119 protein-coding genes (2 of these 119 running past the window's edge) are annotated in these 115,343 nt (G+C 45.2%); 57 read left to right on the top strand and 62 right to left on the bottom strand.

The annotated features are described in order from the left end of the window. The 12 genes from BO18_RS20680 to BO18_RS20625 all read left to right on the top strand — a co-directional run. Positions 1-180, top strand: partial view of a TetR/AcrR family transcriptional regulator gene (locus BO18_RS20680; RefSeq protein ID WP_034449339.1) — the 3' end only. Its footprint begins 396 nt before the window's first position; 180 of the gene's 576 nt are visible here — the last part of the coding sequence; the start codon falls outside the window, past its left edge; the stop codon is at positions 178-180. A 15-nt stretch (positions 181-195) separates the two neighbouring features. After that, positions 196-600, top strand: coding sequence for a GNAT family N-acetyltransferase (locus BO18_RS20675; protein WP_034449337.1), 405 nt, complete (start codon positions 196-198; stop codon positions 598-600). Positions 601-607: 7 nt separating this feature from the next. Further along, positions 608-2,371 carry a S41 family peptidase gene (locus BO18_RS20670; protein ID WP_034449335.1) on the top strand — a complete coding sequence of 588 codons (1,764 nt, stop codon included), beginning with the start codon at positions 608-610 and terminating at the stop codon, positions 2,369-2,371. Continuing rightward, positions 2,358-2,933, top strand: coding sequence for a hypothetical protein (locus BO18_RS20665; RefSeq protein WP_034449334.1), 576 nt, complete (start codon positions 2,358-2,360; stop codon positions 2,931-2,933). Before BO18_RS20670 ends, BO18_RS20665 begins: the two co-directional genes overlap by 14 nt. A gap of 11 nt (positions 2,934-2,944) precedes the next feature. After that, complete coding sequence (locus BO18_RS20660) at positions 2,945-3,415, top strand: hypothetical protein (protein WP_034449332.1); 471 nt, start codon at positions 2,945-2,947, stop codon at positions 3,413-3,415. A gap of 10 nt (positions 3,416-3,425) precedes the next feature. Then, positions 3,426-3,806, top strand: coding sequence for a helix-turn-helix domain-containing protein (locus BO18_RS36320; protein WP_081861175.1), 381 nt, complete (start codon positions 3,426-3,428; stop codon positions 3,804-3,806). A 168-nt stretch (positions 3,807-3,974) separates the two neighbouring features. Beyond that, a complete protein-coding gene (locus BO18_RS20650; protein WP_034449329.1) occupies positions 3,975-5,039 on the top strand; it encodes a transglutaminase-like domain-containing protein in 1,065 nt (354 codons plus the stop codon). An 86-nt stretch (positions 5,040-5,125) separates the two neighbouring features. Then, the gene (locus tag BO18_RS20645; protein WP_034449327.1) at positions 5,126-5,638 is read left to right on the top strand and encodes a hypothetical protein; all 513 of its coding nucleotides are present in this window, start codon (positions 5,126-5,128) and stop codon (positions 5,636-5,638) included. A 7-nt stretch (positions 5,639-5,645) separates the two neighbouring features. Then, a complete protein-coding gene (locus BO18_RS20640) occupies positions 5,646-6,089 on the top strand; it encodes a GNAT family N-acetyltransferase (protein ID WP_034449325.1) in 444 nt (147 codons plus the stop codon). 20 nt (positions 6,090-6,109) lie between these two features. Then, entirely contained in the window at positions 6,110-7,789 is a 1,680-nt protein-coding gene (locus BO18_RS20635) for a linear amide C-N hydrolase (RefSeq protein WP_034449322.1), read from the top strand. Between the two features lie 126 nt (positions 7,790-7,915). Beyond that, on the top strand, positions 7,916-8,392 hold the full coding sequence (locus BO18_RS20630; protein WP_034449321.1) for a MarR family winged helix-turn-helix transcriptional regulator: 477 nt from the start codon (positions 7,916-7,918) through the stop codon (positions 8,390-8,392). Continuing rightward, complete coding sequence (locus BO18_RS20625) at positions 8,389-8,913, top strand: flavodoxin domain-containing protein (protein ID WP_034449319.1); 525 nt, start codon at positions 8,389-8,391, stop codon at positions 8,911-8,913. Before BO18_RS20630 ends, BO18_RS20625 begins: the two co-directional genes overlap by 4 nt. Positions 8,914-8,942: 29 nt before the next feature. On the opposite strand, the gene BO18_RS35010 is transcribed toward BO18_RS20625, so the two are convergent. The 5 genes from BO18_RS35010 to BO18_RS20605 are packed head-to-tail and all read right to left on the bottom strand — an operon-like array spanning position 8,943 to position 11,393. Beyond that, positions 8,943-9,104, bottom strand: a complete 162-nt coding sequence (locus tag BO18_RS35010; RefSeq protein WP_185752536.1) for a hypothetical protein — start codon at positions 9,102-9,104, stop codon at positions 8,943-8,945. Position 9,105: 1 nt separating this feature from the next. Further along, positions 9,106-9,321, bottom strand: a complete 216-nt coding sequence (locus BO18_RS20620; RefSeq protein WP_034449318.1) for a hypothetical protein — start codon at positions 9,319-9,321, stop codon at positions 9,106-9,108. A gap of 32 nt (positions 9,322-9,353) precedes the next feature. Then, positions 9,354-10,151 carry a hypothetical protein gene (locus BO18_RS20615; protein WP_034449316.1) on the bottom strand — a complete coding sequence of 266 codons (798 nt, stop codon included), beginning with the start codon at positions 10,149-10,151 and terminating at the stop codon, positions 9,354-9,356. Positions 10,152-10,170: 19 nt separating this feature from the next. Further along, entirely contained in the window at positions 10,171-10,971 is an 801-nt protein-coding gene (locus BO18_RS20610) for a hypothetical protein (RefSeq protein WP_034449315.1), read from the bottom strand. Positions 10,972-11,024: 53 nt separating this feature from the next. Beyond that, on the bottom strand, positions 11,025-11,393 hold the full coding sequence (locus BO18_RS20605) for a hypothetical protein (RefSeq protein WP_185752535.1): 369 nt from the start codon (positions 11,391-11,393) through the stop codon (positions 11,025-11,027). Positions 11,394-11,697: 304 nt separating this feature from the next. Here BO18_RS20605 and BO18_RS20600 point away from each other — a divergent pair, with 304 nt between their 5' ends. The 8 genes from BO18_RS20600 (at position 11,698) to hydF (ending at position 18,953) form a co-directional block, all read left to right on the top strand. Further along, positions 11,698-12,156 (top strand): LytTR family DNA-binding domain-containing protein, encoded by a 459-nt coding sequence (locus tag BO18_RS20600; RefSeq protein ID WP_034449310.1) that lies wholly within the window; start codon positions 11,698-11,700, stop codon positions 12,154-12,156. Then, positions 12,153-12,611 carry a DUF3021 family protein gene (locus tag BO18_RS20595; protein ID WP_034449308.1) on the top strand — a complete coding sequence of 153 codons (459 nt, stop codon included), beginning with the start codon at positions 12,153-12,155 and terminating at the stop codon, positions 12,609-12,611. The genes BO18_RS20600 and BO18_RS20595 overlap by 4 nt, the downstream gene beginning before the upstream one ends. Next, a complete protein-coding gene (locus tag BO18_RS20590) occupies positions 12,598-13,377 on the top strand; it encodes a CPBP family intramembrane glutamic endopeptidase (RefSeq protein WP_034449307.1) in 780 nt (259 codons plus the stop codon). The genes BO18_RS20595 and BO18_RS20590 overlap by 14 nt, the downstream gene beginning before the upstream one ends. 92 nt (positions 13,378-13,469) lie before the next feature. Beyond that, positions 13,470-14,660: an aldo/keto reductase gene (locus BO18_RS20585; RefSeq protein WP_034449304.1), complete on the top strand. Its 1,191-nt coding sequence runs from the start codon at positions 13,470-13,472 to the stop codon at positions 14,658-14,660. Positions 14,661-14,855: 195 nt separating this feature from the next. Then, a complete protein-coding gene (locus tag BO18_RS20580) occupies positions 14,856-15,113 on the top strand; it encodes a TM1266 family iron-only hydrogenase system putative regulator (protein ID WP_034449302.1) in 258 nt (85 codons plus the stop codon). After that, the gene (gene hydE / locus BO18_RS20575) at positions 15,106-16,167 is read left to right on the top strand and encodes a [FeFe] hydrogenase H-cluster radical SAM maturase HydE (protein ID WP_185752534.1); all 1,062 of its coding nucleotides are present in this window, start codon (positions 15,106-15,108) and stop codon (positions 16,165-16,167) included. Before BO18_RS20580 ends, hydE begins: the two co-directional genes overlap by 8 nt. Before the next feature lie 61 nt (positions 16,168-16,228). Beyond that, the gene (gene hydG / locus BO18_RS20570; protein ID WP_034449300.1) at positions 16,229-17,644 is read left to right on the top strand and encodes a [FeFe] hydrogenase H-cluster radical SAM maturase HydG; all 1,416 of its coding nucleotides are present in this window, start codon (positions 16,229-16,231) and stop codon (positions 17,642-17,644) included. Positions 17,645-17,792: 148 nt separating this feature from the next. Continuing rightward, positions 17,793-18,953, top strand: a complete 1,161-nt coding sequence (gene hydF, locus BO18_RS20565; RefSeq protein WP_034449298.1) for a [FeFe] hydrogenase H-cluster maturation GTPase HydF — start codon at positions 17,793-17,795, stop codon at positions 18,951-18,953. A 45-nt stretch (positions 18,954-18,998) separates the two neighbouring features. On the opposite strand, the gene BO18_RS20560 is transcribed toward hydF, so the two are convergent. After that, positions 18,999-19,577, bottom strand: coding sequence for a flavin reductase family protein (locus BO18_RS20560; protein WP_034449295.1), 579 nt, complete (start codon positions 19,575-19,577; stop codon positions 18,999-19,001). Between the two features lie 169 nt (positions 19,578-19,746). Here BO18_RS20560 and BO18_RS20555 point away from each other — a divergent pair, with 169 nt between their 5' ends. Continuing rightward, positions 19,747-20,658: a hypothetical protein gene (locus BO18_RS20555; RefSeq protein WP_034449293.1), complete on the top strand. Its 912-nt coding sequence runs from the start codon at positions 19,747-19,749 to the stop codon at positions 20,656-20,658. A 55-nt stretch (positions 20,659-20,713) separates the two neighbouring features. Next, positions 20,714-21,169 (top strand): hypothetical protein, encoded by a 456-nt coding sequence (locus BO18_RS20550; protein ID WP_034449292.1) that lies wholly within the window; start codon positions 20,714-20,716, stop codon positions 21,167-21,169. Between the two features lie 862 nt (positions 21,170-22,031). Here the strand turns inward: BO18_RS20550 and BO18_RS20545 are convergent. The 5 genes from BO18_RS20545 to BO18_RS20525 form a co-directional block, all read right to left on the bottom strand. Next, positions 22,032-23,720, bottom strand: coding sequence for an ABC transporter ATP-binding protein (locus BO18_RS20545; protein ID WP_051689010.1), 1,689 nt, complete (start codon positions 23,718-23,720; stop codon positions 22,032-22,034). Further along, positions 23,702-24,139 carry a S24/S26 family peptidase gene (locus BO18_RS20540; RefSeq protein ID WP_034449290.1) on the bottom strand — a complete coding sequence of 146 codons (438 nt, stop codon included), beginning with the start codon at positions 24,137-24,139 and terminating at the stop codon, positions 23,702-23,704. The genes BO18_RS20545 and BO18_RS20540 overlap by 19 nt, the downstream gene beginning before the upstream one ends. Before the next feature lie 4 nt (positions 24,140-24,143). Then, on the bottom strand, positions 24,144-24,857 hold the full coding sequence (locus tag BO18_RS20535) for a hypothetical protein (protein ID WP_034449289.1): 714 nt from the start codon (positions 24,855-24,857) through the stop codon (positions 24,144-24,146). After that, positions 24,854-25,114 carry a PqqD family protein gene (locus BO18_RS20530; RefSeq protein WP_034449287.1) on the bottom strand — a complete coding sequence of 87 codons (261 nt, stop codon included), beginning with the start codon at positions 25,112-25,114 and terminating at the stop codon, positions 24,854-24,856. Before BO18_RS20530 ends, BO18_RS20535 begins: the two co-directional genes overlap by 4 nt. 66 nt (positions 25,115-25,180) lie before the next feature. After that, positions 25,181-27,646, bottom strand: coding sequence for an ABC transporter substrate-binding protein (locus BO18_RS20525; protein ID WP_034449285.1), 2,466 nt, complete (start codon positions 27,644-27,646; stop codon positions 25,181-25,183). A 184-nt stretch (positions 27,647-27,830) separates the two neighbouring features. Between BO18_RS20525 and BO18_RS33245 the strand changes: the two genes are divergently transcribed. Genes BO18_RS33245 through BO18_RS20515 form a run of 3 tightly spaced genes read left to right on the top strand, consistent with a single transcriptional unit; the run spans position 27,831 to position 29,382 of the window. Beyond that, entirely contained in the window at positions 27,831-28,418 is a 588-nt protein-coding gene (locus BO18_RS33245) for a TlpA disulfide reductase family protein (protein ID WP_051689009.1), read from the top strand. 6 nt (positions 28,419-28,424) lie between these two features. Next, positions 28,425-28,562 carry a CD1871A family CXXC motif-containing protein gene (locus BO18_RS35005; RefSeq protein WP_185752533.1) on the top strand — a complete coding sequence of 46 codons (138 nt, stop codon included), beginning with the start codon at positions 28,425-28,427 and terminating at the stop codon, positions 28,560-28,562. After that, entirely contained in the window at positions 28,546-29,382 is an 837-nt protein-coding gene (locus tag BO18_RS20515; RefSeq protein WP_034449283.1) for a 4Fe-4S binding protein, read from the top strand. Before BO18_RS35005 ends, BO18_RS20515 begins: the two co-directional genes overlap by 17 nt. A gap of 13 nt (positions 29,383-29,395) precedes the next feature. Here the strand turns inward: BO18_RS20515 and BO18_RS20510 are convergent, their stop codons facing one another. From BO18_RS20510 to BO18_RS20500, 3 genes are all read right to left on the bottom strand, one after another. Further along, the gene (locus BO18_RS20510; protein ID WP_034449281.1) at positions 29,396-29,824 is read right to left on the bottom strand and encodes a hypothetical protein; all 429 of its coding nucleotides are present in this window, start codon (positions 29,822-29,824) and stop codon (positions 29,396-29,398) included. A gap of 56 nt (positions 29,825-29,880) precedes the next feature. Further along, a complete protein-coding gene (locus tag BO18_RS33240) occupies positions 29,881-31,677 on the bottom strand; it encodes a hypothetical protein (protein WP_051689008.1) in 1,797 nt (598 codons plus the stop codon). Between the two features lie 79 nt (positions 31,678-31,756). Then, on the bottom strand, positions 31,757-32,464 hold the full coding sequence (locus tag BO18_RS20500) for a YwaF family protein (protein ID WP_034449280.1): 708 nt from the start codon (positions 32,462-32,464) through the stop codon (positions 31,757-31,759). Positions 32,465-32,679: 215 nt separating this feature from the next. Here BO18_RS20500 and BO18_RS20495 point away from each other — a divergent pair, with 215 nt between their 5' ends. Further along, the gene (locus BO18_RS20495; protein WP_034449279.1) at positions 32,680-33,090 is read left to right on the top strand and encodes a hypothetical protein; all 411 of its coding nucleotides are present in this window, start codon (positions 32,680-32,682) and stop codon (positions 33,088-33,090) included. Positions 33,091-33,186: 96 nt separating this feature from the next. Continuing rightward, positions 33,187-33,984 (top strand): class I SAM-dependent methyltransferase, encoded by a 798-nt coding sequence (locus BO18_RS20490; protein WP_034449276.1) that lies wholly within the window; start codon positions 33,187-33,189, stop codon positions 33,982-33,984. A gap of 4 nt (positions 33,985-33,988) precedes the next feature. On the opposite strand, the gene BO18_RS20485 is transcribed toward BO18_RS20490, so the two are convergent. The 4 genes from BO18_RS20485 to BO18_RS20470 form a co-directional block, all read right to left on the bottom strand. Then, positions 33,989-35,263, bottom strand: coding sequence for a hypothetical protein (locus BO18_RS20485; RefSeq protein WP_034449275.1), 1,275 nt, complete (start codon positions 35,261-35,263; stop codon positions 33,989-33,991). Further along, positions 35,256-36,386: a DUF58 domain-containing protein gene (locus BO18_RS20480; RefSeq protein ID WP_034449273.1), complete on the bottom strand. Its 1,131-nt coding sequence runs from the start codon at positions 36,384-36,386 to the stop codon at positions 35,256-35,258. The genes BO18_RS20485 and BO18_RS20480 overlap by 8 nt, the downstream gene beginning before the upstream one ends. 12 nt (positions 36,387-36,398) lie before the next feature. Beyond that, positions 36,399-37,364: an AAA family ATPase gene (locus BO18_RS20475; RefSeq protein WP_034449270.1), complete on the bottom strand. Its 966-nt coding sequence runs from the start codon at positions 37,362-37,364 to the stop codon at positions 36,399-36,401. A gap of 231 nt (positions 37,365-37,595) precedes the next feature. Continuing rightward, entirely contained in the window at positions 37,596-39,194 is a 1,599-nt protein-coding gene (locus BO18_RS20470; RefSeq protein ID WP_051689007.1) for a vWA domain-containing protein, read from the bottom strand. Positions 39,195-39,382: 188 nt separating this feature from the next. On the opposite strand from BO18_RS20470, the gene BO18_RS20465 reads away from it, so the two are divergent. Continuing rightward, complete coding sequence (locus tag BO18_RS20465) at positions 39,383-40,228, top strand: hypothetical protein (RefSeq protein WP_034449267.1); 846 nt, start codon at positions 39,383-39,385, stop codon at positions 40,226-40,228. 4 nt (positions 40,229-40,232) lie between these two features. Continuing rightward, the gene (locus BO18_RS20460; protein WP_034449265.1) at positions 40,233-40,901 is read left to right on the top strand and encodes a hypothetical protein; all 669 of its coding nucleotides are present in this window, start codon (positions 40,233-40,235) and stop codon (positions 40,899-40,901) included. A 48-nt stretch (positions 40,902-40,949) separates the two neighbouring features. Here the strand turns inward: BO18_RS20460 and BO18_RS20455 are convergent, their stop codons facing one another. Then, positions 40,950-41,231 (bottom strand): hypothetical protein, encoded by a 282-nt coding sequence (locus tag BO18_RS20455; RefSeq protein ID WP_034449263.1) that lies wholly within the window; start codon positions 41,229-41,231, stop codon positions 40,950-40,952. Positions 41,232-41,234: 3 nt separating this feature from the next. Further along, positions 41,235-42,461, bottom strand: coding sequence for a hypothetical protein (locus tag BO18_RS20450; protein WP_034449262.1), 1,227 nt, complete (start codon positions 42,459-42,461; stop codon positions 41,235-41,237). A gap of 645 nt (positions 42,462-43,106) precedes the next feature. Here BO18_RS20450 and BO18_RS20445 point away from each other — a divergent pair. After that, positions 43,107-44,717 carry an ATP-binding protein gene (locus tag BO18_RS20445; protein WP_034449260.1) on the top strand — a complete coding sequence of 537 codons (1,611 nt, stop codon included), beginning with the start codon at positions 43,107-43,109 and terminating at the stop codon, positions 44,715-44,717. A gap of 143 nt (positions 44,718-44,860) precedes the next feature. Here the strand turns inward: BO18_RS20445 and BO18_RS20440 are convergent, their stop codons facing one another. Continuing rightward, the gene (locus BO18_RS20440; RefSeq protein WP_034449258.1) at positions 44,861-46,729 is read right to left on the bottom strand and encodes a VTT domain-containing protein; all 1,869 of its coding nucleotides are present in this window, start codon (positions 46,727-46,729) and stop codon (positions 44,861-44,863) included. Positions 46,730-47,034: 305 nt separating this feature from the next. Here BO18_RS20440 and BO18_RS33235 point away from each other — a divergent pair, with 305 nt between their 5' ends. Next, a complete protein-coding gene (locus BO18_RS33235; RefSeq protein ID WP_051689006.1) occupies positions 47,035-47,559 on the top strand; it encodes an HNH endonuclease in 525 nt (174 codons plus the stop codon). A gap of 66 nt (positions 47,560-47,625) precedes the next feature. On the opposite strand, the gene BO18_RS34040 is transcribed toward BO18_RS33235, so the two are convergent. Continuing rightward, complete coding sequence (locus BO18_RS34040) at positions 47,626-48,357, bottom strand: hypothetical protein (protein WP_066738392.1); 732 nt, start codon at positions 48,355-48,357, stop codon at positions 47,626-47,628. Between the two features lie 261 nt (positions 48,358-48,618). On the opposite strand from BO18_RS34040, the gene BO18_RS20425 reads away from it, so the two are divergent. Beyond that, a complete protein-coding gene (locus BO18_RS20425) occupies positions 48,619-49,779 on the top strand; it encodes an acyltransferase family protein (protein ID WP_034449256.1) in 1,161 nt (386 codons plus the stop codon). A gap of 44 nt (positions 49,780-49,823) precedes the next feature. Here BO18_RS20425 and BO18_RS20420 read toward each other — a convergent pair whose 3' ends face one another. Then, positions 49,824-50,639, bottom strand: coding sequence for an ABC transporter permease (locus BO18_RS20420; RefSeq protein ID WP_034449254.1), 816 nt, complete (start codon positions 50,637-50,639; stop codon positions 49,824-49,826). 13 nt (positions 50,640-50,652) lie between these two features. Further along, on the bottom strand, positions 50,653-52,707 hold the full coding sequence (locus BO18_RS20415) for a M13 family metallopeptidase (protein ID WP_034449252.1): 2,055 nt from the start codon (positions 52,705-52,707) through the stop codon (positions 50,653-50,655). Positions 52,708-52,866: 159 nt separating this feature from the next. On the opposite strand from BO18_RS20415, the gene BO18_RS20410 reads away from it, so the two are divergent. The 18 genes from BO18_RS20410 to BO18_RS20330 all read left to right on the top strand — a co-directional run bounded on the left by BO18_RS20410 (position 52,867) and on the right by BO18_RS20330 (position 65,529). Further along, on the top strand, positions 52,867-53,331 hold the full coding sequence (locus BO18_RS20410) for a hypothetical protein (RefSeq protein WP_034449251.1): 465 nt from the start codon (positions 52,867-52,869) through the stop codon (positions 53,329-53,331). Between the two features lie 121 nt (positions 53,332-53,452). Continuing rightward, the gene (locus tag BO18_RS20405; RefSeq protein WP_034449249.1) at positions 53,453-54,025 is read left to right on the top strand and encodes a GNAT family N-acetyltransferase; all 573 of its coding nucleotides are present in this window, start codon (positions 53,453-53,455) and stop codon (positions 54,023-54,025) included. A 67-nt stretch (positions 54,026-54,092) separates the two neighbouring features. Then, a complete protein-coding gene (locus BO18_RS20400; protein ID WP_034449247.1) occupies positions 54,093-54,968 on the top strand; it encodes an NAD-dependent epimerase/dehydratase family protein in 876 nt (291 codons plus the stop codon). Between the two features lie 133 nt (positions 54,969-55,101). Further along, positions 55,102-55,440 carry a hypothetical protein gene (locus tag BO18_RS20395; protein WP_034449245.1) on the top strand — a complete coding sequence of 113 codons (339 nt, stop codon included), beginning with the start codon at positions 55,102-55,104 and terminating at the stop codon, positions 55,438-55,440. Positions 55,441-55,485: 45 nt separating this feature from the next. Beyond that, entirely contained in the window at positions 55,486-56,547 is a 1,062-nt protein-coding gene (locus tag BO18_RS20390; protein ID WP_034449244.1) for a radical SAM/SPASM domain-containing protein, read from the top strand. Positions 56,548-56,766: 219 nt separating this feature from the next. Beyond that, complete coding sequence (locus tag BO18_RS20385; RefSeq protein WP_034449242.1) at positions 56,767-56,946, top strand: hypothetical protein; 180 nt, start codon at positions 56,767-56,769, stop codon at positions 56,944-56,946. 176 nt (positions 56,947-57,122) lie between these two features. Beyond that, positions 57,123-57,524, top strand: a complete 402-nt coding sequence (locus BO18_RS20380; RefSeq protein ID WP_051689005.1) for a GNAT family N-acetyltransferase — start codon at positions 57,123-57,125, stop codon at positions 57,522-57,524. Between the two features lie 33 nt (positions 57,525-57,557). Next, complete coding sequence (locus BO18_RS20375; RefSeq protein ID WP_034449239.1) at positions 57,558-57,911, top strand: RidA family protein; 354 nt, start codon at positions 57,558-57,560, stop codon at positions 57,909-57,911. 34 nt (positions 57,912-57,945) lie between these two features. Next, entirely contained in the window at positions 57,946-58,716 is a 771-nt protein-coding gene (locus tag BO18_RS20370) for a PHP domain-containing protein (RefSeq protein ID WP_034449237.1), read from the top strand. A 76-nt stretch (positions 58,717-58,792) separates the two neighbouring features. Continuing rightward, entirely contained in the window at positions 58,793-58,981 is a 189-nt protein-coding gene (locus tag BO18_RS20365) for a hypothetical protein (protein WP_034449235.1), read from the top strand. Continuing rightward, positions 58,978-59,151, top strand: coding sequence for a hypothetical protein (locus tag BO18_RS35000; RefSeq protein WP_185752532.1), 174 nt, complete (start codon positions 58,978-58,980; stop codon positions 59,149-59,151). Before BO18_RS20365 ends, BO18_RS35000 begins: the two co-directional genes overlap by 4 nt. Before the next feature lie 97 nt (positions 59,152-59,248). Then, positions 59,249-59,812, top strand: a complete 564-nt coding sequence (locus tag BO18_RS20360; RefSeq protein WP_034449232.1) for a hypothetical protein — start codon at positions 59,249-59,251, stop codon at positions 59,810-59,812. Between the two features lie 33 nt (positions 59,813-59,845). Continuing rightward, positions 59,846-60,664 carry an MBL fold metallo-hydrolase gene (locus BO18_RS20355; RefSeq protein ID WP_034449231.1) on the top strand — a complete coding sequence of 273 codons (819 nt, stop codon included), beginning with the start codon at positions 59,846-59,848 and terminating at the stop codon, positions 60,662-60,664. Positions 60,665-60,948: 284 nt separating this feature from the next. Beyond that, the gene (locus BO18_RS20350; RefSeq protein ID WP_185752531.1) at positions 60,949-61,398 is read left to right on the top strand and encodes a hypothetical protein; all 450 of its coding nucleotides are present in this window, start codon (positions 60,949-60,951) and stop codon (positions 61,396-61,398) included. 7 nt (positions 61,399-61,405) lie between these two features. Further along, a complete protein-coding gene (locus BO18_RS20345) occupies positions 61,406-63,073 on the top strand; it encodes an alpha/beta hydrolase family protein (RefSeq protein ID WP_051689004.1) in 1,668 nt (555 codons plus the stop codon). 143 nt (positions 63,074-63,216) lie between these two features. Then, entirely contained in the window at positions 63,217-63,702 is a 486-nt protein-coding gene (locus BO18_RS20340) for a hypothetical protein (RefSeq protein WP_034449227.1), read from the top strand. 97 nt (positions 63,703-63,799) lie between these two features. After that, positions 63,800-64,363, top strand: a complete 564-nt coding sequence (locus BO18_RS20335) for a hypothetical protein (RefSeq protein WP_034449225.1) — start codon at positions 63,800-63,802, stop codon at positions 64,361-64,363. 311 nt (positions 64,364-64,674) lie between these two features. Further along, positions 64,675-65,529, top strand: a complete 855-nt coding sequence (locus tag BO18_RS20330; RefSeq protein WP_034449224.1) for a hypothetical protein — start codon at positions 64,675-64,677, stop codon at positions 65,527-65,529. 286 nt (positions 65,530-65,815) lie between these two features. Here BO18_RS20330 and BO18_RS20325 read toward each other — a convergent pair whose 3' ends face one another. Further along, positions 65,816-66,367 carry a TetR/AcrR family transcriptional regulator gene (locus BO18_RS20325; RefSeq protein WP_034449222.1) on the bottom strand — a complete coding sequence of 184 codons (552 nt, stop codon included), beginning with the start codon at positions 66,365-66,367 and terminating at the stop codon, positions 65,816-65,818. Between the two features lie 117 nt (positions 66,368-66,484). Between BO18_RS20325 and BO18_RS20320 the strand changes: the two genes are divergently transcribed. The 3 genes from BO18_RS20320 to BO18_RS20310 all read left to right on the top strand — a co-directional run bounded on the left by BO18_RS20320 (position 66,485) and on the right by BO18_RS20310 (position 70,612). Continuing rightward, a complete protein-coding gene (locus tag BO18_RS20320; protein WP_034449220.1) occupies positions 66,485-67,303 on the top strand; it encodes an EFR1 family ferrodoxin in 819 nt (272 codons plus the stop codon). Between the two features lie 304 nt (positions 67,304-67,607). Next, the gene (locus BO18_RS20315; protein ID WP_034449218.1) at positions 67,608-68,954 is read left to right on the top strand and encodes a hypothetical protein; all 1,347 of its coding nucleotides are present in this window, start codon (positions 67,608-67,610) and stop codon (positions 68,952-68,954) included. Positions 68,955-69,850: 896 nt separating this feature from the next. Continuing rightward, positions 69,851-70,612 (top strand): hypothetical protein, encoded by a 762-nt coding sequence (locus tag BO18_RS20310; RefSeq protein ID WP_185752530.1) that lies wholly within the window; start codon positions 69,851-69,853, stop codon positions 70,610-70,612. Positions 70,613-70,843: 231 nt separating this feature from the next. Here the strand turns inward: BO18_RS20310 and BO18_RS20305 are convergent, their stop codons facing one another. The 9 genes from BO18_RS20305 to BO18_RS20265 all read right to left on the bottom strand — a co-directional run bounded on the left by BO18_RS20305 (position 70,844) and on the right by BO18_RS20265 (position 76,876). Continuing rightward, positions 70,844-72,070 (bottom strand): tyrosine-type recombinase/integrase, encoded by a 1,227-nt coding sequence (locus BO18_RS20305; RefSeq protein WP_034449214.1) that lies wholly within the window; start codon positions 72,068-72,070, stop codon positions 70,844-70,846. Positions 72,071-72,143: 73 nt separating this feature from the next. Further along, positions 72,144-72,341: an excisionase gene (locus BO18_RS20300; protein ID WP_034449212.1), complete on the bottom strand. Its 198-nt coding sequence runs from the start codon at positions 72,339-72,341 to the stop codon at positions 72,144-72,146. Positions 72,342-72,528: 187 nt separating this feature from the next. Next, positions 72,529-72,744 carry an excisionase gene (locus BO18_RS20295; protein ID WP_034449211.1) on the bottom strand — a complete coding sequence of 72 codons (216 nt, stop codon included), beginning with the start codon at positions 72,742-72,744 and terminating at the stop codon, positions 72,529-72,531. 1 nt (position 72,745) lies between these two features. Continuing rightward, entirely contained in the window at positions 72,746-73,312 is a 567-nt protein-coding gene (locus tag BO18_RS20290; protein ID WP_081861168.1) for a type II toxin-antitoxin system PemK/MazF family toxin, read from the bottom strand. After that, positions 73,309-73,869, bottom strand: coding sequence for a sigma-70 family RNA polymerase sigma factor (locus BO18_RS20285; RefSeq protein WP_028507747.1), 561 nt, complete (start codon positions 73,867-73,869; stop codon positions 73,309-73,311). Before BO18_RS20285 ends, BO18_RS20290 begins: the two co-directional genes overlap by 4 nt. 339 nt (positions 73,870-74,208) lie before the next feature. After that, positions 74,209-74,481: a hypothetical protein gene (locus BO18_RS20280; RefSeq protein WP_034449208.1), complete on the bottom strand. Its 273-nt coding sequence runs from the start codon at positions 74,479-74,481 to the stop codon at positions 74,209-74,211. Then, positions 74,465-75,205 carry an ImmA/IrrE family metallo-endopeptidase gene (locus BO18_RS20275; protein WP_034449207.1) on the bottom strand — a complete coding sequence of 247 codons (741 nt, stop codon included), beginning with the start codon at positions 75,203-75,205 and terminating at the stop codon, positions 74,465-74,467. Before BO18_RS20275 ends, BO18_RS20280 begins: the two co-directional genes overlap by 17 nt. A gap of 1 nt (position 75,206) precedes the next feature. After that, positions 75,207-75,431: a hypothetical protein gene (locus BO18_RS34995; RefSeq protein WP_028507750.1), complete on the bottom strand. Its 225-nt coding sequence runs from the start codon at positions 75,429-75,431 to the stop codon at positions 75,207-75,209. 452 nt (positions 75,432-75,883) lie between these two features. Beyond that, positions 75,884-76,876, bottom strand: a complete 993-nt coding sequence (locus BO18_RS20265; protein ID WP_051689003.1) for a helix-turn-helix transcriptional regulator — start codon at positions 76,874-76,876, stop codon at positions 75,884-75,886. Positions 76,877-77,146: 270 nt separating this feature from the next. Between BO18_RS20265 and BO18_RS20260 the strand changes: the two genes are divergently transcribed. Then, the gene (locus BO18_RS20260) at positions 77,147-77,464 is read left to right on the top strand and encodes a hypothetical protein (protein WP_034449205.1); all 318 of its coding nucleotides are present in this window, start codon (positions 77,147-77,149) and stop codon (positions 77,462-77,464) included. A 117-nt stretch (positions 77,465-77,581) separates the two neighbouring features. Here BO18_RS20260 and BO18_RS20255 read toward each other — a convergent pair whose 3' ends face one another. The 27 genes from BO18_RS20255 to BO18_RS20125 all read right to left on the bottom strand — a co-directional run bounded on the left by BO18_RS20255 (position 77,582) and on the right by BO18_RS20125 (position 110,489). After that, positions 77,582-80,713 (bottom strand): type I restriction endonuclease subunit R, encoded by a 3,132-nt coding sequence (locus BO18_RS20255; RefSeq protein WP_034449203.1) that lies wholly within the window; start codon positions 80,711-80,713, stop codon positions 77,582-77,584. Positions 80,714-80,726: 13 nt separating this feature from the next. After that, positions 80,727-81,845, bottom strand: a complete 1,119-nt coding sequence (locus tag BO18_RS20250) for a restriction endonuclease subunit S (RefSeq protein ID WP_034449202.1) — start codon at positions 81,843-81,845, stop codon at positions 80,727-80,729. Between the two features lie 2 nt (positions 81,846-81,847). Beyond that, on the bottom strand, positions 81,848-83,452 hold the full coding sequence (locus BO18_RS20245) for a type I restriction-modification system subunit M (protein ID WP_034449200.1): 1,605 nt from the start codon (positions 83,450-83,452) through the stop codon (positions 81,848-81,850). Between the two features lie 19 nt (positions 83,453-83,471). Continuing rightward, complete coding sequence (locus tag BO18_RS20240; RefSeq protein WP_034449198.1) at positions 83,472-84,833, bottom strand: N-6 DNA methylase; 1,362 nt, start codon at positions 84,831-84,833, stop codon at positions 83,472-83,474. Beyond that, complete coding sequence (locus BO18_RS20235; RefSeq protein ID WP_034449196.1) at positions 84,826-85,425, bottom strand: restriction endonuclease subunit S; 600 nt, start codon at positions 85,423-85,425, stop codon at positions 84,826-84,828. Before BO18_RS20235 ends, BO18_RS20240 begins: the two co-directional genes overlap by 8 nt. Beyond that, a complete protein-coding gene (locus BO18_RS20230; protein ID WP_034449194.1) occupies positions 85,422-85,832 on the bottom strand; it encodes a hypothetical protein in 411 nt (136 codons plus the stop codon). Before BO18_RS20230 ends, BO18_RS20235 begins: the two co-directional genes overlap by 4 nt. Before the next feature lie 282 nt (positions 85,833-86,114). After that, positions 86,115-87,797 carry a phage tail tip lysozyme gene (locus BO18_RS20225; protein ID WP_034449193.1) on the bottom strand — a complete coding sequence of 561 codons (1,683 nt, stop codon included), beginning with the start codon at positions 87,795-87,797 and terminating at the stop codon, positions 86,115-86,117. A gap of 61 nt (positions 87,798-87,858) precedes the next feature. Further along, a complete protein-coding gene (locus BO18_RS20220; protein ID WP_034449191.1) occupies positions 87,859-90,210 on the bottom strand; it encodes a VirB4-like conjugal transfer ATPase, CD1110 family in 2,352 nt (783 codons plus the stop codon). Next, positions 90,173-90,562: a PrgI family protein gene (locus BO18_RS20215; protein WP_034449190.1), complete on the bottom strand. Its 390-nt coding sequence runs from the start codon at positions 90,560-90,562 to the stop codon at positions 90,173-90,175. The genes BO18_RS20220 and BO18_RS20215 overlap by 38 nt, the downstream gene beginning before the upstream one ends. A gap of 12 nt (positions 90,563-90,574) precedes the next feature. Next, entirely contained in the window at positions 90,575-91,414 is an 840-nt protein-coding gene (locus BO18_RS20210) for a hypothetical protein (protein WP_051538785.1), read from the bottom strand. Positions 91,415-91,431: 17 nt separating this feature from the next. After that, positions 91,432-91,791: a hypothetical protein gene (locus BO18_RS20205; protein ID WP_185752529.1), complete on the bottom strand. Its 360-nt coding sequence runs from the start codon at positions 91,789-91,791 to the stop codon at positions 91,432-91,434. Further along, positions 91,784-93,637 carry a VirD4-like conjugal transfer protein, CD1115 family gene (locus tag BO18_RS20200; protein WP_034449188.1) on the bottom strand — a complete coding sequence of 618 codons (1,854 nt, stop codon included), beginning with the start codon at positions 93,635-93,637 and terminating at the stop codon, positions 91,784-91,786. The genes BO18_RS20205 and BO18_RS20200 overlap by 8 nt, the downstream gene beginning before the upstream one ends. 5 nt (positions 93,638-93,642) lie before the next feature. Beyond that, positions 93,643-94,689 (bottom strand): DUF3801 domain-containing protein, encoded by a 1,047-nt coding sequence (locus tag BO18_RS33230; RefSeq protein WP_051689002.1) that lies wholly within the window; start codon positions 94,687-94,689, stop codon positions 93,643-93,645. Further along, the gene (locus BO18_RS33225; protein WP_081861166.1) at positions 94,679-96,112 is read right to left on the bottom strand and encodes a relaxase/mobilization nuclease domain-containing protein; all 1,434 of its coding nucleotides are present in this window, start codon (positions 96,110-96,112) and stop codon (positions 94,679-94,681) included. Before BO18_RS33225 ends, BO18_RS33230 begins: the two co-directional genes overlap by 11 nt. Beyond that, entirely contained in the window at positions 96,072-96,452 is a 381-nt protein-coding gene (locus BO18_RS34990) for a plasmid mobilization protein (protein WP_051689000.1), read from the bottom strand. The genes BO18_RS33225 and BO18_RS34990 overlap by 41 nt, the downstream gene beginning before the upstream one ends. Before the next feature lie 155 nt (positions 96,453-96,607). After that, the gene (locus BO18_RS20180) at positions 96,608-97,540 is read right to left on the bottom strand and encodes a toprim domain-containing protein (protein ID WP_034449184.1); all 933 of its coding nucleotides are present in this window, start codon (positions 97,538-97,540) and stop codon (positions 96,608-96,610) included. Positions 97,541-97,621: 81 nt separating this feature from the next. Beyond that, entirely contained in the window at positions 97,622-98,224 is a 603-nt protein-coding gene (locus tag BO18_RS20175; RefSeq protein ID WP_034449183.1) for a hypothetical protein, read from the bottom strand. A gap of 83 nt (positions 98,225-98,307) precedes the next feature. Next, positions 98,308-98,706 (bottom strand): hypothetical protein, encoded by a 399-nt coding sequence (locus tag BO18_RS20170; RefSeq protein WP_034449182.1) that lies wholly within the window; start codon positions 98,704-98,706, stop codon positions 98,308-98,310. Continuing rightward, positions 98,703-99,656, bottom strand: a complete 954-nt coding sequence (locus BO18_RS20165) for a DUF5688 family protein (RefSeq protein WP_185752528.1) — start codon at positions 99,654-99,656, stop codon at positions 98,703-98,705. Before BO18_RS20165 ends, BO18_RS20170 begins: the two co-directional genes overlap by 4 nt. Before the next feature lie 17 nt (positions 99,657-99,673). Further along, positions 99,674-99,865, bottom strand: coding sequence for a hypothetical protein (locus tag BO18_RS20160; RefSeq protein ID WP_034449179.1), 192 nt, complete (start codon positions 99,863-99,865; stop codon positions 99,674-99,676). 90 nt (positions 99,866-99,955) lie between these two features. Then, complete coding sequence (locus BO18_RS20155) at positions 99,956-100,297, bottom strand: HTH domain-containing protein (RefSeq protein WP_034449176.1); 342 nt, start codon at positions 100,295-100,297, stop codon at positions 99,956-99,958. Between the two features lie 14 nt (positions 100,298-100,311). Further along, positions 100,312-101,037: a sortase domain-containing protein gene (locus BO18_RS20150; RefSeq protein ID WP_034449175.1), complete on the bottom strand. Its 726-nt coding sequence runs from the start codon at positions 101,035-101,037 to the stop codon at positions 100,312-100,314. Between the two features lie 67 nt (positions 101,038-101,104). Continuing rightward, positions 101,105-107,062, bottom strand: a complete 5,958-nt coding sequence (locus tag BO18_RS20145) for a VaFE repeat-containing surface-anchored protein (protein WP_034449172.1) — start codon at positions 107,060-107,062, stop codon at positions 101,105-101,107. Positions 107,063-107,185: 123 nt separating this feature from the next. Then, complete coding sequence (locus BO18_RS34985; RefSeq protein ID WP_034449170.1) at positions 107,186-107,995, bottom strand: hypothetical protein; 810 nt, start codon at positions 107,993-107,995, stop codon at positions 107,186-107,188. A 327-nt stretch (positions 107,996-108,322) separates the two neighbouring features. Further along, positions 108,323-108,739, bottom strand: coding sequence for a hypothetical protein (locus BO18_RS20135; protein WP_034449168.1), 417 nt, complete (start codon positions 108,737-108,739; stop codon positions 108,323-108,325). Positions 108,740-108,745: 6 nt separating this feature from the next. Beyond that, on the bottom strand, positions 108,746-109,699 hold the full coding sequence (locus tag BO18_RS20130; protein WP_034449166.1) for a ParB/RepB/Spo0J family partition protein: 954 nt from the start codon (positions 109,697-109,699) through the stop codon (positions 108,746-108,748). Next, on the bottom strand, positions 109,653-110,489 hold the full coding sequence (locus tag BO18_RS20125; RefSeq protein WP_034449165.1) for a ParA family protein: 837 nt from the start codon (positions 110,487-110,489) through the stop codon (positions 109,653-109,655). The genes BO18_RS20130 and BO18_RS20125 overlap by 47 nt, the downstream gene beginning before the upstream one ends. A gap of 625 nt (positions 110,490-111,114) precedes the next feature. On the opposite strand from BO18_RS20125, the gene BO18_RS33215 reads away from it, so the two are divergent. From BO18_RS33215 to BO18_RS20110, 3 genes are read left to right on the top strand one after another with little or no spacing between them, the layout of a single operon-like run. Continuing rightward, positions 111,115-112,362 carry a hypothetical protein gene (locus BO18_RS33215; protein ID WP_051688999.1) on the top strand — a complete coding sequence of 416 codons (1,248 nt, stop codon included), beginning with the start codon at positions 111,115-111,117 and terminating at the stop codon, positions 112,360-112,362. Then, a complete protein-coding gene (locus BO18_RS20115; protein ID WP_034449163.1) occupies positions 112,359-114,131 on the top strand; it encodes a hypothetical protein in 1,773 nt (590 codons plus the stop codon). Before BO18_RS33215 ends, BO18_RS20115 begins: the two co-directional genes overlap by 4 nt. 11 nt (positions 114,132-114,142) lie before the next feature. Further along, positions 114,143-114,901: a hypothetical protein gene (locus BO18_RS20110; protein ID WP_185752527.1), complete on the top strand. Its 759-nt coding sequence runs from the start codon at positions 114,143-114,145 to the stop codon at positions 114,899-114,901. A gap of 72 nt (positions 114,902-114,973) precedes the next feature. Here BO18_RS20110 and BO18_RS36625 read toward each other — a convergent pair whose 3' ends face one another. Further along, positions 114,974-115,343 carry the 3' portion of a zinc-ribbon domain-containing protein gene (locus BO18_RS36625; protein ID WP_081861164.1) on the bottom strand. Its footprint extends 65 nt past the window's final position, so the window shows 370 of its 435 coding nt (coding positions 66-435); the start codon falls outside the window, past its right edge; it ends in the stop codon at positions 114,974-114,976.

The following is a 115,343-nucleotide window of genomic DNA, read 5'->3' as shown; positions in this document are numbered from 1 at the left end:
CTCAGAAGAATGTATAAAAAGCATCTTGAAGAGAATGGTCTTGAAAAAGACGAGGAGGAACAGGAAATTGATCTCATAAAGATCTGGTCGATCGTTCACGGCATGGCTTCGATCGCCTGCATGAGAGGTGTAAAGACATCTTTCGACTGGAGCGATCCTGATCCGAGATTACTTGTATAAGCGAGGAAATGATGTATGGAGATTGAATACAGAGACACACATGAATTTACGCCTGCCGAACTTGAGAGACTCTTCCTTTCAGTAGAGTGGTCGTCGGGACATTTCCCCGATAAACTCGCAGAGGCAATGAAGGGTTACAAGACAGTCTATTCCGCGTATGACGGAGATAAGCTCGTAGGCATGATCTGTTCGATGGATGACGGCGTGATGAATGCTTATGTTCATTATCTTCTCGTCGATCCGGAATACCACGGAAAGAGTATCGGAAGAAAGCTCGTCGAAATGACAAAACAACATTATAAGGATTACATGCGTATATGTGTGATCGCGTATGACACGGCAGTTCACTTTTATGAGCAGTGCGGGTTTGCAATAAGCGAAGGCGCATCTCCTATGTGCATCACTTCTCTTTGGACCTGAGGTGATTATGATTTTTGAAATAATCCGTCAGATATTCGAGTTGCTGGGCATGGTCGATGCTCCGACTCTCTACATGATAATCTTCACGCCTTCGTGGCTTCTGGTTCTGATCCTTTTTGCGATAATCGTGAGAAAAAAGAAAAAGCCCGTATTTACAGTGCTCGCATTTATACCGGTCATAAATTTTGCCGTGTTCTATCTTTTCAACTACACCAGGGGACTTCCGATGTTCGGCATTACGAGATATGGACCGCATCTGGCGGCTGCACTGATCTATTGTGTCATCTCGATCATCATCGCACGATCTAAGAGAAAAGTCCTTCCGCTGATACTTGGAGGAATCCCCTGTATCGTGGTCTCGCTCTGGACGGTCTTCTATGTTCTCGCGATGGGTTCTTATTATCATTTCGGAAACTTCAGCCATCAGGGATATGAGAAGTCGATGGCTTCGCTCATAGACGAACTCGAGAAGAATTATGTCTTGAGAGATTACAAGGAGATCGACTTTGACGGCTTAAGGCAGGAATACATCCCGATGGCCGCAGAGGCTGAAAGGAATAATGATGAAGCAGCCTTTGCAGAGGCAGTGGCGAATCTCTGTTATGAATTCCATGACGGACATCTGTCGATGAGGATAAACGATCCTGATCTCGGTGACGAAGTTGCCGAAAGAATGAACGGTAACGATTACGGATTCTCCATGATCAGAACCGATGACGGAAAAGTGCTCGCGATCCTGGTGGACGAGACATCCGAAGCATTCAAGCAGGGAATACACAGCGGCACCGTAATAACAGGATGGGACGGTAAAGACATAGATGATGCTCTGAAGGATGTCCGCTGCGTTCCTTCTTCGATCTATATGACCGCATATCCGATAGCGGAGAACGAGGAGATAGTAAAACCGATATTTCTCGCAGGCATGGGAGGTGATACCGTAAACGTTAGATTCATCGATGATTCGGGAGCAACAAAAGAGATTACAGCCCAAAGCATGGGAAGTTACTCTGACAGGCTGTGGAGTGCCACATATCCGATAACAGGAAAGAGATGCGGCGAATTTGCGTATGCCACGATGCTTGATGACCGTTGCGGTTATTTATGTATGCCCAGAGAAAGTTTTGATGATATGAAAGACATCGATGCGGGACTGAAAGATGAATATCCGGAGGTGAAAGAACTTTTCATCGAGCGGATAGAAGGACTCAAGTCTCAAGGCATGGACAGACTGATAATCGACATAAGGGATAACGACGGCGGCATCGATGTTGTTTATGAGCAGCTGGTGACTCTTTTCACTGACAGGGAGGTCATTTCGTACGGCGGTTTTTACGATGGAAGCGGATTCAAAAAGAGTGAAAGCTGGGCATGGACGATACCCTATGACGGAAGATATATGGATATCCCCGTTGTGGTGCTCGTCAATGCAGGGTGTGCGAGCTGCGGAGACATACTGGCTTACAGGCTTTCGAACTGCCCCAATGTTACGCTGATGGGCATGACGACCACATGGGGTTCGGCGCAGAGCATGGGCGGTCAGATCCTTCTCGGCGGCGGACATATCTCAGTAAGGTATCCGATCATCGCATCTCTCGATGAGGACCTCTCGGTATTGGTCGATGCGGGCAAGGACAGGATAAGTTCCGTCGTACTCGACGAGAAGATTCCTCTCGATGAAAAGGCGGTTCACGTTCTCTATGACATGGATGCCGATTACGATCTGATGTATGCGAAGCATTATATGGAGATATACGGTAATGAAGACACTTAAAGAACGCAAGACATGGAAGATACTGCTGGCCCTGATAATCCTAATTGGTGTCGTAACAGGCATCTTTGCCGGAGTCAGCTCTATGTACGACAGAAAGCGCTACCGTGAGGAGCTTGAGGCTTATCAGGAAGCGAAGGCTGCGGGCTACGACCTCGGGTATTCCATATGCTCCAAGGCAGGCGAGGTTACGCTGGACGGTGTCGCGTACGACCTTTACAGCAGACGTTGGGATTCCTTCGTTGACGGGAGTTTTCAAAAAGATTTCCTCATCAGAAAAGATGCTTCTTATATCGACGAGGCTGAAGGCAGCACGACTGACCTTATGATCTACGGAAGACTGGAAGGATATGCCGACGATCCTGACGATGAGACCGAATATGATCCCGGTAAATACGAGATAATCGAACCTTATAAGTTTGCGAAGTATGTCAAGCGCGTTGACATGTGGGCGGTGGCAGGTATCATCGTGCTGGTCGTTATCGCCGAGTGCGTGCTTATTGCCGCTCTGGCCGTATATTTCATCGTATATGCGGTTAAGAAATCGCGCGTGAAGAAAGCATAGGGATATAAGTGATGTTCGGAAATAAAAGCAGTAAGGGCAAGCTTAAGTCATTCAGATACAGTCCGGGTTATTCAGACATGCGCGGTGCGAGTCATTCGGATATTCTCGAAATGAACGAAGACGGCAAATGGGTGATCGTAAGCCGGAACCGAGATTATTACAATGAACCGGTGCGTGTCACGACTTACGCAGTTTCTTCCGAAGCAGAAGCACAGTTCGAGGAGTTTATCGGAAAAAAGAATCTGATCTCTCTTTCGAAACGCCTGAAGAGCAAACTGTTTATCCACGACCACAGCCCGTGGTGTTATGAGATCGTCTACGATTTTTCCGGAACGGGCGGGAACAGTTCGGAGGATTACCGCATACACCAGTATAAAGTCTATACAAAGGCTGACCTTGATCTGCTGAGTGAAGTCAGGGAGATGTTCTGTTCCCTTAAGGGTGATATAATCTCGGAAGAAACTGAAAAGACTGAAGAATAAGGACCTTCAAATGACTATCGCTGACAGGATACAGAGTCTCAGAAAATCGAAGGGAATGTCTCAGGAAGAACTGGCAGATGCTGTCGGTGTGTCCAGGCAGGCCGTATCGAAATGGGAGAGCGAGCAGGCAACTCCCGACATAGACAAAGTTCTGATAATGAGCGAGGTCTTCGGTGTAACGACTGATTATATCCTCAAAGGCATCGAACCGGTCAAGACGGAAGAACATAAAACGATGGGCGATGTTGTCGATCAGAAGATACTGACTAAGGAAAACGGAACACGCGCTAAGAAGATATTGAAGTGGGTCCTGATAGGCGTCGGTGCACTGGTAGCGATAGACCTTATATCGATGCTGATCTTTTTCCTCGTTAACGGATTCCCGACTTAAACTGTCGCTCTCTATTGATTTGTTTTCTAAAATATCCGAGGCGGATCTCCGTCATGTCTTTCGACCTGTTTTAGGCATTTTAGGGGCATTCAGGCGTCCCCGCATCCGTTAAGTTTTTTAAGTGCTATAATTACGCGGTTTTAAGAAAAATAATATTGGGGATAAGTCATGTTAAAGAGAAGGATAATGTGTGTTTTGCTGGCCGGAGTGCTTATGGTTTCTGGCTGCAGTACTGCTGATATAGGAGATGCCGGAAACGGTCCTGAAACGACGGCTGAGGCAACGGTTCCTGAGACATCAGAGACCACCGCGGAGATCACTGAGACCACAAAAGCTCCGGAACCGCTTGAGTTCAATCCGCACGTCCACACTGATCTTCTGTCAGAGTATGTTACGGAAGATATGTGGACTTCGCTCTATAACTGCATCGATGCGGTCCGCGCGGGAGAGGATACTTTCGAGTGTTCCGACGAGGAAGCGTTTAAATGGTGTACAGACGATACTATATTGGGTTCGTTCCTGCCTCCGGCGTGCACGCTCGTTGGCGGTGACGGCTATGAGGACGGTACCGGCAGACTCAAGTACAAGATGGATAAGGATAAATACCTCGAGCGCGAGAAGGTGTTTGAGGATGAGGTCGTGAGGATGCTCAATGAAGCCGTCCGTTCGGACTATTCCGATTTTGAGAAGCTCATGGGCATCTATGCATACGTCTGCAGGAACTTCCAATACGACTACAGTTCTATAGACGGCAATACAGTTGATGAATTCAGTACTTACGCTTGCCTCATGACCAAGCAGGGAATATGCTGCGAGATCGCGGGGGCATTGTCTTATCTGCTCCTGCAGTGCGGCGTGGAGGCGACGGAGTTCGGAGGCGAGGGCTCTGCCGGATATCACGACTGGACTTATGTCGTGATCGGCGGGGAAGGCTACCATGTCGATGCGACCTGGGCGGTCTACGGCGGAGACCCTTACGGTGTGCTGAACCTGAAATATTTCATGCAGACGGAAGCAGAACGCGTGTCCGACGGGTTTGAGGAAAAACTCGAAGTCGATCATGTTTGGCCCTGGAAGATGGATTACGATCTCGGAAGATTCAAGGCGACGGATGAGAAGTTCAAGTCTTTGCACGACTGGGTGACATTTCAAGGAATGGATACAGAGAGAAATGTCATTTTCTGCACGGATACTGACGGAAATCATTTCGAGTTCAGTTACGGCGACATCTGATCTTTTATTATGCGTTTTTAGACATAAATCTCTTATTGTGCTAAAATTTCCTTAATATTTCGAAAGAAATAACGGGAGGCAAGATTATGAAGAGATTAGTGGCTTTGGTCATTGCAGGCGCAATGTCTCTGGCATTGTTCGGATGCGGAAAGACAAATAACGGCGGAAAGAGCGGTAACGATGACGGTGATAAGCCGAAGACGACAACTGCAGGTGCTGAAATCGATTCCGTAACAGAGGACGTCGGAGTAGATTTCAGACAGAAGGGCCAGAAGGCAGTTTTCAAGGTTGACGGCAGCCTTGACCTGGCAGAGGATGCCTGGATGGGTTTCATCCCCGGAACAAAAGGTTTCAAAAAAGAAGTGGATGCCGACGAGTTAGACGTGCTGTATTCCTATAACTGTGACGACGAAAGAAAGTCCGGCGACCAGTATGTTTTCGAGTTCGACAATGATTCGATCGAAGCCCTTGATGACGGAGATTACATCATCGTTCTTTGCAACACGGATGAAGACACGGGCAAAGTCCTGCTGTATTTCCCGGCAACGCTGGATGGGCCTGATGTAACACCCGATTTCGACAAGATCGTTATCAACTGATAAATTCATGAATATTCAAACAGCGGAAGAGTCAGACCTCCGGGAGATCCTGGAGTTGCAGTATCTTGCGTATCAGAGTGAGGCGGCATTGTTCGGCAACAAGAACATACCGCCTCTTAAGGAAACGCCTGACGAACTGAAGGAAGAGTTCGATAAAGGCGTCATCCTGAAGATGACTGAAGGGGATAAGATCATCGGTTCGGTGCGTGCCTTCGAAAAAAACGGGACGGCATACATCGGCAAGCTGATGGTCCACCCGGATCACAGGCGCAAAGGATACGGCAGCATGCTGCTGACGGAGATCGAGAAGTGTTTTCCCGGTAAGCGTTATGAGCTCTTCACAAGTACCAGGAGTAAAGACAACATAAGGCTCTACGAGTCACTGGGATATAGGATCTTCGACAGAAAAGAGATCGATGACGAACTTGTCTTCGTCTATCTCGAAAAATAAGAAAGCAGGTATGGGGAAAAATGGGAAAAAGGGTTGTATTGATCATTTCAGCGGTCATTGCACTTATCGGCATTGGTTTGTTTGCGGCCGGATCTGTTCTGGCCGCGGGCGACACCACGGAAGATAACAGGATAGATCTTTTTGATCCGGAATCTTTCAAGGACGGTGCCACGGGAACGGTCCACCTGAACGCGGAAGATATCTACGAATGGGAGAAGGGGCTCTGCACCGTTGTAGATTACGATGAGGAAGAAAACGGCGTATTCACGTTCATTACCGGTGTTGACACCAACAGGTTTGCAGTCGGACTCTTCCTGGTGCCGAGAGATGCTGAAGGCAGGATGATCTTTAGCGTTACGGTCAAGCCGTGTCCTGAGGAGAACAGGCAGAAAGTCCTTAATGCGATGTATGACTCGTATTATACGCTCTACGAGAGAGTGGCCGACGATCCCGACACGAGTCCGGAACTGATGTCGATGCTCGAATACTATATCTCGGATGAGGGCAGGGCTGACATGGATGAGGGCATGTCTCACCTGATGCTGGAAGTTACACCCACGACAAACTACGGTCTCATGAAGACAGCAGGCATAGTGATCGCAGCGCTCGGAGCACTCGTTGCCGTCATCTGCCTTCTCTCCTATAAGGTTAAGGGCAGGACCATTGTTCTCGGATTTGTTGTCCTCCTCGTAGTCGCTGCCGGTGTATGTCTCTTCATGCTCAGGAAACACATAACTACAGTAGCATCATTAAAAGAGCATTCGACAGGCGTTTATACGCTGAAATACACAGCTGACTATAAGCTCGACAAAATCCTTGATTCTAATATCACCAATGAAGGCGAACTCCTTGGCTGGGCAGAGAAGGAACTCTACTTCGGGATGCCCGTATCGATGAAGGAAAGCCTTTTCGGTTGTGCTGCATTTGCAGTAACAGACAGCAACGGCAATCACCTGATGGGAAGAAATACCGACTATCCGGAAACAGACTGCCTGATGCTCTACAGTGATCCGGTCGACGGTTACGATTCAATTGCTTTGGTAGACCTGTCGATAATCAATATCGGCACCGGCGAAGACCAGGTATCACCGACTTCGTTCACGGGCCGTCTGGCGACACTCGCGATGCCTTATTTCACGATCGAAGGCATGAACGAGGCAGGCTTCGGAGTATCCATCCTTGAACTTGAACATGAAGAGATACATCAGAATCTCGGAAGAAAAGATACGCTTCTTAACGTTGCCGTAAGAGCGGTATTGGACCGCTGCGCAACTGTTGACGAGGCTGTAGCCATGCTCGAACAGTTCGACATGAATACCATGCTCGGCGCAACCTTCCATCTCTTTATGTGCGACAAGACCGGCAGGAGCGTGGTCGTCGAGTGGCTCGGTGACAAGATGTATGTCACAGATAATCCCGCCATCACGAATTATGTTATCGGCAATACTTCATACTACGGTGAGGAGAATGGTGACGGCCGCTATGAGGTCCTCATGGAAGATCTGGACGGCTGCGCATGTGTCGCTTCAGCTTCCGAAGCAATGGGGTTCCTCTCTGATGTCGGTTACGATAACAAGAAATCCGCCGGCATCGGAACAGAGTGGTCCTGCGTCTATGATCTCGACAACTTCACGGTAACTGTGTGCTTCGATGTCAAATACGATCAGCCGATAACGGTAATGCGGGACACATTCAATTAGGGCGCGGTTTTAGAGTTCTACAAGTATATGCAGGCCGGCGGAAGCTGACCTGCATTTTTTTGCCTTGACAAAAACAGGTAACATGTTACACTTATCGGTAACATATTACCTATTTGGAGATGCAGCATGAACATAAACGAAGTTATTCAAAACGGCAACATAGATTTCACCGGGATACCGCCGCAGTACTTCCTTTTGGGGCTTCTCAGCGCTTTCGATAACCGCTTCCAGGCGATGGCGGACAGGATGATGGAAGAGATCAGCTGGAAGCAGTTTTTCGCGATCATATGCATAAACATGTGCAAGGAGCCGCCGACGTTAAATGAACTGTCAGACATCTTGGGAAGCTCGCATCAGAACGTGAAGCAGATCCTCTTAAAGCTTGAGACGAAGGACTTCATAGAGTTAGTTCCCGACGCTGATGACAGGCGAAAGCAGCGCATCGTGCTGACAAAGAAGTGCAGGAGATTCTGCGAGAAGAATGACGGCATGAGTATGGATGTCATGACGAAGATGTTCGACGGTATATCTGAAAAAGACTTGAACAAGACGATACAAACGATAATAAAGATCGAGAGCAACCTTAAGGAGATAGAGAGATGAAAGGGATAATCTTATTTAAATCAAAGTATGGTTCAACAAGGAAATATGCTGAGTGGCTTTCAGAGGCCACAGGTTTTAAGGCAGTGGAGACCGACAAGGCCGACCTGAAGGAAGTGGACGGATGCGACACCGTGATAATCGGCGGCGGATTATATGCATCGGGAATGAACGGATTATCGTTCCTGAAGAAGAATATCGGCATGCTCAAGGGAAAGAAGGTCATCGCGTTCTGCTGTGGCGCATCACCATACGAAGAGACATATTTCAAGTCGGTAAGAGACTACAACATGAAGGATGCTATAGCGGATATCCCGCTGTTCTACTGCAGGGGAGGGTGCGACCTTAAGAACATGTCGTTCAAGGACAGAACGCTCTGCAAGATGCTGATCAAGTCATTGGCGAAAAAGGATCCCAAAGATATGGCAGTGTGGGAGAAGGCTTTGGTCGATGCAGGTGAATCCGCATACGACTGCACCGACAGGGAATATCTGAAGCCGGTACTTGAGGCTATTGGGATCTGAGAGAAGAGAAAGAACGGACTGCCCGGAGCTCACATCGGCGACGTCAGCCAGAGGATTCCCAAGTAGACAATGATCACCGTCATGATGGCGGAAAGGATTATGCCGATGGCGTATTTCTTCTTTACGAAAGCGATTATTGTTCCTGCGATCAAGGGAGCATAAAAGAACATGAGAAGGAGTGTGAATCCCATACTATCTTCTCCTTATCCATTTGACCAGATTTACGATGCCGGCTGCAATTAGCGCGATCGTACCGAGGAGCCCTGCGATGCCCGTGATGTTGACGAGAAAGTGATCGGGTCTGCCGTATCTGACCGCAAGATCACCATAGAGGATCATCATCCCGGCAGCATATACCGGAATGAGTGCGAAGCAGCAGATCCATGTGATCAGATATCTCTTTTTCATACCATTCTCCAGATGTATTTAGTTTGATGATATCAGATATTGCGGATGTAGTAACCGCTTTGATCGTCTTGTCTCAGTTCGAGTCCGTTGCAGTAAGCTCCGAGCATCATGTCTCGGTAATAGATGCCCTCGGCTTCATGTACTTCATCGTTGGCATCGGTAACAGAGAAATGGATCTCCACATTAAAGGCCTCGCCTTTTTTAATAGTTTCTCCGCATTCGAATTCCGTGATCTCGATGATGAACAGTTCGCCTCTTTTTATGACCTTGCCTGATGCATATCCGACGCCTCCGCTGAACGTGCTTTCACCGTTTATCAGGACTTCGTATCCGACATCCTTAACACCTTCAGTCATGATGTGAAGGGCGACCGAAGCTGCGGCCATCTCGTAATGAACGGCAGACGACCCCCAGCATTCAAATCCGAGCGGTTCGATGTAGGAGGGAGTGAAGATATCCCTGTTCCTGGTGTCCATCGCCCTGAAGAACTGAGGCTGCTCCATGATGCCGTTCACGTTCTTTACCATTATGTAGTTGTCGAAAGGGTCTTCGGTGAGAGTGCATATCCTCGTGTTTTTGTCGCCGTCCAGATATCCCAAACAATCCCTGACGGAAGTGGCGGGCATTGTGTCTCCTATGGTGCCGAAATACGAATAGGTCTTACCGTTTGTTTTTATCGTTATGTCTCCGGTGTCCTCATCGTATATTGATGTATAAGACTGTGCGTTGTCAGGCAGGTTGATGGATACCTTGTTCCTGTTTATCAGTGAGCACCCTGAAAGCAGCATTGTGCAGCTCAATATTATGACGACTGATCTTTTTATCTTCATCCTTTATCTCCCTCAATTATCAGACGTCTTCGAAAAGGTAATACCCTTCCGAATCGTCGTATCTTATCTCGAGACCGGTGCGGAATGAGCCGAGCATCATCTCGCGCACATATTCGCCTTTGACTTCGTGTTCGACATCATCCGTATCGATGACCTTGAAAGTGACGCTTGCAGTGAACGGTTTACCGGTATCGGCTTTTCCGTTCAGATGGAGTTCTGATATGCCGATGTTCCAGAGCTCGCCCTGTTCGAGCGCTCTCTCATATTTGTATCCTGTCATGCCATCTCCGGCGTACATGCCGTTGACCTCGAAAGCGTATTCGATGAATTTGATGTTCTCAGCGTTGACGACAAACTGTATCTCTGCTTCAGGCATCTCGTGGTGAACTCCGGAACCTACCCAGTAACTGTAACCGAGAGACGATATGTACGGAGGTGTGTAAATGTCCTTTCCCTCGGTATCCTGAGCTCTGAGGAACATCCGGTCGCCCCTGATGCTGTTGACGTTTACTATCATCACATAGTTCTCATAAGGGTCATCCGCTATGGCGAAAAAACGCCTGTTCTCTTCGTGGTTAATGTAACCGATGCATTCACTGATGCTGACCGAAGACATGTCTCCTTCGAGATCTCCGAAATATGTGTAGAGCCGGCCGTTGTATTCGACCGTCATCTCACCGGCATCATCGTCATAGTACAGCTCGTAAGATGATGCGTCAGCAGGGAGGGCTAAGTCCTTGTTGTCCATATCCGGCAGGCCGCATCCCGACAGGAGTAGCACCGTGCCGAGCAGCGGTATCATGATCTTTCTAAATTCCATCCTTCGTTTCTCCGATTCCTTTTATCCCTGATATTTGCAGCTTATTACTGTCTTCAAGTGCTCTTGATCATTACCGTTATTCCATGTTCCGTATGTTCCGGTGCGTTCTTATTATGTGCATGCACATATACCGTTGCAAAGCCGTCAGCTTTGGTGATCGTTATGCTGGAACCGTCTTCCGAGATCTCGCCTTCGCCTCCCGTTATCCCGGTGATCCGGCGCTCGTCGTAGTTCGAAAAGTAAGCGAGATCATCTATCGAGAGCGTGTCGCCGACGTCACAGACGATGCCCTGTTTTTCTTTTATGTGTGCGCATCTGTTAGTGTAGTCCAGCGCTCCGTAAGTCATGAACATTATCAGGCCCGAAGCAAGAGCAATGACAGTGCCTGATGCTATAATTGCGACTTTGAGTTTTCTGTTCATCACATCTGTACCTCCGCCTTCCGTGATGTCGTAATCATACACCTCAAAAATCTGTTTTGCAACAATTTTTTATCGAAAATCAATAAATATTTGTTGTTTGACTTATGGAGTCGTGGTTCCGTTCCTGTTTTTCGCGCATTATAAAAGAATATATTTTAGTAAGGAAAAACACCCGTTGTGGTATATTCATTGGTAACTGAAAGATGCCGGTCTGTCATCTTATGCACTCAAATGTGCCTCTTGTTCCGGATCGGTTGAATAAAGCGAAGACCATGGATAATAATGCTCCCGAAGGAGGCAGTTGATGAAATTATTCTTACGGGAACGCCCTGATATTCAGGAGACCGAAGTCGAAGTGAGATTCCGCGAGCGCAATGCTGAAGTCGAGAATCTCATAAAGGCTATAGGGGCGTCATCGGATGCGATACCCGGAATAAAAGAGAACGGCGATGTCGAGATGTTATACATGTCGGGAATACTGTTTTTCGAGGCTGTGGACAGAGACGTTTTCGCTTATAAGACGACAGAGGTATTTAAGGTCAGAAAGACTCTTTACGAGCTCGAAGACTTTCTGAAGGATAAGTTCTTTGTCAGGATATCCAAGAGCACGATCGTGAACATCAAGGCAGTCAGATCTGTTGCTCCCGAGGATTCCAGAAGGGTAAAGCTTCTATTGAGGAACGGCGAATATCTGATCGTATCCCGCAACTATGTGAATGATTTCAAGACCGCGATAGGCATGAAGGGAGGAGACGGAAAATGACAAAATCCAAAGTCAAAAACTCGCTTCTCAAATCTTTTGTGTTTACGGCCGCTGCCTTTGTGTTGGGCATCGTTCTCTTCGCTTTGGGTTCGATCTATGACGGCAATCTGATACAGCCTTCAAGTCTGCTGCTGATGGTCCTGATGTTCGGTATCATAGAGGTGATAAACTTTTTCAGAGTGTATTTCGATGACACGAAGTGGGCGCGTTCCAAGCCTGCTGTTGTGAAAAACTTCATCTTTGTTCCGATCTATTTCGCCATCGCGATGATCTTCTTACATCTGCTTTTGGGAGATCTGCATTTTAAGGAACTGATCTTATATATCGGTCTGTTCCTTGTGATCTTCCTGACCGGTCAGGTTATCGTCTATTTCGTTTCCAAAAAGAAGACTGATCTTATGAACGATGCTCTTATTGAATTTCAAAAGGAGCATGGATGGGATGAACAAGAATAACATTATCACGGTCGTAAGGGTATCGCTGGCACTCGTGCTTTGGTACGCCGTTGTATTCCTTTACAGGACTTATATCGACCCTGTGTTTGAGGGTGTCTTATCAGAATTGGTACGCAATGTATTGGCCACTATGGTTGTGCCTTATACGATAGGACTCGGAGTTTTCTTCCTCGCCTTAACGGGCATGAAGAAGACGCCTTATGTCTGCGAACCTCAGATGAGTTTGGGCTTCGGCGGAATGTTGAAGCTGTTTGTGATACAGACGGGACTGTCGTTCCCTTTGATGATCGCCGTCACGGTCATCACGCGCATAACGGGACATGATGCTACGGGGATAACGCCGGACGAGCTTTTCGGGAAACTCGGATTCTATATTGTCTTACTGCTGATATTTAATCCGGTATTCGAAGAGCTCCTCTTCAGAAAGTTCATTCTCGAGAGGCTGGGCGGCCTGGGCTTTAAGGGCGCCGTGATCGTCTCTGCCATTCTGTTTGCCGTTCCCCACTGCATCTCGATAGGTCCCGCTCAGATGTTCTACGCTTTTGCGATCGGACTTGTCTGGGGATTCGTAACGCTTAAGACCGGCAAGCTGTGGCCGGCTGTCATACTGCACTCGCTCGCTAACGTATACGGCTCGTTCCTGCCTATGATCGCGGCAAAGACAGATCCTGCCATGAGCGCGCTCTTCGTTCTGTTCACGATGGCTGTCATGGTGCCTCTGACGGTCGTTCTTATTGTGAAGAACAGGAGAGTCATTGCAGGATAGCGAAAAGGTGAATTTTCCTTGAATTTACCCTGATGTAACAATGTTACACGCCTTCTTTTGTGTATAATCTAACGAAAAAGGAGGCGACGTCTATGCAGCAGCGCAAGGGTATATCGATCCTGGGTTACGGATGCATGAGATTTACTAAGAGCGGCGCGGGAATTGATTTCGAGAAGGCCGAGAAGGAATTCATGCGCGCTTTTGAGCTCGGAGTCAACTACTACGACACCGCTTATATCTATCCGGGCAGCGAGGACGTTGTCGGACGCATCATCGAGAAGAACGGCATAAGGGACAAGATCGTCCTTGCGACTAAGCTTCCCCAGTACCTCATCAAGACGAGGGCGGGCCTCGACAAGACTTTTGAAGAGGAACTGAAACGTCTGAGGACCGACTATATCGATAACTATCTGATGCACCACATGACCGACCTCGCCCAGTGGGAGAAACTCAAGGCGATCGGCATTGAGGATTGGATCGCTGAGAAAAAGAAGAGCGGACAGATAAGGAATATAGGTTTCTCCTTCCACGGTGATACGAATACCTTCAAGAGCATACTGAACGCTTACGACTGGGATTTCTGCCTCGTCCAGTACAACTATCTGGACGAGCATACCCAGGCGGGCAGGGCAGGCATACACGCTGCTGCCGAGAAGGGACTGAAGGTCTTTATAATGGAGCCTTTGCGCGGCGGAAAACTCGTAGATCTCCTGCCCGAGAAGGCAAAGCGCGAGATCGCGAACGAACCTCACGGATGGTCTCCTGCGGAATGGGCATTCAGATGGCTCTGGGATCAGGAAGACATCACATGCGTTCTCTCGGGAATGAATTCCATCGCAATGGTCGAGGAGAACTGCCGCATCGCGTCGGAGGCTGAAGCCGGCTCGCTTACGCAAAACGAGAAGGATTTCATCGCCAGGATAAGAAACTACATAATAGAGAGCACGAAGGTGAACTGCACCGGCTGCAGATACTGCATGCCGTGTCCCAGAGGCGTCGACATCCCCGCGATCTTCTCGTGCTATAACCACATGTATTCCGAGAACAAGAGCTCCGGACGTCTTGAGTATTTCCAGACGATCGCGCTTAGAATGACTCCCGCTGATGCTTCATTATGCGTGCAGTGCGGAAAGTGCGAGCAGCACTGCCCCCAGAGCATACCGATCAGGGAGAAGCTTAAGGAAGCGGATAAGAATCTCAGACCGTGGTGGCAGAAGATATATCTGAAGGCCGCCAAGCGGGCGATGCTCGGCAAGAAGAAAAAGGCCGGCGGTGCGTCTTAGGTTCAGTAAAACCATTGAAAAGTGACTTCTTTTTTAACATGCTCCCGCAGTGATTGCTTTTGCTTCTGCGGGATGTTAACTTAATGTCAGTTCTGAATGCGGAAGGTTCGTCCTGACGCGGAAGGCTTTAAGTAAATATTCATACTTAAAATGCTTCAGAACCTTGTTTGCTCCACGGGGGCGAAAGGAGGTCAAATGGAGACAAGAGTTGCTATCATCGGCATTATTGTCGAGAATCCCGAATCAGTTGCGCAGATCAACGACATTCTTCACGAAGTGAGGGATTATGTCGTCGGCAGGATGGGTATCCCTTATCGTGAGAGGAATATCTCCATCATCAGCGTCGTTGTCGATGCACCGGAGGGCCTGATCAATTCAGTGTCAGGCAAGCTCGGAATGCTGGACGGTGTGTCTGCGAAGACGACTTATTCGAGACTCTCTTCCAATGACTGACATAAAGGTCATTTCAGAAAAGCTTTGCACAACAGGTGATATCACACGCGACGAGATAATATATCTTCTCGAAAACCGTACTCCCGGGATACAGAAAACACTTGCTGAAAAGGCTTCCGCCAGGGCAAGGGAATACTACGGAAATAAGGTTTTCGTAAGAGGGCTCATCGAGTTCACCAACTACTGCAGGAACGACTGCTACTACTGCGGGATCAGGTGCGGCAATAAGAATGCACAGCGCTACAGACTTTCAATTGACGAGATCGTCGAATGCGCTTCTTACGGCTACGGCCTGGGCTTTCGGACCATCGTTCTTCAGGGCGGCGAAGATCAATTCTTTACCGACGATAAGATGACAGAGATCATCAGGGCGATAAAGCACGAACATCCTGACTGCGCGGTTACGCTCTCAATCGGCGAGAAGAGTTATGAGACGTATAAATCGTTTTTCGACGCGGGTGCTGACAGATATCTGCTGAGGCACGAGACGGCAGACTACGGTCACTACGCAAAGCTCCATCCGGCAAATCTCTCGGCTGAGAACAGGCAGAGATGTCTTTTCGATCTCAAGAAGATAGGTTTCCAGACAGGTGCGGGATTCATGGTGGGCTCGCCTTACCAGACGAATGAGAACATTGCAGACGATCTGCTGTTCCTCAAAAAACTCGATCCCGAGATGGTCGGAATAGGTCCGTTCATACCGCATAAGGATACTGTCTTCGCTGACCGGAAAGCAGGCGAACTGGATCTTGTCCTTTATCTTCTGAGCATCATCAGACTGATGCTGCCAACGGTCCTTCTGCCGGCGACGACGGCTTTGGGAACCATCGATCCGAGAGGAAGAGAACTGGGCATACTTGCCGGTGCGAATGTCGTGATGCCCAATCTGTCACCGGTCGGCGTAAGAAAGAAATACGACCTGTACGACAACAAGATATGCACTGGCGAGGAAGCCGCCGAATGCATGAACTGTCTGAAGAGCAGGATAAGCCGGATAGGCTACGAGATCGTTACCGACAGGGGCGACAACATTAAATACGTGAAAGAACATTAAACGGAAACAAAACGGGAGCACGGGTGGTGCTCGGGAAAACTAAAAAGGAAGGTAAATGAAAATGTACGATCCCAAATCACTGAAAGCAGAAGAATTCATCGACGATGGCGAGATCCTGGAGTCTCTCAAATATGCTGACGAGAACAAGAGCAACGCCGAACTCATCGATTCCATCATCGAAAAGGCAAAGGAAAGAAAGGGCCTCTCGCACCGCGACGCATCAGTCCTGCTCGCATGCGACATCCCTGAAAAGAACGAGGAGATCTATGCATTGGCAGAGCAGATCAAGAAGGATTTCTACGGCAACAGGATCGTTCTTTTCGCGCCCCTTTATCTGTCCAACTACTGCATCAACGGATGCATCTACTGCCCTTATCACGGCAAGAACAAGACTATACCGAGAGTTAAGCTCACCCAGGATCAGATCAGGGACGAGGTCATCGCTCTTCAGGACATGGGCCACAAGAGGCTTGCCATCGAGGCAGGCGAGGATCCTGTAAACAACCCGATCGAATACATCCTCGAGAGCATCAAGACGATCTATTCGATCAAGCACAAGAACGGCGCGATCAGACGTGTAAACGTCAACATTGCAGCTACAACAGTTGAGAACTACAGAAAGCTCCACGAGGCAGGAATCGGAACATACATCCTTTTCCAGGAGACATATCACAAGGCATCTTATGAAGTGCTCCATCCGACAGGCCCCAAGCACGATTATGCTTACCATACTGAGGCAATGGACAGAGCGATGGAAGGCGGCATCGATGATGTCGGATTGGGAGTTCTTTTCGGACTTGATAAGTACCGCTATGAGTTCGCCGGACTCCTCATGCATGCTGAGCACCTTGAGGCAGTTCACGGCGTAGGCCCGCACACGATCTCCGTTCCGAGACTCTGCCCTGCGGACGACATCGACGTTAATGATTTCACGAACGCTATAGACGATGACATCTTTGCAAAGATCGTCGCATGCATCAGAATCGCTGTCCCTTATACCGGCATGATCGTTTCCACACGTGAATCACAGAAGTCCAGAGAGCGCGTTCTGCACCTCGGCATCTCACAGATCTCCGGAGGTTCGAGAACATCAGTCGGAGGTTATACTCACGAGGAGAGAGTTGACGAGACAGCACAGTTCGACGTATCCGATACACGTTCACTTGATGAGGTCATGAAGTGGCTCATCGACATGGATTACGTTCCTTCTTTCTGCACGGCATGTTACCGTGAAGGCAGAACGGGCGACAGGTTTATGGCGCTCTGCAAGGCAAAGCAGATACAGAACTGCTGTCTGCCTAACGCGCTCATGACTCTTAAGGAATATCTTGTTGACTACGCATCTCCCGAGACGCGCGCAGCAGGTGAGATCCTGATCGAAAAGAACATCCCCGATGTTACGAATGAGAAGGCACGCGCTGTCTTAAGAGACAGACTTGTCGCTATCGAGAACGGGGAAAGAGACTTCAGATTCTGATAATGTTGTACTCGCTTAGGTCCTCCGCGCTTCGCTTGTGCGGAAATCGCTCGTACAATCATTATCAGAATTGCAGAATATAGAATTATAGAAGCGCATAATGTTTCATTGCGGATTGTACAATCCGTAAAACTATGAGAGGTATACAATGGAACGCACACACATCGCCTTTTTCGGACGCCGCAACGCAGGCAAATCAAGCCTTGTGAACAGATTCACTTCGCAGGAACTGTCCATCGTTTCAGATGTGGCAGGAACTACGACCGACCCCGTCCGGAAGACGATGGAGCTGCTTCCATTGGGACCTGTCATAATAATCGACACTCCGGGCATAGACGATGAAGGAACACTCGGAAACCAGAGGATCGAGAGGAGCATAAGAGTCATTGACGAGACCGATATCGCGATCCTTGTGATCGACGGAAGCATCGGTATAGGCGACGACGAAAAGCAGCTGATCGATGCTTTCGAAAAGCGGAAGATACCTTATCTGGTAGTAGTAAACAAGAGCGATCTCGACCTTGTCGCCGATCCCGGCACAGACCCTGATAAGACCATGTTCGTGAGCGCTCTGAAAGGCGAGGGAATAGAAGAACTCAAAGAGCGCGTTGCGGTCATAATAAAGCAGCGCAAGGTGCGTCCGCTCGTATCCGATCTCGTCGAAGAAGGCGACATCGTTGTGCTCGTTGTTCCCATCGACAAGTCCGCTCCGAAGGACCGTCTAATCCTTCCGCAGCAGATGGTGATCCGTGATCTTTTGGGCGCGGGAGCGATACCTGTTGTAGTGAAAGATACGGAACTCTCCATCGCGCTCGAAAAGGTCGGCGACGTAAAGCTCGTCATCACCGACAGCCAGGCTTTCGCGAAGGTCTCTAAGATCGTTCCTGAGAACATAACGCTTACATCGTTCTCGATAATCATGGCGCGTTTCAAAGGCATACTCGACCAGTCCGTCGAAGGCGCAGATCAGCTCGACAAATTGAATGACGGGGCGAAGATCCTGATAAGCGAAGGATGCACGCATCACCGTCAATGTGAAGACATCGGAACTGTAAAGCTTCCCGGATGGATCAGGGAATACACGGGTAAGGTTTTTGAGTTCTCGTTCACATCGGGACTCGAGTTCCCGAAAGATATCTCCGGATACGATCTCATAATTCACTGCGGTGCCTGCATGCTTGGTGAGACCGAAGTCGCGAGCCGTTACCGCAAGGCAAAAGAGCAGGGCATCCCCATGACAAATTACGGTATCGCCATCGGAAAGATGAAGGGGATACTGGACAGGGTCATTGAGTTTACAAAGGTCTGATCTGCTAAGGCCTGATTTTCGAAAACTTGATTCTCGAAGGTCTGATCAGTCTTTGTTAAGTGACTTCATGGGCCCGCCCCAGGGACCCAGGTCTTGGCCTTTGTAACCGAAATAATGCTTGCATGTCGTTCTTACGGGAGCGATCTTAAAGAGCTTGTCGGCTGCAGTAACATCTTCTGCCGCGAGCTCCTCATCCTGCAGGACGTTGCGCATCTTGCAGAGCATTACGACACCGTCATGCTGCGGGAAAAAGTCCTTTACTTCGAGTTCGAAATTCACGGGTGAATTCTCAAGGACGGGGACGTCAAGAACCCTTCCTCTTCCGATATCAAGACCAAGCTTCATCTTGTCCGCGTTTTTGCCGTTGGTGCATCCGAGATAATCTGCCAGTGGCAGAAGTTCTTCCGTAACGAGATTTGCGGAGAAGATCTTTTCTCTCTCGATATTTTCCCTGGTGCGCTTGTCTCCGCCTATCGCGCACATCACTCCCATCTCATTGTCCCAGTAGTAGCTGAACCAGCAGAACAGTCCGAGATCCGGCGTGCCGTCCTCATTGTTCGTACCGTATAAGAAGAGTGTCTGAGGGCAATAGTCGTTATATGGTTTAAGGCTTATCTTAGTCATGTGAGTTCCCCTTTTAATTGATGCGGATATTATAACATGCGGACGTTGTCCTTTTCGAAATGGCGGCCGGCAATCCATACATCGTTGTTGATTTTTGCGGTTTACATACCGTACATGTTGTGATAGTTTACATGCGATTGATCAATACTTGTTTTATGGGGTGAACAGAATGAAAAGATCATTGCTGATCAAGTTCGCGTGCACAGCGCTGTGCGTATCTTTAGCCTTAATATCAGCGTCCTGCAAGGCAGCTGAAAATGACGGCGGAGATTTGACCAGGATTACTGCGGAGGATACGAAAAAATCGGACGGCGGTGAGACATCTGCCGCTGCCGATGAGAGTTTGGAAACGGCCGAAGATCCTGCAACCGAAGAAACTACGACAGAGAGTACGGAAGCAACGACAACTGCCGCAAAAGAGAATCCTTACGAGCGTTTTATCGAAGACTATAAGAAAGCTATATCCGAGCAGACGGATGTCTGGTACTACGGACCCGACTATACAGGCGATACGGTCATTCCTTCGGAAGGAACCCAGGGACTTCTTACAAACGAACTGATGAACGGTTTCTCATACATCCTTCACGACATCGACAATGACGGCACAGATGAGCTCATAATCGGCGAACAGTATGTCGACGGCGAGAACTACACGCACATTACGGTTTACGGTGTTGTCACCATGGAAGGCGCTGAATACAAGATAGTCGCAGCCGGCTGGTCCAGGAGCCACCTCGAATACTGCGGTGGCGGAATGTTCGTCAATTCAGGTTCCGGCGGAGCTTCTCTGCATATCGATGACGTCTACAGATATAACAGTGAGACGAAGAAACTCGACGTCGTTTACGAACTCATCACGGAATACGAAGGCACAGATGACGACGGTCTGCCCATACCGAATTACTCGCTTTTCGAAGGTGACAGCTGGCACTATGACGGCAAAGCATATGAGAGCTCTGACGCGTCCTGCCACGGCCGGGAAGCATGGGACAAGTACTATTCGGTATGCGGTCCATTGAATGAGAATCTGTCCCCTGATCTGATCGATCTGAACTGGACTCATGTTCCGATTGTAAGGTGAACGGAACTTTCCTGCATGTATGTTATAATGACGCTTGAATTGGAAGGTAACAGTTATGAATAAGAAGCAAACTATAATCATTTTATCGGTTGTGATCGCGGCGCTTCTCATTGTCGTCGGAGTGCTTCTCGGCGTTAAGTCATGCAACAAGGATCAGGCGGTTCCGGTCGAGACTTCTGCTACGACTACTACGACCGCATCTTCAGAAACCAGTGCGGCAGACACGTCTGCAACTTCTGACGAGACACTTGCTCCGACAGATGCAGGTGAGGAGATCATCATGCCCGAGCTCGATGTCGATACAGGCGAGACCACAGATTCAACGAATTCAGGTTCAGGCTCTGGCTCAGGCTCAAACGAGACACAGGGCACGAGCGGTACTTCAGCTACTGAGGGTACCACTGCTACTGAAGCGACACAGTCTTCAGAGTCGACCGAATCCTCTGCGACGATTTCCATCGATGATGACGGCGGAATCGAACTTCCTTTCATTCCCGCAGACGAGATCTGATATTAAGTTTAAATTTGAAACAACAGCGGCGGCCTTTTGACCGCCGTTTGTTTTTTGCTGCAGGTATTATTTTCGGGAAGACGGTGCAGTTGAAAATAGCGTGATTATTAATACCGCAAACTGTGAAAGTATCCCGGTTGGGAGATTTTCAAGCCTTTGGGATATATTTTCAGCATGAGGTATCGAGATTTAGTAAAAGACTTCAAAACGATATCAGCTGACTTTGCCCCGAATTATCCCATGGAGACATTTTTCGGGACTTTGGGATAAATTCTGAGCTCGAAATTATCCCAAGATGAGTATTTCTCGCAGTTTGGGATAAAACACGGACCGGAAATTATCCCAAGTGAAGCATATTTGAACTTTTGGGATAATTTCACCTCTGAAAATTATCCCGCGGAGGCAATAATTCACGGTTTGGGATAAAATCGGCCTTGCAAGGTATCGTTTTCGTAAATATTCAATAAAGTACGTGATCTGGTACCAAAAGTGCCGTGAAACGGTACTGTTTTGCGTAAATATTCGATAAAGTACGTGATCTGGTACCAAAACTACCTTGAAACGGTACTGTTTTACGTACTACTGAACTCTTTCGCATTTTGATGACTTTGCAAGGTATCGTTTTCGAGAAAAAGTCTTCAAAAACGATATCAGCCGCCATTGCAAGGTATCGGTTTCTGAAAAAAGTCATCGTTTACGATACCTTCGAAAAGCCAAAGTATCAAAATCAGCAATAATCTTTCATTCTCGATACCAGCCGAAACTCAAGGTGTTGAAATATCGTAAATCATCTCATTTCCGATACTTTTACGCGGTGACCGGGAACAAACAAACACACGCCCTCCCGCGTCCCTCAAAAATTTCAGAAATCTATTACCTTGTCGCAGATCTCCAATGCAGCGGGGCGGTGGGTAACAATGATGACCGTCTTGTCGGTAAGCGCGCGGAGATTGGTGAGCACCTGGCGCTCGGTATTCTCGTCCAGGGCGGAAGTCGCCTCATCGAGCAGAAGAACAGGAGCGCCGGAGAATATGGCGCGCGCGATCGCGATCCTCTGCATCTGACCTTCCGAGAGGCCGGTGCCGCGCTCGCCCAGCACGGTGTCGATTCCGTTGTCGAGTTCACTTATGAATCCGTCTGCGCAGGCGATCTTCAGAGCTTCCATTATTCGTGCATCGTCGCCTGAGGAAGAACCGTCCGCGAAGCTTACGATCTCCCTGACTGTTCCGCTCATGAGCTTGTTGCCTTGCGGAACGTAAGCGAAGATGCGGTGCCACTGAGAAGTGATGCCGGTGGTGTTGCCTTCGATATCGCGGAAATAAACGCTGCCGCCGTCTGTTTTATAGATGCCCATGAGGAGCATCAGGGCAGTGGATTTGCCGCAGCCGCTGTGGCCTTTAAACGCGACATATTCGCCCTTGGAAAACTCGAGATTCAATCCGTTTACGGCGACGGGCATGTTCTCCTTTGAGAGCCCGTTGACGACGTTAGTGGCGGGATAGTAAGTGTATGAGACGTCCTTCAAGCCGAATGATGCAAGGTGATTGTCGTAGAAGTCGTGGACCTCGTCACGGCTCTTTGCGTCGCCCGCGAGATCGTCTTCGAAGCTTTCGATCTCCATGAGTCTTTCGGCACTTGCGATCATCTGGTACCAGCGCGGCAGATAACCGGTTATGTTCGCGAAAGGTGACTGGATCTGGGTGATGAGCTGCGTGATCGCGGTGAGAGTGCCGTACGAGATGGCACCGGTGAGGATGCCGTAGCCGCAGTAGATGACACCGAAGAGATACATGCCGTTCATGGCACCCCCGAAGCCGAAGTTGCAGATGTTCGAAAAGCGCATTCTCTTCATGCGGGCCTTCTTATGCTCGCCGGCCTTCAAACGTTCTTCTTCCTCGGTCCTGTCTTCGGCTGCAAACGACCTTATGACCATGAGGCTCGAGATGCGTTCCTGGAGGAAGATCCTTAAGGCACCGTCCTTTTCCTGGACGTTCTTGTGGAGCTTTTTCATATTCTTTCTGAAAGCGAAAGTGAGCACTCCCAAGAGCACGCCCAAAGGTATTACGATGAGTGCGAAACGGGTGTCGAGGACCGTGATCATGACGAGCGCAGAGAGCATCTTTACGGCCATGCCGGCAAAGCCCGGAACGATCTCCGTATAGTTGTTTGCGATGAGCATCGTGTCGCTCGTCAGACGGTTGAGCCATTCGCCCGAGTGTACGGCGCTGACGCGTCCAAAATCTTTCCTAAGGATGTTGTGCATGAGGCGCTCTTTGAACAGATTCTCGAATGTCGCGCGCGAGAGTTCCGAGAGCCATCTGATGATCGCGGAGAATATGAGCTGGACCAATACGAGGCAGACGATGCAGATGACGTTATAGACAAATCCGTGCAGGTTTTTCGCGACCGCACTGTCGACGATGCTCCTTAAAAAGAGTGCGTAGAGAACGCCGCTCGCGCCGTTAAGGCACTGAACGATCGTGAGCAGGAGGATGTATACCTTTTTGCTCCCCGGTACTTTAAAAAGCCATCTTACCGCGCTCTTCTGCATCTTCTCACAAGTCTTCCCAATAAGCTCTTAGCTTTCATAAATATAACACGAACAGGGTAGAGGAAATACCACGCCCTTGAATAGAACCTGTAACCGAAACCGTTAAGGTCCACCTCTTTGCCGTTCCTGACAAGTGAGGTCAGGACGCCCAATATCTGCTCTTCTTTGATGCCGTATTCTTTGCGCAGGCAGTTGTCGCCCAGAATGACATAACTGTCCTCGCATACCTTTACTACGCGGTGAAGGACATACTGATCGCCTCTCTTATAGAGCGGCACGTCGTATTTCTTCAGTCTTCCCTCAGGCTTTGAGATTATGATGATGTCCCTGTCCTGTTTTATCAGGGGACGCATGCTGACACCGACGTTCCTGTAGACGAGCTTTCCGCTGCGTTCGAGTTCCTCTTCGAAGCTCACCATAAGATCACCTGCTCATGAACTCGTAGGAGAGTTCGGCTGCGGATATGTCCATGTTGCAACCCAGGCGGTACAGCCCGACTGAATCCGCGAGCCTGTCGATGAGGGGCAGAGTCATCTGCAATGCTGATACATCATTAGGACGGTATGTCTGTTGCATGAGCATCGGGTATGCTTCCTTCTTGGTTATCTTTTCGATGTGATTATCCGTTGAACGCTCGAGGATGCATATGGCTTTGAGTGGAACGGCAATATCCGTCGACAGTTTGTGCTTGCCGTCGTAGGGCGTGCCGTAGGCTACGGTCACATCGCCCACATGCAGCAGGGGCTTGTCGTCGTTAACCATAATGGCGCGGTCGCCCAGAAGCTTTCTCCAGAGTGACGCGTGCGTGGATTTTCCCGTGCCTGAACTTGCAGCGAAAAGGTAAGCCTGACCGTCGACAGCGATGACCGATCCGTGAAACAGTATCGTGCCGTAAGCGGGCATCTTCTCGCAGATCTTGCGGTAGACGGCGAGTTCTTCAAGATACGGGTCGTGCCATGTCTTTATCTCTGAACGGCTGCGCTCGTATTCGATGTCTTTTTCCGTTATCGTCACGATGAGATCTGCAGGCGCATCTGTCCTGTAGACGGCGCAGTAACGGTGAACATCCTCATAAAGGGAATTCACCTCGACGACCTTATCAGCGAATCTGTATCTGCCGGTAAAAAGTCCGCTCATTCTATAAGCGCACCGATCTTCCTAAGTTCGCTGATGACGTGGCTGACATCCTTTTCGATAACGCCCTCGGGTGCGTCGAAACGCTCCCTCATCGCTTTTACGATATCTTCTTCGGTCGTTTCTTCTTTGAGCAGTTCGACGATGGTGCCAAGCGTCTTGTTTCCGCGGACCATTCCGGAGAAGTCGTTATTTGATGTCGGGACGAGATAAGACTCGTCGGAAGTTGAGTGCGTAAGGAATGAAGGATTGAGTTTCATGTATCAGCCTCTCGTATGATTTTTTGATATTTTAACATAAAAGAGGCTGACGTCTTCATCATGAGTTTACCCGCGTTCATCCACGTATGTCTGCGTTCTGTCGTTGATTATCGTTACGACCTGGTCGAGGGTTTTCTGCCCGGAGAAATAGGCGGGCAGTTCTTCTTCCAGGATGATGCCGACTGCCGTGTCCATGGATGAGACGGAAGTGCAGGAGAGTATTATGTTCTCAAAAGCATCCACTGCGGATGGATCTACCGTGCTCCAGGGATACCCGTATAACAGACGTTCAGACTGCGGAATTTCGTCTTTGATCCTGTTGTAGGTTCTGTTGTAGTCTTCGACCGCTGCAGCTGCGGTTTTCTCATACGCTTCGATTCTGACCGGAGTATAACCCTCGCAGTCGGCAAGGCTTTCCTGGATATCTTCAGAAAGAAGTGTCTTAACAAAAGCGATGCATGCGTCTTTTTCTTTTGTCTGAGCGGATACTCCTATCGAAGTCCTTACGACTATCTCGGGACCTCTTTCTTCGCGCGAGGGGAGACCCAAGACCCTCATGTCGCAGATGGAGTCGGAATAGCGGTACATGGCCATCGGGAACGAGATCCCGTATTCGACCTCTGCCGTCAGGCTTTTCGCCTCGATCGGCAACATAAAATACGAATCGCCGTCCTGCATGATGTCGAAAACATTTTCCGAGGCATATTCCGCGACGGAGCGGAAATCCGGATCGTTGAAATCGACTTTGTTGTCCTTAATGAACCTGTCCGTTATTCCCGAAAGACAGATCGTAGTAAAAAAGAGCTTGCTCATTCCGAGCTTATCCTCGCCGTTGCAGGTGGTCTTTACGAATTCCTTATACTCATCGAAAGTAAAACCTTTCTGGTCGGATCTTGCATTTTTTTCCCCGGTAAAGATGCCCTTTACCTCAAATCCCAGAGGTACCTGGTACAGTTTGCCGTCTTTTTCGGATGCATCGATGATGTTGCCGAAAAGCCCGCTAGTCTCAAGCTCCGGTATCAGGTCTATAAGATATTCATTCTTGTTCAGATTAGAGCAGTCTGTTCCGTTCAGGAGCAGATCGGGTCCGTCTCCGGCTGCAAGATCCACCAACAGCTGATAGAGAAGTTCGGCTTTGCGTTTCTCCATCTTTTCGGCAAAATCATCGTCGAAGATGCTTATTCCTTCACCGTTGCCTTCGGAGGTGACTGAATACCTGTAATCGAACTTTATGAAGTAGTCCGGGTTCGTGTCATTATATTTCCTGACGGCTTCGCAGATCGTGTAGTCGCTTCCGTCAATAATGGCTGCGTTGAGCACTTTCTTGCCCGCGTTGGGATTTGTCTTTTCTCTGGTGAGGACAAACAGTTTTAACGTTGCGGGACTGTAAAAGCCGTAATGCTTCGATGTCAGAAAATAGTCGGTAGCGAGGATTATCTTGTCTTCCGTCATTGTCAGGAGCGACATGTATTTGCTCTCCACGCGGTTTATGTTGCACGAATCAAATGAGAACAGTTCGACTGCCTTCTCCTGTTCCAGATCAAGTTTGCGTATGTTGCTCTCGCAGACCGTTACATTTCCGACACCGGCGATATAAGTCATGTTCTGCAAATAGGGAATGAGCCAGTCGATATTCTTAACACATTCTGTCGCCGTGCCCTTTTCCATATCCACGTCAAAACTCAGGATATCGGATGAAGCGTTAGGACTTCCGATTATCAGAGCTTTTCCGTTTCCGCAATAAACAAAGCCCCTCAGAAAAGACAGATCGACATCTTTAAAAAGAGTCCTGAAATCCAGAGTGACTTCGCTTCCGTCAGGTCTTGTGATGATGAATACATAAGAGAATCCTGAAGCCGTATCAACGGAATAAGCCCTTATGTAATATCCTTCGAATTCGTAAAACTGCTCGACAGGATAAGTCTGCTGGACTGGCGGTATGTTGGCGCTCTTTTGGGAATGGGATACGACATCTCCGCTTTCGAGATCTATCGTGATGTTGACGGTCTTTATGTTCGGAGTAAAGCCGTCTTCCGACGGAAGATAGGCATTGACCGGCATGGTCACCTTTCCGTCCTCGACCTTAAAATCCTCCTGGATGGTCCAATTGCCCTGATAGATGCTTCCGTCTTCGGGATCCTTTATGTCAAATACCTTAGAATCCGTAAACGATTTCCTCAGGTCTATCGATCTTTTCAGGGAACAGTCTTCCCCGTATACGTCGATGTTGCTGATGGAAAGCGCGTCGTAATCGATCTCGAATGCCTTAGCATCTTTGGGTGGTTTCATGGCACCGTTGACATAGTATACGATGTTGCCGTCCGAAGTCCCCGCAAACTGAGTGTTTGCCCATTCGATGTCGTCACGGTTGTTGTACTGGGCTCCGATAACCGCCTGACTGACCGAGAACCACGGATCTTCCTTTGATATGGAACCTTCAGGATCTTTCTTGCCGCTGCATCCCGTGATTGCTGATGATACGAAAATAACCGCAGCCAAAACTGCGGCAGTTGCCTTTTTGCTCTTATCCATAATAATTATCCCCATAATTATTTCGATGAAGCCATAGGGAAATCCCTCTGTCATTTTTATTTTATATTTGCGCGAAAAAAAAGTCTGCGGAATTATAGGCAATTTATAAGCAAAATCCTCTGAACGGAGTGCTTCAAGTCCCGTGTGATATAATGTCCCAAACCAAAAGGGGAGATATAGACTGATGAAAAGATTCATTTCGGTAATACTTTGTGCGTCGTTCGCATTTGCGGCAGCTTCATGCGGATCGGCGAAAGAAACATTTAACAGTACGATCATCGATTCCGTACAGACTACGGTCGAAACGGAGAAAGAAACCGTCAAAGATAATGACGGCGGTAATACCGGATCCGGCTTAACATTTTCGACGGCTGACAGGAACGGCAAAACTTATGACGAGAGCATCTTCAAAGACTGCAAGGTCACGATGATCAATTTCTGGGAGCCGTGGTGCGGACCCTGTGTCGGCGAGATCCCGGATCTTGAAAAACTCTATGAGGAATTCAAAGACGAGGATTTCCAGATCATCGGAGTCTATTCCGAGACTGAGATGGAGGATGAGGTGGACGAGATCCTCAGCTCATCCGGAGTAACATATCCCATCCTGCGCTACACGTCAGAATTCGATCAGTTTGACAGCGGATACGTACCGACGACGGTCTTTATCGACAGCGACGGAAATGTGCTCACCCTGTCTAACGGCGAAGATAATTTCGTCGGCTCGAGGTCTTTTGAGGAGTGGGCCGAGATGGTCAGATTCTTCCTCAAGTAAGTCCATATGCGCAGGCATGTTCTGACAATCGTTTTTATTGCGGCCGGAGTGATACTCATCATCGTGGGTATCGCTTTAGGTCACCCTGCCCAGGTTCTTACCAAGGCGGCAAAGATATGCATGGAGTGTGTCGGGCTTGGCTAAGAAGTGGATAAGACATTCGATACAGGCTGTGGCGACACTGCTACAGAATGCAAACTTCAAAGGCTTTTTTGAAGGGAAGATCTATACTGGTCCTTCAAAATCCGTCTGCGTTCCGGGTCTGAACTGCTATTCATGTCCTGGAGCGGTAGGCGCGTGTCCTGTAGGCTCTCTGCAGAACTACTTAAGCGGTTTGAAGTTCAAATTCCCGTACTATGTCGTTGGTATCCTTATATTCGTCGGTGCACTGATCGGACGCGCCGTCTGCGGTTTTCTTTGCCCGTTCGGCTTCCTTCAGGACCTTCTGTACAAGATCCCTTTCTTTAAGAAAAATGAATTCAAGCTCGACAGATATCTCAGGTATTTCAAGTATGTCGTGCTCGCATTATTCGTGCTCATACTTCCGTTCTGCTTCAAGCTCACGCCCTTTTTCTGCAAATACATCTGCCCGTCGGGAACGGTGGCAGGAATTTGGCTTGCAGCCGCCGACAAACAGGTCGCGGAACGGCTCGGTGCATTGTTTGACCTGAAGCTCGTAATACTTGGTCTGATACTCGTGGGAAGTCTCATAATATACAGACCGTTCTGCAAATACATCTGTCCTTTGGGAGCTGTCTACGGATTCTTCAACAGGATATCACTCTACAGGATGCATCTTGATAAGAACAGCTGCGTCAACTGCAAAGCATGTGCAAAAGCCTGCAAGATGAATATAGATCCGAGCGTAAAACCGAACAGCTGCGAATGCATACGCTGCGGAGACTGTGTCGCCGCATGCCCGCATAAAGCTCTCAGTCTGAGGGTGGGAGAGAAGAAAAAGTAACTTTTTCCGGGATTTATACAGTCATGATGAAGCTCTTCTGCATGACCATCAGAGTAATGCTCGCCACCGCAAACATCAGAGCGATACCGCATATGATATAGACCGCTATCGAACGGTTGGTCCTGTGATTTCTTACAAGTCCGGCAAGGCTCATAACGAGTCCCGGAAGGAAGCCGATACCGACGAGGACAAAGTCCTTGAGGAACATCTCGATCAGCATTGTCGCACCGAAAAGAACCACGGTGTATGCGATCGATAAGATCATTAGCATTTTGTCATTCTGCTTTAAAAAGCCTGCATAGAATATCACCGCCAGTCCCAGGAGCGCAGCAGCCGCATAAATAATCTCAAGGATGTTCGTGCCTATAGGCAGCCCGTTCATCGTGAGCGAGCTCAATATCGAAATGATCCCGGTGACTATAAGAAATGCTTTGTTCTTCATCCGCTGACTCCGTGGCATAGTGTTTTCACAGATACACTATACCACTACTGAAGGTCTTAAACCGTGTCGAATCTCAGATCCCAGGCTCCGCATTTGCTGCAGTGGAACCAGTCGAGATAACCGCCCGGTACGTCTTCGGTTATCTCGCATTCCCAATCGTGATCGCAATCCTGTGCGGGCTGGACTGCCCAGCCTTCGTGCCTTGTCCTCCACAGCCCGCATTTGGCGCACTGATCGAAAGCGATACGGTCTCCGTTCGGATTGTAGTAATAGACGAATTTCCAGTCGTGATCACAGTTGACATCCAAAGGCGTTTGCTGAACGTCTTCCCAGCGCGGTCCTGTCGAGCCGCAGCGGACGCATATGACGCAAGGGTTGTTTTCGCTGTCGTATCTGTAGGATGAATAGAATCCCGGACGTGACCATTTGTGTTCACCGTTGAAATGGCATGTGCACGGATCTGAGGCCGCTTTCGCGGAAAGCTCTTTGCCGCAGCTGCAGCGGTAGGTATCAAACCAGTCATTGCCGGATCTGTACGAGGTTACATACTCTGTATAGTGGTGACAGTGACCGTCAAAGCCCGTGGAAGGGGATCTTCCGGTATTCAACGAACCTATTCCGAATACAGCATAGCGGTGGCCTTTGGCGTTAATGAGGACTCCGAGCCCGCAGTTCGCGCCGGAGTAGAATATGTCGTTTACAGACTGGGCTGTTATCCCGGTCATGAGAGAAGCGTAGTGGGGAGCTGATCCCTTCCAGCTGTTAACGATCCTATAAGCGATCTCGGAAGCAGTTTCCCCGAGCTCGCCACCTTCATAAATGCATTCGGATCCGAGTCCGTTTCCGCTCGCGGAATCGTGACTGAAATCTTTTGTTATCTCAACGCATCTTATGTGGGCTTTCGCGGTCAGCGCGTCACATCTGACCAACGGAACATAGAAGGTGGATGAAAGCGATACTGCATGTTCCTTGCGCAGTCCGTTGATGAGTCTGACGCATTCTTCTTCAACGTCATTTCTGAAGACATATGATGGAGTTGTTTCGGCTGCGCCGCTTACACCGAGTTTCACGCCGTCTATGGTGGTGTTGAATGCCATCCTGCCTGACTGATAGAAGTAGTAGTTTTTACCGTCGATCTTCTGCCAGTCGGTTACCATCGCGCCTGATGCCGATAAGTAATACCAGCTGCCGCCTGTCTGTTTCCAGCCCTTTGCCATGGCTCCGGAATCTTCGAAATAGTACCAGATGCCTTCTATCTGCTGCCATCCGGTCTGCATCGCTCCGGATGAAGCCATGTAATACCATCTGCCGCCGATCTCCTGCCAGCCGGTCTTCATAGCGCCCGAACCGCTGAAGTAGTACCATTTGCGGTCTACCTCTTTCCAACCCGTTACCATTATCCCGGTACCCGGATCCATGTAATACCAGCTGCCGTCCTTTAACCAGCCGGTGATCATCTTACCGTCTTTGTAGAAATAGTAATCACCGCCGTCTTTTACCCATCCGTCTGATGAAGCGGATACAGGTGCGGCTGTTATCTTTCTGAACAGATATCTTCCATACTCCAGCATGTCAGAAGCCGTGTCAGCGACGGCTGATCCGAAGCCCGAATATATTGCTGCCTTGACGGCGGGAGCAGCTTTCTGTCCGCTTGCTGTTTTCTCATGCAAGACAAGGGCTTCGGCGATCTCCATCTCATCTTTTCCTTCGGACTGCATGACTCTGATGATGCTTATCTCTTCATCGGAAATATCAGCCGCGTCAGCCGGTCTCTGAGGCCTGTTGCCGCATGCCGTAAGAACTGAAAGCGACATGGCTGCCAGGACTGACAATGCTAATACTTTCTTCAACATATGCGCGTCTCCCTTGATCTTTCTGATTACACTATAGCATGCCCGGAAAAAACGTGTATGTTAAAAATGAACGCGCTGATCACCGTCTTGAAAAGATCTTACGTGCAAGGAAACAGACCGCATACTCGGCAATGAGTATCAGGATGACAAGAACAGAAAGTCCCAACAGGTAGAATTTATCTCCCGTTATCCCGTAGATCCACTGAAGAGGAGATCCTTCGGGCGGGAAATTAAGGAACATGTAATTCGTTCCCACCATACGGTCGAGGAAATATACCGGAGGAGTGACAATGAGCAGGAACAGCATGTGGTACCAGAAGTGCGATGCAGACACGCTGACTTTCTTTTTGACCAGAAGCAGGAGAGGAATGAATACCGTAAGCGAGTGGGTCAGAAAACAGAGTATCGGCAGATAGGACCAGAAAGGCCTGTAGTTCCAGTCAGGGAATAGAAGCGCGCCGGCAGCTCCGGGCATAATCAAAAGGAGAGATATCTCGGAAAAGAATCTACGCACTTTACCGTGCGAGAAAGATGCGGCGAGATTTACGAAGATGCCGAGATTGCAGAGATGCAGCGGAAGGAATCCCATGATGTCCCCGCCGTCTCTTATAAGGAGAAGATCCTGAAGTGTTTCTCCGAAAAGAGCGGCAAAAGATAGTATCCTTGCAAGTGCAACCGCATTAACGTCACTGAGATTTCTGGATAAAACCAGTCCTGCAGACACCGCGGCCATGATAAACAGCAGCGTCAGAGTGTGTTCGGGTCCGAAGTGCTCAAATGCGTTCATGTTTTTTCTCTTACGTTCCGTGTCTGCGGACGGTGCCGGAGCGGTCGTGCCCATGATATTATCTTTGTATCAGGGAAACATCCCGTTTCTTATTATACGCCTTGAAAAAGCATCGTTTATAGCAGGCCGGAGTCAGGTTTGAAATGAATGGTGCAACATTTTCATTTATCCGTCTGTATTTAAGATATAACGAACAGACAAGGAGCCGAAGGACTATGAATAAAGGATTGAAAACTGTATTGACCGTTGTGGGAGTAATCGCGGGTTTGGGAGTGGTGACCGTTCTTCTGACGTGCCCTCTGATCCCCGCCACAGGTAAGGTGGTCAAGTCGATGCATAACCGTCCCAATATCCAGGCAGAACGCCTTGAAGAAGAAATCTCTGCAGTGGTCAACGGAGATGATGTTCCGGTAAGTAATTCCAATCCCATGGAAGGCGCGACTGCCGATGTGTATGAGAAGATCACGGTCCAATACTACGCTTACGGAAAGGAATATACGGTCGATTACGAGTGGTCGAAGACGGTGGAATACAATCCTTCGGGAGATTATCTGCATTTTGACGGCGATCAGGTCGAGCTTTTATATAATCCCGTCTTTCCCGGCAAAGTGAAGATCCTCGACTGATAATTCTCTTCAGATCAATGCACATAAGCCCGTCCCGTTTTGGTATAATCCTTGAGTCGTTAAACAACATCGCGACAGAAACCGGGGGATGGGATAATGGATAACGGAAAAGAACTTGAAAAGACTTTTGATACCGCGGCATCAGCATACGATAAGATGAGGCCCGGGTATGTGGCAGAATTATACGATGCCATTTTCGGATACATAACGATAGGTGAGAACAGCCGTGTGGTTGAAGTCGGCAGCGGAAGCGGTCAGGCAACCGAGCCAATATTGAAGACGGGCTGTGCGCTCACGGCTGTCGAATACGGAGTCAACCTGTCGAGGCTCCTGAGCGATAAGTTCAGTTCATACAGAAATTTCAACGTGATAACGGGCAAGTTCGAAGACGTTCTTCTTGAGGAGAATTCTTTCGATCTCGTATTCTCCGCTACCGCATTTCACTGGGTACCGGAAGAGATCGGGTATCCCAAGGTGTATTCGATCCTGAAGGAAGGCGGTGCATTCGCGCGTTTCGCGAACCGCCCTCACATTAGCGGATCGATGCCAGAACTCGCAGGTGAGATCGATGAACTTTATAACGGTTACTACAACAAATACTATGGCGTTAAGTCAGGCGCGAAAGTATGGTTCACGGAAGAGAAGGCCATAGAGATATCGCAGATCCCTGTGAAATACGGTTTTACTGACATACAGTATCAGCTGTTCAGCCGTGAAAGGGTTTTCACATCAGATGAATATATACAGCTGCTCGGAACATATTCGGATCACATTGCGATCGAGGAACCTGTAAGAAATGAGTTCTTTAAAAGGATCGCCGAAGCGATAGAACGTCATGGCGGAAGTATCACCATAGAGGATACTCTGGATCTGGAGTTGGCCAGAAAGCAGTAAAGCTTCAGTCCTTCTTTTTCCCGTAACGGACCTTTTCGTATTCCTGCCTGAGCGCGGGAATGTTCTTGTCGCCGTTTTCTTTTAATACGCTCTCGATCTGTCCGGGCGTGGAGGCCGGAGAGACTGGAAGTCCCTTTTTTATTGCACGCTTTGTCTTGTCGTAGAACTGTTTCCGCACACGGCGTTCGTGGCCGGTTCCGAAGTCGGGTCCTCTTTTGAAGAAAGGTCTTTTCTCGGGACTGATATCTTCTATCGTATCGATCAGGGCGTCGTCAGGCGCGACCTGGTCGAACTTCTGGTTTCTCGGAGCATTCTTTATAAGGGCATGTGCGCCTCTTATCGCGACGGTTATTATCGCTGCGACAAGTATGAGCATGATGATCTTTGCGAGCAGATCGATCCAGGGATTTTCCTGTGTGAGGCCTGTCAGATCCTCGCCCATTGACAGATTCTGAGGAGGTGTGTACTCCTGCTTGCTCTTCAGCATGGCGAGCAGTTTGACGACAAGCGAGAGGACCGCGATGATACCCGCCCTGAAGACCGATGACAGTATCGAATACGGGAAGACTAAAAGAACAAGCATGGAGACCGCGATGATGCCGATGAGGAGCAGGACTGTCTTGTAGTTCTGCATCTTAAGGGTTGAGGAAGGTCTCGAGATCTTATGGATGGAATGATAGTACTTCGTGTCGAATACGGCGATCTGACGCATGATTATGAATATGATTGCGATCATGATCCCGTGGATGAGGACGTTCTTTCCGAGGTCTTTCCTGCCTGCGATGTTGTAGAACGCATAGATGACTATGTGCAGGATCGCGGGTACCACGACGAATTCAGAGTCTGCCGCCATGAATGAGGGCTTCATGCGGTAGAGCATCGAGAAGAGCGTGAAGGCAAAGAGGTGGGCGATAAGATAGAACTTGTTTGGTCCGCTGAGTCCGAACTGAAGTAGCGGTATCTGAATCGCCACAAGGTAGAAAGCTATGTCGACCAGGATATGCAGGACAAAGACGCCGAAAAGAGACTTTATCCTGTATCTTCTCGCGATGGTGTGAAGGACTGAAACGATGAGCAGCGCAAACTGCGGATACATGCCGACAGTTATGAATTCCATGTAGCATTTGACGAACGTCAGTGCCGTCATGAGCGTGAGCCCGATTATGCATGCGAGGAGTATCTCGGCGATCAGGCTGTCTCTTACGGTGTGTATTGTGTTGCCGTGCAGATTTTGGGAGGTATGGTCAGTCGAATTGATATCGCGGATATCATCAGTCATTGCCGAGCACCTCCCATCTTGTATATGAATATTCGAGTTCGGGCTCGGGATCAGCGTCGGGCGTTATCCTATAGCACGGCATGACCCAGTGCAGTGAGGGGTGGCCGGCTTTGGCGCTTACCAGATGCGTGCGGAAAGATCCGTTGAACTGGGGCGATATCAGGAGAACGAAATCGTCCCTGTCGGCTGAAGTGATATATTTTCCGAATATCTCCTCGAACGGAACAGGTGTCTTTTTAAGGTCTATCCTGGCGAGCATTATGGCACGCTCGTCGAGAGTTGCCGAGCCGAAGTCCGTCTCCGAAACGGCAGGCGAATCCGTAATGACATCAAGACCGTTCGTGTAGATCGAAGCGGGAATCCCGTTTTCGGCGAGTTCGCGCAGATATGTGTAAGCGAGACTTATCGACTTTTCGAGCAGTGATACGGAATGCTTCGGGTTGTAGTAGCTGAGGTTTACGAAGATATGGACCTTCTGAGCACAGGTAGAAGCGTTCTGGTTTACCATCAGTTCCCCGGTCTTTGCGCTCGCTTTCCAGTTGATGCTCTTCATTGGATCGTCAGGTCCGTATTCGCGGATGCCGGCAAGAGTAAACGGATCCGTAAGCAGAGTTCTCCTGCACTGAAGTTCGCTCAGAGTGATTGAGGTCAACATCCTCATGAGATCCGTATCAAGGATCTCCGGAAGGACCACGAGATATGAATCGTTCGGGAAATCCATTGTGAAACGCTCGGTAAGGAAAAGGTCTGACGTGGTGATGCCGACTCTGGGGAAAACGTAGTAACCGCGCTTGCTGCATCTCGCCTTTATGCGGCGCGTGTGCTTGGAGAAAGCCTTCATGGTGAGCATATCCTCGCGGTAGAGAAAATCCGACGTTGAGGTGTTGTTCATGTCGTAGAACTTGAGTTCTCTGGGACATTCGAACTTGAGGATTATGAAGGGCAGCGGCAGACGTTTCTTGTTTTCGGCTATCTCAACAAGCTCGATGTCTTCACCGAAATTCGCGACGTTCTTGGTAAAGTCGACTTTGAGGTGAAGGTTTTCGAGTGCGTGGATGCGGTACAGGATGATCTCCCCGATGAATACCGCGATCAGGATGCCGACGAGTACGAACAGTTCCATATATTTTCAGGTTTATTTACTGAAATCTTCCGTGGGGCAGGGTACGCTTCCGAGAAGTCTCGAAATGATACCGGCCGCCAAGTCACGCTTGGACAGGAATTTGCCGTCCTTTGAAAGACCGCCCTGCGAACGGATGGTCAGACGGTGTGCGAGCACAGGAACTGCCAGTTCCTTGAAGTCGTCCGGAATGCAGTTGTTTCTTCCTCTTACGAAAGCCAGTGCCTTTGCCGCCGATACATATGCGAGAAGCGCACGCGGGCTTGCTCCCACCGCGATGTCGGATGATGTCCTCGTTGCTTCGACGATCTTTGCTGCGTAGTCGTAGAGAAGGTCGGAAACATATACGTGTTTTACCTGTTCCTGCATCGAAATGAGCTCGGCGCCAGTCGTTACCGGTGCGAGCGTGTCGAGCGGGTCTTCGGTCGCGAATCTCTTCAATATCGCAAGGCTCTCCTCGTGAGAAGGATAGTCCATCTTGAGCATCATTAGGAAGCGGTCGAGCTGTGCTTCCGGGAGTGGGAACGTACCCTGTGATTCCACAGGATTCTGTGTAGCTATTACGAGGAAAGGAAGATCGAGCTTTCTAGTCTCGCCGTCTACCGTTACCTGCTTTTCTTCCATGCACTCCAGAAGGCTTGACTGTGTCCTTGCGGTGGCACGGTTGATCTCGTCTGCGAGAAGAATATTCGTGAAGACAGGACCCTTGCGGAATACAAATGCATTTGCCTCTCTGTCAAAGAAGTTGATGCCCGTAAGGTCGGAAGGGAGAAGGTCGATCGTGAACTGGACGCGCTTGAAACTGAGATCCAGCGACTGCGCGAGAGCTTTGGCAGTCTTGGTCTTTCCTGTGCCCGGAACATCCTCGAGCAGCACGTGTCCGCCCACGAGGAGCGATACGAGCAGGAGTTCGATCTGTTTGTCTTTTCCTACTATGACCTTGTTTACATTTCCGATGAGCTTCTCTGAGAACGAATTCATGAGCAGTCCTTTCCGGCATTGCAGATCGCGCACATGCCTGACCTGTTATCTGGGTTTAAGTATACAGTATTTATTCAGACCTTGATAATAGGATAGATTTCAAAAACGTCCTGATAAAATCAAGAAAAGATCCACGCTCCTGAAATGCCCGGAAACTAATACCGCCCCGGGTGCAAAACACTTCCGGGGCGGTCTGTTACAGGAGCCGTATAGCTTATGTTTTTCTGTTTATCAGCCGTCTGCGCCGAGCTTTACGAGGAGCTTGCAAAAATCTTCTCTGTACTTGTTGTTGTCGCTGCCGGAGAATGCGAGCTGGTAAGCCGTATCGTATGTTGAATTGCCCTTGTACTCGCTGTCTCTTATTACCATCGAAGCCTCGATGACGCCGCAGATGAAGTTAAAGTCTTCTTTGTTGCTGATTCCGTTGTCCTTGAGAGGATACTCGATAAGAGTGCTCTCATCCTCATCGGGAGCCTTGTATCTTACGGATACCGTGCAGAGTTCGCCGGAGCCTGCATTATCGGAAAGGACCGTATCCTGATACTTGAGTCCGCCGTCTTCGCCGTTGCCCGAGCCTGTGAGAACGAGCTCATAGCATACCGTAACCTGTGCACCTGCACCGATCTCGCCGCCGTCCTTTGTATCGTCGCTGAAGTCTCTTGCGGACATCTGTCTGTTCTCATAGCCGATCTGTCTGTATTCAGCTACTTCCGCGGGGTTGAATTCGAGCTGGAACTTAACGTCCTTGGCTACCGTTACCGTTGTCTGCTTCATCTTCTCGCAGAGGACTCTTTCGGCCTCCTCGATGGAGTCGATGTAGAAGTAGTTGCCGTTGCCTGCATCTGCTATTGATTCCATGTTGGCATCGCTGTAGTTGCCTGAACCGAAGCCTAATACTGTAAGGAATACGCCTGTCTCTTTCTTCTCCTTGATCAGGTCGACAAGACCGCTCTGGCTCGTAATTCCGAGGTTCATGTCTCCGTCGGATGCGATGATGACACGGTTGTTGCCGTTCTTGATGAAGTTTTCTTCTGCGCACTTATATGCCGCATTGATACCGCCTGATCCGTTCGTTCCGCCGTTTGCCTTGAGCTTGTCGAGAGCCTTGCAGATCTTCTTATAGTCGTTGGAGCCTACGAGTACGGTCTCGGAGGAGCCGGAATATGTAACGATGGATACCCTGTCCTTGGGACCCAATGTTCCTGCCAGGAGCTTGAAGCTCTCGACTGCAAGCTTTAGCTTGTCATCGCTGGACATCGAGCCTGATGTGTCGATGAGGAATACGAAGTTGTTGCCTTCATTGGGTACGTTGATCTCGCTGTTTGCCTGCATCGTCAGTACCAGGAGCTTATTGTCCTTGTTCCACGGACAATCGCCTACAGAATACTGAACGCTGAATACGTCGTCTTCATTCTCGACTGTGTAATCGAAATAATTGATCATCTCTTCTGTTCTTATAGATGATGCAACGTTCTCGAGCCCCCACCCGTCGTTGATCATCCTTCTGAGATTGCAGTAAGAACCCGTATCGACATCAGCTGCGAATGTCGAGAGGGGAGACTGTGCAACACTTACAAAACCGTTTTCCTTGATGGTGTTGTATTCCTCAGTGTTGAAATCCTCATTGCCATAGATCTCGCCGTCTTCAGCTTCTGAGTATTCCCATTCACCGCAGGTCGTGGTCTCGCAATACATGTACGAATCCATGCCGTTTGCCACTGTTCCGTTGTGTGCGGCGACCGTTGTCGAAGCTGCTTTAGCGCTTGAGCATGCTGTTCCCGTCAATGCCATTGCGCCTGCCATAACAGCTGCAAATACCTTTTTCTTCATAAAAACACCTCCTTAAGTGTCTGCGCTTTTGACGCGCTGTTACCCTAAATACAGATTCCGTCAGGGAAATGTTGCAGCAGTCATGAAAAATATCTGACGATGCCCAAAATATGACTAATCGCGGCATTCAGCGTATAATATAGATGTTGTGCGCAAACACCGTTCGCAACTTATATGGGGGATAGATAATGAGGGAATTGGTAAGTTACACCTGTTCGACCTGCGCGGGCGCGCTCATTGTCGACAGAAAACAGAAAGTCTTTGAATGCCCGTTCTGCGGGAACGCATTCGATGTTGTTTCACTTCACAGGAAAGAATTGCTCGCAGATGCCGCAGTCAACATGCAGCAGATGGAGTTTAATGCCGCAAAGGAAAAGTTTGAGTCGGTCCTCGAGAGCGAACCTCACGATGTCGAAGCGTTAAGGGGACTGCTCCTCTGCGGTGCCGGTGTTCCGTCCATAAACAGTCTCAGTACTCCTTACAAGGTCAAAGGGGATTCCTTAGAGAGCATAAAGCAATCTTTGCCCGGTACGGCTGAGCGTGCAGGGGAAGAGGGATCCGCGTATTTTTATAAAATGACCGAACTAGCAGATCTTGCCGATGAGTGCCTGACGGTAAAAGATGAGAGAGAACGGTTTCCGAAGGCCGTAGAAAAGGCATTTCAGGATATGAGCCAGAAGCGGAATACCCGCACACTCGTATACTCCGGCCTGTTTTTCATCGGCGCGGTGATCTCAGCATGTCTTTTCTGCTTCAATGATCCCATCTTAGGTATCATATGTGCGCTCATATGCATCGGTTCGATCGCGCTCGTGAGGATAATCGACTATTTCCTGATCGAGATGAAACAGAAAGAAAAGTACAGTGAGATCCTTGCGGACATCCACCATGATGAGAGAGTCGTTGACGCGAGACTTTCCGCGGCGGAAGAGGCCTATGACAGGGTGTTCCGCGAACTGCAGGCGATGGATCCGGCGGCAGGCGTTGCCCAGACACCTGTCTTCAGGCCGCAGATGGCACAGACGGAGGAATAACGATATGGATAACGATATCAGGATAATCTGTACCAAGTGCGGAGCCGAGCTGGTACCCGACAGGGAAAACAAGATATACAGATGCAATTATTGCGGCGTGGCATTCGGCAGTTCGATAATCTTCGATGAGAATGCCATGGCAAAAGCCAATAAGGCGCTTTCGGACGGCGAGTTTAACGAGGCAGATGTCTGGTACAGGTGCGTTCTCATGCGCTGTTCGTACGACCTGGAGGCGCTTAGGGGACGGATCTTATGCGCGGCAAAATGGAAGAGCTTCAAAGATGCCGAAGATGTTTCTGCCGTGACGGCGGTCCGGCTGAAGAACATCCGGGCGAAAGCGGATGAAGCCATGGTCCATGCGTGGGATAAGGACCGCGGATACCTTGAAAAGATCACCGTCATGCTCAATATCCTTGAAAAACTCTGGAGAAAGGACCTTGAGATCAGACCCGTCGCGAATAAGAAGGAGCGTTACGAACGGAACAGGGACTTCTGTACCGTGGATATGGCCGGTGTGGACGAGTTTTCAAAGAATACGGCTGCATCTACCATCAACGGCATCAAAGCAGAACTCGATGTCCTCACTAAAGAACGTGATGACATCGAAAAGCAGTTCAAAGAGGTTCTTACGGACCTGCTTAAAACTGACAGTGAGGTTGTTTCTGCCGGATAAGGGTGATGGTGTGTCAGATAAGGGCCATTGTCCTGTTTTCAGCGCCGTTCAGGGATTTGTAACATTGTTACGTTCCAGTTCGACCTTCAGATCCGACCTCGGCTCATCGCGTTTTCTGTCTTCCGGACGGATATAGCCCAGGCCGAAAGTTTCTTTCGCGTCTCTGTTTATTCTGTCCTCCCGACGGTCAAAGACCACATCGCCGGAATAGAGCGACGCTTGGCCGATGCTGTTTCCGATGTCATTGGATTTGGCCAGCAGAGAAGCAAATATAAGGCAGGCGAGACCGAATCCCAAACCGAGAGCCAAAACAAATGCAAGAAAATCCATAACTTACTCCTGTCTCTTCTTTACGAAGTTGAAGATCGATCCGGCCTGTGTGAGGTTGATGCTCTTGATGACCTTCATGATCTTTGCGATGCCGAACGAGAACATTGCTATCGCAGAACCGATCAGCAGACCAAGGACCTTTCCGTTGCTGTCTGAGGAAGAGCTCCTGTGCGATGAATCGCCGAAGACCGCTCCCAAAAAGGGCTTCAGGATAATGAAGCTGACGATCGTGAGAGCGATGCCGGTTGCTATCAGCAGGGAATAGAAGAGTACCTTGTTCCACGGCACTCCGCATACTATCTTGCCTGTCTGTCCGTTTACGATTATCGTGTTGTGCTTTCCCCGGTAGTCGTAGGTGATGAACCATGCGGGGAGCATCGCATATGTCATTTCCTTATAGTCGATGGTCGTGAGATGGTCAGAGGCTATTATCTTTTTGGACCTTGCATTCTTTACGCTTGCCAGTGCCTGCTGGTTGAAGTATTCGGAGGCACGGCGTGACGCGGCGCTCCTCAGATCCCCGTAGTCTATGTCGGAGACATTGGAATAGAAACCGAGCAGATAATCCTCGTCAAATTCCTTGGCGGCGTGGAAATTGAACGGTTCGAGCCTTGAGCTGCTCTCATCTGACAGCATCTTCGAAGCGTCCAGAGGAAGTGCCTTGAGCTTCATGCGTCCGGCTCTCCCGAAGTAGGCGGTCTTTGAAGACTTGCCGCTGCCGACCGTTCCCTGGATGACTGCGTATGCCTTGTGATCGCAGTTTACGATCCAGTACGGGATGTAAATGCCTCTTATGCTGTCGGCCTTGAAGTTCTTGATCTCCTTCGGAATGAAGAGCCCTTTTCTGAAGCGGTCGCGAACTATCATGACGGCCTCTTCCTTTGTAACCTTGAAAGGAATTATCGCCTGCGGGCGCTTGTGTCTTGCGATCCTGCTGAAGACAACGGTCGAGTTTCCGCAGTAGATGCATCTGGTCGAAGCCTCCGAACCGTTGATCATTACCTCGCCGCCGCAGCTGCTGCAGATGTAGACATAGCAGTCCATGAACTCATCAGAATCCATGCCGTAGATGTCGTTCATCGATTCGGCTTTCTTGTCCAAAAGTTCTTCTTTTTCCGAAATATCGAATTCTTCGGGCTTAAACGTGCTTCCGCAATGACCGCATACCAAAAGCTGCTTAGCCGGGTCAAAGACCAGCTGCCCTGCACAGTTCCTGCACTGTGTGATCATAATCTATCTCCTTATTACCCTTTTCGTACCGTTTACGGTCCGAATAAGATTATATCATTTGGAAGGAACTGCAACATATATTTTGGGTTGACTGCATTGTAAGTATAAGGAGGACGCGCTCGTGATCTGTCACCGTAAATCTCAAAGAAGATCCCGTTTGACGGCAGTGATCATACTGTGTTTCATGTGCGTTGCCATATTGTTCTCCGGATGTTCTCAGGCTCCGGCGGAACTCTTTTCGTGCTGTCCCGTGAACATCGCAGGCGTCAGCAGCGTGCAGTACTCGGGCGGGCATGTGATTATTTATTTCGATAAGGAATATGTGTCATCTGATTCGAAGGAAACTGTGGTCTTTATTTAGATTTTGCGAAAAGGAGCTTGCATTCCATTCTGAAGTCCGGGAGACTCCGTCACGGGAAGGAACTCTCACGGGTCCTCTGGTCACTCACAACTATATATATACTCAGGATTACGATGGGGAGACCGGGACCTGGACACCGTTCGTTTTTGAGGACCGTTCTGTCGAAATCGTGACCTGACCAAAATTTTATAAAAATTTTTACATTTTTGTCCCCGCTCGAATTATAATAAAAAAGGTCCGTCACCCTTAACGCGGCCTACTCAGAAAATAACCGGAGGCTTCACATGACACTTGAATCACTGTATGGAGGAAAAAATCCTCAAGATTTTTACATCGGAAAAGTTACCCAGGTATACAGAAGTAACTGTACCGCCCAGATCGATAACTTCTCTCTGATGGCAGACAGAAGCAAATTCAACAACTCTTTTCTTCCGAACACGATCAACTACTATGTTGTAATCGACTCGGTCGTAGGTATATTCCTCGGAGAAGTATTCGAGAACAAGGCCTCCAGAAAAAATGTCTTCGAGATGTCGTCGGAAACCCGCAACGATTACCAGGAGATCCTGATCGATACCATCGCTCTCATGGCTCCCGACCGTGACAAGTTCGACCTTGCAGGTTTCAAGACTCTCGGTATCACTGACAAAGTCTATCTTGCAACCGATGAGATCTATAAGCTTTTCCTTAGCTCACTCGAATTCGCAAGCGTTGATGAGGAACCGCTCCCGCCGTTCGCAACATTCCTCAACAGATCTGAAGCAGACGTTACGCTCAAGCCGAGTACTCTGTTCAACCGTCACCTCATGTGCATCGGTGCTACGAACAGCGGTAAGTCCACAACTGCTCTCGCCATCCTCGACAAGGTCGTATCCACAGGCCGTAAGGCTCTCATCATCGATCCTACGGGTGAGTACAGAAATGCTTTCTCCGACGATGAGATCACAAAGCTGACTTTGGGTGTCGACACTACCGTATCTCCCGGAAAGATCTCCATGGAGCAGTGGGAGAAGCTCTTCGAGACAGAGAACAGCAGCCAGGGCGCAGTCCTCTCAGAAGCCATCACATCTCTCCGTTACATGAGAAAGATCGGCAGCACTTCTTATTATCAGAAGATTGGTGAGGATATTGAGGAAGTTCAGGAGAACATCGCTTCGGTAGGCAAGGACGACACAGAGTTCAACATCGAGCTCCTTCCCGAGCAGATCCAGGCTGAGTCCATCTGCGAGCCTGACAGAGACAACAATTACAACTTCAAGTACCGTTACGATACTCTCAAGGCAAACCAGAATGCTTCCCTCATCCAGAAGATCCAGTATCAGATGACGAACACGAGATTCCTCTCGTTCTTCTCCGATGATCCCGAAATGTACAACCTCCTCGAAGTCATCGACGAGTTCGTTCATCTCCCTGAGGCAAGCCTTTACATCGACACATCACAACTCGGTGCTTCCGAAGGTATCGGCGGAATGGTCATCGACCTCGTAAGTACTTTCGTAATGTCCAGAGACAACATCATGCCTTTCGTATTCTTCATCGACGAGGTTCACAGATATGCTAAGTCCAGATACTCCGACAAGGAATATCACGGCGGTCTCACACTCCTCGCAAGAGAAGGACGTAAGAAGGGTATCTTCCTTTACCTCACAACACAGAACCCGAAGGACGTATCTCCGATCCTCTTCGGTCAGGTAGGTACGATGCTCATTCACAGACTCATGCTCAACGATGAGATCCGAGCAGTAGAGAGCCACCTCGACGATTATGCGATCAAGCACGTCAGAAAGCTCAATCAGGGTGAAGTCATCCTCACGAGCGTCAACCTCCTGCACAACATGTTCATCCATGTAAACAAGAGCCCGAGAACGCAGCACAACGATACTCCGACGCTCTAAGATTTTGTGCTTAAATAATCTCTTAAAGAACTGTCTTCTGAAAAGGAAGGCAGTTCTTTTTTGTGGTTTGTTATGCGTAAGAGTGAATTGACTGATGATAATACAGGTTGAGTATGAGGATGAATGGCAGATAGCGTCAGGGTTCAGGACGGCAAATTGTTCTGACTGCTTTTCAGGATATCAACGATAAGAGCCCAGCGGGCGACCTGGACAGTGTCTTCCTTCGGATAGAAGAAATGCAGCTTGCCGTTATGGTAAAGCTCGAATCTCTTGCCGCATGAATATACCAATGCGGGGATATCACTGAGGGGGATAGTAAACTCTTCAGAAGAAGACTTATATCTGAATCCGTTTTTGTCCAGGGTACATTTACCGTTATCGCGTTTGATGGTTTTCAGCTTATCGGAGAAAACCGTCATCCGGACATCAGCCGTCAGACTAAGGGAACCGAGCTCTTTCTCCTCAAGGCTGCGGATAGCATCATAATAACCGGCAATGGAGTGGATCTTATCCGTGAAGTGGTATGTGTTGTCCAGAACATGGACTGAACCGCATGACAGACACCTGAGTTCGTTTCCTTTACCGACCGTTTTATAGAGAGCTCCGCAGTCGGCGCAGCGGTAAAGGATCCGTTCAAGACCTTTAGCTTTGCCATTTTGACGGTATGTGACATTGTTGCAGAGCGATGCATCGTTGTACAGCGTCTCCTTAATGACTTTATTGAGTTCATCGACGGTCATGGAGGCTATCTCATCGCGCTTCAGTACACGTCTGACCGTGACTTTGATATCGGATGAATAAGCTCTCCTGCGCCATTTAGGTTGGGAATAATAGCCTCCGTCGATCTTTACGAGGACGATGTCAACATCGAGCTTTTTGTAGAAATCACCATCTTTCAGAGCGATAGGGTTTGAGCGTCCGTCCGGTGAAATGCGGTCTTCGGGAAAGATAACGACAGGGAAGTCTTTTTTGATCATTTCTTCGATCCGTGCCCTTGCATCCGGGTCATCCGTCATCAGCTTTTTGGGTATGAATCCGCAATGCTTCTGTATCAGTTTGAATAAAGGGCTGGTGCGGTAGTAAGTGTTATAGACAAAGGCCGGACTCTTGTGGTTGGAAAGATAGTAAAGATGTGAGAAATCCATAAAGCTCTCGTGATTTGAAAGCAGCAGATAAGGCAGATCTGCTTCGAGCAGAAGATCTTCTTCCACAGCCGGCTTTTTCTTTCCGAATTGGATCAGCTTGATGACCATGAAGAAAACATCGAAAAAGAGTGAATCCGGTGTTCCGTCAGTACCCTTTAACACGAACTTGTGCATAAACCAATAGATCAGTGCAAAGAGCAGGACGGAGAGCCCTATTACTATCAGGACAAGAAGCCAGAGCGGGATGCTGTTGGTAAAGAATAATTTTCCGGCCTGTCCGATAAGAACAGATACTACCACTGATGGAATGGCGCTCGTGGAAACGGTAAGCATGTATTTGCCGTATGAGATCTTCGTACTGGCTCCGTAGTAACAGATAGCGCCGAAAGGGATAAAAGGCATAAAGAAGAGAAGATAAAGCAAAAGCACGATGTTGCGGTCCTTGGCATTGGAGGCGATCTTATCTATCATGCCGCGGTTCTTCTCATAAGTGGAACTGTTGAAATTAAAGACACGTACCAGAAGAAAGATTATAGTGGCACCTAAACAGATGCCTATGTCGCACAAAGGCAGAGAGAGGTAAATGGGGTAGCTCAGTCCGCTTGCGATCTGGATAAACTCAGCGGATACGAATATGATGATCATCTGCAGTGCTTCGATAAGGATGACGCTGATGCCGCCCAAGTAGCCTTTGCTCTTCAGAAGCGCGCTTGCCCCGTCAATGTCATTGCTCATCTGCATGCGGAACAGGGGCAGCATTATATCTTTCAGGAAGAAAGCGAAAAGCAGGACAATGATGGCAAGTATTACAATAATGGTGATGCCTTCACCACTAATGCGTTTTTTTCTGGTTGTCCCGCTCTTCATTGATGACTTCCTGCCCGAATAATAGTTAATAATAGGCTCTCCTGACATGAAAGTGGGTACTTTACACCTCTGAAAGCCAAAAAAATTATACCATTCTCTATTTGGTAGCGATTATTATATCAGAAAAACAGAACAGCAACTCTTGTGTTGCTGATACCTGCTCCTATGATGTTGAGAATATTTGCTTGCTTGTTATGTGCTTGCATTTTTCCGTTGAAAGTCCCATTAATGGAAGGTGTCTTTTTGTATAATCAGTTTGGATAGCGTGCCATTGCTTTTGCTGCAGGCAATTGAGGAGGGTGAGGATGCATAAGCTTTCTTACATCAACAGGATATTGGGATCAGAGGATCTGTTTTCTGACGGACTGAATGGCGTATCACATGACACTTTGTCATTTGCCGTCGCAGCTCTGGCTATCCTTCTTGCCGTTGTTCTTGTTGTGCTTATCTCGGTGGCATTCCGTTACAGAAGACAGCAGAAAAGCATTTTCAGGCAGGAACAGATGCAGATGGAGGTAGCCAGAAGACGGCGTATCAGGGTGTCCGATAAAAATGAAGTATTTGAACGTGATAACTATACCTGTCAGATATGCGGCATATCAAAAGATTATCTGGACAGTTTCTGTCCGGGGCTGGGTGACTATCTTCTGCTCGAAGCTGATCACATAAGGTCAGTATCACAGGGCGGTACCGGCAGGGATATAGATAATCTTCAGTGCCTTTGCTGGCGGTGCAACCGCAAGAAGGGCGGCAGGAGGACCAACGACGAAGTCAGGGACATGATCGATTACGGGATCGGTTATCTGCAGGATGAAGGTGACTGGGATTAAAATTTTACTTCATAAAGAAACGGCGCCGGATCATTCCGGCGCCGTAATCTTGAAGTGTGGAGTTTATCATGCGGAGATAACGATCTCTGTTACGTCTGTTATGGAGCAGCATCCGTCGGGTGCTTCATTGATGTAGACCAATGCGTATCTGACTGCCGCGCCTGGGACGACCGGACTTATCTTGCAGAGGACAGCGTGTGAAGTTCCATTGACTGCCTGTGATCCGATGTATGAGACTGCCTCATAAGAAGCGCCGAGCTTGGCTGTTGCTGCCTTGTATACTATGGAAGCTATGTCTGCCGTGACCTCAGGATCTTCCGCGAATGACCATCCGCCGAGCACGGGCTTGCTGTCCGTGTTTTCCATGCCGGGAAGGGTGATGTCTTCGATCTTTAAGACCTCACATTCGCCGTTGAATCTCTCATAGATGTATACGAGAGCGTAATGGGGTGCGGCTCCGGGATATACTGCGGTTGCCTTGCTTAAGAAGCAGTGGTTGATGCCGGCCACGAGCTGGGTTCCGAGATGAGATACCGGGATGTAATCGACGCCCATAAGTCCTTCGGTTGCCTTCTCAAATACCTTTTCGAGATCTTCCGTTACTGTTGCATCTTCAGCGGGTGTCCAGTCGCCTGTTTTTTCTGCCTTGATCTTTGATTCTATTGATCTCTCATTTGAGATTACGATAGCGGATCCTGCTTTTGCCTTTCTGACGGGCAGGCTGCATGCCGTAAAGACCATGAGAGCCACAGTTCCGATAAGTCCTACAGTTACCATTTTTTCGAATGCGTTCTTCATTTTCAGTTTCCTCCGTAATTGAGTATTTTTGCTTGATGACCCCATTATCACGACAGCGGATATCATGAACAATCAGTAATGTGAGAGTGTTTTGTCGGTTAGGCGACACATGCATATTGCAGTGTTGAATAGCTGCCGGAAAAATGTTGCCGGTTTGGGAAATGCATCCCTTGTAAGCAAAGAAAAAGATCTTCTGCTATAATTGCCGTGTCCGGGACGGGGGTCCTGAAAAAAGTCACAAGATCCGGAGAGCAGTTGATAATGGCGGAGCAGCGGAATAAGACAAACAAGAAATTTATGGTGCTGTCGGCTCTTGGCATCTTCATGGTAGTCGATCACCATACGTTTACGGCGCTGAATCTTTTCGGAGATTTCATTCCGTATAATTCGTTCTTCATGCCCATGTTCGTATTTATCTCCGGGTATTTCAACAGGATAGACGGATCCTCTAAACTTGGCGCTTATACCTTAAAGAAACTGAAGACACTGCTGCTTCCTTATGCGGGAATATCGGTGGCTGTATTTGTTCTTGAATGGCTCATAGATTGGTTTAAGACAGGGGAGATGCCTTCGTATCCTTCGGGCTATCTGATGTATGTCCTGGAAAAAGTGATAACGGTCGGTTCACCTTTCATCGTGGCCGAACCCATGTGGTTCGTCATAACTCTATTTGCTCTCCTGATGGTATATGCGATCATTAAGAAACTTCTCTGTAAGATATGGAACAGCTATGTCATGCTCGGCATATTCTGCGGCCTTCATATCCTTGCTGTATACCTTGCGAAGACAGTAGATCCTGAATCGTTATCCTGGTTCCTTTTGCCTCTCAAGGTCTTGTTCTTCCTGCCGTTCATAGAACTGGGAATCATATACAGAGAACATTTGGAAAAGAAGCACGATGGCCTTCCGGGCGGCGCGAAGATAGCTCTGCTGTTCGGCCTTTTGCTCATCAACATGATCAGGACTCTGTATCTGCCTAGTGCATATGATGTCGCTTTTGACGGCATCAACGGACTTTCAGGATTTACGAGTCCTTATGTCGTAACACCGCTTGTGTCTTCGGTGGTCGGAATCCTCTTCTGGCTGACGCTGACAGACCTGACAGGAAAGCCTTTTTATGAGAGCAGGTTCGTCAACTATATGTCCTGCAACACTTTTTGGATAATGGGATTCCACTTCCTGTTCTTCAATGTCTTAAACTGCATACTGATGCTCATTTCCGAATACATAACGGAGCTTCCATATTTTAATGTGGAGGTGTTTAAGGAATCCGTATTCTACTTTTGGGAAATCAGCAATAACGTAAAGATCATTTATGTTATCGCAGGCATACTTGGTCCGCTTGGGATTAAACGGTTCTATGACCTGATAACATCTCCGTTAAAGAAAACAGCCGGAGGGAATAAAACAAAAGCAGCTTAAGGAAAGATCTTAAGCTGCTCTTTGGATATTGTTATGATCTGATATCAGTTGACTTCAGCCGATGCACAGACATCCTGTCCGATTTCTTCTTCAGCTGCATCCTGCCCCTTTTTCTTCCTGGGTTTCTTTTCGCGCTTAAGCTTGAATATCAGCATCGACAAGAGTACGCCTATGGCTGTGTAGATGAGGAACAGGAGAATAAATCCGAATCTCGGCATGCCGAGAAGGAAGCCCGAAAAGGCAGCCCTTGTCTGTCCGAACATGAGCAGATTATATGCGGCCATGGTCTCGGGGATCATGGCAAAGCCCCATCTGTCCGCGAGGATGGGGAGGATCTCAACCGTAATTGACGCAAGAACCAGTGACAGGGCAGGGAATGCCGTGAGGAACTGGAACATCAGGCAGAGGGCGTAGCTTCCCATGGTGGATATGGAACTCATCAGGATGGAGAGCATCATGACGCCGATCTGATCGCCGCTGTTGTGCGCGCCGAGGATGAGCCCCATGAAAAGGACGAGTATTGCAAGTGCTGCATAAAAAACAAAGATCAGACCAATACCCGTGATCCACTTGCCCAATGCGACTTTTACTCTCGAACCGCCGTGATCACCTGCAAATGCGATGTTGTTCTTTGTGAACTTCTTTCTGTGCTGGCTGAGCAATACGGTCACAAGTGTACCGAAATTGAAGAAATACAGCATGTATCTCTGGACCTTGACCACATACATGAGATCGTTCCAGAAAGTTATCTTCGTGCTTATGCTCCATGCGATAAATCCCGCGAAGAGCAGCGCGCACATTATCCAAAATCTCTTAAGTCCGAAGATCCTTTTAAGATCGTCTCTGATGATGTCTCTCATATCTTCTTCCTCCTTACCAGATGGCGATCCTGTCTTCGGGGGCAAGATACATGTTGTCTCCCGGTTTGACGCCGTATGTCTCATAGAATTCATCGAACTGCTGAACGGTGACGTTTATCCTCAGGTATGCTAATGGGTGGTCGTCTTCTCTGATCCTCCAGACGATATCGCCTTTTGTGTCCATGTTTCGCCACATGGTCGCAAAACTCCTGAAGAACTGATCGTAATCGAAGCCGTCGATTTGCTTTGCGATGTTGAGCGCACATCTGATGGAGCCCATGTCTGCGATCGCTTCGCCGCTCAGCGTGTTGTCAAACTGATAGGAGCCTGATCCTTCAAAAGGCGTATAGCCGGCGTAGTAAGCGGTTACCTTGTCGGACATCAGGTTGAAGGTGCTCATGTCGTCGCCTTCGATGATGGGCTTGTAATTCCCTTCGCTGTCATAGTTCACGCCGCGCGAATCAAATGCGTGCGTCATCTCGTGACCTATTATCATGCCGATGGAGCCGAGCTTCTGCTCCAGTGTCATGTCTTTTGAATAGATGTTGCTGCCCGCGAGGATGCCGATGTTGATAAACAGAATGTTGAGCCAGGGCGCATATGCCGATCCGATGCTTGTGGTCGGATTGTCGGTGCTGTAGATATCCCAGTAAGCCCTGTCGAATTCTCTTTCCGTAACATCAGCCAGATGACTGATCCCGAATTCGTTGATCTTGGAATAAGCATCGAGCAGAGTGCCGCCCTCGGTTTTGGTCAAGAGAGTCATGTCACCGTAATCGGCGGTGTTCGAAGGCTTCATGATAAGAACGACCATGTTGTCGAGCTTTTCGTTAAGTCTTGCCTTGTTCTCATCAGAGAGCCAGTCCTTGCTGTTTATTATCTCCCTGTATTCGTCGAGGAGCATTTCGGAGATATTGGACAGATCCTGATATACTTCCTCATCGAAATATTCGTCGAGATATGCCTGCTCCATTGCTCCGTTGAGGCTGCATTCGCCGAGAACGTGGAACAGGTATCTGTCCTGGCGTCCTTCGCTTATCTCGCCGAAGGGGTTCATCCTGTCCACCTGCATTTCTCTGTAGAAAGTGAATGTCTCCTCATCAAGAAGGCAGAGCGAATTCACCATGAGCCTTACCTTGAAGTAGGCTTTGATGCCTTCGAGATTCTTTTCAGTGAACACACTGTCCAGGCCGCTTAGATAATCAAGATCTGCATGATAGCGCAGCGCGCCGCCAAGACCGTAGTGATCGAACATGTCGTTAAGCGGGTAGTTTCCGGCCCTGCCCAGCACCTCGTCCTTTGTTATGACCAGTTCGTAGTCTTCGTATTTTATTTCCTGCGGATTGATGTCGGCGAGTTTGGTCTCAAAAGCGAAACATTCTTTTAAGAGAGTGTTTGCCTGCTTGTCGGTATAGCCCAGCCTTTCCATAAGGTAATTTACCGTGCTCTTGGTCCTGTCTCTTTCCTGAAGACCCTTGTCACTGATCGAATAATATTCGGTCGGGCTTCCGAGCGAATACTCGGGCTGCTTTATGTTCAGGCATTCATGGTCGTCAGCTCCGTCGTTCTTTGATGCGGAGAGACTTACCAGCGATACCGCGAAAGGGTTCTTCGAGTTGTCGAGCATATAGCTCTTTGCATCATCCAGTGTCTTTATGTCATCGATGAAATTTAAGTATTTTCTCAGCGGTTCGACACCTAAACTGTCCCTGTAATCCCAGTCCGAAAAGAGACCGTCGTATGCTCTTGCCAGTTCAAGATTTTTGCTTGTCTTTGAAGTGTCGTCGAGAAGAGCTCTTTTCTGTATGTCAACGTTGAGCTTTGAATCGTCGGAAGAACCGTTCGGTCCCTTGGGATCGTATGTGTGGTTCATTATCCAGTCGGCATTTACCGCAGACGCGTAATCATCCTGCAGTCTGGTGTTTCCGACAAGAGCTTGGTTGTCCAAAAGATCGGAAGCGATCCAGGCATCCTTGCCGGTCTTTTCCGAAGCGGAACAGGATGCAAAGGACAGGCATAGCGCGCCGGTCACGAAAAGGCTTACGAGTTTCTTTGGAATAGTATTCATGATCTTCACCGATCCTTTATAAAAATCACCTCGCAGATTATAACACACGAGTTTCTGTTATCCTTTTCCGCAGTTTGCAAAGACGTTCATTGACATATCTGTACTTCTGAGGTTTAATCTCTAACGGCCCGGAACAAGAACAGCGGCCAGGAGGATCTTATGGCTTCAGATGTAAAATTTACGGTAAAAGACGCGATCGGCAAACAGTATCTTACTCCCGCAGCGGTAAGTGACGAGATCAGAGACGAGTTTCTGAAAAAATGCAGGAGCTCATCCTGGAAACTTCTTCCCGTATCGATAATAGTAAGTGCGATAGTTATCGCGGTCATGTGCCTGCTGATCTATTTCCTGAGACTGTTCGTATTCAGTGTTTTAGGACTCTTCTGTATCTTTTTCCCTGCATTTGCAGTCTATAACATATTTGCTACGGCAAAAGCCATCAAGAAAGAGGACTATGAGTTCCTTTGGGGCGAAGTGGTCGGCAAGACTGACAGCGGATACAAGATCCGCGGACTTGAGGAGCATAATGCTCATCCTCTTATCGGAAAGAAGGAATACAATCCCGGAGACAGGGTTATCGTCGGCAGACTTAATGACGATCTTAATCTGATCTCGGAGAGCTGATAACTGCCCGTTTTGATCCTGTTTCTTTAAATAAGAAGTTCATCAATGAAGTTCATCAATACAGAACTTGATGATATAGTAATTCTGTATTTTGTAGAACAGAAATATGGGGGACAGTATCATGATCGATATCAGGGAAGTGGACAGATCGTTCTTTCCGGAATATGACAAAGTTTCACAGAATGTGGATATCAGGTCCGAATACCGCGTCAGCAGGATCGACGGCGGTCTCGGAGGTATGATCTTTGAGGAAGTGCCGGTTACACCGAGAGTCAAAGACCTGAGCGTCTATGAACGCGCCATGGAATATGAAGAGATGTTCGATATCTCAACCTGGAGATTCTATATGGCTTTTGACGGCGAGCTCCCGGTGGGAGCCATGACCGTCGCAGGTACCACCGAAAGACTTTACATGCTCGCCGGAAGGAAAGACGCCTGCGTGTTATGGGACATCCGCATAGCTGATGAATATAAACATACGGGGATCGGCCAAAGACTCCTGGATATGGGAATTCAGAATGCAAGAGCCGGCGGATATAAGCTGATGATAATCGAATGCCAGAACGACAATGTTCCGGCCTGCAGATTCTATAAGAAGCAGGGAGCGCAGCTGTCCAGAGTCGACATGCATGCCTACAGCTCCGAACCGGGACTGGAAGATGAGGTTCAGTTTATCTGGTATCTCGACCTGTGATCTTTTCGAAAAGACGCTCTTTGTAAGGTTATAATTTGTTTTTGAAAGGAAATCAGGCGGAGGATATATGGATATACTGGTTCTCGGCGGCACGAGATTTTTCGGGATACACATGGTAAATGACCTTCTGGATAAAGGCCATAACGTTACCGTTGCGACACGCGGAAGAACTCCGGACGGATTCTGTGACAGGGTCTCCAGGATCTGTTTTGAAAGGACCGATCCCGCAAGTGTGAGAGAAGCAGTCTCCGGCAGGCATTACGATGTCATCATCGACAAGATCGCCTACTGTTCCAATGACATCAGATCGATAATGGAAGCGGGAGATTTCGGCAGATACATCTACATGTCCAGCACTGCCGTTTATGATCCGAAACACCCCGATACAAGGGAAGATGATTTTGACGGCCAGGCAGGAGATCTCATTTGGTGCGACAGGCCCGATTTCCCGTACGACGTCATCAAAAGACATGCCGAATATGCGTTGTGGCAGGAGTATCCGGACAGGAACTGGACCGCGGTCAGATATCCTTTTGTCATAGGCAAAGACGATTATACGAAAAGGCTTTTGTTCTATGTTGAGCATGTTATGAAAAAGATCCCGATGTACATCGACGATTCTGACTGCCAGATGGGATTTATCAGGTCGGATGAGGCGGGGAAGTTCATGTCATTCCTGGTGGAAAAAGACATCTGCGGCGCGGTGAACGGTTCATCCCGCGGGACCATATCCGTAAGGAATATACTGGATTATGTCGAAAAGAAAACGGGCGCGAAAGCGGTCTTGAGTGATGGAGGCGATAAAGCCCCATATAACGGTGAGCCTGAATACAGTATAAATACGGATAAGGCGGAATCGCTTGGTTTCAGTTTCTCATCGCTTGACGATTGGATCTATGAATTGCTGGATTACTATATCGGTTTTGTCAGTGCAGGATTATAAGCGTTTTTCATAATTTCCGGCGATACTGGGTAAAAACTGCGTGGATCGGGCGAAAATTTCTTTCAAAAGAGTGCAACATTTTAACTTTCTCATCTGTTTATAGGATAGAAACGTAAAAATGGAGGACATCGAAATGAAGATCGTACAGACCAAGGATTACAGGAAGCCACTTTACGCCGTAGGTATTGCGGCAGCTCTTACGGCAATGGCAGTTACCGGCTGCGGCGGCAATCCCGTGGATTATGCAGGAGACATTCAGGTTGTTACAGAGCCAACCGAAGAAGTCCAACTGGCAGGCGAAGTGGCGCCGGATGATATGGAGTCAGAGAAAACGTATTGCAAGCCGGACGCAGACGAAACAGTCCCTACGGTCAAAACAACACCGGTTCCTTCAGAAATAAAGCTGATCGATAAATTTCAGGAAGACGACAAAGTAATCCTCGATGGCGGAGTCGAATTCGATCCGGGTTAATACTGATCACTCCGGATATAAAATCAGATAATATATAATTGATTTATGAATCTGACACTTCATCTGACAGAAAACTGCAACATGGACTGCACTTACTGCATCCGTGAAAAATGCCCTAAGGACATGACCGAGGATGTCCTCTTTGCGGCCTGCGATCTGGCCTTCTCGAAAGGACAACGCGCGGGCCTCTGTTTCTTTGGCGGAGAGCCTTTGCTCAAAAAGGATCTCATCTTTAAGGCATTGGATTATTGCGGGGAAAAGTCCCGAAAGACAGGTATCATCTTTGACTGTAAGATGACTACTAACGGTTCGCTTCTGGATGAGGAATTCTTAGAGCGTGCCGTAAAAGCAAACATGGGCATAGGGCTCTCTTTCGACGGCAAGGCACAGGATATCTGCAGGATCTTTGCTGGAGGAAAGCCCACATCTTCTGTCGTTGAAGAGAAAGCAAAACTGCTCTTAAGATACATGCCTGAAGCTTCGGCTCTCGCTACTATCGCGCCGCAGGCAGTCCCGTATTACGCTGATTCGGTCAAGTATCTTCATGAACTCGGATTTAAGCACCTCTCATTTGTCATCGCATATGGAAGCAAAGTCAACTGGACTGACGATGATCTTGACGCGTTGAGGCTGCAGCTGGAAGAGACCTGCAGATACATTAAGGAATTATTCATCAATGACGATAAGATCTATGTCGGCCCCATCTTTTCGAAGATCGGCGAATGCATCAGGGATAAGAATCCTGCTGAGCGCTGTCACCTGGGTGTCAGACAGATGCCTGTAACCCCTGACGGCAGTCTTTATCCGTGCACATCGTTCATCGGAGACGAGTATTATCTGCTGGGTAATGTTTTCGAGGGCATAAACGAAGAAAAGGTTATCGAGATCGCTAAAAGATCTTCTACTCCGGAAACCTGTAAGGACTGCGCACTCGTCAAGCGCTGCACGAATTCCTGCGGATGCGCCAACAGGATGAACACCGGAGACGAGAATAAGGTATCGCCCCTGCAGTGCACATACGAACGCATGCTTATTGAAGTTAGCGATGCTCTGGGTGAAGAACTCTATCAGCTGGATCCTGAAAGATTTGCGAAAGTATTCGGCTGATCACCTCATTTAAGTTTTTGATCCCAAAGCCGGCCTTTTCAAGCCTTTGGGATAAATTCTGAGCTCGAAATTATCCCAAGATGAGGATTTCTCGCAGTTTGGGATAAAATACGGACCGGAAATTATCCCAAGTGAAGCATATTTGAACTTTTGGGATAATTTCACCTCTGAAAATTATCCCACGGAGGCAATAATTCACGGTTTGGGATAAAATCGCCATTGCAAGGTATTGATCTTGCAATCCGCATTGACGGTCATGCAATGATATCCATAGACCTCGAAAACAGTTTCGTGTCGATCAACGTTATGCCGTGGGACAGTGATCTGAATGAAGTGGTCCACACAAGAGCAGAACTTGAAGATCTGGTCGATCACATCAACTTCTCAAATCTCGGTTGATCAAAGACGTTATCAGGATCTGTGAGGATCACTTGACCATCTGTTTGAATTAAACGTCTGGCCCAAACGCAAGTGACAGTCAGGCTGCAGCGAATGACGCTGCGGCCTGATCTTTTTTGGTTCGTGATATAATCACAAATATGATTCACTTAGAGCCGATCACACAAGAAAATTACGTGGCTGTCACCGGTTTGAGAGTCGGCAGCTGCCAGGAAAAGTTCGTGTCAACAGTCGCGGAATCCCTTGCTCAGGCTGAGCTCTATAAGGAGACCGCTTATCCCTTTGCCGTTTACGATGATGATGTGATCGTCGGATTTATCATGATGGGATACTACGAAGCAAAACAGTACTATACTTTGTGGAAACTGCTTATTGATCACAGATTTCAAAGCAGGGGATACGGACGTCAGGCTCTTGAATCGGGCCTCAAATACATCAGGGAAAGATTCGGTCCGGAAGATATTTATACAGGTGTCGTTCCCGAAAACTTTGTGGCGAAAAGTCTGTATGAGTCAGCCGGTTTTGAATATACGGGAGTAACAGAAGACGGAATGGAAGAAATGCGGTTGATCTATTGATCTCATTTCTTCACGGAAAGGAGTTTTGTATACATGATTAAAAGATTGGAAGTTGATGAATTTTGGGCTGATTCCACCATCATTGAAGCCGGCGATTTTGTTTTTGTCGGATATTGCATGGGAAATGAAGGCCAGCCTATAGAAGCTCAGATAGACGGTGCATTTACCACATTGGAAAACAGACTGAAAATGGCAGGCCTGGGACTTGAGTCTGTCGTTAAGATGGATTGCTTGTTTAAGGATATCAATGACTTGAATTACCTCGCTGCAATAATCAAAAAGCGTTTTAACGGTAAATATCCTGCAAGAAAAGCATACACGACAGATTTTATCCGTGACGGTATCCTTTTCCAGATCGATGCCATAGCCTATAAGGGAAAAAGCTGATCTTTAAAATGACTGATCAGCAGGAAGAATGGTTATGATCGACGGGCATATTCATATTGAAAGAGGACCATATACACTTGACTGGATCGACAGATTCGTTGAGCGTGCAGTTGAGATGAAACTAGCAGAGATACGGCTTCTTGAGCACAATTACATGTTCCCGGAATTTGCTCCGATGTATGATTACGTATGTTCCCGAAATGAATTTATCAGAGACTGGTTTCATCGCAAAGCGGGATTCAAGGACCTTCATGAGTATCTGGATCTGGTCGAAAAGGCGCGCGGCAGAACCTACCCCATTACCGTAAAGTTCGGAATGGAAATATGCTACTTCAGGGAATCTGAGGATTTCATCCGTTATTACACGCAAGATCTCGGTCTGGATTTCCTTTTGGGAAGCATCCATTATGTGGACGTGTTTGCCTTTGACCATAATGCGGATCTGTGGCAGGGAATTGACGTGGATGCGGTCTTCCGCAGATATTTCGAAGATTCTGTTCTTCTGGCTGAGAGCGGCCTTTTCGATGGCATAGGCCATCCGGATCAGATCAGGATGTTCGGACACAGAGCCTCATTCCCTTTGAATGATCTTTACGAATCTTTGGCAAAGGCACTCTCGAAAAATAAGATGTACGCAGATCAGAACAGCGGTGCTCACCGACGTTCACCTGATACGGCTGATCTGGGAATGGATAAGGAACTGATCCTGGCCTTAAAGAATAACGGGGTGCCGGTCATCACGTCTTCGGATGCGCATTGCCCGGAAGATGTCGGTTATAAGATAGCGGAGATGGGCACTTGCTGATCCCGTGCTATATAATGAGAAATATAGAGGGAAAACGGAAAAAGCATTGAGCGGCAAATGAAGAAAGAATGACACGATGGACTTAACTTCCAAAGAAGCAAGAAAGATCTTAAGAGACTATCACAAGTGGTATTGGGATGAATACATGGAGCTCAGCTGGGCGTATATGCACGAGATGATCGGCGCGCTTTTTGGTGTGGACACGACCGGTATGAACGCGCACGATGCGATGAATAAGGTGTTTGGATATGAAAACGCAAAATGAAGACCAATTCCTGTTTGCCCTGGCTTGACTACGGAACACATCCGAAACCGGAGATCACGACACCTATCGCGTTCTATACCTATCTGGACGGAATAATCAAGAGCATTCCCGACGAGTATGAGGATTACGAAGATTTGATATACAAATATCGGAACGGGCAGTCTCACTAACCCCGGGGATATGTTATTCTTGTTCTAGAAAATCTGCGGACAGAAATGGAATTATGTTTTTTGAATAACGGGATTCCTTCATCGGGAGGCAAATGCAATGGAAATGATGAGCGGAGAGGACTTTTTGCTCGGGTTGATGAAGCTTCATAAGCAAGCGAAAGAAGCGCCGTGGGCAGTTAAAGAACATGACCTTCCAAAAGGGCACTGGAGAAGAGTGATCGATCCTGACGGAGAGGCTTTCTGCGTTATAATCACTGACAATTATGTGATCGGAGTTAAGACCGGGCGTGTGATATTCCTGGATAAGAAAACCAAGAAGAGGCTTAATCCTATCATGGGATTTCATTATCTGGTTACAGGAGACGTTAAACCTGATGAATCGGAACTGGCAGTTCTGGAACAGGGAAAGCACTTCCACGTCATTTCACTTAAGACTTTTGAAGTGATCAGGAAGGTCAGCCTTCCGAGAACTTTCTATTCAAGTGATTCGTATTGCACATATTCCGAGGATGGCAAAACGTTAACCGTTCCAGTCATGAAATATGATAACAATAAAAGAGAGTATGTTCATATGATGTGTGAATATGAGACTGAGAATTACACGCTGATCAGCAGGAAAGAAGTTTCCCGTCAGGAAATGGATTGGTGGTCAAATTCATAAGATTTCAAAACGCTTAACAGGCTAAACAGAAAGATGAAGACAAAGATAACAGTCGGTATAGATAATATCCCGGCCGGGGGATTAAAACAGGAGTGGGGATTGTCTCTCTATATTGAATACGGCGATAAAAAGATCCTGCTCGATACCGGCGCATCAGATCTGTTCCTGCGTAATTATGAAAGAATCGGGCTTGATATCAGTGATGTGGACTATGGTGTATTAAGTCATGCGCACTGCGATCACGCGAATGGAATTCCCGCATTCTTTGAGCATAACAGCAAGGCAAAGTTCTATGTCAGCGATAAAACCGCGCCGGATTGTTACGGAAAGATACTGTTTATTAAGTTTTACTGTGGCATTCCCAAGTCGATGATGGAAGATCATGCTGACAGGATAGTAAAGGTCTATGATGTTTATAAGGTTTCTGACGGAGTGTATATCGTTCCCCATAGAAAAGGCGGTTATCCTGACATCGGTAAGAGTGGCCATATGCTCAGAAAAACTGACGGCGGATTCGTTCCCGATGATCTCTGCCACGAGCAGAGTCTTGTCCTTGAAACCGGCAAAGGCCTTGTGATACTCAATTCCTGTTCTCACAGCGGGCCCGGGAAGATCATTGATGAAGTCAGGGATGCATTTCCCGGGAAACACATCTATGGTTATCTTGGTGGTCTGCACCTATGGAACAGTCCCGAAAGCGATATCCGTAAGGCTGCTCATGAGTTTACTGAGGCCGGGATAGATTACATCGGTACGGGCCACTGTACCAAGGACAGAGCTTTCAGGATACTGAAAGAAGAACTGGGTGATAGGATAGTACAGTTCAGAACGGGAATGGTAATGGATTTCTGAATTCCATGACAAGAAGTATTTTGAACAGGATTTTATAACTGTAATATGACCCGGAGCCGCACCGGCGCTTAAAGCAGGACTGCAGGCGAAATAATTTTACGTTTTCTTGTAACGAAATTCTGCTTTCTTCGTCTAACTTGTATATGAAACTTGAAAGGCAAAATGAACTCATGAACAATGAAAGCGTTAATGAAGAAAAGGTAAATATCTTCAAAAAGATCTGGAGGGGCATTAAGAAACCTTTCGGATTAATCAAAAGGAAAACGGCTCCTGCAAGGGAGTTTATGGGTAAGGGCAGATTCCTTGCCATGATACTCGAGACCGTTCTGGCAGCACAGTTCTGGGCATCGACCCTGGAAGAGGTGATGCTCAAAAAGGTGCCTTATGTATTATGTCTGCTGATAATGGCTTCTTTATGGGCGCTGGTTGCCGAAGCCCTGAATCTGGTGATAAAGCTTATCCTTGGCGGAGGCAAAAGATGCAAATCGTATTTCCTTATCTCCTTCAGCGCTGTCTGCGCCATTAACGTTGTGGCCAACCAGCTTGAGCAGCTCCCGGGAGCTTTGATCATGAGCTTCCTTTTGGCATTGTCCGTGGACTTTTTGGGACGCATCATCTGGGGTTTTATAAAGACCCGCCGTTTTAAGCAGGTAACGGCATATATTGCTTTGGTATTGTGTGTTGCTTATGCTTCAATATTTTGCTTTTTTTTACCGGACCGACAGTTTCGGTGACAGCAGGGTGGATTTCTATAATTCGATAGAAGGAGATTCAATCTCCGCGGTTGCAGGTTTTTCCGACTATCTTAAGAACGGATCCTATAAGGTTTCCACTCTGTCATATGGTCCTGACGACACGGATGATATAAAGACCGCAACCGTTGATCTTACGGTATTCGAACAGACGGAAAAAGCGGATGGTCCGTTTAATACCCTTACATGGCTTGTAAGCGACATGGATTATGAAAAAACACCGGTTAAGGGGCAGATCTGGTATCCCGAAGGACAGAAAGACTGTCCCGCGTTCTTTATAGTCCACGGTGCTCACGACTCGATGACACCTTCTTATCTGGGATATGAATATCTGGGACATTACCTGGCATCTAACGGATATGCAGTTGTTTCCGTAGATGAGAATATCATTAACGAACTGGGAGCAGGAAACGATCTCCGTGCCTATCTGCTCTTGGAGAACATGAAGGCTTTGTTGGAAGTCTCCGGTTCTTCCGGCAATCCGTTATCCGGACTTTTCGATACCGAAATGCTTGCCATCGGCGGTCATTCCAGAGGAGGAGAGATGGTGGCAACTGCTTATCTTTTCAATGATCTGGACGCTTATCCCGAAGACGGTAATATCAGGTTTGATTATCACTTTAATATCAAGTCCATAGTGGCAATCGCGCCTGTATGCGATCAGTATACCCCCGTGGGACGTGCGGTGGAGCTGACGGACGTCAACTACCTTCTTATCCACGGAAGCAACGATCAGGACGTAAGCTCCATGATGGGCGAAAAGCAGTATAACAACATAACTTTTACGGGTGAAACTGATGAACTGTATATCAAATCATCCGTATATATCCTAGGCGCCAACCATGGTCAATTTAATTCCCTTTGGGGACAGTACGATATGGCGCCAATGGGAAAAGGATATCTTAATACGAACAACTTCATAGACGAAGGTGAGCAGAAGAGTATTGCCAAGGCATATATCAGGACATTTCTGGACTATACAGTCCTGGGAGATGATACATTTGCATCTTTATTCCGTGATATATCTTCCTACGCAGGAGACCTTCCTGATACGGTATACGTGACTAATTACGAGGATTCATCCAGGGTCACCCTTTGTTCCTTCGATGATACGGTGGATATCGTTAATTCCGGCAACGGCACTTCCGTAAGCGTTTCAGGTTCTTCCGGCTGGACATATGTCCCTTATGAAAGGGGATTCGGCGGTGAGAGCGAAGAGTATGTCCTTTCCGTTAAGTGGGAAGAGGGTTCTTCTCCTGCAGCATTTTTTACATTCCCGGATATCGATATATCTAAGGGCGCTTTAAGTTTCGGTATAACTGATATGCGTGAGGATACGGAGTCCCTTGAGTCGGAATTGGATTATACTGTAACGCTTACAGATCGCAACGGAAATACGGTATCCGTAAATTGTCCCGTTACCATATACCACTCTTTGGCAGTTCAGCTCTGGAAGCAGGATGTTGTATTCGGATCCTACGAATATAAGCACCAGCTTCAGACGGTAATTGTTACGCCTACCATGTTCGGACCGTCGGCCTCTTTCGATTTTGCTTCCGTTACAGGTATTACCATTACCACTGACGGTGCCGTGGAAGGAGAGATAGTTATCGACGATATCGCATATTACGAAGAGTATCAGCAGGAACAAATATAACGGGAAGATGCGGCTGATAGGGGTAGAAACCGGCATGTTATAATGACATTATTCAAGGTGTGTCTTTGAATAAGAAAGAACAGCAAGACTGGAAATGAAAAAGAGCAGACGGATCTACTGAAAGGAATATGGAAAATAATTATATGCTGAGAGTTGAGACGTATTTCAATGCGCTGACAGGAATGGTCAATAGTAAATATGATTACAAGGTCTTTGGCAGAGAACTTGATAAGATCATGCAGCTTGGGCTTGATAAGTTTTACACGGATGAGCAGCGCGCAGAGCTTGTAAAAAAGATGATTTCTTTCTCAAACGAAAGCTTTATCACGGACATAAAATATAAAGCGCTGATCCTTGCTTACGCTTATAAGATCAATCAGATAAATGAATGTGGTCTTACGGTTCCTGCGTGTTTTCTTGAAGAGACTCTCGTCTTAGACACCGAATTCAGGGATTTTCCTGAAAGTTTATGGAAAGATATGTCGGACGAGCAAAAGGCTAAGATCATAACCTATAAAGAAAATGCGAAAATTGATGAGGATCTTTTGCGCATTTATAATGTTTCCCTTGCCTCATGGCGTTTCAGGTTCTATCCGATAAATGAAGCATTAAGGGGCTCGGTTGAATAATTCGCGCGACCTTCTTTGGCCTATCTCACAACTGATAACAATTAAAACAGTTCTTGGTTTGACAGCATTCGATTAATATGAGGGCGCAGACAACAAGATGAAAAAGAAAATCGTAATAACAGTTTTGTTTATTGTCTCCATCGTTGCGCTGGTTCTTATTGGCTACATAATTGTATTTCCCCAACCCGCCAGACAGGGTATTCCTATTGATGAGATTACCGGTATTTATTCAAGTGCGAAACTCAAGCAGGGATGTAATATTACCCACGGGACATACTTTCCGGAAGATGGCGTGTTCAGCCATGCGTATGAGAGATATATTGAGAATGAAGACCAGGGCCTGCCTGTTTCTGATATCAGGATAATTGATGTGTATGGGTTCAATTGCTCTGTTGTTTTCATATACGCTGAAAACCAGCAATTGTACATAGCAGAGGATTATCCGCTCTCAAATCTTGATTACAATGCTATTGAAGTAATATCTGCAAATGATTTGATGAAAGCCGATCTGCCCACTAATTACACTCTTAACGGAGCGCCTTCTGAACATTTGCCGCGCATATTGATTATTCTCATTCCGGTTCTTGTGCTTGCCGTGTTCGTTGCGTTGCATATCAGAATGTTGAAGAAAAAGTACCAAAGAGAAAGATATGAAGAATAAGGAGAGAATGGTATTGATTCCGATGATAACTGCGTGACCATTACTATGACAGATTTGGAGGGTCTCGATCCAAATGCTAAGAGTTATACCTTCGAACCTTTATGTTTTCAGCTAGATTCTGAAGGAGAAAGAGTCCCCGATGCTTTTGATCCTCTTGGATGGGGCGGTTTTACGGTTGAGTTAAATTAAAAGTGTGATGTTCACATATACGAGACTAATTCTGAAAAAATCTTTATCATTTATATTGCCGAAGAAGAATATAATAAGATTCATGAAGAGATTTTCGGTACATAAATAGGAGAATATTATCGGTGATTAAGAAAAGACTGCTCGTACCTGTACTTATAATGCTGACGCTCTGTATGTTCAGCGGTTGCTTTTTCAGCTTGCCGCTGGATCATATGGACAAGATCGAAGGCGATATAACTTGCGATTTTCGCGCAGGTGAAGATGCATCACACTGGCAGGAGACCGTTAATACGGATGCCGTTTTCGATAAGGACAGATTTGTAGAACTCTTTAACGAGTGTAATAAGTACGATCCTTTGTTTTATAAGGATCATCTTGATAAACTTGATCTGAGGATCGTCCGTGAGGATCAGTTCGATGAGTATGAGGAGATGGCTGCTTCTGAAGTAAATTTCATGGCATACTTCACTGATAAAAACGGAAACGAAGTATGCAGAAATGTATCGGTATTCCGTTACGAATCGAAGATGTATTTTTTCATACTGTGCATGGGCGGAGGCAGAAATCCTGAACTTAAAGGCTACTACTACAAAGAGGTGCCTGCTGATATGGTTTCATACTGGGAGCCGATCTACGAGAAGGTCCTGGCAGACAAGGCGGCTGACCGTAAGGCTCAGTACGGAAGCTTTACTGTGGATAAGACATTCAGTTTCGACAACCAATACTATGCCAAGTGCATGCCGCTCAGTACCGATATGATGGAAATAGAGATCTTCGACAGAGACGAAGACCTGATATGCGAGTTCCAACCCTGCAGGACGTGGGATTTCTGGGGTATATGCTGGGAAAAGGACACCTATAACATATGGGTACAGTCAAGTGATATCGGCTGCGTCTGTTATAAGAAGATAGGCAATGAATGGGTGGAAGACAAAACGGCGGTCAAACCGGATTATATAACCGGAAGACACGGATGAAATTAAAGCAAATAGCCGGAGGAGTGATGACTCTTCCGGCTTTATTCATATGTAGCTTTTGAAAGAGATTAAGTAAGTGATAAATGTGTTTTCCAATGTGCGATCAGAATCAGCAGGGAAATAAATATATCTACATATGAAAAAACGGTCCTCATTACTGAGAACCGTTTTGAAAGGGCAAATCTGAAAGATATTTGCACTTAGTGGCAGTTAAGTGGCAGTAAGATTATCTTTTGAATTTAATGAAACGGTGAGTCCTTAGCCCGGTTGTATGGTTAGGTGTTCTTTACAGAAGATCAGAACTGAACCCCTCTTTAAGACATAAGATAAGTGTTGATGAAGGAATGGCCATTCCGCCTTCTATCCATTTGATAAGCATTGAGTTCATACCTCCCATACTGTAAGCAAGAAGATATGGAAGCTGATCTCTGTATTGATACGCGATGTCTGCGGATCTTACGAATCTGAATACTTCAAAAGACCTTTCATAAGATCCTTCGAAAAGCTGATGAAGCAGGTTGCTCTGTTTCATGAGCTTCAGTGTTTCGGCATGCTTTTCCCAGAAGTCGAAAAAGCATTGCATAATATCCCAGTAATGATGTGATCCCTTGTCTTTCATCGATAACAGGCATTCTTTATACAGTGAGTCAAAAAGATGCTTAAGTACTTCGTCTTTGTCACTGAAATGCCGGTAGAAAGTCTTTCTGGATACCCCGGCCTCCTGTGTTATCTGGGTAACAGTTATCTCTTTATAATCGTAGATCTTCATTACCTTGAGCAGGGCCAGAGCAATTGCCTCCTTTGATCTTTCTGCAATAAGTCCGTTTGTATTATTCATAGGTAACAGATCCTCCGGATGTGTGACACATTAGATAATTTGCTTGCTATCGTTTACAAAGCGATTCTATAATACTCTCAAAGGGGTTACAAGTGTTACCTCTAAGGGAGGTTAATTTTGAAGAAGGTTATTTATTTTTTCAGCGGAACGGGAAACAGTTTGCGGGCCGCAAGGATAATAGCAGATGAGCTGAAGGATACGGAGATAGTTAATGTCAGAAATGATCCTTCCGGATACAGCGCTGAGGATGCTGAAGTGATCGGTTTTGTGTGTCCGGTCTATGAGTGGGATATCCCCGGAAGAATGAAAGCATTTATCTCAGAACTTAACGTAAACCCCAATGCCTATATATTTATGGTTGCCACTTATATTGCTATTCACGGAAAAGCCTTTGAGACTGTGGCTGATATTCTATCTTCAAAGGGTGCGCATCTGAGCTACTCGCGTGCTGTCAGATGCGTTGCAAGCCAGTGTATCGCATATCCGCCATTTCCTCCTGAGAAAATCATGATCCCGCTCATGGAGAAAAGCATGCGGAAGACAGCGCGTGAGATCTGTGAAAGAAAGCATAGAAAGTATCCACATATGTCGATCATAACAAGGAAATTGTTCCCGAAGATGATGGTCCCGTATCTCAACGTTGAACATGAATATGATAAAGGTTTTTATGCAGACAGCAGATGTACCGGTTGTTCAACATGCATGAAAGTATGCCCGACAAAGAATATTACAATGGAAAACTCCCGCCCGGTGTGGAACAGGAAATGTCACGGATGTAATGCCTGCGTGGTATATTGTCCTTCCAAAGCGATACAGTTTAAGACTCCCGAAGCATACGTTGCACTCGGTACACTGATCTCAAAGAAACTCGGACTGCCCGAAAAAAGAAAGCGTTATCATAATCCGTATATCAAAGCGCGTGACCTGATAGATTAGGAAAGCTCATTTGAGAGATGACGGGTGAACACTTCAAATGTTGAGATCTGCATGTCCGGTGCCAACATTGTCTGCTGCAGAAGTTTTGGAATTCTTCGGTATTATTGTCATATTTTGCCCGTTGTTGTCCGTTTGATCTAAATGCTAACCTATCCTTGAACGATACAGAGTAAGAAACCCCTTCAGGAGGTTTTGTAACAGCAGGAATAATTCATCATTCATTTTGCCGATGATTACCGTCATTGTCATCTATCCGGTTTTCAGCGCTATTTCGTTGAAGGGTAACGATCAGGGGGATTGAGGAATGAACATTCATGATTGGCGTTTTCTTGTCCATAGCAACATCCCTTCGGTTCTGCCTGTTTTATTATGGATCTTAGGCGGAATCGGAATCATCTTTATTTTTGTCTTTATTGGTAGGAGAAAGGGCAAAGCTCAAATATCAGACCGTGAGACATTGATATCTGATGCTGCGGCAAACATCGCTTCTGTTACTTTTATATTGGCCCAGCTCCTATTCCCGTTATATGGATATATTATGTCACCCACGGGGGGTGTCAGACCGTATGAGGATAGGGCGAACGAATTAGGATTTGCGCTCAGAAGGGTTCTTACAGAATATAATGTTGATTTCCTGCCACCATTCGATCTGCTGCGTGGAGAAAGTGTTTATTTATTCGTGATAATCACAGCCGTGTTCTGCTTTTTTGCAGGAATGCACATCTACAAGAACGGCTTGAAGATCCGTCACAAGATATTTCTTCTTATTCCGTTCCTGGTCTTGACCGCAACTGTTATCTGGTCATATATTTTCAGGCTTCACGGGAAAAGAAAGATCATGCCTTTTATTAAGTATCAGATGATCCTCCAGCTCGATTGTATCGGTAGATATCTCCTGGGTGCATTTGTTATGATCACCTTGCTTTACGGCATTTATCTGCTTTTGAAGAAACTTCTCAAAAACGAGATCATTCCTCTCATTGTGATACTCCTTCTGTCATTTTTGTCGCCATACGTCCATTTGATAAATGACGGTATGTTATCTGCAGAGCCTAAGATCGGCCACCTCTTTTTCGGCCCGGATATCCCGTTATTTCCAATAGGCATGATGGTAATGAAGTATAAGGACAAGCTGTTGCCTAAGACAAAAAAGGACTCCCGGATACACATTGCTTCCTGGACGGTTGCATCAGTTTTATCATACCTTTCTGTCTTTGGCTTTGAGATCCTGCTGGCTAATCTGGCAGGCGTCCATTTCTCTTGGGCAAACAGTTGTTTCGTCACTCCGGAATACCAGGAAACAATGAGAATATTACATATGATCTATAAATTAGACTGCATACCCTGGCTCGCCTTAGGCTTTACTCTGTCTATGCTGCTCTTGAACGTTGCGCTTCTTACAAGTACCGGCAATCCGGTGACGAAGTTCTTAAGGGATCACTGCTATCTTATAACCGTGTTTATGTTCAGCAGGCATATCTTTTTCGAGGTCAGCGGATACGATGATTACTTCTGGACTGAAATACTCAAGATGCCGGAAGTCTGGACCATAGCCGTGCCTTTTATCTACTTTGCAGGTTCCGTCCTTCTGGCAGTTCTCATCAAGAGATTCATCCTTGATAAGCGTAAGAAAACAACAGCAGTGAAATAGCAGTTATTTAGTTTTTCTGTTATTAATTTGCGAAATGCTCTGTGCTGTCAGCTTTGGAAAAACACAAAGCGCTTTCTTGTTGTGACTTTGCTGCAGCAAAGTTCTTCGTGTTATTTGTTGCAGGCCTGATCATTGTGGTAATCTAAATTGATATTTTTCAGTAATATATGGTATTTTCCGAAGCCGATTGAAGAGAAAAGCTAAGGAACCACCCCAAATAATGATCATAAACACCTCCTTTTCGGAATAGATTAGTCCGGAATAGCGTTGTTTTCCAATGTGCGATTGGAATCGGAAAAGAAAAATATATTTCTACATATGAAAAACGGTCCTCATCACTGAGAACCGTTTTGAAAGGGCAAATCTGAAAGATATTTGCATTTAGGGGCAGTTAAGTGGCAGTAAGCCGTTTTTTAGATGTGCCCCAAGCCCGCAAATGCCTTATTTTATTGGGCTTTGCGAAACCCTTTGATAATTTTGGCGGAGAAGGGGGGAGCCGAACCCCCATGCCGGGGATATCTCCCGAATTCTTCTAAAACTCCCTATTTTCAAGGCTTCTCTGCCACTAATTGTACAATAAAGTTCTATAGTTGTGAATAACTATTATTGGTTAGTGGCAGTCTTTGGGGCAGTAATAGTGGCAGTACCTACATAGCTTTTGTTAAGTAATCTTCAAGAAGAGAAAAATCTCTTTTTATACTCGCGTTGTTATGAAGCTTGGAAAAGTCTTTAAATCGGTTGCTTTAGAGGTCAATTAAATAGTTGTTGTTTGTATAGGAAACTAGAAGTTGTTGCCGTTTCCAATGTTGCCGATTAAGGATACTTCTTCCTAGTTGCTTTTTTATTTCTAAATGTATAATTACATATATACATTACGAATGGTGGTAAACAACTATATGAAAAAATTACTATCGACTTTACTTGCAGCTTGCATGCTCCTTTCCGTCGCTTCCTGCAGCAACAGTGGTGCGGCCAATCGCGAAACAACCGTTGCAGTTACAGGCGACACAAAGACCACCGTAAATCCGGACGTTTCAGAGCCTAATCAGAGCATCCCTAGTGACGCTATGATTACTGAAACCGAAACCGAGAGCACAGCACCCGTAAAGAATGGTAATACTTACACTATTAATGGTGTCGAGTTTACTATTTCTGTCCATATCGAAGACTATCTGTACGATCTTCCTGGAAGCGATGCTAAGTATATCGATTTAGATAAGTTCATGGAAGCGTATGGATTTAAGTCTAATGCAAAATGGCCAGAAGAAAGATGCAGCTATTCAAACGATACCGGAATGGGCGTGAACTTCAATTGGCAGAATGCACACATTTATTCAGCCGGCCTTCCCGTCTGCACGGATATGAGTTTTATATACCCCGCAGACTATTCTAAGGATGGCTCAATTGGCTTAGTTACAATGAGCAGCGATTATCCTCTCGATAAGGAAAACCACGTCTACGTAGTCAATGGTAGTGTTGAAGATGGGAAAAGATACGAAAAGTATTGTGTTTCCCAGGAAATGCTCGTCGCATTAGCAACGGCATTCGACGCAATGGCTGAGACTGGCTCGACAGCTCCCGCCGTCGAGCTACTGGCTCGCGCTTGCTACTGGAGAGACGAAGGCGCATATGGTACTCAGAGCTTGGTTATCAAATAGTTATTTCACGTAGAGTTGCTCTCTAGAATAAGGAAGAGAGCTCCTCTTGCCTCCGGGTTAGCTAACGACCCGGAGGTTTTCTTCCATGCAATCTGCATTAGCAGATCTCATCATATGATGTATGCACCCGTCATACTAAAATGTACTATCTGAATTAAGGACTGAATAATTTAGAATTTATCAGAAATAATAACTATTAGTGGCTTTTGGGGGCAGTAATAGTGGCAGCACCTACATTGCTTTTGTTAAGTAATCTTCAAGAAGAGAGATTTCTCTCTTTTTAAACTCGCTAGTCGCATCTGTGTAAGTTGTCAGAGTTATCAGGATGCCTTCATGTCCCATCATTTCTGATGTAGCCTTCATATCTGCTCCTGCTTCACGCATTCGTGTAGCAAAGGTATGTCTCAGCATATGATTATGAAGCTTGGGGAAAGCCTTTATATCGGTTCCTTTATTCATACTGAGTTCTTTGTTTATTTCTTCGCTGATCGAGTACAACTTATAGTTAAGTTTTTTATGGCTATAAACATTTCCGACAGTATTTATGAATATAAAATCTGTATAGTCATCTATTACGGCCTTGCACCTGATGCCTGTATTTTTTAAATACTCCCTTTGCTCGAGGAATGCTTCTTTAACCTTGGGGAGCATCGGGACTATTCGATAGCTGCTTTTAGTTTTGGGTGGATTAATTTTATATGCACTACCTTTTCCCACACCTTTATCATAATACATCAAAGTGTGATTTACGCTGATTTCGTTATTTTCGAAATCTACATCTTGCCATCTTAAACCCAGAACTTCGCCGACTCTCATACCTGTCCAAAGCATTACAGTGAAGAGAGGATAGAAAGCGTGAAAACGACCTGGTTTTGCAAGATAATTCTCAAATAGCTTCTGTTCTTCAAGTGTAAGTGCTCTAACTTCTTTTGTGTTACTTGCACATGCTCGCTGTAATTCTTTTAATGCTCCTTTGCATGGATTGTTTTTTATTACCTCATCTTTAACGGCTATATCTAGAACCATGGAAAGAGTTACTTCAATATTTCTGATAGAACCAAATCTTAAACCCTTTTCAATTACTAAATTGTTAAAGAACAAGACAACCCTGCTATATGTTACGTTCTTTAATTTTGTTTTACCAAAATCAGGTCTTATGTAGCGTTCATATGTTCTAACATAATTAGCAAAAGTTGTTTCTCTTATACCAGTCTTGATTTTCTTCCATAATTCAAAGTATTCGTTAACAGTGCATTCAAGGCGGCTATAGTCTATGCCTTGTAAAGTCATCCTGTTAAGTTCCTCCTCTTTTTTCCTTAATTCAGGCAATGAGGTGCTATAGAGATAATGTCTTTTGCCAAATCTGTCGTACCAACTGTATCTATAAACGCCATCGTTTCGTTGGGATTCTCCGGTTTTCAACTTGATTTTATTTTTAGTTAACCGTTTGGTTTTCATAAATAATGGACCTCCAAGTATCATAGTGAGCGCTCAAATAATCTATGTATTTGAGCGCACTCTTGCTTTGTTCTTAGATTGAGTATTGGCTATATAAAAACTCTTTGAATGATTCTCGTTTGATGAGTCTTTTGGTGCCGATCCACAATACATAGGGACAATTATCATCATTGGTGAGATCTCTGATTCGCTGCGGGCCAATGTTGAAGTATTCTGATGCTTCATCAACAGTAAGCAAAGCTTTTTCGGATATAGGTACTTCATGCTTCATAATCAAAGCCCCCTTTCCTAAGACTCTGAATGCGGATTCTGATTAAGTGCCTTTTGCAATAAGCTTTTATTTCCATGATGGTTCTCCTTAGGTTTAATGATCATATAACCATCAGGCTTTGCTTCCTGACGGTAATTTATAATGTGTTTGGTGAGGTTACAAATGTGCGATTTTGCTATTTGCACATTTATGCTGAATCATGTGTTTCCAGGAATTCCTCGAGTTTTTTCCTCTTAAACAATCTCTTTTTACCCACGAATATAACAAGATCGGTTCCAGGCTCTTCGGATATCTTTACAAGTTTTTCAATTCCAATGCCTGTATATGCAGCTGCTTCATAGACAGTGAGAGTTGGTTTTTCGGAAATCCTTACATCGAATTCCTTATTATGATGTGTATACATATCACTCAACTCCTTTCTCGGTAATCAGGTATTCAAATCCGTGATAAAGACCGCATCTATCGCACTTATCTATCTTTCCGTTTATGGAAGAAAGCCGGTTTATCTGATAGACAGGATTGCTCGAGTAATATCGAAGACACTTGTAGCAAAGGCAGGTTGATTCCTGACTCGTTTTATTAGACTGTTCATTGGCTGCCATATAAAACTCGCGTGTGCTCTTTATGCTCTTACTGATATGCTTCCAAACTCTATCCTCGTGACCTATACGACCGATGAAGCATTCAAGTTCTGTAATATCTATTCTTTTTGTCTGCTCAAGCATTAATGTTGAATACTCGGTAAATGTATGGTTAGGCTTTAGTAAAACATGACTATCCATATCTAATCGTTTAATTACTGTTGCGATCGGTGCAACAACGACCGTTGGGATAAAGTCATCTGGCCTTCCGGTAGCCAAGACAAGTACCGGATTGTTATCTTTAAAAGTAGGATGACCTTTTCTGGATTTGCAGATATAAATATCGCCGCTTATAGGTCTGAAAGAAGGAAGTGCTATGCTATACATCATGCCACCTCCAATGCTTCTACAGCCTTTTTGTATTTTTTGCGTCCTGAAGAAAAAATTTCCCAAACGGTGTTCCTGTTAAGACCATCCTCGGCTGCGATATCTCTAATTGTCATGTTTAAGATATAGTGGCGATAAAGATAGTCTCTTTGCTTTGGAGTCAGAGTCATTAAAGCTTTTCTGCTAATGCTGTTGATGCGCTGCCTTTCTTTCCTGGCTGCACGATTTCTTTCTCTGATTGTCTGATCGTCGTCAACGAATAAAGATAAGTGAATCAACTCGTAATCATCGATATCGTGAAGATAGATATCTCCTCGAGCTATTCTCATATCATGCTTTTTCTCGCAATTAGTGTGCTCGGTAATTACTTCACCCATTTCTTTCGTGAGGATAATGAAAGGTCTAAATCTGTTGATTCTCTTTGAATAACGAGCATTGAGCTCATCTTCGGTAAGGTCAGTTATGATCGCATAACGTTCTTTGCCTGTATATCCTTCGTATTCCGCAACAAGGCTAATAACCTTGCAATCATTATCAAAATTGTTAATAACTGAATCCATTTGAGGTCTCCTTTGAATAATCCGTATTTGTTTTTTGGCAGAGAATTCATTGGAGTTCCGGGATAGTGCTGATATCTGTGAAACATTTCTCTTCCTTTCCGACTTAATCGGGTAAGGAAGGAACTTGAGGCGACGTGCGAAGCGGATTATTTCGTAGGGCAAAAGAAAACACCGTACGAAATAGAAGAGAAATAGATCTCTTCTAAACTTCGTACGGTGCTTGATAGATTTTCAGTCCTTAATCAAGGATCCTGCTTCGCTTGCTCGGTTAAAGTCAAGTTTATTCGGTTGTTTTAAGCAAATACCATTCAGTAAAGAGTGGCAGAGGCTCAATGTTACTTATGCTGTCCTGTCCTTGGGCAAAGGAATGTACCAGAATTTCATGTTGTATTCTCCTATTTGTTTTCTACGTCTGAGCATTGCCAGATCGACTATGTCATTGAACTTACAGTGTTTGCAAAACACTTCTATGCAGAAATGTTCGTGACCATATGCTTTGGTGAGGATATGACCGCATTCAGGACATTTGATATCACGTTTGATCTTGCCCTGAGCATATGCCTGAGCTTCTTCAACGATACGTCTTGTAGAAGGCTTATATTGATTGATCATAGCCGGCCTCCATATTGTTGAAGTTTATGGCATATTCTGAGAATGGTTTCACGTCAAAAAGATCAAGCTCTTTGAGTCGTCGATAGCATGCACTGAAACTCACTCCCATACTGTCAGCCATTCTTTGTATGATGCGCTTGCTTATGTCTGGAAGGATTGTATCGCTTCCTGTATAAGCAGTTACCTTATTGCCGTTGTTATACGTGTTGAGAGCACGACTAACTATAAAGGGTGGCATGAGTAGACTGGCAGCAGCTTTATTCGACATTATTTCTCTGATCGATAACATGCTCTTAAGCATATCCATTGAGTATTCTTCGCCTTCCGTGAATTCAGTGTGGAATGCTGCTTCACAACTGCCGGGAATATGTCTGTTTAAAATGAGATGTCCCGCTTCATGTGCGATTGTAAACCGCAATCTGGCAAGTACATTCGGATCGTTTAAGTCGGAATTAATGACGATTATGTTCTTGGGGTAGATGACGCGCTGGCTTATACCGTCACGAATAACTCGCAACTGAGTGATTCCATCTGATAAAAAGCCATCTCGTCCCTTAGTCTCATAATCAAAGGTCTCGAATACGATCTTTGTTCCCAGATAGTCTGTAACAAAAGTCTCGATATCGATAACACGTGTATTAGAATAGTGGAATTTCTTTATGAAATCCTCGATAAGCATGCCGCAGAGGGCATTGATTTCATAATCTGATGTTCTTTTCTTCATGTTACACCACCTGTACATACCAGCGATTGTCGATGAGATAGAGATATGTCTCTGCTCCACTGAAACTAACTGCATAACGAAGACCTTCAAACTCACCGTCTTCTGAGTGAGCACAGAACAGGACCTTTGTGATCTCGTGCCTAATTCCGTTCTTTCCGATAAGAGTCTTCGGGATCAACAGACTCTTAACTTTAGTACTTTCCACTTTAACTTCTTTTCTTTTCACTTCATTTTCCTCCTGTGTATTCTCTCTGCCGGCTAAAGGGAAGAAATCCGGATAGAGGCTTAATTGACGACTTGTACTAAACGCACGAGCATTACTGCTTTTGCGAAATTCCTTCTTGTTGATGGTTGTAGTTGGTTACTACGGGATAATAATTCTTTGACCTGGTCCGCTTGCCTGATCCATTCCAGAGAGGTGAGGATGGTCGGGACGATATGGAGTTACTTGTAATGAAAAAAGATAAAGAACCAAGTTTTTGTTTATCATCTGCATCTATCCTCACCTCGCTTTCTGAAAGGAGTAATCGCGAACGAATGTTTGTTTTTCGTTTGTGGCTTCATTATACGAACCGCAATTTTGCTTTGCAATAGCTATTTTCCGGTCTGTCCCTAAACGGTTACAGTTCGAACGAGGAGATGGGTGAAAAGCCTAACAATGAGCGATTTGTAACATTGTTACAAGCGCGCCATTTCCTTTGAAACCATACGAATATACTGGTCTTGTACTTCAGAAGGACCGGCAATTCTTACCTTTCCCTCAAAGCCAAAGAGCCATGCAAAAAACACGTTATTTACCGGTACGTTTACTTTTGCAATACAGTAGTCTTTTTGGAGGAAAGATATATCCAGATCCTGACCAAAACGATCTACAATAGCATCTATGACACTCGTATGGAACGTCAGGGAAACCGCAGTTTCGGTTCCGCTCTTCATATGGAATGATTCACGCATATATTTCTTGAGGCAAACATTATCAGGTTTTGGTACGCTGCTCTTCTTAAGCATTTTGGGAATGCCGCATATGCGATCTACTCTGAAAGCTGTTACTTTCTCATATGTATCAGAGTATCCCAGGAGATAGTAGTAGTCGCTTGAACAAACAAGCTGATATGGAGATACCTCGTATTCCTTACCGCCGTTCTTTAGTACCTTTTTAGTAGATGTTTGATATTCATAATACTTAAATGAGATCTGCTTATTAACCTTGATCGACTCGATAAGCACATCAATGATGTAGTTGATCTGGTTATTATCAGAGCGTGGTCTGGCATCAACTTCAACACCGTGAAGAAGGCAGTCAGAAGAAGGCCCGGCAAGACGTGACAGCTTCTTTATTATCGTTTTTGCTTGGTTACATGATAAAGACTGCATGGAAGCAACGGAATCGATCAGCAGTCTAAGCTCTGCGTTATCGAACTCTCGTGAAAGGACATGATATTTATTTACATGTCCTTTTATGCATTCGATATCATACCCAGCTTCAATAAGAGTGTTTATATCGATGTATATTGTCTTGCGAGATGCTGCAATACCGTAATCTTCTTCAAGTATTTTCTCGATATCGTAGACCGTTAAGAAGTGCTCTTCATCAGTATGCTCGAATATGATCTCCTTTACATACAACGGTCTAAGGTTATTGTTGATCTTTTCATTCTTCGTATTTGCCATAAAACACCCCCTATCCCATACTCCGGTTTTCGAACAGGAAATATGTCAATCTGATTACATTCTGGCTGGATTATACAAGGCAGAAAAAGACATTAAACGGACAATACTATATCCGATTTAGAAAAGTACATTTAAACGGACGGTGCGTGCTTGAATTTGAGAATGTCAAAGAAATTTCAAGACTAGTCTCAACTTTTGCTAAACCCATTGATTTCAGGCTTTTACGCTGTCATAGTAAAAGCATCAAATCAATGAAATGGAGGCCATAGTATGTATAAGACAAATGATTTCAGACAAGGATTAAGGAACGTAATGGATGAATCAAAAACAATCTCTAAAGGAAGACTCTATGATGCCTTCCTGGAAGTGACAGTCCGGTATCTTAATGAGATGATTTCAACATTAAATCTTGAGCAAGCAATTATTAAGGAATTAGGTGAGGAGAAAGGAAATGAACTGATTGAAAGGGTTGCCACATCAAATCCTTCCTTGCAGAATCTCGATGCAGAAATTTCGAATACAGATGATTACCGAGAGAAAATAGAGAATCTTCTTTCCTATATTGATTGCGAGTTCAGAACTGAATAATTAATATTTCAACACCAAAAGAAAACCGATGATGTCAATGCTCATCGGTTTTCTAAAATAAAGCGTTGAGTAAGAAATTGACTGTCTCGAAGCTATGCAGTCCACCTCATTTTAAACTCAGAAGTCGTCTTCGAAGAAACTTCCTGAAATACCAAAATACTTTTCAAAAAAGGCCAGGAGCTTTTCTATCAATGCTTTTTTCTTGGCTTCTTGACCTCCGCCAAATCTAGAAACCGGTTTCATAATTTTCACAATATCTGTGCCGGTCGTTCGAATTTCGCCGTCCCTAAATGCGTTTTCCAGATATTCTCTTGTTTCAGTCGGCTTAAGGTTCTCGACATCTATTAGCATCTTAAGATCTTTTTCTCTCATTTCTATAACGAAATCATGCCATTCGGAGATTACATCATCCATATCATTGATTCCGTCGATGAAGTTTTCAATAAGGGCTTTCTTGCTTCTTAGCTCAGGACTGGAATCAACTGCTTTCTGAATTGTGATGAGGATTTCTTTATCCAAACCATGACTATCGTGGTATTTCTTAACTAACATAAGAATATAATCGATATTAATCTCGATTTGTTTTACGAGTTCGATTTCAAATACGATGTCGTCATTTATATCGGTAATATCGCCTGATTCTCTCTTGCGTTTCCACTCATCGCGAAGATCCTGATATCGTCCTAAATAATCCTGGAGATCCCTTTCTGTGAGTATCTCATTGCCTTCAAAGTCATCAAATGACACAAGGATATTCCTGATGCGGAGAATAGAACCAAATAATGCAATGAAATCCTTCTGATTCTGCTCACCAATAATCATTGGTTCTGACAACGGAAAACCACTAGTTAAATCGTTGATTAAGTCTACGTAACCCGGAACTTTCTTCTTATCCTTTCCAATGTATCCATAATAGTAATCTTTGAAAGTTTTCAATAAAACGATTCCACCAGCTTCTTTATCTCCAAATAAAGAGATAGCACTGTCAACTCTCTTTTGTAGATTGCGAAAACAGACAATGTTGCCGAATGATTTAATGCTGTTTAAGATACGGTTGGTGCGCGAGAAAGCTTGAATAAGACCGTGCATTTTAAGATTTTTGTCTACCCATAAGGTGTTTAGGGTAGTTGCATCAAATCCAGTAAGGAACATGTTTACAACAATGAGCAGATCTAGTTCCTTGTTTTTCATTCTCAAGGACACATCTTTGTAATAGCTTTGGAAACTCTCTCCATCAACACTATAGTTGGTATGGAATTCTTCGTTGTAATCATCTATAGCCATTTGGAGAAAATCCCTAGAGGGAACATCAAGTGCGGATGTATCTTCAGGGTTTTCCTCATCGAGTATTCCGTCCTGTTCTTCCTCGTTAGCTGCATAACTATAAATGGTAGCTATTTTTAGTTTTTTGACCGGGTTTGCAGCCATTTGTTTCTTGAATTCTTGATAATATAGTTTTGCCATATCTACGCTTGATACAGCAAAAATGGAATTAAACCCGCTGACACGCTGTTTTTCCTTAATTTCTTCTATTTTCCCGTTGTCTGCTGAAGCGACCTCCGATATATTTTGCAATACATCCATTACATAGCTTTTGTTCCCTCTATATGTCTTCTGATCAAAATGGTCGAGTATATATGATGTGACCATCTCAATACGTTGAGGATCCATATAAGCTTTTTCTCGATTAATATCCCAAACCTGTTCATCGTCGATTTCATCTTCTTTATCCATAGTCTTGATGTAGTCGACTCTAAAAGGAAGAACATTTTTATCATTAATAGCATCCACAATAGTATATGTGTGTAGTTTGTCACCAAAGGCTTGTTGAGTGGTGTAGAATTCAGGATTCTTTCCGCTAGGGGAATTGAGGGAAAAAATAGGAGTACCAGTAAAGCCAAATAAGTGATACTTCTTAAAAGATTTTGTAATAGCCTTATGCATGTCGCCGAACTGACTTCTATGGCATTCATCAAATATTATTACCACATGTTTCCCAAATACAGGGTGCTTAGGGGAATTCTTTATAAATGTAGAAAGTTTCTGAATTGTAGTAATTATTATTTTGGCGTTGTCATCCTCAAGTTGTTTTTTCAATATTGCTGTTGATTTGTTGCTATTTGCTGAACCTTTTTCAAATCTGTCATATTCCTTCATTGTCTGATAGTCAAGATCCTTACGATCGACAACAAACATAACTTTCTCAATATATTTGAGATTTGATGCGAGTCTTGCTGTTTTAAAAGATGTTAATGTTTTTCCGGAACCTGTTGTATGCCAAATAAATCCGCCACCCTCAACCTTGCCGTATTGTTTGTAATTATTAGCAAATTCAATTCTGTTAAGGATGCGTTCAGTAGCTACAATCTGATAGGGCCTCATAACCATAAGCATTTTTTCAGAGGTAAAAATACAATACTTAGTGAGGATGCTGAGCAATGTATGCTTTGCAAAAAAAGTTTGAGTGAAATCAATGAGATCGGGGATAATTACATTATTGGAATCAGCCCAGAACGAAGTAAAATCAAAACTGTTACTTGTTTTACCTTTTTTAGCTTTCGGATTATTGTTATTGCTAATTGCATTAAACCTTGTGGTATTAGAATAATACTTAGTGTGAGTTCCATTTGAGATTACAAACAATTGAACATATTCATATAGACCAGAACCGGCCCAAAACGAATCTCTCTGATAACGATTTATTTGGTTAAATGCTTCTCTAATAGGCACACCTCTTCTTTTTAATTCTATATGAACCAAAGGAAGCCCGTTTACAAGAATAGTTACATCGTAACGATTATCGTGATTAGCTCCCTCATTCTGGTTGATCGTATACTGATTGATAACCTGCAACTTATTATTGTGGATTTTCTTTTTGTCTATCAGCGTAATATTCTTTGATGAACCATCGTCACGCTTAAGAACTTGAATGCAATCTTCCTGTATTTTTTGAGTTTTCTCAACAATATGTTCATTGCTGTTAGCAATTGAATTGGCAAAAAAACGTTCCCACTCTGAATCTGAGAAACTAAAACTATTCAATTCTTCTAACTTAGCTCTAAGATTGCAAATTAAATCCTTTTCGGAGTGTATAGAAAGATACTTATAGCCTTGCTCGCCAAGCATTCTAATAAGTTCTGCCTCAAGAGCAGCTTCGCTTTGATAAGTGACAGAACGCGGTAAAGTAGTTGTATACTCCGTTACAACAGTATTTTCAGTCGTTTCGGCAATTATGTTATAAGTATTCATGGTTATATCTCCTTTAGTTTTCAAATGAGATCAATTTGTCACGATAGTATTCATACTGTTGAGAACGCATCTTGATTTCTGCAGGGATACCGTCAGAAATACTACTTGTCAGTTTTTCTAGTTTTTCAAGAATACTAACTATTCTTATCTGTTCTTCTATACTCGGATATGTAATAACAATAGATTCCAAATCACCCTTGTTTACAGCAGGTGTGCCTCCTTCGTTCTTCATTTTTAGTATTAATGAATTGTGCGAAGATAACCAATAATAAATGTATTTATTCAGAATTACATCCGTGTTTTTACTTCTAATTGCATAACACAACGGCCCAAGCCAAAAGTTATTTTCCTGATACCCTACAAAGCCAATTCCGCCCTGTCCTCTTGATGGTGTAGTTGTAACATCTCCTTCTCGATTAAAGGAAGAACAATATCCTGATCTTGTTGTGCCCGCATTGATATAGTCATATTCAGTTGCTTCATCTAATATCTGCCTTGGTTTATTCCCTGTTCCGATGGTAGTCAAAGAACCCATTGAATCTTCATATATTTCTCCATCATAATCTTCAAGAGACAACAAGTTATCTCGATAATACTCGTATTGCTTCTTGCGAAGAGCTAGCTCTGTTTCTAATTCAGTTTTTAAATCTGTCATCCTATTTAAGATGCGCACGATTTCTTCTTGAACATGAATAGACGGAATGGGGACTTTTATCTTTCCATATATTGAAATCCACTGTCTTGCATGGTCTGAGGGAGTATAATCTATGCTTTGCATAACATAGAACAAATATCTGATATTGTATTTTTCAGTGTCAATAGATTTAAGCATCTTCATTGCTGATGATTTTGCCTTAAAGTCGAAGTCCACCCACTTTGACGCAGTTGTAAAATCATCAAATATAATAACAGGATTGTCCTTACTAGCATGATAGATTCCTTTTGTCTCATTTGTATAACCGAGAATAAAAGTCTGCCCAGCAGTCAAGACAGGTGTATCGTAACTATCATCATACGCCGTGCTTTTAACTAAATACTTTGTTGGTTGTTCATATCTTAAACATTCATCGATTGGTTTATAGTCAACCCCGTCAGAACAATACTGATTTATAAGATCTGCTAGTCTGCACATAATTAAAGCTCCTTAATGATCGCATCGATTTCGGCTCTCAACTGATTCTCCTTTGCAACAACATCAGCTAGTCTACTATTGAGGTCATCAATATCGATAGCTTCTTTTGTATCAGCTTTTTCAACATATGTTGAAACGGACAAATTGTATTTTTTCTTTTCTATATCGTCATGTGATACCAAGGCACAGAAGTGCTCAATGTTTTCTCTTTTAATATATGCATCTATTATTTTGTTAGAGTTCTCTTCGCTTAATCTGTTGTTGGTACTGGTTTTTACGAATTCCTTGCTTGCATCAATGAACAGCACACTATTATCTTCTTTGTTTTTCTTCAGCACCATAATACACGTGCTGATAGGAGTGCCAAAAAATAGATTTTCCGGAAGTTGGATGATTGCATCTACTCTATTATTATCAACCAAGTACTTCCTTATTTTCTGTTCTGCTTTACCTCTGTGCATCAAGCCAGGGAAGCATACAATTGCTGCTGTTCCATTAGGAGCCAAGCTATATAAACTATGCATTATAAAAGCCATATCAGCTTTGCCCTTGGGTGCAAGAACGCCTGCAACACTGTATCTTTCATCTCCTTGAAGAATTGTGCTATCATCGCCTTCCCATTTAATTGAATACGGGGGATTTGATACGATGAGGTCAAACGGCCCATCATCAAGATGTTGAGGAGAGACAAGAGTATCTTCACAGGCTATATCAAACTTATCAAACTCAACATCATGTAAGAACATGTTGATTCTACAAAGGTTATATGTTGTTATGTTGATTTCTTGACCGTAAAAACCGTTTCTTACTCCGTCTTTCCCTAATATCTCTTCGGCTTTAAGTAATAAAGAACCAGAACCACATGCAGGGTCGTACACTTTATTGACATATTTCTTTCCAACCGTTCCGAGTCTTGTAAGCAGTTTGGAAACATCAGAAGGAGTAAAGAATTCCCCTCCGGATTTTCCAGCATTACTAGCATACATTGTCATAAGATACTCGTAAGCATCGCCGAAAGCATCGATGGTATTATTCTTAACATCACCGAGATTCATATTTGCAATTCCATCCAAGAGTTTTCTTAGTGTCTCATTACGCTTAATAACCGTCGATCCAAGTTTATTGCTATTAACATCAAAGTCATCAAACAATCCTTCAAATGCACCTTCGGATTCTGTGCCGACGGCAGAATTCTCGATGTGAATAAAAATCATTTCAAGGAGCTCATTGAGGTTGTCCTTAACACTTGCGGGATGTCCATCCTTATCAATAAATGTAGCTGTATCATCATTAGCCGCTTTATGGACATTACAAAATAATTCGCTAGGGAGGATAAAGAATCCTTTTTCTTCAACGAGACCACTACGTGCGGTTTCTGCATCTTTGTCAGCCATCTTGGCATAATCAAAATTAGTGTTACCAGCTGCTATTTCGCCCTTGTTGATGTAATTGGTAAGATTTTCTGAAATGTATCTATAAAACATAGTGCCCAATACATAGTTTTTGAAATCCCATCCATCTACTGAGCCACGTAAATCTTCGGCGATAGCCCAAATTGCTCTGTGCAATTCATCTCTTTCTTTATTGTTAATTTCTTCGTTAGGCATGATTATTTCTCCTTGTTTATTAGTTACCTAAAAGTTTTTTATACAGATTGCTTAACTGATTGTTAATGTCTTCTAAAGTCGTTTCGTCATCGTCGACAACCGGTGTGATATAAACTGTTGGAATAAAGTTGTACTCTTTTTCTGACAGTTCCTCATAGGAAACACATCTCGAGAAACCCTCAATCGATTTATTCTGAAATAGTGCATCTAATATTTTGTCGATAAGAGGATTCGGAAGAGAAAGGTCTCCATAGCTATCATATTTCTTAGCAGACTGTGCTGAATTTTCTGCACCGTTAATAAATATAACTTTGTCGTTTTTCTTTTTAGTAAGAACCATAAGGTTCATATTAATGGTAGTTCCTGTCTTGAGTGCAGGCAACGAGATGATGGCTTTGAGCATGCCTTTATTTACAATGTGTGATCTTAGTTCTACAGTTTGTTTGTTTGACTTAAATAATGGGCCTGAAGGAAGTGTAATTACAGCAATTGCATCATCCGTGTTTTCCATATAGTTGTTTATGGTTTTATGTATGACCGCCAACGTTCCATCTGTATAATCGTCTTCAAATTTCTTTTCTAATTTAATTCCCCAAGGTGCATCTACGAACACCTTGTTACCATGCAGTCCTTCAACAACCTGGCTAAGTGTATCCTCACACTTTATATTAAGGTTTTGATATCCTGCCATTATCAACAACATTGCGGAAGTTGAGACAGCTAAAGAATTAACATCAGCAAGACTGATATTTGTATAACGATCCTTAACAATTGAAATTGTTGACAATCCTACTCCGGATGCAAAATCACAGAATTTATCATCTGGCTGAACATTGAGTATTTCAGATACAAGCTTATTCAACTGTGGCTTAGTTGTATGCTCTGAAGCATAGCCATTACGATATGAATTATTAACAATCACATCGATTAAGGCATTTACGAGCATAGGGCCAAGAATCTTTTCTTCTGTTGATTCTTCAAGATCGGTTGTTCCCAACAGTCTCAAAATTCTCTTGTAATTGTCTGCAGTAGTATTCTTTCGTTGAGAATTATTCTCATAGCCGAACAATTCATTTGAATAGGCATTCCATATGTCAGAGTTTGATAATACTCCACTTAATCTGTAGGCCTTATCTATATTTTCTAAGATTGGGATCAGGTAATCCATTCCGTTTTCAACATCTCGCATAGAAAACATTTTCTGTGCTCTTGCATATGATTGAACTTCTCCAATTGTTGATGCACCAACACAGTTATCTACTGCGTACTTTATAAATACCAGGCGAACAGCACTATATTCGAGTTCTCTGTAGAACATTGCGTTTCTTAAGGAATCTACTAATTCCCAAATAAAGTTCTTAACATCTTCAATTTTATTCATATTCCTTCACCAGTTCCTTAAAGACTATGTCGTTTTTCTTGCTTTCAAGGGCTGCTATCTGTCTAATCAATTTCAGCTTGTTTTGAGATTCTTCAAATGAATTACCGATTTCTTTTTGTTTTTCGAGAGGTGGCAATGGGAAATCAATGTTTGCGACCTTGCCAACAGATAAGACCATCATACCTGAACCAGTAACCTGCTTTTTCAATTGATCTTTGCAGAAACTACTATTCAAGAAAGCTAACAAATAAGTTGGGTTAAGAGTTTTATCGTACTTGATTATTGCGCAGAAAGATGGAACTATGCTTCCAGCGCTTTCTTTGTCAACGATAGCTGCATCATAGGGAGGAGAGAGTTTCATGACTATGTCGCCAATCTCTGTGACTTTCTTTTCATCAGGCTCAACTCTCAAAGGTTCTTCTGCCATTTCTTCTGCATCTATAGTTCCATCCGGATGAATTGATTTAGGAATTACCACTCTAATTCTTCGTATAACTTCTTCGCCCTTATCTTCATTTGCTGTTACACGACTCATTATCTGACCGCCGATAATCTTTACTTTACAATCGCCAAACTTAATGAAGTTCTTCATGCTGCATATCTCTCCTTGTCATCAAATCTATAGTAATATTTCTTGGGATTCCTGATAGCCTTTTTTCCTTCAAAGAATCTCTTCTTAGATGTTGTATCTTCATTCTCACAAACTTCCGTTACCTTTTCAGACAAAGGTGTAATCTCGCAAGTCTGTCTCTGTTCCTGAATGCTATGGCATAAGAAGTAAGGATCCATATCATTCATTCGACGAACCTCCCAGTATCTAGCTTCATCAATTCGAATAACATATCTGATAGCGTCTTTATGATGATGCTTTACTCTCGGGAAATTCCTTACGACTCTCGCTGCTTCCTTTCCGCTCGACGCTCTGACAACAAAAATCTTGTCTACATAAAAGTTCTTTCCGACATGACCACACTTTGCACAAACTTCGAACATATACATTGTATCGCTCCTTTCCAGATAACTCAAGGACAGATTTTAGAGTGCTGTGAACTATCTGATATATTTTTAATGTTCTTTGCTTATGGCCGTAGTATACTCTGTGTCAAAGTACATGTCAATACTATTTTCGCAAAAAGTGATATATTTTTTATGTACACTCTGATTTGGGTGATAAACACACTTTATCGATATTTTTATGGTTTTGTATTATAAATAAAAAAAATCGCCCATAAACCGCTCAAAAAATAAGCTGTTTATGGGCGTTGCTATTTTTGTATCCTTTTAATTCATATTCCAGTAATAGTTTTGTGCTGCTGTTCCTCGCTCAATTGCCTTGTTGTATTTGTCCGCAGGAATCTCAAAGTAGACACACCAGTGATAACCGGCATCATAAGCTCCGTCTGATGAGTTTTCAACAGACTTGATGTGGTTATATATACCGGAATGGAGATCCTTAAGGTCATGTTCTAAGTAATGGAGCTGACCTTCTAAGGTTTTGTAGTCATAACCGTGATTACTGCACCAGTTCTTGAGATCCGTATAGCGTTCGGCATGCCACTGGCAGATGCCGTAGGATGTGCCGTTATCTCCCAAGCAGTGAGGATCAAAGCTACTTTCATACTGGATATTGGCCAGGATTCCGCAGGCGGCAGCATGGGAGAGGCCCATAGTCTTCGTGAGGTATTCATAAACTGCCCGGCAATTCTCATTGTTGGACATTATGCTGACGCTAGAAGTGCTTATGATACCGCCTAAAATAGAATTCCACAAAGAAGCGTTCTTAGGATCCAGAAGCTCGTTTAGCTCTGCTTTTTGTTCAGCGTTGAAGTAGAGGGCACCGGCTTCCTGCTGCGCTGTTACATGATCCAGCGTTATATGAAGAGTGACAGTAGTCTTCTCTTGTTCCTTGTAGAGAAGGTTTCCTTTTGAGTCTTTCTTCTGATTGCCATCCTTATCAAGATCAGGGACCAGTTCAATCACAGTTACTTCTTCCGTAGTGTAGGAGACCGAGTTCATGACCCAGAAGATATCGTAGAGAACCTTCTCGTGATCAGCGGTCATATGAACAACATCAGTTGCTCCATCTGATTTGGTAGTCATATAGACCGCATAAACTGCAACAACATCAGGCCAGGAAGTACCATTTCCATCAATGGTGAGCTTGTCATGTGTAATGGTTGTCTTAATCTCATCGATATATCGGTTATAGCCCTGATTAATCTCTAGAACGACTTCCTGAAGGGTCTTAGTGCTTTCTCCGGATACATCTCCTGTAAAGAATATACCAAAAGCAGATGCTACCAGGGCACCGATAGCGCAAGCTAAGACAATTATCAGCATAATGGGGATAGAAGCTGCTTCTAAGGCAGCAAAAAGTTGTTTAATCGCCTTGATTATGCCTTTGACGATTTTCTTAACACTCTCAGCCGCTTTTCTTGAAAGGCGCTCAGCTTTTTTAGCATTAGCAACCTTCTGCGAAACAATAGCAGCTTGCTTTGAGGCTTCGATTGTACTTTTGACAGCTAATCGAGATCCCTCAGTAGTGCTTTTGAGGGTTCGGTCTGCTTTGCGGATACTTCTAGTTCCTATCTTAATATCCTTTGAATTCTTGATATCAGGGCGTTTCTTCCTGATTTGACGCCTTAATGAATCCTTGGCATTCAAGGCAGCATCATAGGAATCGGATATGGCGTTTCTGCCGGAAGCTTCGATCTGATCTATTGCTTCCTGATCCTCTGATTTGTCGGATTTCTCTGTCAAAGATTGTGCATGCCTTATGGCAGCAATACTTGCTCTTTGGGCGGCTTTAAAAGTAGCAGAGGCTGTATCGCTAACTACGGTTTCTTCAACTCGAGTGCTGTTTTGTACCTTGGTTATGGTTTTTTCTGTAGCAGGTTTTAAGTCATCGAGACGCGACACCTGCTTTATTTCTTTCTCGCGCTCAACTATAGATATTTGAGGCATCTTTCTAAACTCCTTTTAGGTAATAAAAGCCCTTGCCTAACTAAATTGGCAAGGGCCATAGTCAGCCATTCGCGAATTGCCCTTCACCTGGCTTGGTCGTCATAAGTTCATAGAGCTTGGTGTTCTTATTGAACTTGTTGACGAAAGGAACAAGGGCCGAGCCGTACTTTATAAGACCTGATCCGGCTGGTGCGTTTGTGATGTATCGCATCTGGATCTCGGAGATATTAAGGAGTTTTGCGAGTTTAGCCCTGTCAGAAGCCGCCTGATTGAGCATTATTACGAACTCAGAGTTTGAAAGCATCGTGGATGCCTGTACGGAATCCAGAAGATACTCGACATTCTGAGTGATCGCAGTCGGATAAGCATTTCTCTTACGGAACTGTCTCCAAGCGGAGTTGAAGAACTGTGCGGAGAACTCGTTTTCGAATACGACATGGAACTCATCGATAAAGACATGTGTACGCTTACCTTTCTTCCAATTAAGGGTTACTCGGTTAAGCATAGTGTCCGTTATGACAAGAAGTCCCGTGGGCTTAAGCTGGCTGCCTAAGCCATGTATGTCGAAAACGACAACACGCTTGTCCATATCCACATTGCTTTCACGGCCGAAGATATCAAGAGATCCGGTAGTGAATAACTCAAGGGATAACGCAATCTGACGTGCTTCTCTTTCAGGCTGTTGAAGGAGCTTCTCGCGGAAGGTGCAAAGTGTTGGAGTTGCACCGCCGGAAGATCTCAAGCGATCAGCCTCACGGTATACGGCTGCAGCACATCTGTCGATGATGGACTTCTGCTGGGGTCCGACACCTTTCTTATCGATTTGCTCGACAAGCGACATGATGAACTGAGACTTAACGACAATGGGGTCGTTCTCTCCGTAACCGTCAACCATATACATGGCATTGAGCCTATCGCGACCGCCAGCCGATACTCGGATAACGGAGCCCATCTCAGGCCCCATTGCTTCAACAAGGGGAGCGTACTCACCCTCCGGATCGCAGATGAGGATATCGTCATCCGTGTTGAGCATAAGGAATGTTATGAGCTCTTTTGCAGAGAAGGATTTACCGGAACCAGGCACGCCTAAAAGAAAGGCGGACTGATTCAAAAGGTTAGCCTTGTTGCACATGATGAGGTTATGCGAGATCGCATTCTCACCATAGTAAATTCCACCCTTGTCCATAATCTCCTGTGTCTTGAACGGAAGGAATACTGCCAAGGATTCCGTATTAAGTGTCCTGAAGCAATCGATCTTCCGTACACCGAATGGGAGGACCGTGTTTAGACCATCTGCCTGCTGCCATTTAAGAACAGCCATCTGACAGTGCCTTCCTTTAGCAACTGCCTGTAAGCTCTCAGTGGCAAGATCAAGCTGTTCCTTGCTGTCAGCAGATATTGCCATAGTAATAAGGCAGAGCATCATACGCTGGTCACGGGTAGTGAGATCAGCAAGGAATTCCTTTGTCTTGGTTCTCTGCAACTCCATGTCATAAGGGATAACAGCTGAGAAGTTGTTATTCTGATTCTGTTTGCGCTGCCAGTTAGTGATATTTGTCTCAACACCAAGAAGGCGGTTCTCAACTTCGCGGATCGCTTCATCGGTTGGAACGGAGAGAACATCGATCGAGAGCATGAGGTTCTGATTCATGTCCGTGAGTTCGGCTACAGTGTCATCGCTGATATAGTTGCCGTAGTCCTTAAGGAATAGGACACGAACATACTTCTCACCGAGCTTGATATAGTCGTTGCATCTCTCGATCGTATCCGGGCAGATATAGTCCTTGAAGTCATGACCAAGCTTAGCCTTTTGCGCCATATCAAATTCGAAGTTTATCTCTTCGCCCTGACGGTAAAAATCGTGGAGTATACGGAGTTTCTCTGTTGCATTAAGTTCTTCTAGAGAACTGCCTAAAGAAGAAAAACGCATCTGAAGATCGGCACCGGTGCGTGCAAAATAAGTGCGTGCATCCTCAACAGATTTCTTGTTGATCGAAACGGTAATATACTTTTCCTGCGTGATACCATTAGCGCCCGTAGCCTTTTCCAAGAGCATATCGTTATACTCTTGACGGTACTCATCGAGGCCGTCATTCTTCATTGGCATGAGGATCGAATTCTCAAAGTCCTTCTTGTTCAAACGGTGATTGTTCACCGTGATCTTGGTGGTGGCAGCGCTGTCGAACGCATTGAGGATATCTGAATAGAGCAGGAACATATTCTCTTTATCCTCTTCGCTTGCTACCTGATAGTTGATGTCCGAAAACTTCCATGTCTTCGAATACTTATTCGGACCAACCTGAAAGATCCCGTCAGGCCATATTCTCTGAACCGGCAACAGGTCTTGAACCCGAGCCGGAACAGAGAACATCTCTTTATCCTGCTTCAGTATTGTCTGTATGCTCTTGAGCATTAAGTGCCTCCTTTTCCTTAACAGCGAAGTAACCGGAAAGTGCTTTCTGATATACGTTGTTGGCCTTAACCGTAAGTCTTCTTGGAAACAGGAAGTTATCAGTGAGCCATGCCCAGAAGATCTTCTCCATGGGCATGCCGTTATACTTGATAAAACCTATTGCAGCAAATGGCGCAGCTACAGCTATGCAGATATAGGTGATCATTTCCTGAGACACTGTATTACGGCAATAGAAATATACGGTTACTGCAGAAGCAACCGCCAAACCTGAACATATAAGCTGCCTTAAGTTAAGACCGAAGAAAACAGCTTCGGTATATTCGCGAATATCTTTGTTTATGTTTATTTCCATGAATGAACCTCCTTACAATCCCATCATGTCGTGGATGATACGGTCAGAGCCTTTAACCAAGCCCAGTAAAACCAGCATATTGAAAACGACACTGACAACATAACCCCACACCATCTGTATAGGTTCTAATGTTGTATCTATAGCAGTCGGTGAAGATGCTGCATAAGCGGTGAAGATTATGCAGGCAAGGACGATAACGACGCCCTGAAGACAAACACCGGCGAAGCTTTTCAGGAAACTTTTACCAATGTTTTCCGTAGGCTGACCCGCTATTGTAGATAACGGGATTGGTGCTATTGCTGCATAGATAAAGATCCTGAAGAATCTTCCGTATACGGTAAGAAGCAGGACCATACTGATCACGATAAGAGCTATGTGAGCTATGAAACATACCGCCCAAAGTGGGATCGCACCATCAAGAATGCCGACACTATCAAACTTTGATGAAACATCAGATGGAATAGTAAATTCCAAAGCTGTGCCGATTGGATTTGCTTTCGTTATAGTCGAAATCACGCTTTGAACGATGATAACGAAGTTGACGAGCAGTTTAAGGCAGTTATCGACCAAAGCCTTAGCGATGGCAAAACGGATAAATACCTTAACTGCTGTCTCAGGTTTCTTGAGCTCGGCAAAGCTTCCGCAGGTCTTGATCACGCCTATCGTGAAAAACAAGACCAGGAGAGCAGTGCCTACCGCGCCCAAAACACCATTAATCGTTTCAATGATGCTCCAGATCGTGCCGCCTTTGAACGATTGAGGGGAAGCTGTAAGCATGGCCCACATCTTGTCGAGCATATCTCCAAGGTATGCGAGACCTTGCATAAGCTCATACCAAGCAGCGGTACCCATAAACGCACCTCCTTAACTCAGGTGAAAACACCAGGAGCAATCGCAGTAAGGATAGACTTTGCAAAGACGATGATAAGACCGCCTGCAAGGCAAAGGAATCCCTGAGATCTCTGGGACGGATCGTGGCTCTGGAAGCTCATACCGACCTGAACAAGACCCCAACCAGCGAGCATGATTCCGACTGCCCTTATGATGCCGAAGACGATGTTCGACATATTGTTGATAGCAGTCTCAGCGTCACTATCAGCCAAAACAGGGAGCATACATACTCCTACAATGGAGCAGGTGATGGCAGTAATGAGATAACCCTTCAAAACTGACTTGCGTCTGCTTTTTTCAAGAGCAGTAACTTCATGCTTAAGATTATTCTTAATCATTTTCTTGATTCTCCTTTTTAAGATAGATTGCTTCGAGTTCCTCATTAGAAAGAACCTCAAAGTCGTGTTGTTCCTTAACAAGGTCATCAATATTGACTGCCTTGTTACGTACTTCGGGCACGTTACCCACAAGCGAGATTGTTGCTTCAGATCTCGATTTAATTCCGTGAATGAATGGCTCAGCACCGCCGTCTTCCGTAAATTCGATCTTTGGATGTTTCATGAGGTCATACTTGAGATCCATAACCGGATACTCACCTCTTATGAAGAGAATTGCATAACGGTTATCCAGCATTCGAACTTCATCGGGTGTCATGAGTTCTCTCGCCTGAAGCTGATCATTCCTTGTGAAGGACCCGTTGCGGCCTCTGTTGAGACCATATGAATTCGTATCGATCGTTTCCTTACCCAAGAGCTCACTGACATATTTGTGAGTGCTTTGCTCATTTCCGCCTAAATACAGAAATTCATCACAGTTACCTACGATGGATTCCCAGTTCTTCTCGAATAAGGCTTTAAGTTGAGCCAGGTTCTGAAGGATTATGCTTACGGAGATCTCGCGGGAGCGCATAGTTGCCAGGAGCGAATCAAATGAATCAGGCAGACACACATTTGCGAACTCATCCATGATGAAGTGAACGTGATAAGGCAGACGACCGCCATGTTTAAAATCAGCACTGCGATAGAGCTGCTGGAATAGCTGAGTATAAAGCATGCCGATAATGAAGTTGTAGGACTGATCATTATCCGGGATGATCGCGAAGATTGCGCCTTTAGTTTCACCGAGTTCACGGAGCCTCATCTCATCATCTTGCGTGATAGCTGCAAGTGAAGGGAGATTGAACTTTTCAAGTCTGGCCATGAGTGAGATCTGGATCGATTTCAATGTTTGAGCAGCGCCAGAGTGATAGCTTCGGTAGTATTTCAAAGCAATATGCTCGGGATCGCGCAGTTCAAGTTCTTTGAAGAGAATATCCAAAGGCGATTCATAATCGTCATCGTTCTCTTTGACATCACCTGCACGGATCATATCCATGATCATTGGGAAGTTCTGTTCTTCAGGCGGTGCTTCATAGTAGAGATAGAAAACAAGTGCCTTCAGAAGCATCTCGGCTGCCTGATCCCAGAAGGGGTCCGTAGTCTGGCTGCCTTTAGGTGTCGTGTTTTTGATAAGGTTTGTAGTAAGACGCTGAATATCGTCATCACATTCCAGATATACGAATGGATTGTAGCAGGCGCTTCGGTCAAGGTTTACGAAATCCAATATACGAACGTCGTAGCCCTGATCAACAAGATATTGGCCACAGGACCGAACAGTTCCGCCTTTGGAATCCAGTATTACCATTGAGAACTTGGAGTCCTTATTTGCCTGTAAGATGTTGGGCATAGCGTAGAACCTGGTCTTACCGGCACCGGCACCGCCGACTACAAGAACGTTGAGATTTCTGCGGTGTTCGCGACCATTAAAGCCAATCCTGACATTTTGGGTAAGGATCTTGTTGGCCTCTTCGGGTTCTGCTTGATATTTCCGGTTGATCTGGTTTGCGTTACCCCATTTGGCGGATCCATGTTCCTCACGTCTCCTGTAGTTTCTTTCAATTGAGATATATATACCGATTCCGATTGCGTAAAGGAAACAAAATAAAAGGACAACCCGAAGGCTGCCCTCTACAATTGTTATATGAAATGGACTGTCGAATATCTCATTTGAATGCTCGAGTATTCCTACAAGACCGCGTGTTATGAAGTATGGTGCCGATCTTAACGATAACCATATGACCGGGATGAGACCGATAAGATATAAGATGATCATCGAAGTGGAGAACTTGTTCGTTGATCTCCTCATAGGCATCACCTCACATCGGGCTTTTTAGGCGGAGTGATCTTATCAAGTTCCTTAGCAAGATTCTTGGCAGACTGCCTATCTTCCGATATCTTTTTGCACTCTTTGAGTTTCTTTCTTACAGAAGGTTTCTTCTCAGGTTCAGTCATAGATATCGTGCTTCCGTCTTTTTTCGAGCTCGCCCCGAAGTCTTGCCCGGACGCTGGGTTTCTTGACGTTCGGGCCATAGTAGGGTTTACAGTCTGTTTTTCCTCTTTTGCAGGTTCCTTTTCAGGCGAAAAGGTTTTGATATTCAATTTCGGTACCTCATTACGTTCCTGAGGCGGTCGCTCGTCAATATTTTCCGCTTTGACCTCAATCTGTTTCTCCTTTGGAACCATGATGTCGGCTACAGCTGTGCTATAACCTGCGAGGCGGAATGCCATAATCCTTTTAGCTCCTTCACCGGGTATGAGTTCATATCTTCCGTTAGGTTTGCCCAAAAGCTTGACGGGTTCTACTACCTGTGGTCCTTTCTGCTTGATCTTAGAAGCGTACTTCTGAAGTTCAGTTAAAAGTCTCCTGTCGTGTTTAGGTGTTTCCGGTAATCCGTCAATCAGCTCAAATGGGACCTGCATCTGGAAGTTAAAAGCATTAACCAAATCTCCGATATTAGTTTTAATCTCGGATTTGACGTTAATTCTCTGTGCAGTGATCTTAAGAGTATCCATTACACGATCGACTTTTGGAGCATCAGATGAGTATGCCAAAATGTTGGTAAAGCCGTCTTTACTGGTTTTATCTTTCAGTACTACGAAAGGAAAACCATACTTTTTGCTGGCCAGGGTAAATGCTTTGAGGTGGGTATCAGGTATAGTGAACATCTTCTGTTCTTTTCCTGACTTCATGAACTCCCAAAGAGTAGCTCGGCCTTTGGTGGTCATATCTCCCTTAAGCGCGTTATAGATCATCGTTGCGACTTTTAACGCTGCTTCACCGGACAGCTTCAGGACAACTTCGCTGCCTTGTAGAATCATTCTGACGACCTGATCAGCTGTTTCATTTTCAACTGCCATTATTATTCCTCCTTGTATTTATTTCTTTCTGTTGGTTCGGAATTGTGTGCGAGAGAATAGATGACTGCTTTTCTCTCTTAGCTATTTCCGCGTATGCCTTTTCCATAACTTTGTCGGAATCGATATATAGCTCATCACACATCTTGATCTGTTTTCTTACTTCGCGGATCCGCTTGGAGATTTCTCCTATCTCAGCCGTTTTTGCATTGATGAGGGCTCCATCGTGATGTCTGATGGCTCTTTCTTTTTCCGTATTAAGTCTTCGTCGTTCACTCAACAAGTGCCTGAGTTCAGAAACGAAGTTGGCTTTTTTGTCTTCAATGGACCCTTTATCTCCGATTTCATGTTTGTATATGAAATCCAGTTGGGCAATATATCTATCCAACTTTCGAATATCCTCACGTATTGCCATGGAGATATATTCCCGTTTTGCCTTTTTAGGCTTGCAGATAAACGAATATAATCTGATGCAGTAACTTCGGTACGCAAATGGAAGACCATTCTCTTTAGGCTGATCTTCACGAAATCTTTTATCTTCCTGTTCAATTAAAAAAGGCGTATTCGGAACAAGTGTGTTCTCGATGATGCGCCTTCTGATTGAAAGATAATCGTAATCGGGTCCCAGTCCTCTGAATCTGAAATATCCCTTAGCTCCAGGTGGCTTAAGACCGGGATGTTCCAGTGGAGTACCATCTTTTTGGAAGAACTTGAATTTATACCCGAGTTCTTTCATGGTCCGGGCGAACTCTTCTTCGCTTCGGGAAAGTCGTATAGCATAATCTATATCTTCTCGGATCGTTCCTCTGACAGTCATTCTTCCTTGACGTTCAGCTTGCCATTCATCAAAGGTTCTACCGCTTTTGCCGAACGGATCCACAACAATATGGAGACCGTATTCCTTGCAGAGTTTGTCATTAACTAACCGCATTTTCCAATAATCTGCTTTTGTCCGACGATATTTGTATCCATCTCTGAATGAAACTGAGTTGATTACAAAGTGAGAATGATAATGATCAGTATTAAGATGTGTTGCGACAACGACCTCAAATCTGTCACCCCATACTTCCTGAGCCAGTCTAACTCCAATCTCGTGTGCTGTTTGCGCTGAGATCTGTCCATCACCCTCAAGAAAAGCTTGATAACCGTGATAGGCAAGACGGCCACCGGTCTTGTTCCACATCAGCTTAGTTTCCATGAATTCGTTGGCAGCATCTTTCGGATTGCAGTTGATGCCGGTGACATACATCATCTGTTCTGTCTTATCTCCATTTCTTGCGTAGTCAATAACATCACCGACTGCTTTTCTTGCAGCAATAGCCTCAGGACTGAGTTCAGGTTTTTCAATTGTCTTCTCGGGGTTCATGACATATTCGATTGCTCGCTCATAATGAGTCGTTACTGCCCATATCGATGTTACTGCCATCGGTTACTCCTTTCCCCGGTTGATAAGTTTCGATCAGCAATCTCTTCATCTCTTTGATATCTTCCTCGCATTTTTTCAGTTCAAGACTGTATGCGATTCCATAGGTGTTTAGTTTGCGAAGAAGCTGATCAAGGTTACTGCCAATCCTTTTTATTTGCCAAAGTAGAGTGTAAAAATCGACCGGAGGAGCAGTAGTGATCTTCTGACCATTAAGAGAACGTCTTATGAACTCGCTCATGCTCAGACCTGACATTTTTGCTTTGGCTCGGATAGCTTTACACTCGTTCGGGGTGACTCGAAAAAGGATTGAGACAGTTCTGTTTTTGGTTTTATCTTTCATGAGATTATCCTTTCTGTTTCACTTCGGAACGGACGAACAAGCATCGCGTTTGTATATACAAACACAGAGAGCTTGTCAGGGAAGCATCCCTGAAACCCTTGGAAAGCCTTCGGTTTTTACTCAGTTGAGTTTTACTAAAACTCATTTGAATATAATCATCGACGAATAGGTTTCGGCTGCTTTCCCTTGGTGTTTTTGGACTGCAAAAACTCGTTGTAGTCCTTTCCGTTGGGTGGAGGCATATACTTGATGATGTACCTATCTCCAAGTGCTGCTTTTATGTTTTGGGCTGCTATTCGGCCGGGCTCGTCGCTATCCAATAGAAGATGAATGTGACTGATGTTGGGATAATCTTTTAGAAACTGTTCAAGAGCTTTTGGAACAGTTTTTCCGTTCCCAATGCCGGCAAGAGAAAGGTAACTTTTCTTGTGCCACTTCTCACCGAACTGTTTCTCGAGAGTGGCAAAAGAAAGAAGATCAATCGCTGCCTCGAAGACATAGACCGATCTCGGATCCTTGGCGTTTACGATTTTGAAGGCGTAACGCTTGTCACTTCCTTTGACATCACCTTTATAATCTCCAGTTGTTGATCTTACTGCACCATATTTTGGATTGTGATCTTGATCGTATCCGATGAAGAGTGCATTGCTGTATTTAGTCGTCTCGAATATGAGCTTGTGATCAATACACCACCGAACTATCTCGGGATCGATTCCACGACCAACAAGGTATTTGATGACGTTGGAAGGATCACAATTCACTTCTGGCATCAGGAAGATCTTGGGTGTATTTAGCGGTGGTCTTATTGTAACCGGAAGCGTTTCGGTGGGAGTCCCAATGAGTCTTGCAACAGCATCAGGAAATGAAAGGCCTCTGACCTTAATTAGATAGTCCAAAGCATTTTTGCCACCAATACCACGTGAGAACCAGCACCACTTGCCGTTGTTTATGATGAGCGAGTCATGTTCTATGGTGGAATAGACATTTGCGGATACTTGTTTTAGATTGCCAGGTTCAAAACAGGCAAGATAAGTCAGAAGATCCATTTCTCTAGCATGTTCTATGTCTTCTGGTTTAATTCTTTGCATACAAATCCTCCTGTTCATGCTGTGCCAATAAAAAAGCGTTCGAGTTGACTCGAACGCTCAAAATGCATGGATTATATAGTGTTAAATCTTTAAATTCTTAACTTTGCTTTCAAAAAGATCCTTATAGTATTTTTTGTCTTCTTCTCTATTATTGATATCAAATACTATCTTATCTTGCCAACGACTTTCGCTGCTAATTCTAAATGGTGCTTCATGTTGGAATATTTTCTTGTAGATATAAAAAGAAGGAGTCCCATCGGTGTGAGGTTGTCCATTATTCCAAATGGCTTTTGCATCATCATCAAGAATTGCTGTTATTGCAAATGTGTCATCACACAATTCCATTAGTCGTAGGATTTTATGACACGACATGATTGTAGCTATACCTTTGCCATATAGCGAATCGTATGTCTGAACTTTTGCAAAGTAGAAAGTTGACATCCCATCACATACGCTTCTGTAATGGTTCACACAAAAACCAAGGTATACTTTTTTAGTCAAAGTCTTCAGATAGTAGCAATGTTGAACAGGAAAAAGCGAATTCATATTTTGGGGGTTCAACTCGTTTTCATATGGAACGAGATCTTCTTTGCTAAGAGCTTTATATAGCTTTATGGCTTTGCCCGAGTCGTCCTTACCTGAGACACTTCCTTCTCCATGACCTACGAATATATGATTGCTCATGTTGTTTCTCCCAAACAAGATTCATACAGAGAATTATATCATTTATTAAAGGGAAGGACCCATTTGAATCCTTCCCCTATGCATCATACTCTGAAAGAGCATTTGCGCGTTGATTCCGCTTCGCGTCTGCGGCGTCTTTCGCGTTCCTCTTCAATGAGCCTGTTGATATTGATATGTTTAAGCGCGAGGCATCTGGCGACAACATCGATTGCCTCAGGACCATAAGCCATAACGTTCTGCATATTTAATCCGACTTCATTAAAGTCATTTAGGAACAAGTCATTAAAAAGGACTCCTTTGATGTTTTCAGCGGCTTTACCCTTCATTGAAGAGCAAACACCACTGATCACACCTGTTACCCGTTCTTCCTGCCAAAGGATTTTTCTTATAAGTTCGATGTTCTCGAGCTCACGATTGGTGCGGTCGGCTAATGCTTTCATGCAGTTCTTCGTGGTCTCGGCGATGTATTCATCGTAGGTCATCTTGCACCTGCTTTCTTCTCCTTTGCCTTATCGTACTTAACACCGGTCTCAAGCACTTTTGTCTTGGCATCATAGTGATAGCACTGGTTGGAGAGGAAATCTCTCGGCTCAAGAACTGTCTCATTGACGTTCCTGATCATCTTGTTGAGATCCTTTGCCTTCTGTTTACCATCATCCTTGAGGAGAATAAACTCGTGAACGGAAGAAGGAAGCATGAAGAAGCTGCCGCCCATCTTCTCGGTTGCCTGTTCAAGAAACTCGGGATAAGTTACTACGGAAGCACCGTGGAAACCGGTCTTGTTAGTTGCAATATAGGTTACAATTCCCATTTCCTCAGGAGAGGGAACTTCATCCTTATCGATGAGGTTCTTGATCATGTCAACAAGGGGTGTGAAGACAACCGGTTCTTTCTCGATAGAGTTCTTTTCTGCATCTGCAAAGAGCTGCTTTTCATCTACACCGTACATCTCCATGAGAGGCTTTGTTACGACGACTACTGACTTGCCGTTGTCATCGGAGAAGGAATCAAGGTGAACACTGACAACAAGAGCAGTATCCTGGAACTTTCTGTGAGGTGCTTCCTTCAAAACAGGAGAGGTACCTGGAACCAGCCTGAGGTAAGTGTGATCCTTTACCTGCTCATAATCGGTAATGAATGCCTTAACGTCGCCTTCCTTAGTTTCGATAACGGTGATGTTCGCCTTGATAGTGTTGCAGATACGGTCAACACATCTTTCCAAATCCAGACCGTTCTCATAATCAGTGAAGATCTCCTTGAGTCTGAATGACATAGACATCTTTGCATCACCAACGGAAACCATGAGCCTATCGGTCATGCCGTCGGGGGAGTTGATCGTGTTGAACTTGAGTGAGATATCCTCGATTCCTCTGTTGTCGAGCTCCTGAATAACGAGCTCCATCAAATTGTTCTTGAAAGCTTCAAAATCCATGTTTATACCTGCCTTTCTCATGCATCGAGCTTGGTCTTTTCAAGCTCTTTCATTAATCCGGAGATGCCGGAACCATTCCTTGCCTTGTTACCCAAGGCGCTTTCTTCTTTTCCGCTCATTGAACTTGCATAAGCGAAAAGTCGTACACCCTTGCCGTTGTCATTTGTAATGAGCTCCGGCTCAAGCACTGTGATTTCATCTGATCTCATGTCAGATACCTCCTTGTGTTATTTATTTCTGCACCCAATACGGGTTGCTTTTTGGGGAATAAAAACCTGCTGTCCCAACCGGGAAGCAGGTCAGACAACCTTTACGGTTATGTGGATTTCTTCTTGTATTCTTGTTACGCTGCGCATCTGGATCGTTGCATACGCAAGTCCTGTCCTGGCGTTGTTAATTTCGCCTGCGAAGTCGCCTAAACGCTTGACCGTCCTATTTACCTCTCTGGGATTAGCTGCGATCCAGTAACCGGAATCATCACTGCAGATAGGAAGACCTGACTTGCGCATTTTGTTGATATAATTGCGAACGGTCCGAGGACAGATATTAAAGAGTTTCTCAAGATCTTTGCTGTGAATTGCATTATCCTTACCCTTATGGTTCTCAATTAGAAAAACGTATATTTCCTGATCCTTGCTCATAAAAATCTCCTTTGTCAGTCTTCAGGCACACAGATAACTATGAATTCCGTATTCCTTGGCCTGTAAATGTTGGGGTTGTTGGGGTCTTGGCCGTAGCCGCATGTCGCTAAACATAAATGTTCAGTGTTGAACGAATCGGCTCTCATATACGGATCGAGTCCTGCATCCTTTACATAGGTGGTGGATTCGATCGTGTATTTATGCTGAACGCCGTCTGTGGTGGTGACGATTACTTCCTCACCGATAAGGTTCTCGAGCGCCTGAAGGTTCCAGAAGAGCGTGTGGCTCTCCATTCGGTGTCCGAAAAGAGTACAGGTTCCTTCTTCTCCAATCTGGCATGTCTGAGGAAATCGTCCGACACCAAAACGCAGGGCAGTTGAAGAACATGAATCCCAAATGGGTTCTTTAAGCTCGATACAAGGTATCTCCAGGATTCCGAGTAGCCGGATGTTTTCATGTTCTGAAGATATTGCGTTCATCTCACGAAGAAGATCTTCAATGGTCTTATCCTCTTCGCCGCTTTCTCCGTTGACCATAAGGTAGTCGGTTACTGGTAACTTGAAGGTGATAACTCCGCCGCCGTCATCTATGACGCTTTCAGCAGCTTCGATCGCTTCATCCGCAACATTCTGCCTGATTCGTGTCTTGATAAAGTTGGTGGATAGAAGAACCAGACCGACTAAGAAAACAATGACCAGCAGTATCCTACCGACATTAACGGTTATTCTTTTTATTCTCATAATGCCTCCTTGGGAAAAGAAAAGCCCCGTGAGAATCTAACCCACGGGGCACGAAAGTGAAGAAGAGTTATTCGGGGGATGCTGTTCTCTTCTTTCTTCTGAAAAGGAATGCTGCAATGAGAGCTGAAAGAGCAACGAGACTGGCTCCGATCATTGTGTATGTCGGAATGATCTCACCAGTTGTTGGTCTGAAGTGGATTGTGATCGTCTGATCACTGTCGTTGAGATCTTCGTGTCTTGCGATAAGAAGATCCTCTGTCTGAGAGCCGTCAGCAATCTCAGTTTCGCTTGCTACATCGTAGATCTTCTCAAAGACTACGATCTTGTCGCCTTCGGAAAGGCCTTCTGTTGAGAAGGTGATGTTTACGTCAACAGTCCCATCCTTGGTGCCGGGTGTGAACTCGACAATGCTCTTGATAGGCTGGGCATCAACCATGAGCTGCGTGCCGTTAACCTTGAAGAGTGTTGCTTCTGCTCTGTAAAGAGAACCGACTTCAAGTCCGGTGTAGGAGATGGTATCTGTGATCGTAAGGTTGCGAATCTCAGTTGAAGCAAGCCAAATGACCTTGTTGCCGTTTATGGTTGCGACAGTATGAGCTGTCGGCCTTTCGATTGTCTGATCCTTATCCGTAAGATCTGCATGAACTGCAACCTTAACGCCCTTTTCCTTATCGGTGACATCCTCGAATACTACGATTGTTGTCTTTGAGTAAGGAATAAGGACATTCTTGAAAACGACATAAACGAACCCATCCTTTTCGGTTGCAACAAACTCGGTGGAAGCGTTGTATGTCTTACCTTCGGAATCTTTGTAGATCTCGCCTGTAGCTACATCCATTAGAATTCCGCTGGCGACATAAGTTCTTCCGATCACGAGGTCTGTATAGGAGACCTTATCGGAGATGTTTACTCTTTCCTTGTAGGTCAGGGTATGAGTGCCGTTATCGATGTCGGTTGCTGTTGTTTTGATCTTGGGAACAACGACAGTCTGCTCAACATCGTTGATATCCTTGTGTTCAACAACCAATTCGCCTGTGATGGAATCTATATGAAGTTCCTCAAAAGCGACAATGACTGTTCCTTCAATCTTTGTTGTGTCGAGCGTAAAGATAACGTCGACCTTACCTGACTGAGGAATGGGCTGACCATATTCATCGAGAACCTCAGGGACATCAAACTCGGTGCTGCCGGTAATCTCGTTACCATCCTTATCCAGGAGTGCACCGCCGTTATTCTTGTCCTGTAATACACCGAGCATTGCATAATGACCGGGCATTAGGTTCTTGTAGGAAACGGTATCGGCAAGCTCGGCTGTTTCGGAACAAGTCGTGATATGCGCATCTGTTCCTCTGTCAATGAGAGTTGTCTTTATCTCGGGCTTTAAATCGTTATAGCAAACAACAGCATTTATCGCTTTACCGTTCTCTTTAATGCCGTCATCGACGGAGAGAGCGGCGATTGTTCTGTCTTTGGATGTCAGATGAACAATCTTGTTGCCGTTTGTGACGGAGTCAGTATTAGCCCAATGTGAGATCCATTCAGATCCTGTACCGACTTCGCGGATTTCGTACCAGCCTTCAGGAAGCTTCGTAAGTGAAGCGGAGCCCTTGCCGTCAGTTGTCTTGATTGCAACTTTCTCTATAAGAACTGCCGTATCAGAAGCGGAAGCTCCGTTACCTCTATAATAGACTTCAAAGTTGAATGTCTTGATGGAAGCGATGTCGGAACGCTCAACCTTTATGATGTCGAACGAACCTTCGATTCTTACGTTGGTTACGGTTGTCTTAAGAGTCTTGAACTCTCCGCGCTTAAGCTCGAAGTCCTTATAGAACTGGAGTCTGCCGTCAACGACCTTGGAAGTGAAGCCTTCAGGAGTCATATAAGTGTACGGAATCTCCGTATCCTTATAGTATGTCTCCGGGCAATACTCGATAACTCTGTAAGTACCGACAGGTAATTCAAGAGTATCAATGCCGTCGGCGGTTTTATGAGTTCCCTTGTAGTCCCAAGTAAAACCGTAAGATCCGATGCCGTTTGTTGTAACGGTGCCTGTTGAGATGAGCAGCACCTGATCGTCACTTATGAGATAGAGCTCAGCCTTTATGGTTGAAGCATCACCTTCAACAGTAACGTTTTTAACCAGATTGAACTCCTGTACGAATTTCTCATTCTCAACATTTAAGGGGAGAACGTTCTTATCGTTCGACTTGTCAGAGAGATCAAGAGCACAGGTGTAGGTATAAGAAGTCCTTGTTTCAGACTTTGTCCAGCCGATGTTATTGTTCTTCTCTTCGATGAGTATCGAAATCTGATCGTTGAGATCAAGATATTCCTTGTCCCATGTCTCTTCGATACGGTAATGACCTAGAGGCAGGTTGTTGAGAGTATTAAGGCTTGTCGCAGGATCAGTTCCGAAGCCGGATGCATTGACTCTGTACCAGGTTACGTTTCCTCTTGAATCAACAGTGCCGTTTGCAATAAGGGTATCCTTGCCGTTATCGGTGTTATAGACCTTGAAGATTACCTTCGTAACATCGAACGGGTTGTTTAAAGGAACGACCTTCTTAACATTAAGACCGGTGAACTCTTCATGATTTACTACAGTCTTGGATGTTAATGGTGCTTCGCTGTCGGATACTGCGTATTGCTTTGAAGTTTCATCAGCATTTGCATCCAAGGTGAAAGACATCTTGAACTCGTTGTCGGATACCTTAATCCAGCCGGAAGGAACGGAAGAGGTGTACTTAATGTCTGTTGTACCGTACTTTGTGTCAGGACGATACTCATAGACGGTATAAGTGAACTTTTCGGTATTTGTCTTCCAGACCGGGAGGATGATGTTATGAGTCTTGCCTGCAGATTGGCCGCTTTCAAGGGTTCTTCTGGATAACGGTGTATTGTTGTCGTTACCTGTAAGAGTTAAGCCCTTGCCGGTATAAGTCCATAAGACATTACCGTCACGTTCCGTTGTTCCTGTAGCGATAAGCTCTTCGGTACCGTTAGCACCGGAGTTAGCATAAAGTTTAAAGGTATAACGTGTAACATCAGATACGATGTTCTTCTCCTGCATTTCCTTGTTAAGGTGGAAACGACCCATTACGACAGGTTCATTGATGCTGATATATGCATCACTTGCCGTGTTGCCGACAACAATGTTGGATACGGCTGTATTCTTGCCGTCAGCAGTGATTTTGGTTCTTGTCCTGATTACCTGATTTTCGGTGTTCGGATCATCGTAGATTGTTAAGATCCAGTAGTCAGGTGCACAAGCAAATCCGTCAGGTGCGTCTATTTCCTGCAAGCGATATGTACCTAACGGCATTGCGTTGCCAGAAAAGGAAGTGAAGATATTGTTGCCCTTTACAGGTGTCAATCCTGCAAGGAACGATCTGTTGATTACGGTTGTCTTGTTGCTTGTTGTGAACTCGAATACGACGTTTGCATCAGAAGAAGATAATGAACGGAAATCCGTTACCTCTTTGGAGTAGTATTCCAAGCGGAACTTGGCACCGTTGTATGCACCGCTGTCATTAGGGATGATGGTTCCATCGGAAAGTGTCTTGTTGATCGTAATGCGGAGATCATCTCTCATCGGTATATCGCTGAGATGAATATAGTAAACGTCATTATCTTTAGTGGTTGATATTCCGCGATCAACTTCAACAATACCGTCAGCATCTATCGTAACCGTGAATACTCGACTATCAAGCTCATAACCCTTTCCGGCAGCGAGCTCCTTGAGGTAGTAAGTTTGGTCGTATTCTGATGTGAACTTCGTTGAGGCATTTCCGTTTGCATCAACAATGAATGTTGCTACTCTGTTGGTGCAGGCGGGATCGCTGAACAATCCGTAAGTTGTGCCAGCCAATGAATAACAGCTGTTGCCGCTTGTAATAGAACTATTTTCGGATGCCTTGGTTAAGGAAATCTCTACTTCTTTATGAGTGTCATCAAAGTCCTCAATCTTATAGACCATAATGCGACTGTAGTTTCCGGGACCATTTACTATAGCTCCGTCTGAACGGTAATGATTACCTGAAGTTGTACTTCCGCAATCATAGAAATATCCGTTAGTGCCACTGTAGATGGCCGCATGACCGAAACCGCCAGCATTATCACCATTTGCGACAGGTCCGAAGAAGACCAGGTCGCCTCTTTCCATATTCAACGCACGCATAGCGGCTGAATCATTGCAACTGACACTGCAGTCGTAGCAGTTGTTCTGGCTTATGTTATCAACTGGACGAACAACATTTGCGGTCCAGTACGGAACGGAAGTACCCTGAACGTAAGGATATAAGTAGTAGGGTGATCCGATATACTTCTTGCCGCCTACGTCATTATCCGTATTCAGGGAGAAGTAAGCCCACCACCAAGCATGTCCATTAGAAATTCTCGGTGCAGCTGTTGTTGTCTGGCGACCGTGTCTTACGAAATCGCCTTCTCCACCAACGCCCGGGTTATCGTGGCCTGTAGGGATAACGATCATGCCGTAAACCATGTGAACATAGTCGAGACAAAGGAATGCCTGCTCGTATTCAGTTCCATGATTGTTGGCATAAGTGCCGTAGTCTACGCCTGAAAGATACTTGGCTGCGTTGATGATATCGTCGCGGAAGTCATCGGAGCACGAATAACCCATGTTACGCATCTGCTGAGCTGTGATATAGATATACGAGCCTTTGGTATCGTTGTAACGATCCAGTGTTCGCTTTGCATTTACTACGGGCTCATCTTCGCCAATCTCGTTAGGTCTGCCTTGCATGAGGCAGGATGTTGCGACATCACCAGTATTGCCGGCGATATACTTGCCTGCGAAGATGGAAGCTGCGTCGGATGTGTAGTTTGCAACTACGTAGTAGTCGACAGCTGATCCATAGTTGGATACAGGGCTCTTGTTTCCTTCGTCAGAAAGAATAGCGCCGACCGTGATGACTCCGTTAAGTCCTGCAGGAAGATACTTGGAAGCTTCTGCACTGTTATTTCCTGCAGAAGCGATAACAGTAATCTTCTGATCCTGGGCTTCCTTAACAAGCTTTTTGAAAGCATCGTAATCACCGGAATCCTTAAACGACAGAGCCATGAAGATAATGTCGACTTTAAGATCTGTTGCGAGCTGAACTGCTGCACAGATATCGGAGACATTACCAGTACCGTCATCTGCCATTGTCTTGATTGAGATAACGTATGCGTCATCGGTCTGGGCAAGGATGTTATTGACCATGGCTGTGCCGTGTCCGTTGTGATCCTTCAGATCATCACCGATGACTGAATACTTCTCGTTTGCAAGATCAGAACCGGTATCAATGACGGCAATCTTTGTTGAAGCATCAGGATTTATGACGCCAGCCTTATAAGAAATAAGACCGCCGCAGACCTGTGCATTACCATCGATAGCGAAAGGAATTCCCTTTGCATCAAAGGCACAAAGATCATCAAACATGGCATCCTCAGAAGAATAACTGAGGTAATAAACGCCGTCATAATAAACACCGGTTGCTTCTGTGTCCAAAGAGCCTTTGTAGTAAACAATCAGGCGGTTAGCGGAAGGAAGTTCGGCGATAAGATCGGCGAAGTTGCTCTCATTAGCTGAGACGACATCTGATTTCTTCTGTTCGACTGCCTGAGTTGTCTCAACTGTTGTTTCGGATACAACAGGCTCTGTTTCCTGCTCCGTGGGGGGAGCGGTTGTGTCGATTGTTTCTGTCGGATCGACAACGACAATGTCATCATCTTCAGTGATAACAGTTTCGGTGGTGCACTCTGAATAGTCAGGCAGAGTTGTTTCTGAGGGGATTTCTGCCTCAGTAGCTTCAACTTCTGTCTGAACAACCGTTGTTTCCTCAATTACTTCCTGCGGTTCATGAACTTCATCGGCCATAACAGCCAAGGAAGGAACAACTGGAGAGAGGGCTACGGTAAAAGCGAGGGTAGCAGAAGCTATCTTTCTTGAGATAGAGCTTCCGAAGAGTGCTTTTCCGGCTCTGTTGGCTGAAGAAATGACCTTCTCTAAAAATTTCTTCATGTGAAACATTCCTCCGTTTTTGTGTTCAAAACAAAAAGCCCCGCTTTGAGGCAGGGCAAAGAAAAACCGCGAGAGATTTGTTCTCTCACGGTTTGCTTGGTTAAAACAAAAGATTAAGTGTGCTTACCAGTGAACGGATCCATCAACGACTTTAAGATGGCCCACACCACAAAAATCTTCTCCGAACTTGTTATCAAGATAATTCCAGACGGCTTCTTCTGTTGCATCAGTTGATTTGCCATATCCTGTAAGTTCACCGTCACAGGTCTCGCCACTTACGGGCATATTCGGAATTTCGATCGGGATATTGCTTCCGTTAGTGGCAGAATCGTAAGTCGTTTTGATAGTGCCTTTCGCATTAGCCCAACCCCAGACAGGTTTAGGTGTCGGAGTAGGCGTGGGAGTGGAAGTCGGCTCTGGTGTCGGCGTAGCTGTTGAAACCGGTGTCGGTGTTGCAGTAGGAACGGGAGTGGATGTTACGGATGCAGAGCTACTGCCCGAGTTACTGCCTGAAGAACTGACTCTTTCAGTCGGTTTAGGCGTCGGAGTTGCTGTCGATTGTGTCCCGGCAGAACCTGATCCGTTGTTTTGACTGTCACTTCCGGAGTTGGAACTACTCGAATTCTGCTCTGTCTGTTTATTTGAAGAAGAGCTGTTTCCATTCCCTGAAGTATCCGCGTTACTTTCTTCTGTGTTTTTCTCAGTTACAGATGTTTCAGTCTGGCTAATAAGAGAAGAAGATTCAGTTGCATTACTTGGAACTGAAACGTCACTTTCTATTAAAGATTCTGAAGTATTATCAGTATCTTGAATTAAGTCTGAGCTAAAAGAAGAACTTTCGGGTGTCTCACCCGTATTACAGCCTCCAAAAAGAATGGAAACAGCTGTTAATCCGGCTATCATTCCGATAATCGCTTTATCTCTTGTAATCATAACGATCATCCCCCAGTCTATAAAATGCCTGGCTAAAAAGACTTAAAAGCTTGTGTTATAAGCCTGTCAATTTCCTAACCACTTGCATCTTAATACACCCAAGTTAAAAGGTTAAATGTGCGATTTAGCTTCAGGTTTTCTTTCTATCCTGATACTCATAGTTTACTGCTATCTAGCGTAGAACTTAAGACTTTCTCTTTTAGCTGGATATCTTAAGAATCTTGAAAGGGTTAGTTAGGGGGTATGGGGGGGAAGAAAGGGGAGCGCTAATTAACGCACACCTGCATCATTACACGTGTTAATTAATAGCGCCTCCCAAGTTTCGAATCATCTTGCGTTCTGAGTCTTGGGCTTGAGCTTGTAAGCTTCAACCATTGACTTCAGAGTGTTGTTATCGACGACTCTTTCCTGCTTTGTCCACTCACCGCCTTCTTCAGACGGCTTGAAGTTTCTTGAAAGTGTAGTTGAGCCGTCAGCCGGGAGCTTCACCCACAGAGCCTTGCTCCCATAGTGGTCACTATGTACCATCGTGACAGGAAGAACGAACTCTTCCCAAGGACTCTTGTCGTTGGGATCCACATTCGGGATAGAAATCGCAACAACATCCTTGCCGCTCTTTGTTGTAAAAGCTCTTGCAAGCTTACGGGAGAATGTGATCTTGATCATCTCTGCTGCCTGCTGCTCTTGTGCCTGTACGGGAGACTGAGCGGGTGCGGATACTTCATACATATCCTGATTTTCCATTTTTCTTTACCTCAGTTTATTTTTATTGTTTATTTGTGAGACTTTTGAGCGGTACTTCTGATAGAACTCCAGAGCATCCATGATGTAGCTGCCGGTTTCCTCAAAAGGAATGCTCTCCGGAATGAACTTCCGTACTTTGTCATAAGAAACACTGACCTTCTCACGTTGGTTAGGTTTCTCTTCAAGCATGATGTCCTCGATCATGGCAGAGTTGAGTCCGCCATTCTGCGATATCTTTCTCATCCTTATGGTCTGAGCATGTGATGGAGTGCATTCGCAGATCTCGATTTGCTTGAAAACCATCTGCTGTTCGTTCTTGGAAAGATACGAGAGCTCAACTGCAGGACGCAGTGCGATCTTGCCTTCATCCACAAGATCGAGAAGGTCGGGTATAAGTTCGGTTAAGCGGATATAACGTCTAATCTGTTCTCTGCTTTCACCAACCTCTTTTCCGAGCTCCTCATTGGTTCTCATTTTTTCTGACACCACTGGTGTCAGATTTCCACTAGGTCGTCCAGGCAGGCGATTCATAGCCTCCAAACGCATCTTATAGGAGAAGGCCTTTTCACTGGGTAAGATTACAGAGCGCTGAAGATTCGATTCAACCATGAGGATTATGGCTTCATCTCGCCCCATTTCTCGGACATCTGCCTTTACATAAGAAAGGCCTGCAATCTCGCAGGCCTTCTTTCTTCTGTGACCGGATACTATCTCGTAGCGTCCGTCTTCTTTTGGTCTAAGGGTAATAGGTGTGATTAGCCCTCTTTCTTTGATGCTCTCCACAAGCTGGTCCATGTCTTCGTCAAGTTTTACCTTGAACGGGTGATCAGGGAAATCATCGATAAGCTCTATGGGAATATCGTAGATCTTTGGGAGCTTGCTTTCAGCAAGTTCCTGCTCGTTCTTAAAGAGATCATCGTAAGCTGTGAGGCCTAGGTCTAACTTGGGCTTTTCTCTCAAGGCCGATCACCTCCTTAGCCAATTCTGCATAAGCCGTTGCCACCTTACCATCGGGATCGTGCCCAAATATGCTTTTACCAACATTTGGACATTCAGTAGCTCTTACGGAACGGGGGATCTCTGTAATAAATACATTAATATTAAGACCAACTGCTTCACGTAAGGCATTTGTGATCTCTCTGGCGTTGATGGTTCTGGAATCGACCATTGTCATGAGTACGCCGTCAATCTGAAGTGAAGGGTTAATCTGTCTTTTTATCTTTGCTATTGAATGAAGCAAGAGATCCAAACCCTTAACTGATAGGAAAGACGGCTCACAGGGGATAATGACTGAATCAGCAGCGACCAGCGCGTTGATTGTCATCATTCCAAGTGATGGCATGCAGTCAATCAGGATGATATCGTAACTTTTCCTGAAAGGCTCAATGGTTCTTTTTAGCACTGATTCACGACTCATGCAATTAAACAGAGCTGTTTCTGTACCAGATAAGCTGATATTGGAGGGGATAAGGTCGATGTTCTCGAATTGCTTAATAGCATTATTAATTAATATATAATCCTTATCTTCTCCGGTCATCTCATAGGACATAAGCTCTGAAAGGGTCACATCGAGTGAGTCGGGGTCGCTGATCTTACAACACCGGGTGCAGGAATTCTGCGGATCGGAATCTACGATCAAGACTTTTAATCCCTTACTCGCTAATGCGACACCAAGGTTGACTGCAGTGGTTGTTTTTCCAACGCCGCCTTTTTGGTTGGCTATGGCAATCACTTTGCATTTGTCTTCCAATGCTTTTTCCTCCTTTTTAGTTTTAGAGAAATAGTGTTTATAAAAACCTTAAGGCTCTCGCATTGCTGACTACGAGATCATGGGACTCTCACCCCGGTGGCTTTCTGCCCCGCTGCGCTCATTGGGTGCGACGGCTCACGGGAGGACAAATCCCGCTTCAACGCTCAGCCTGTGACTACGCAGAAGTATCATTATCACTTTGTACCTGTCATCGCCTCCCTCGGGGTGCAATCCCGATTCTGACTTATCCCCGTTATCGCTCTCTTCCTTTCGGAAGGTCGTCGCGCGGTCGAAGTCAACTTGGCTTGGAATTTTAACTCCGGTACAAGTAACGTTCCTTACGGCTTGGTAATATTCAGTTGTCAAGGTCCGGTGAAGAGTGAAAAATCTCTCTTCACCTTTACTGAACTGAGAAGCCGTTTTGTCAGGGGTGTTTTTGGGGAAAAACTGAAAATGTAATATTAAAAGGCCCGATCTGTCCCAAAACGGTTACAGATCAAGCCAGAGTATTCCTATTTGCGAAAGTATTAGGAACGCAATTGAAGTAGATTAATATGAGATATTGTTCGGTTTGATTACTGATATAATGTAAATAATAAATAAAGTATTTTCAGGTTTAGTTGTTATGAGCAAATACGATAAATTAAAAAAACTAAACTCAGAAAATCGGGAAAAATCCGATTTGTTAATGACTGCTGCGACTAGCGGTGCTAAAGAGATAACGGACGATGTTGAAAGAACCGTTCATCTTTATAAGAATGCGGATCTTGAACTTGAAAGTATCGATGCTCAATTTGCCAAGTTAACTAAGTTTGATAAGACCGATGTAGCTATGTTGATGTTAGCAACGGCTTTGCAAATTGGAAGATGGGTAATTATTGGCTCTGTTGATGTTAAGGTAACAGAAAAAATAAACAATTCTCGCCTTGAGCATGATGATAAGGCGATCAAAGACAAGGAGAAGCAACTCCGAAACAAGTATAAAGAGCGCCACTCCGATGATAAACATGTGAAGAGTAAGTATAGGGACTGGCTTCAATTAGCTATGGAAAGCGTTCCGTATGATATTACGAGAGGATCAGCTCAGTATTTTAATATGCAAGGCGGATACCATCGAATCCATACTTTAGGGCATGACCCTATCTTGGGTTGGATTTTTGGTGTAGCAAATATAATTAGTGACACAATAACTCTAGATACATTCCAGAGCTATAAGGTAGAAATGCAAAACGGACCAAGAAGATGGACTGGATCGTATCCTACTCCGCAAGTATTGCTTGATGCTTTTGAAGGTATTAGAGAAGATAATAAACGCCTTCCAGCGGCTGTTTTTGCACAAGCGCTTCATTTGGGCTCTGATTATTTTACCAAGCTAGGTTTACCAGTTCCTTTATTGGAAGCTAGCAAGTATACAAGAGATTTCGCAGGCAAACTATACAAGGAACAGTATGATTCTCTTATGCTTACCAAAGATATTGCCAAAATAGGTGTTCAAGCGATTTTAGCTGCCGTAATAAATTTGCTTATTGCTGCCATTCACGGATTGTTTTATGATCCTGCGTTATATGAGAATCGCGATTTATATGAAGTAAAGACTAGAAAGATCATTAGTTATTCAAATCTGATAGCTTCCAGTAGCAATGTTGTTACAGTTGCAGGAATGGAAGTTGCAGCTTATTTTTCTGAGAATCCTGAATTGGCTAAGAAAGGTTTTGCATATATGGATATAGGCGGATATATCGTTACTATGTACCGCTTAATTACAGATGCTAAGTTCATTAATCGTGTTAAGTCAGAGTTTTTGGAGAAAGAATGGTATAAAACGGTAATGGGTGAAGAATATAAGTTTATGAGTTCGGGAGAAATCACATGAGTAAAAAAGACTTTAAAAAAGGTATAGCTGCTCAGGCTAAGATTGATGCAGCTAAAGAAGAAAAAATAGCCAAGGGATTAAAAGCTCACGGAGAAATCTTGAACAATATATCTGAACACCAGAATCAGATTCAAAGTGCACTCGATATCATAATTGAAGATTGGGCAGATTCTGATGCGAGCGATTATGGTCTCGATAGTACAAATCTACCTTCCATGATGGACTCTACCGAGAAACGTGTTTTATGCGCGTGCATTTTCACTTTGCTTAGTTCTTATGAGCAAAATAGTGAAGCTCAGCAACTCTTCTACAACAATTTAGAAGAACACCTAGGTATATCTGAACGTGTTGCAACCTTTGATTTTGATAAATTACAAAAGATCGACAGTGTTTCTGACCGGCTCAAGATTCTTCAGGTTATTTGTGCTTTCTTATTCTTGCATGACGAGTCCTTTGAATTTTTAAGGGATAGGAATACTTTTAATTGGTTGTTTGCTTTAGCTCCGGTCAAGGATATAGCTAATACATGTAAGAGAATTGATTTTGAATATAATACGCTTGGAATTGATGGTATAGTTTCAAGGTACAAGGCGGACTCTTCTTTAATTGAAAAGATCAATGTCACGGATAGTACTGCTGAACTGCCTGAAATGACACAAGATTCTAGTGTTTCCTATGAGGAACTTATATCCATTATTCATTCTGTTGTTGACGACGAATCTTCATTTGGAAAGAGAGTACAGTTTAGCGAATCCGACTTTGATAAGGAAATTAAAAAAGATTTTCCTACATTAGCATATGACTCTTTAGTAGCAACGAATCGTATTGGTAATGGCTGTATTATATTTACCACGCACGCTTTTTACTTAAAAAAGAATAAGTTGCCTGCGAGCAAGTATATTGAGGTCCCATATAAATCAATTCTTGTAGAGAAGATGCATACTAAATCAGGAAAGAAAGCTGGTACCAGATGCTTGGTTATTGTTTATAAGAATGGCAACAGTATAGAGGAAAGTCTCGAAATTGATGATGGTAAGCTTATTGAAGAAAAACTAAAAGATCTTTTGCTTAAGATAATAGACTCAGGTTGCAAATTCTCTGAAACGGATAAACTTACTGAGCTTTCAAAGCTTGATGAAACGTTAAAAACACAACTCCTTTCTGTGATTATTTATGCTTTGCGAAAGGATAAGGCTAATATAACAGAGGCATTCTGTTTGGCAGAAGATTTAAGTGTTGTTTCCAAATGGAATGAATGCTATTCATTAATACAAGATGATGCTGATTTTTCATCTACTGTGAAAGAGTTCTGTGATAAGATACCATATCCTTCACAGAGGTATATTTCAACCAAAGTTATGTATAGAGCAATGAAGAGCCTTGCTTGTTCAAATATGCTCAGGGGATTACCTTTGTCCCAAATGAACTCATCTTATGAATTAAAGATAAAAGAATTCGATGTTTCTGCTATTGGCGCTGAGCGTTTTAATAAGATGATGTCTTCAGCTACGGATGATTATTTAAAGGATGGAAAATATTATTCTCAACTTAAGAAGAAATACAAGCTTTCTAGTTTTGAGGGATTTGCAGATATTGAGTTAGGCTTGGATGATCTTATTGAATTATGTGACAAGAAACAAAAGAAGAAAATGGTAGGCGTTATAGCGGGTGCTGCTGTTGGTGGACCAATAGGAGCAGTCGCTGTTGATGTCGGCGGAAAAATCATCGGAAAAGTAAAAAAACAGAAAAACAACGATGTAGAAAAATAAAGAGGCGTGTTATGAATACGAAAATAGTATCGGTTCTATTGGCTTGCTGTGTATTACTGTCATTCACGGGTTGCAATAAACCTTCCAGTAATGATCGTGAGACAACTTTTGCCGGAGAGACGATGAATACTGTGAACCCGGATGTTTCGCAACCACAGCAGAGCATTCCTAGTGACGCTATGATTACTGAAACCGAGACCGAGAACACGGCACCTGCAAAGAACGGTAATACTTACACTATTAATGGTGTCGAGTTTACCATTTCTGTAAGGATTGAGGACTATCTGTATGATCTTCCTGGAAGCGATGCTAAGTATATCGACTTAGATAAGTTCATGGAAGCGTATGGATTCAAGTCTGAAGGCAAGTGGCCCGAGGAAAGATGCTCCTATGAGAACAGCGACGGAATATGTTTCCAGCTCGATAGAAAGGATACACCCATCTATTCAAATGGACTTGAAGTATGCTCATATGTCACTGCCACATATCCATCGGGCTTTTCAACTGAAGGGGCCATCAACCAGATTATATTGAGCACGAGCTATCCGCTTGACAAAGATAATCATGTTTATGTAGTAAATGGTTATGTCGAGAACAGCAAGCTGTTTGCAAAGTACTGCGTATCGCAGGAAATGCTTGTAGTTTTCGCCGTAGCGTTCGAAGCACTTAACGAAACTGGTTCAACGGCATCAGCCGTCGACACTCTGGCTAGCGCATGCTACTGCAAAGATAGGGGCGCTTCAACGACGCAGACTGTGGCAATTCAATAATAGTTTTCACGTAGAGTTTATCTCCAGAATAAAAACGCAATGATGCTTATATAGAAAGAGCCTTGGAGAAATCTAAGGCTTTTTAAGTCCAGCACAATAAGGGCATCCATGCCCTCTAGTTCTGTCCGCAATTCTGGATTTCCACTCGTGTCCGTTTTTACATTGCCAGATGATCACTTTGTTTGAAGATGGCGAGTAATCATAAGGGTTGTCTGGATTTTTGTCGGACCATGATCTGGCTATCTCAGGGTATTCTGTCTGCAGATCGTTATATCCTTTAAGAACGGCTCTGTGGCTACAATACGGACATCCGCTGCCTAAGAGAACGCGGTTTTTAACGATGGCAACCCATTCATGACCTTTTTCGCAGACCCATCGGACCTTAATATGGGAGCCGCAGGAAACATCAGAAGGAGACAAGAGGTTGGTTTTAGACCACTGG

The sequence above is a fragment of the Butyrivibrio sp. AE2032 genome (assembly GCF_000702965.1).
Note: the sequence above shows the minus strand (reverse complement) of the source record. Positions and strands in the feature narration are given on the sequence as shown.

Coding starts and splice junctions, on each gene's coding strand:
- BO18_RS20675 (WP_034449337.1), top strand. CDS start 196: ATGGAGATTGAATACAGAGACACACATGAATTTACGCCTGCCGAACTT.
- BO18_RS20670 (WP_034449335.1), top strand. CDS start 608: ATGATTTTTGAAATAATCCGTCAGATATTCGAGTTGCTGGGCATGGTC.
- BO18_RS20665 (WP_034449334.1), top strand. CDS start 2,358: ATGAAGACACTTAAAGAACGCAAGACATGGAAGATACTGCTGGCCCTG.
- BO18_RS20660 (WP_034449332.1), top strand. CDS start 2,945: ATGTTCGGAAATAAAAGCAGTAAGGGCAAGCTTAAGTCATTCAGATAC.
- BO18_RS36320 (WP_081861175.1), top strand. CDS start 3,426: ATGACTATCGCTGACAGGATACAGAGTCTCAGAAAATCGAAGGGAATG.
- BO18_RS20650 (WP_034449329.1), top strand. CDS start 3,975: ATGTTAAAGAGAAGGATAATGTGTGTTTTGCTGGCCGGAGTGCTTATG.
- BO18_RS20645 (WP_034449327.1), top strand. CDS start 5,126: ATGAAGAGATTAGTGGCTTTGGTCATTGCAGGCGCAATGTCTCTGGCA.
- BO18_RS20640 (WP_034449325.1), top strand. CDS start 5,646: ATGAATATTCAAACAGCGGAAGAGTCAGACCTCCGGGAGATCCTGGAG.
- BO18_RS20635 (WP_034449322.1), top strand. CDS start 6,110: ATGGGAAAAAGGGTTGTATTGATCATTTCAGCGGTCATTGCACTTATC.
- BO18_RS20630 (WP_034449321.1), top strand. CDS start 7,916: ATGAACATAAACGAAGTTATTCAAAACGGCAACATAGATTTCACCGGG.
- BO18_RS20625 (WP_034449319.1), top strand. CDS start 8,389: ATGAAAGGGATAATCTTATTTAAATCAAAGTATGGTTCAACAAGGAAA.
- BO18_RS35010 (WP_185752536.1), bottom strand. CDS start 9,104: ATGGGATTCACACTCCTTCTCATGTTCTTTTATGCTCCCTTGATCGCA.
- BO18_RS20620 (WP_034449318.1), bottom strand. CDS start 9,321: ATGAAAAAGAGATATCTGATCACATGGATCTGCTGCTTCGCACTCATT.
- BO18_RS20615 (WP_034449316.1), bottom strand. CDS start 10,151: ATGAAGATAAAAAGATCAGTCGTCATAATATTGAGCTGCACAATGCTG.
- BO18_RS20610 (WP_034449315.1), bottom strand. CDS start 10,971: ATGGAATTTAGAAAGATCATGATACCGCTGCTCGGCACGGTGCTACTC.
- BO18_RS20605 (WP_185752535.1), bottom strand. CDS start 11,393: ATGAACAGAAAACTCAAAGTCGCAATTATAGCATCAGGCACTGTCATT.
- BO18_RS20600 (WP_034449310.1), top strand. CDS start 11,698: ATGAAATTATTCTTACGGGAACGCCCTGATATTCAGGAGACCGAAGTC.
- BO18_RS20595 (WP_034449308.1), top strand. CDS start 12,153: ATGACAAAATCCAAAGTCAAAAACTCGCTTCTCAAATCTTTTGTGTTT.
- BO18_RS20590 (WP_034449307.1), top strand. CDS start 12,598: ATGAACAAGAATAACATTATCACGGTCGTAAGGGTATCGCTGGCACTC.
- BO18_RS20585 (WP_034449304.1), top strand. CDS start 13,470: ATGCAGCAGCGCAAGGGTATATCGATCCTGGGTTACGGATGCATGAGA.
- BO18_RS20580 (WP_034449302.1), top strand. CDS start 14,856: ATGGAGACAAGAGTTGCTATCATCGGCATTATTGTCGAGAATCCCGAA.
- hydE (WP_185752534.1), top strand. CDS start 15,106: ATGACTGACATAAAGGTCATTTCAGAAAAGCTTTGCACAACAGGTGAT.
- hydG (WP_034449300.1), top strand. CDS start 16,229: ATGTACGATCCCAAATCACTGAAAGCAGAAGAATTCATCGACGATGGC.
- hydF (WP_034449298.1), top strand. CDS start 17,793: ATGGAACGCACACACATCGCCTTTTTCGGACGCCGCAACGCAGGCAAA.
- BO18_RS20560 (WP_034449295.1), bottom strand. CDS start 19,577: ATGACTAAGATAAGCCTTAAACCATATAACGACTATTGCCCTCAGACA.
- BO18_RS20555 (WP_034449293.1), top strand. CDS start 19,747: ATGAAAAGATCATTGCTGATCAAGTTCGCGTGCACAGCGCTGTGCGTA.
- BO18_RS20550 (WP_034449292.1), top strand. CDS start 20,714: ATGAATAAGAAGCAAACTATAATCATTTTATCGGTTGTGATCGCGGCG.
- BO18_RS20545 (WP_051689010.1), bottom strand. CDS start 23,720: ATGCAGAAGAGCGCGGTAAGATGGCTTTTTAAAGTACCGGGGAGCAAA.
- BO18_RS20540 (WP_034449290.1), bottom strand. CDS start 24,139: ATGGTGAGCTTCGAAGAGGAACTCGAACGCAGCGGAAAGCTCGTCTAC.
- BO18_RS20535 (WP_034449289.1), bottom strand. CDS start 24,857: ATGAGCGGACTTTTTACCGGCAGATACAGATTCGCTGATAAGGTCGTC.
- BO18_RS20530 (WP_034449287.1), bottom strand. CDS start 25,114: ATGAAACTCAATCCTTCATTCCTTACGCACTCAACTTCCGACGAGTCT.
- BO18_RS20525 (WP_034449285.1), bottom strand. CDS start 27,646: ATGGATAAGAGCAAAAAGGCAACTGCCGCAGTTTTGGCTGCGGTTATT.
- BO18_RS33245 (WP_051689009.1), top strand. CDS start 27,831: ATGAAAAGATTCATTTCGGTAATACTTTGTGCGTCGTTCGCATTTGCG.
- BO18_RS35005 (WP_185752533.1), top strand. CDS start 28,425: ATGCGCAGGCATGTTCTGACAATCGTTTTTATTGCGGCCGGAGTGATA.
- BO18_RS20510 (WP_034449281.1), bottom strand. CDS start 29,824: ATGAAGAACAAAGCATTTCTTATAGTCACCGGGATCATTTCGATATTG.
- BO18_RS33240 (WP_051689008.1), bottom strand. CDS start 31,677: ATGTTGAAGAAAGTATTAGCATTGTCAGTCCTGGCAGCCATGTCGCTT.
- BO18_RS20500 (WP_034449280.1), bottom strand. CDS start 32,464: ATGAACGCATTTGAGCACTTCGGACCCGAACACACTCTGACGCTGCTG.
- BO18_RS20495 (WP_034449279.1), top strand. CDS start 32,680: ATGAATAAAGGATTGAAAACTGTATTGACCGTTGTGGGAGTAATCGCG.
- BO18_RS20490 (WP_034449276.1), top strand. CDS start 33,187: ATGGATAACGGAAAAGAACTTGAAAAGACTTTTGATACCGCGGCATCA.
- BO18_RS20485 (WP_034449275.1), bottom strand. CDS start 35,263: ATGACTGATGATATCCGCGATATCAATTCGACTGACCATACCTCCCAA.
- BO18_RS20480 (WP_034449273.1), bottom strand. CDS start 36,386: ATGGAACTGTTCGTACTCGTCGGCATCCTGATCGCGGTATTCATCGGG.
- BO18_RS20475 (WP_034449270.1), bottom strand. CDS start 37,364: ATGAATTCGTTCTCAGAGAAGCTCATCGGAAATGTAAACAAGGTCATA.
- BO18_RS20470 (WP_051689007.1), bottom strand. CDS start 39,194: ATGAAGAAAAAGGTATTTGCAGCTGTTATGGCAGGCGCAATGGCATTG.
- BO18_RS20465 (WP_034449267.1), top strand. CDS start 39,383: ATGAGGGAATTGGTAAGTTACACCTGTTCGACCTGCGCGGGCGCGCTC.
- BO18_RS20460 (WP_034449265.1), top strand. CDS start 40,233: ATGGATAACGATATCAGGATAATCTGTACCAAGTGCGGAGCCGAGCTG.
- BO18_RS20455 (WP_034449263.1), bottom strand. CDS start 41,231: ATGGATTTTCTTGCATTTGTTTTGGCTCTCGGTTTGGGATTCGGTCTC.
- BO18_RS20450 (WP_034449262.1), bottom strand. CDS start 42,461: ATGATCACACAGTGCAGGAACTGTGCAGGGCAGCTGGTCTTTGACCCG.
- BO18_RS20445 (WP_034449260.1), top strand. CDS start 43,107: ATGACACTTGAATCACTGTATGGAGGAAAAAATCCTCAAGATTTTTAC.
- BO18_RS20440 (WP_034449258.1), bottom strand. CDS start 46,729: ATGAAGAGCGGGACAACCAGAAAAAAACGCATTAGTGGTGAAGGCATC.
- BO18_RS33235 (WP_051689006.1), top strand. CDS start 47,035: ATGCATAAGCTTTCTTACATCAACAGGATATTGGGATCAGAGGATCTG.
- BO18_RS34040 (WP_066738392.1), bottom strand. CDS start 48,357: ATGAAGAACGCATTCGAAAAAATGGTAACTGTAGGACTTATCGGAACT.
- BO18_RS20425 (WP_034449256.1), top strand. CDS start 48,619: ATGGCGGAGCAGCGGAATAAGACAAACAAGAAATTTATGGTGCTGTCG.
- BO18_RS20420 (WP_034449254.1), bottom strand. CDS start 50,639: ATGAGAGACATCATCAGAGACGATCTTAAAAGGATCTTCGGACTTAAG.
- BO18_RS20415 (WP_034449252.1), bottom strand. CDS start 52,707: ATGAATACTATTCCAAAGAAACTCGTAAGCCTTTTCGTGACCGGCGCG.
- BO18_RS20410 (WP_034449251.1), top strand. CDS start 52,867: ATGGCTTCAGATGTAAAATTTACGGTAAAAGACGCGATCGGCAAACAG.
- BO18_RS20405 (WP_034449249.1), top strand. CDS start 53,453: ATGATCGATATCAGGGAAGTGGACAGATCGTTCTTTCCGGAATATGAC.
- BO18_RS20400 (WP_034449247.1), top strand. CDS start 54,093: ATGGATATACTGGTTCTCGGCGGCACGAGATTTTTCGGGATACACATG.
- BO18_RS20395 (WP_034449245.1), top strand. CDS start 55,102: ATGAAGATCGTACAGACCAAGGATTACAGGAAGCCACTTTACGCCGTA.
- BO18_RS20390 (WP_034449244.1), top strand. CDS start 55,486: ATGAATCTGACACTTCATCTGACAGAAAACTGCAACATGGACTGCACT.
- BO18_RS20375 (WP_034449239.1), top strand. CDS start 57,558: ATGATTAAAAGATTGGAAGTTGATGAATTTTGGGCTGATTCCACCATC.
- BO18_RS20370 (WP_034449237.1), top strand. CDS start 57,946: ATGATCGACGGGCATATTCATATTGAAAGAGGACCATATACACTTGAC.
- BO18_RS20365 (WP_034449235.1), top strand. CDS start 58,793: ATGGACTTAACTTCCAAAGAAGCAAGAAAGATCTTAAGAGACTATCAC.
- BO18_RS35000 (WP_185752532.1), top strand. CDS start 58,978: ATGAAGACCAATTCCTGTTTGCCCTGGCTTGACTACGGAACACATCCG.
- BO18_RS20360 (WP_034449232.1), top strand. CDS start 59,249: ATGGAAATGATGAGCGGAGAGGACTTTTTGCTCGGGTTGATGAAGCTT.
- BO18_RS20355 (WP_034449231.1), top strand. CDS start 59,846: ATGAAGACAAAGATAACAGTCGGTATAGATAATATCCCGGCCGGGGGA.
- BO18_RS20350 (WP_185752531.1), top strand. CDS start 60,949: ATGGGTAAGGGCAGATTCCTTGCCATGATACTCGAGACCGTTCTGGCA.
- BO18_RS20340 (WP_034449227.1), top strand. CDS start 63,217: ATGCTGAGAGTTGAGACGTATTTCAATGCGCTGACAGGAATGGTCAAT.
- BO18_RS20335 (WP_034449225.1), top strand. CDS start 63,800: ATGAAAAAGAAAATCGTAATAACAGTTTTGTTTATTGTCTCCATCGTT.
- BO18_RS20325 (WP_034449222.1), bottom strand. CDS start 66,367: ATGAATAATACAAACGGACTTATTGCAGAAAGATCAAAGGAGGCAATT.
- BO18_RS20315 (WP_034449218.1), top strand. CDS start 67,608: ATGAACATTCATGATTGGCGTTTTCTTGTCCATAGCAACATCCCTTCG.
- BO18_RS20310 (WP_185752530.1), top strand. CDS start 69,851: ATGAAAAAATTACTATCGACTTTACTTGCAGCTTGCATGCTCCTTTCC.
- BO18_RS20305 (WP_034449214.1), bottom strand. CDS start 72,070: ATGAAAACCAAACGGTTAACTAAAAATAAAATCAAGTTGAAAACCGGA.
- BO18_RS20300 (WP_034449212.1), bottom strand. CDS start 72,341: ATGAAGCATGAAGTACCTATATCCGAAAAAGCTTTGCTTACTGTTGAT.
- BO18_RS20295 (WP_034449211.1), bottom strand. CDS start 72,744: ATGTATACACATCATAATAAGGAATTCGATGTAAGGATTTCCGAAAAA.
- BO18_RS20290 (WP_081861168.1), bottom strand. CDS start 73,312: ATGATGTATAGCATAGCACTTCCTTCTTTCAGACCTATAAGCGGCGAT.
- BO18_RS20285 (WP_028507747.1), bottom strand. CDS start 73,869: ATGGATTCAGTTATTAACAATTTTGATAATGATTGCAAGGTTATTAGC.
- BO18_RS20280 (WP_034449208.1), bottom strand. CDS start 74,481: ATGATCAATCAATATAAGCCTTCTACAAGACGTATCGTTGAAGAAGCT.
- BO18_RS20275 (WP_034449207.1), bottom strand. CDS start 75,205: ATGAAGAAAAGAACATCAGATTATGAAATCAATGCCCTCTGCGGCATG.
- BO18_RS20265 (WP_051689003.1), bottom strand. CDS start 76,876: ATGGCAAATACGAAGAATGAAAAGATCAACAATAACCTTAGACCGTTG.
- BO18_RS20260 (WP_034449205.1), top strand. CDS start 77,147: ATGTATAAGACAAATGATTTCAGACAAGGATTAAGGAACGTAATGGAT.
- BO18_RS20255 (WP_034449203.1), bottom strand. CDS start 80,713: ATGAATACTTATAACATAATTGCCGAAACGACTGAAAATACTGTTGTA.
- BO18_RS20250 (WP_034449202.1), bottom strand. CDS start 81,845: ATGTGCAGACTAGCAGATCTTATAAATCAGTATTGTTCTGACGGGGTT.
- BO18_RS20245 (WP_034449200.1), bottom strand. CDS start 83,452: ATGCCTAACGAAGAAATTAACAATAAAGAAAGAGATGAATTGCACAGA.
- BO18_RS20240 (WP_034449198.1), bottom strand. CDS start 84,833: ATGAATAAAATTGAAGATGTTAAGAACTTTATTTGGGAATTAGTAGAT.
- BO18_RS20235 (WP_034449196.1), bottom strand. CDS start 85,425: ATGAAGAACTTCATTAAGTTTGGCGATTGTAAAGTAAAGATTATCGGC.
- BO18_RS20230 (WP_034449194.1), bottom strand. CDS start 85,832: ATGTATATGTTCGAAGTTTGTGCAAAGTGTGGTCATGTCGGAAAGAAC.
- BO18_RS20225 (WP_034449193.1), bottom strand. CDS start 87,797: ATGCCTCAAATATCTATAGTTGAGCGCGAGAAAGAAATAAAGCAGGTG.
- BO18_RS20220 (WP_034449191.1), bottom strand. CDS start 90,210: ATGCTCAAGAGCATACAGACAATACTGAAGCAGGATAAAGAGATGTTC.
- BO18_RS20215 (WP_034449190.1), bottom strand. CDS start 90,562: ATGGAAATAAACATAAACAAAGATATTCGCGAATATACCGAAGCTGTT.
- BO18_RS20210 (WP_051538785.1), bottom strand. CDS start 91,414: ATGGGTACCGCTGCTTGGTATGAGCTTATGCAAGGTCTCGCATACCTT.
- BO18_RS20205 (WP_185752529.1), bottom strand. CDS start 91,791: ATGATTAAGAATAATCTTAAGCATGAAGTTACTGCTCTTGAAAAAAGC.
- BO18_RS20200 (WP_034449188.1), bottom strand. CDS start 93,637: ATGAGGAGATCAACGAACAAGTTCTCCACTTCGATGATCATCTTATAT.
- BO18_RS33230 (WP_051689002.1), bottom strand. CDS start 94,689: ATGGCAGTTGAAAATGAAACAGCTGATCAGGTCGTCAGAATGATTCTA.
- BO18_RS33225 (WP_081861166.1), bottom strand. CDS start 96,112: ATGGCAGTAACATCGATATGGGCAGTAACGACTCATTATGAGCGAGCA.
- BO18_RS34990 (WP_051689000.1), bottom strand. CDS start 96,452: ATGAAAGATAAAACCAAAAACAGAACTGTCTCAATCCTTTTTCGAGTC.
- BO18_RS20180 (WP_034449184.1), bottom strand. CDS start 97,540: ATGCAAAGAATTAAACCAGAAGACATAGAACATGCTAGAGAAATGGAT.
- BO18_RS20175 (WP_034449183.1), bottom strand. CDS start 98,224: ATGAGCAATCATATATTCGTAGGTCATGGAGAAGGAAGTGTCTCAGGT.
- BO18_RS20170 (WP_034449182.1), bottom strand. CDS start 98,706: ATGACCTACGATGAATACATCGCCGAGACCACGAAGAACTGCATGAAA.
- BO18_RS20165 (WP_185752528.1), bottom strand. CDS start 99,656: ATGGATTTTGAAGCTTTCAAGAACAATTTGATGGAGCTCGTTATTCAG.
- BO18_RS20160 (WP_034449179.1), bottom strand. CDS start 99,865: ATGAGATCAGATGAAATCACAGTGCTTGAGCCGGAGCTCATTACAAAT.
- BO18_RS20155 (WP_034449176.1), bottom strand. CDS start 100,297: ATGAGCAAGGATCAGGAAATATACGTTTTTCTAATTGAGAACCATAAG.
- BO18_RS20150 (WP_034449175.1), bottom strand. CDS start 101,037: ATGAGAATAAAAAGAATAACCGTTAATGTCGGTAGGATACTGCTGGTC.
- BO18_RS20145 (WP_034449172.1), bottom strand. CDS start 107,062: ATGAAGAAATTTTTAGAGAAGGTCATTTCTTCAGCCAACAGAGCCGGA.
- BO18_RS34985 (WP_034449170.1), bottom strand. CDS start 107,995: ATGATTACAAGAGATAAAGCGATTATCGGAATGATAGCCGGATTAACA.
- BO18_RS20135 (WP_034449168.1), bottom strand. CDS start 108,739: ATGGAAAATCAGGATATGTATGAAGTATCCGCACCCGCTCAGTCTCCC.
- BO18_RS33215 (WP_051688999.1), top strand. CDS start 111,115: ATGAGCAAATACGATAAATTAAAAAAACTAAACTCAGAAAATCGGGAA.
- BO18_RS20115 (WP_034449163.1), top strand. CDS start 112,359: ATGAGTAAAAAAGACTTTAAAAAAGGTATAGCTGCTCAGGCTAAGATT.
- BO18_RS20110 (WP_185752527.1), top strand. CDS start 114,143: ATGAATACGAAAATAGTATCGGTTCTATTGGCTTGCTGTGTATTACTG.